The 115,343-nt window shown below is 59.4% G+C and carries 104 protein-coding genes and 1 tRNA gene (1 of these 105 only partly in view); 59 read left to right on the top strand and 46 right to left on the bottom strand.

What is annotated here, in order from left to right; all coding sequences use genetic code 11:
* Window positions 1-239 precede the first annotated feature (239 nt).
* On the top strand, window positions 240-1,016 hold the full coding sequence (locus tag PL640_RS12760) for an AAA family ATPase (RefSeq protein WP_142840680.1): 777 nt from the start codon (window positions 240-242) through the stop codon (window positions 1,014-1,016).
* A gap of 79 nt (window positions 1,017-1,095) precedes the next feature.
* Window positions 1,096-2,427 (top strand): MFS transporter, encoded by a 1,332-nt coding sequence (locus PL640_RS12765; RefSeq protein WP_271362194.1) that lies wholly within the window; start codon window positions 1,096-1,098, stop codon window positions 2,425-2,427.
* A 67-nt stretch (window positions 2,428-2,494) separates the two neighbouring features.
* Here PL640_RS12765 and metH read toward each other — a convergent pair whose 3' ends face one another.
* The gene (gene metH, locus PL640_RS12770) at window positions 2,495-6,268 is read right to left on the bottom strand and encodes a methionine synthase (RefSeq protein WP_271362195.1); all 3,774 of its coding nucleotides are present in this window, start codon (window positions 6,266-6,268) and stop codon (window positions 2,495-2,497) included.
* 192 nt (window positions 6,269-6,460) lie between these two features.
* Between metH and PL640_RS12775 the strand changes: the two genes are divergently transcribed.
* Entirely contained in the window at window positions 6,461-7,708 is a 1,248-nt protein-coding gene (locus PL640_RS12775) for an AGE family epimerase/isomerase (protein WP_271362196.1), read from the top strand.
* A gap of 144 nt (window positions 7,709-7,852) precedes the next feature.
* On the opposite strand, the gene PL640_RS12780 is transcribed toward PL640_RS12775, so the two are convergent.
* Both PL640_RS12780 and PL640_RS12785 read right to left on the bottom strand, forming a co-directional pair.
* Entirely contained in the window at window positions 7,853-8,413 is a 561-nt protein-coding gene (locus tag PL640_RS12780; RefSeq protein WP_271362197.1) for a dual specificity protein phosphatase family protein, read from the bottom strand.
* Between the two features lie 211 nt (window positions 8,414-8,624).
* A complete protein-coding gene (locus tag PL640_RS12785; RefSeq protein ID WP_142840314.1) occupies window positions 8,625-9,077 on the bottom strand; it encodes a hypothetical protein in 453 nt (150 codons plus the stop codon).
* Between the two features lie 442 nt (window positions 9,078-9,519).
* Between PL640_RS12785 and PL640_RS12790 the strand changes: the two genes are divergently transcribed.
* Both PL640_RS12790 and PL640_RS12795 read left to right on the top strand, forming a co-directional pair.
* Window positions 9,520-10,152 carry an outer membrane protein gene (locus tag PL640_RS12790; RefSeq protein WP_052818041.1) on the top strand — a complete coding sequence of 211 codons (633 nt, stop codon included), beginning with the start codon at window positions 9,520-9,522 and terminating at the stop codon, window positions 10,150-10,152.
* Between the two features lie 217 nt (window positions 10,153-10,369).
* Window positions 10,370-10,744: a hypothetical protein gene (locus PL640_RS12795; RefSeq protein WP_046798015.1), complete on the top strand. Its 375-nt coding sequence runs from the start codon at window positions 10,370-10,372 to the stop codon at window positions 10,742-10,744.
* Window positions 10,745-10,902: 158 nt separating this feature from the next.
* Here PL640_RS12795 and PL640_RS12800 read toward each other — a convergent pair.
* Window positions 10,903-10,978 (bottom strand) — tRNA-Ile (locus PL640_RS12800).
* Between the two features lie 181 nt (window positions 10,979-11,159).
* Here PL640_RS12800 and PL640_RS12805 point away from each other — a divergent pair.
* Window positions 11,160-11,903: an SIMPL domain-containing protein gene (locus PL640_RS12805; RefSeq protein WP_142840316.1), complete on the top strand. Its 744-nt coding sequence runs from the start codon at window positions 11,160-11,162 to the stop codon at window positions 11,901-11,903.
* A gap of 163 nt (window positions 11,904-12,066) precedes the next feature.
* Here PL640_RS12805 and PL640_RS12810 read toward each other — a convergent pair whose 3' ends face one another.
* Both PL640_RS12810 and PL640_RS12815 read right to left on the bottom strand, forming a co-directional pair.
* Complete coding sequence (locus PL640_RS12810) at window positions 12,067-12,408, bottom strand: hypothetical protein (protein WP_142840317.1); 342 nt, start codon at window positions 12,406-12,408, stop codon at window positions 12,067-12,069.
* Window positions 12,409-12,557: 149 nt separating this feature from the next.
* Complete coding sequence (locus PL640_RS12815; RefSeq protein ID WP_271362198.1) at window positions 12,558-12,980, bottom strand: secondary thiamine-phosphate synthase enzyme YjbQ; 423 nt, start codon at window positions 12,978-12,980, stop codon at window positions 12,558-12,560.
* A 266-nt stretch (window positions 12,981-13,246) separates the two neighbouring features.
* Here PL640_RS12815 and PL640_RS12820 point away from each other — a divergent pair, with 266 nt between their 5' ends.
* A complete protein-coding gene (locus tag PL640_RS12820) occupies window positions 13,247-15,799 on the top strand; it encodes an HWE histidine kinase domain-containing protein (protein ID WP_271362199.1) in 2,553 nt (850 codons plus the stop codon).
* A gap of 163 nt (window positions 15,800-15,962) precedes the next feature.
* On the opposite strand, the gene PL640_RS12825 is transcribed toward PL640_RS12820, so the two are convergent.
* From PL640_RS12825 to dnaG, 3 genes are all read right to left on the bottom strand, one after another.
* Window positions 15,963-16,886: a DUF930 domain-containing protein gene (locus tag PL640_RS12825; protein WP_271362200.1), complete on the bottom strand. Its 924-nt coding sequence runs from the start codon at window positions 16,884-16,886 to the stop codon at window positions 15,963-15,965.
* Window positions 16,887-17,143: 257 nt separating this feature from the next.
* Entirely contained in the window at window positions 17,144-19,198 is a 2,055-nt protein-coding gene (gene rpoD / locus PL640_RS12830) for an RNA polymerase sigma factor RpoD (RefSeq protein ID WP_142840321.1), read from the bottom strand.
* 393 nt (window positions 19,199-19,591) lie between these two features.
* Complete coding sequence (gene dnaG / locus PL640_RS12835) at window positions 19,592-21,577, bottom strand: DNA primase (protein ID WP_271362201.1); 1,986 nt, start codon at window positions 21,575-21,577, stop codon at window positions 19,592-19,594.
* 174 nt (window positions 21,578-21,751) lie between these two features.
* On the opposite strand from dnaG, the gene PL640_RS12840 reads away from it, so the two are divergent.
* Both PL640_RS12840 and PL640_RS12845 read left to right on the top strand, forming a co-directional pair.
* Window positions 21,752-22,057 (top strand): BrnT family toxin, encoded by a 306-nt coding sequence (locus PL640_RS12840; RefSeq protein WP_271362202.1) that lies wholly within the window; start codon window positions 21,752-21,754, stop codon window positions 22,055-22,057.
* Window positions 22,008-22,340, top strand: a complete 333-nt coding sequence (locus PL640_RS12845; protein ID WP_271362203.1) for a BrnA antitoxin family protein — start codon at window positions 22,008-22,010, stop codon at window positions 22,338-22,340. The genes PL640_RS12840 and PL640_RS12845 overlap by 50 nt, the downstream gene beginning before the upstream one ends.
* A gap of 353 nt (window positions 22,341-22,693) precedes the next feature.
* Here the strand turns inward: PL640_RS12845 and PL640_RS12850 are convergent, their stop codons facing one another.
* Window positions 22,694-23,143, bottom strand: coding sequence for a GatB/YqeY domain-containing protein (locus tag PL640_RS12850; protein WP_170979832.1), 450 nt, complete (start codon window positions 23,141-23,143; stop codon window positions 22,694-22,696).
* A 338-nt stretch (window positions 23,144-23,481) separates the two neighbouring features.
* Here PL640_RS12850 and carA point away from each other — a divergent pair, with 338 nt between their 5' ends.
* Window positions 23,482-24,687 (top strand): glutamine-hydrolyzing carbamoyl-phosphate synthase small subunit, encoded by a 1,206-nt coding sequence (gene carA / locus PL640_RS12855; protein ID WP_271362204.1) that lies wholly within the window; start codon window positions 23,482-23,484, stop codon window positions 24,685-24,687.
* Window positions 24,688-24,811: 124 nt separating this feature from the next.
* On the opposite strand, the gene PL640_RS12860 is transcribed toward carA, so the two are convergent.
* Window positions 24,812-26,209 (bottom strand): MATE family efflux transporter, encoded by a 1,398-nt coding sequence (locus PL640_RS12860; protein WP_142840326.1) that lies wholly within the window; start codon window positions 26,207-26,209, stop codon window positions 24,812-24,814.
* A gap of 328 nt (window positions 26,210-26,537) precedes the next feature.
* On the opposite strand from PL640_RS12860, the gene mcpU reads away from it, so the two are divergent.
* Together mcpU and PL640_RS12870 are read left to right on the top strand one after the other, a co-directional pair.
* Entirely contained in the window at window positions 26,538-28,628 is a 2,091-nt protein-coding gene (gene mcpU / locus PL640_RS12865; protein WP_271362205.1) for a methyl-accepting chemotaxis protein McpU, read from the top strand.
* 289 nt (window positions 28,629-28,917) lie between these two features.
* A complete protein-coding gene (locus PL640_RS12870) occupies window positions 28,918-29,397 on the top strand; it encodes a DUF2938 domain-containing protein (protein WP_271362206.1) in 480 nt (159 codons plus the stop codon).
* Between the two features lie 40 nt (window positions 29,398-29,437).
* Here the strand turns inward: PL640_RS12870 and ypfJ are convergent, their stop codons facing one another.
* Window positions 29,438-30,346, bottom strand: a complete 909-nt coding sequence (gene ypfJ, locus PL640_RS12875) for a KPN_02809 family neutral zinc metallopeptidase (protein ID WP_271362207.1) — start codon at window positions 30,344-30,346, stop codon at window positions 29,438-29,440.
* A gap of 98 nt (window positions 30,347-30,444) precedes the next feature.
* Window positions 30,445-30,933 carry a DUF2306 domain-containing protein gene (locus tag PL640_RS12880; protein WP_271362208.1) on the bottom strand — a complete coding sequence of 163 codons (489 nt, stop codon included), beginning with the start codon at window positions 30,931-30,933 and terminating at the stop codon, window positions 30,445-30,447.
* A 92-nt stretch (window positions 30,934-31,025) separates the two neighbouring features.
* Here PL640_RS12880 and PL640_RS12885 point away from each other — a divergent pair, with 92 nt between their 5' ends.
* From PL640_RS12885 to PL640_RS12895, 3 genes are all read left to right on the top strand, one after another.
* Entirely contained in the window at window positions 31,026-31,850 is an 825-nt protein-coding gene (locus PL640_RS12885; RefSeq protein ID WP_271362209.1) for a LytTR family DNA-binding domain-containing protein, read from the top strand.
* A 157-nt stretch (window positions 31,851-32,007) separates the two neighbouring features.
* Window positions 32,008-35,496 carry a carbamoyl-phosphate synthase large subunit gene (gene carB, locus PL640_RS12890; protein WP_271362210.1) on the top strand — a complete coding sequence of 1,163 codons (3,489 nt, stop codon included), beginning with the start codon at window positions 32,008-32,010 and terminating at the stop codon, window positions 35,494-35,496.
* Window positions 35,497-35,782: 286 nt separating this feature from the next.
* Window positions 35,783-35,971, top strand: a complete 189-nt coding sequence (locus tag PL640_RS12895; RefSeq protein ID WP_271362211.1) for a hypothetical protein — start codon at window positions 35,783-35,785, stop codon at window positions 35,969-35,971.
* Here PL640_RS12895 and PL640_RS12900 read toward each other — a convergent pair.
* The 3 genes from PL640_RS12900 to PL640_RS12910 all read right to left on the bottom strand — a co-directional run bounded on the left by PL640_RS12900 (window position 35,968) and on the right by PL640_RS12910 (window position 39,942).
* Window positions 35,968-37,107 (bottom strand): GGDEF domain-containing protein, encoded by a 1,140-nt coding sequence (locus PL640_RS12900; protein WP_271362212.1) that lies wholly within the window; start codon window positions 37,105-37,107, stop codon window positions 35,968-35,970. The genes PL640_RS12895 and PL640_RS12900 overlap by 4 nt on opposite strands.
* Before the next feature lie 148 nt (window positions 37,108-37,255).
* Window positions 37,256-38,710, bottom strand: coding sequence for a UdgX family uracil-DNA binding protein (locus PL640_RS12905; RefSeq protein WP_271362213.1), 1,455 nt, complete (start codon window positions 38,708-38,710; stop codon window positions 37,256-37,258).
* Window positions 38,710-39,942, bottom strand: coding sequence for a putative DNA modification/repair radical SAM protein (locus PL640_RS12910; protein ID WP_271362214.1), 1,233 nt, complete (start codon window positions 39,940-39,942; stop codon window positions 38,710-38,712). Before PL640_RS12910 ends, PL640_RS12905 begins: the two co-directional genes overlap by 1 nt.
* Before the next feature lie 221 nt (window positions 39,943-40,163).
* Here PL640_RS12910 and greA point away from each other — a divergent pair, with 221 nt between their 5' ends.
* A complete protein-coding gene (gene greA / locus PL640_RS12915; protein ID WP_026363859.1) occupies window positions 40,164-40,640 on the top strand; it encodes a transcription elongation factor GreA in 477 nt (158 codons plus the stop codon).
* 86 nt (window positions 40,641-40,726) lie between these two features.
* A complete protein-coding gene (locus tag PL640_RS12920) occupies window positions 40,727-41,782 on the top strand; it encodes a glycosyltransferase family 4 protein (RefSeq protein WP_271362215.1) in 1,056 nt (351 codons plus the stop codon).
* Between the two features lie 30 nt (window positions 41,783-41,812).
* Here the strand turns inward: PL640_RS12920 and PL640_RS12925 are convergent, their stop codons facing one another.
* Entirely contained in the window at window positions 41,813-42,280 is a 468-nt protein-coding gene (locus tag PL640_RS12925) for an Lrp/AsnC family transcriptional regulator (RefSeq protein ID WP_271362216.1), read from the bottom strand.
* A gap of 249 nt (window positions 42,281-42,529) precedes the next feature.
* Here PL640_RS12925 and trxB point away from each other — a divergent pair, with 249 nt between their 5' ends.
* From trxB to PL640_RS12945, 4 genes are all read left to right on the top strand, one after another.
* Entirely contained in the window at window positions 42,530-43,504 is a 975-nt protein-coding gene (trxB, locus tag PL640_RS12930) for a thioredoxin-disulfide reductase (protein WP_052818057.1), read from the top strand.
* 24 nt (window positions 43,505-43,528) lie between these two features.
* Window positions 43,529-44,425 carry a LysR family transcriptional regulator VtlR gene (locus tag PL640_RS12935; protein WP_046798419.1) on the top strand — a complete coding sequence of 299 codons (897 nt, stop codon included), beginning with the start codon at window positions 43,529-43,531 and terminating at the stop codon, window positions 44,423-44,425.
* Window positions 44,426-45,027: 602 nt separating this feature from the next.
* Window positions 45,028-45,318: an ArsR/SmtB family transcription factor gene (locus PL640_RS12940; protein ID WP_142840681.1), complete on the top strand. Its 291-nt coding sequence runs from the start codon at window positions 45,028-45,030 to the stop codon at window positions 45,316-45,318.
* Window positions 45,319-45,445: 127 nt separating this feature from the next.
* A complete protein-coding gene (locus PL640_RS12945) occupies window positions 45,446-46,558 on the top strand; it encodes an alkene reductase (RefSeq protein ID WP_142840339.1) in 1,113 nt (370 codons plus the stop codon).
* A 54-nt stretch (window positions 46,559-46,612) separates the two neighbouring features.
* Here the strand turns inward: PL640_RS12945 and PL640_RS12950 are convergent, their stop codons facing one another.
* Together PL640_RS12950 and PL640_RS12955 are read right to left on the bottom strand one after the other, a co-directional pair.
* The gene (locus tag PL640_RS12950) at window positions 46,613-47,002 is read right to left on the bottom strand and encodes a DUF6220 domain-containing protein (RefSeq protein WP_271362217.1); all 390 of its coding nucleotides are present in this window, start codon (window positions 47,000-47,002) and stop codon (window positions 46,613-46,615) included.
* Window positions 47,002-48,036, bottom strand: a complete 1,035-nt coding sequence (locus PL640_RS12955; RefSeq protein ID WP_271362218.1) for an NAD-dependent epimerase/dehydratase family protein — start codon at window positions 48,034-48,036, stop codon at window positions 47,002-47,004. The genes PL640_RS12950 and PL640_RS12955 overlap by 1 nt, the downstream gene beginning before the upstream one ends.
* Window positions 48,037-48,126: 90 nt before the next feature.
* On the opposite strand from PL640_RS12955, the gene PL640_RS12960 reads away from it, so the two are divergent.
* Window positions 48,127-49,071, top strand: coding sequence for a LysR family transcriptional regulator (locus PL640_RS12960; protein WP_142840342.1), 945 nt, complete (start codon window positions 48,127-48,129; stop codon window positions 49,069-49,071).
* Window positions 49,072-49,179: 108 nt separating this feature from the next.
* On the opposite strand, the gene PL640_RS12965 is transcribed toward PL640_RS12960, so the two are convergent.
* Window positions 49,180-49,446, bottom strand: coding sequence for a DUF2188 domain-containing protein (locus tag PL640_RS12965; RefSeq protein ID WP_142840343.1), 267 nt, complete (start codon window positions 49,444-49,446; stop codon window positions 49,180-49,182).
* A 194-nt stretch (window positions 49,447-49,640) separates the two neighbouring features.
* On the opposite strand from PL640_RS12965, the gene PL640_RS12970 reads away from it, so the two are divergent.
* A complete protein-coding gene (locus tag PL640_RS12970) occupies window positions 49,641-50,747 on the top strand; it encodes a calcium:proton antiporter (protein WP_142840344.1) in 1,107 nt (368 codons plus the stop codon).
* 209 nt (window positions 50,748-50,956) lie between these two features.
* On the opposite strand, the gene PL640_RS12975 is transcribed toward PL640_RS12970, so the two are convergent.
* A complete protein-coding gene (locus PL640_RS12975; RefSeq protein ID WP_142840345.1) occupies window positions 50,957-52,159 on the bottom strand; it encodes a pyridoxal phosphate-dependent aminotransferase in 1,203 nt (400 codons plus the stop codon).
* A gap of 211 nt (window positions 52,160-52,370) precedes the next feature.
* On the opposite strand from PL640_RS12975, the gene PL640_RS12980 reads away from it, so the two are divergent.
* The 4 genes from PL640_RS12980 to PL640_RS12995 all read left to right on the top strand — a co-directional run bounded on the left by PL640_RS12980 (window position 52,371) and on the right by PL640_RS12995 (window position 55,503).
* Window positions 52,371-53,300 (top strand): EAL domain-containing protein, encoded by a 930-nt coding sequence (locus tag PL640_RS12980; protein ID WP_271362219.1) that lies wholly within the window; start codon window positions 52,371-52,373, stop codon window positions 53,298-53,300.
* Between the two features lie 146 nt (window positions 53,301-53,446).
* Window positions 53,447-53,755: a hypothetical protein gene (locus PL640_RS12985; RefSeq protein ID WP_142840347.1), complete on the top strand. Its 309-nt coding sequence runs from the start codon at window positions 53,447-53,449 to the stop codon at window positions 53,753-53,755.
* Window positions 53,756-53,938: 183 nt separating this feature from the next.
* Window positions 53,939-54,841: a DMT family transporter gene (locus PL640_RS12990; protein ID WP_271362220.1), complete on the top strand. Its 903-nt coding sequence runs from the start codon at window positions 53,939-53,941 to the stop codon at window positions 54,839-54,841.
* A 446-nt stretch (window positions 54,842-55,287) separates the two neighbouring features.
* Complete coding sequence (locus PL640_RS12995; protein ID WP_003494703.1) at window positions 55,288-55,503, top strand: cold-shock protein; 216 nt, start codon at window positions 55,288-55,290, stop codon at window positions 55,501-55,503.
* An 85-nt stretch (window positions 55,504-55,588) separates the two neighbouring features.
* Here the strand turns inward: PL640_RS12995 and PL640_RS13000 are convergent, their stop codons facing one another.
* A complete protein-coding gene (locus tag PL640_RS13000; RefSeq protein ID WP_271362221.1) occupies window positions 55,589-56,233 on the bottom strand; it encodes an MBL fold metallo-hydrolase in 645 nt (214 codons plus the stop codon).
* A 233-nt stretch (window positions 56,234-56,466) separates the two neighbouring features.
* Here PL640_RS13000 and PL640_RS13005 point away from each other — a divergent pair, with 233 nt between their 5' ends.
* From PL640_RS13005 to PL640_RS13020, 4 genes are all read left to right on the top strand, one after another.
* Window positions 56,467-57,072: a DUF1236 domain-containing protein gene (locus PL640_RS13005; RefSeq protein ID WP_142840350.1), complete on the top strand. Its 606-nt coding sequence runs from the start codon at window positions 56,467-56,469 to the stop codon at window positions 57,070-57,072.
* Window positions 57,073-57,270: 198 nt separating this feature from the next.
* Complete coding sequence (locus tag PL640_RS13010) at window positions 57,271-57,798, top strand: MarR family winged helix-turn-helix transcriptional regulator (protein ID WP_161991242.1); 528 nt, start codon at window positions 57,271-57,273, stop codon at window positions 57,796-57,798.
* A 2-nt stretch (window positions 57,799-57,800) separates the two neighbouring features.
* Window positions 57,801-58,514 (top strand): response regulator, encoded by a 714-nt coding sequence (locus PL640_RS13015; RefSeq protein WP_142840353.1) that lies wholly within the window; start codon window positions 57,801-57,803, stop codon window positions 58,512-58,514.
* A gap of 30 nt (window positions 58,515-58,544) precedes the next feature.
* Entirely contained in the window at window positions 58,545-59,924 is a 1,380-nt protein-coding gene (locus tag PL640_RS13020; protein WP_142840354.1) for an ATP-binding protein, read from the top strand.
* A 48-nt stretch (window positions 59,925-59,972) separates the two neighbouring features.
* On the opposite strand, the gene PL640_RS13025 is transcribed toward PL640_RS13020, so the two are convergent.
* The 4 genes from PL640_RS13025 to PL640_RS13040 form a co-directional block, all read right to left on the bottom strand.
* Window positions 59,973-60,314 carry a tRNA-binding protein gene (locus PL640_RS13025; RefSeq protein ID WP_142840355.1) on the bottom strand — a complete coding sequence of 114 codons (342 nt, stop codon included), beginning with the start codon at window positions 60,312-60,314 and terminating at the stop codon, window positions 59,973-59,975.
* Between the two features lie 27 nt (window positions 60,315-60,341).
* A complete protein-coding gene (gene proC / locus PL640_RS13030) occupies window positions 60,342-61,160 on the bottom strand; it encodes a pyrroline-5-carboxylate reductase (protein ID WP_271362222.1) in 819 nt (272 codons plus the stop codon).
* A gap of 2 nt (window positions 61,161-61,162) precedes the next feature.
* Window positions 61,163-61,663 (bottom strand): YbjN domain-containing protein, encoded by a 501-nt coding sequence (locus PL640_RS13035; RefSeq protein ID WP_142840357.1) that lies wholly within the window; start codon window positions 61,661-61,663, stop codon window positions 61,163-61,165.
* Between the two features lie 428 nt (window positions 61,664-62,091).
* The gene (locus PL640_RS13040; protein ID WP_046797974.1) at window positions 62,092-62,355 is read right to left on the bottom strand and encodes an accessory factor UbiK family protein; all 264 of its coding nucleotides are present in this window, start codon (window positions 62,353-62,355) and stop codon (window positions 62,092-62,094) included.
* A gap of 308 nt (window positions 62,356-62,663) precedes the next feature.
* On the opposite strand from PL640_RS13040, the gene lgt reads away from it, so the two are divergent.
* The 6 genes from lgt (at window position 62,664) to PL640_RS13070 (ending at window position 68,697) form a co-directional block, all read left to right on the top strand.
* Window positions 62,664-63,476: a prolipoprotein diacylglyceryl transferase gene (gene lgt, locus PL640_RS13045; protein WP_271362420.1), complete on the top strand. Its 813-nt coding sequence runs from the start codon at window positions 62,664-62,666 to the stop codon at window positions 63,474-63,476.
* A 15-nt stretch (window positions 63,477-63,491) separates the two neighbouring features.
* Window positions 63,492-64,592: a class I SAM-dependent methyltransferase gene (locus tag PL640_RS13050; RefSeq protein WP_271362223.1), complete on the top strand. Its 1,101-nt coding sequence runs from the start codon at window positions 63,492-63,494 to the stop codon at window positions 64,590-64,592.
* Between the two features lie 150 nt (window positions 64,593-64,742).
* Window positions 64,743-65,537 (top strand): peptidoglycan editing factor PgeF, encoded by a 795-nt coding sequence (pgeF, locus tag PL640_RS13055; protein ID WP_142840360.1) that lies wholly within the window; start codon window positions 64,743-64,745, stop codon window positions 65,535-65,537.
* Between the two features lies 1 nt (window position 65,538).
* Window positions 65,539-66,690, top strand: coding sequence for a M24 family metallopeptidase (locus PL640_RS13060; protein ID WP_142840361.1), 1,152 nt, complete (start codon window positions 65,539-65,541; stop codon window positions 66,688-66,690).
* Between the two features lie 89 nt (window positions 66,691-66,779).
* Window positions 66,780-67,544, top strand: a complete 765-nt coding sequence (locus PL640_RS13065; RefSeq protein ID WP_271362224.1) for a hypothetical protein — start codon at window positions 66,780-66,782, stop codon at window positions 67,542-67,544.
* A 220-nt stretch (window positions 67,545-67,764) separates the two neighbouring features.
* A complete protein-coding gene (locus PL640_RS13070; protein WP_046798416.1) occupies window positions 67,765-68,697 on the top strand; it encodes a ribose-phosphate pyrophosphokinase in 933 nt (310 codons plus the stop codon).
* Between the two features lie 292 nt (window positions 68,698-68,989).
* Here the strand turns inward: PL640_RS13070 and PL640_RS13075 are convergent, their stop codons facing one another.
* Genes PL640_RS13075 through PL640_RS13090 form a run of 4 tightly spaced genes read right to left on the bottom strand, consistent with a single transcriptional unit; the run spans window position 68,990 to window position 72,461 of the window.
* Window positions 68,990-69,838 (bottom strand): phosphatase PAP2 family protein, encoded by an 849-nt coding sequence (locus PL640_RS13075; RefSeq protein WP_271362225.1) that lies wholly within the window; start codon window positions 69,836-69,838, stop codon window positions 68,990-68,992.
* A complete protein-coding gene (locus PL640_RS13080) occupies window positions 69,828-71,339 on the bottom strand; it encodes an ArnT family glycosyltransferase (protein WP_271362226.1) in 1,512 nt (503 codons plus the stop codon). The genes PL640_RS13075 and PL640_RS13080 overlap by 11 nt, the downstream gene beginning before the upstream one ends.
* Window positions 71,314-71,601, bottom strand: coding sequence for a lipid-A-disaccharide synthase N-terminal domain-containing protein (locus PL640_RS13085; protein ID WP_142840682.1), 288 nt, complete (start codon window positions 71,599-71,601; stop codon window positions 71,314-71,316). The genes PL640_RS13080 and PL640_RS13085 overlap by 26 nt, the downstream gene beginning before the upstream one ends.
* Window positions 71,602-71,621: 20 nt before the next feature.
* Window positions 71,622-72,461 (bottom strand): glycosyltransferase family 2 protein, encoded by an 840-nt coding sequence (locus PL640_RS13090; RefSeq protein WP_142840365.1) that lies wholly within the window; start codon window positions 72,459-72,461, stop codon window positions 71,622-71,624.
* 187 nt (window positions 72,462-72,648) lie between these two features.
* On the opposite strand from PL640_RS13090, the gene PL640_RS13095 reads away from it, so the two are divergent.
* Window positions 72,649-74,913, top strand: a complete 2,265-nt coding sequence (locus PL640_RS13095; RefSeq protein ID WP_309578114.1) for a methyl-accepting chemotaxis protein — start codon at window positions 72,649-72,651, stop codon at window positions 74,911-74,913.
* Between the two features lie 328 nt (window positions 74,914-75,241).
* Here PL640_RS13095 and adh read toward each other — a convergent pair whose 3' ends face one another.
* The 3 genes from adh to PL640_RS13110 all read right to left on the bottom strand — a co-directional run bounded on the left by adh (window position 75,242) and on the right by PL640_RS13110 (window position 80,063).
* Window positions 75,242-76,759: an aldehyde dehydrogenase gene (gene adh / locus PL640_RS13100; RefSeq protein WP_269702107.1), complete on the bottom strand. Its 1,518-nt coding sequence runs from the start codon at window positions 76,757-76,759 to the stop codon at window positions 75,242-75,244.
* A 153-nt stretch (window positions 76,760-76,912) separates the two neighbouring features.
* Window positions 76,913-77,872 carry a helix-turn-helix domain-containing protein gene (locus PL640_RS13105; protein ID WP_142840683.1) on the bottom strand — a complete coding sequence of 320 codons (960 nt, stop codon included), beginning with the start codon at window positions 77,870-77,872 and terminating at the stop codon, window positions 76,913-76,915.
* A 106-nt stretch (window positions 77,873-77,978) separates the two neighbouring features.
* Complete coding sequence (locus PL640_RS13110) at window positions 77,979-80,063, bottom strand: putative bifunctional diguanylate cyclase/phosphodiesterase (RefSeq protein WP_271362228.1); 2,085 nt, start codon at window positions 80,061-80,063, stop codon at window positions 77,979-77,981.
* Window positions 80,064-80,368: 305 nt separating this feature from the next.
* Here PL640_RS13110 and PL640_RS13115 point away from each other — a divergent pair, with 305 nt between their 5' ends.
* The 5 genes from PL640_RS13115 (at window position 80,369) to PL640_RS13135 (ending at window position 85,623) form a co-directional block, all read left to right on the top strand.
* Window positions 80,369-80,977 (top strand): 50S ribosomal protein L25/general stress protein Ctc, encoded by a 609-nt coding sequence (locus tag PL640_RS13115; RefSeq protein ID WP_269702103.1) that lies wholly within the window; start codon window positions 80,369-80,371, stop codon window positions 80,975-80,977.
* 237 nt (window positions 80,978-81,214) lie between these two features.
* Window positions 81,215-83,602: a bifunctional diguanylate cyclase/phosphodiesterase gene (locus tag PL640_RS13120; protein ID WP_271362229.1), complete on the top strand. Its 2,388-nt coding sequence runs from the start codon at window positions 81,215-81,217 to the stop codon at window positions 83,600-83,602.
* A gap of 16 nt (window positions 83,603-83,618) precedes the next feature.
* On the top strand, window positions 83,619-84,347 hold the full coding sequence (locus tag PL640_RS13125; RefSeq protein ID WP_271362230.1) for a substrate-binding periplasmic protein: 729 nt from the start codon (window positions 83,619-83,621) through the stop codon (window positions 84,345-84,347).
* Between the two features lie 92 nt (window positions 84,348-84,439).
* Entirely contained in the window at window positions 84,440-85,156 is a 717-nt protein-coding gene (gene pth, locus PL640_RS13130) for an aminoacyl-tRNA hydrolase (protein WP_142840372.1), read from the top strand.
* 5 nt (window positions 85,157-85,161) lie between these two features.
* The gene (locus PL640_RS13135; protein WP_271362231.1) at window positions 85,162-85,623 is read left to right on the top strand and encodes a GNAT family N-acetyltransferase; all 462 of its coding nucleotides are present in this window, start codon (window positions 85,162-85,164) and stop codon (window positions 85,621-85,623) included.
* Between the two features lie 48 nt (window positions 85,624-85,671).
* Here the strand turns inward: PL640_RS13135 and clpS are convergent, their stop codons facing one another.
* Window positions 85,672-85,983 carry an ATP-dependent Clp protease adapter ClpS gene (gene clpS, locus PL640_RS13140; RefSeq protein ID WP_046797956.1) on the bottom strand — a complete coding sequence of 104 codons (312 nt, stop codon included), beginning with the start codon at window positions 85,981-85,983 and terminating at the stop codon, window positions 85,672-85,674.
* A 243-nt stretch (window positions 85,984-86,226) separates the two neighbouring features.
* On the opposite strand from clpS, the gene ychF reads away from it, so the two are divergent.
* From ychF to PL640_RS13160, 4 genes are all read left to right on the top strand, one after another.
* A complete protein-coding gene (gene ychF, locus PL640_RS13145; protein ID WP_271362232.1) occupies window positions 86,227-87,330 on the top strand; it encodes a redox-regulated ATPase YchF in 1,104 nt (367 codons plus the stop codon).
* Between the two features lie 294 nt (window positions 87,331-87,624).
* On the top strand, window positions 87,625-88,098 hold the full coding sequence (locus PL640_RS13150) for a MaoC family dehydratase (RefSeq protein ID WP_271362233.1): 474 nt from the start codon (window positions 87,625-87,627) through the stop codon (window positions 88,096-88,098).
* Complete coding sequence (locus tag PL640_RS13155) at window positions 88,095-88,562, top strand: MaoC family dehydratase (RefSeq protein WP_269702088.1); 468 nt, start codon at window positions 88,095-88,097, stop codon at window positions 88,560-88,562. Before PL640_RS13150 ends, PL640_RS13155 begins: the two co-directional genes overlap by 4 nt.
* A 62-nt stretch (window positions 88,563-88,624) precedes the next feature.
* The gene (locus tag PL640_RS13160; protein WP_271362234.1) at window positions 88,625-89,260 is read left to right on the top strand and encodes a class I SAM-dependent methyltransferase; all 636 of its coding nucleotides are present in this window, start codon (window positions 88,625-88,627) and stop codon (window positions 89,258-89,260) included.
* Between the two features lie 14 nt (window positions 89,261-89,274).
* On the opposite strand, the gene PL640_RS13165 is transcribed toward PL640_RS13160, so the two are convergent.
* The 4 genes from PL640_RS13165 to petA form a co-directional block, all read right to left on the bottom strand.
* The gene (locus tag PL640_RS13165) at window positions 89,275-89,817 is read right to left on the bottom strand and encodes an adenine phosphoribosyltransferase (protein ID WP_046797952.1); all 543 of its coding nucleotides are present in this window, start codon (window positions 89,815-89,817) and stop codon (window positions 89,275-89,277) included.
* A gap of 229 nt (window positions 89,818-90,046) precedes the next feature.
* Window positions 90,047-90,931: a cytochrome c1 gene (locus PL640_RS13170; protein ID WP_142840378.1), complete on the bottom strand. Its 885-nt coding sequence runs from the start codon at window positions 90,929-90,931 to the stop codon at window positions 90,047-90,049.
* A 22-nt stretch (window positions 90,932-90,953) separates the two neighbouring features.
* On the bottom strand, window positions 90,954-92,237 hold the full coding sequence (locus PL640_RS13175; RefSeq protein WP_137084964.1) for a cytochrome b: 1,284 nt from the start codon (window positions 92,235-92,237) through the stop codon (window positions 90,954-90,956).
* A gap of 14 nt (window positions 92,238-92,251) precedes the next feature.
* Window positions 92,252-92,830, bottom strand: coding sequence for a ubiquinol-cytochrome c reductase iron-sulfur subunit (petA, locus tag PL640_RS13180; protein ID WP_142840379.1), 579 nt, complete (start codon window positions 92,828-92,830; stop codon window positions 92,252-92,254).
* A 308-nt stretch (window positions 92,831-93,138) separates the two neighbouring features.
* On the opposite strand from petA, the gene PL640_RS13185 reads away from it, so the two are divergent.
* Window positions 93,139-94,071 carry an endonuclease/exonuclease/phosphatase family protein gene (locus PL640_RS13185; protein ID WP_271362235.1) on the top strand — a complete coding sequence of 311 codons (933 nt, stop codon included), beginning with the start codon at window positions 93,139-93,141 and terminating at the stop codon, window positions 94,069-94,071.
* A 9-nt stretch (window positions 94,072-94,080) separates the two neighbouring features.
* Here PL640_RS13185 and PL640_RS13190 read toward each other — a convergent pair whose 3' ends face one another.
* The 3 genes from PL640_RS13190 to PL640_RS13200 form a co-directional block, all read right to left on the bottom strand.
* Window positions 94,081-95,949 carry an ABC transporter ATP-binding protein gene (locus PL640_RS13190; protein WP_271362421.1) on the bottom strand — a complete coding sequence of 623 codons (1,869 nt, stop codon included), beginning with the start codon at window positions 95,947-95,949 and terminating at the stop codon, window positions 94,081-94,083.
* Between the two features lie 329 nt (window positions 95,950-96,278).
* Window positions 96,279-98,129, bottom strand: coding sequence for an ABC transporter ATP-binding protein (locus tag PL640_RS13195; protein ID WP_142840381.1), 1,851 nt, complete (start codon window positions 98,127-98,129; stop codon window positions 96,279-96,281).
* 379 nt (window positions 98,130-98,508) lie between these two features.
* A complete protein-coding gene (locus PL640_RS13200; RefSeq protein ID WP_271362236.1) occupies window positions 98,509-99,384 on the bottom strand; it encodes a phosphodiesterase in 876 nt (291 codons plus the stop codon).
* A gap of 235 nt (window positions 99,385-99,619) precedes the next feature.
* On the opposite strand from PL640_RS13200, the gene PL640_RS13205 reads away from it, so the two are divergent.
* Window positions 99,620-100,081 carry a tRNA (cytidine(34)-2'-O)-methyltransferase gene (locus PL640_RS13205; protein WP_142840383.1) on the top strand — a complete coding sequence of 154 codons (462 nt, stop codon included), beginning with the start codon at window positions 99,620-99,622 and terminating at the stop codon, window positions 100,079-100,081.
* A gap of 174 nt (window positions 100,082-100,255) precedes the next feature.
* On the top strand, window positions 100,256-101,908 hold the full coding sequence (locus tag PL640_RS13210) for a Na/Pi cotransporter family protein (protein WP_271362237.1): 1,653 nt from the start codon (window positions 100,256-100,258) through the stop codon (window positions 101,906-101,908).
* A 55-nt stretch (window positions 101,909-101,963) separates the two neighbouring features.
* On the opposite strand, the gene PL640_RS13215 is transcribed toward PL640_RS13210, so the two are convergent.
* Window positions 101,964-102,236, bottom strand: a complete 273-nt coding sequence (locus PL640_RS13215) for a hypothetical protein (protein ID WP_142840385.1) — start codon at window positions 102,234-102,236, stop codon at window positions 101,964-101,966.
* Window positions 102,237-102,367: 131 nt separating this feature from the next.
* Between PL640_RS13215 and hemF the strand changes: the two genes are divergently transcribed.
* The 3 genes from hemF (at window position 102,368) to PL640_RS13230 (ending at window position 104,002) form a co-directional block, all read left to right on the top strand.
* Window positions 102,368-103,279 carry an oxygen-dependent coproporphyrinogen oxidase gene (gene hemF / locus PL640_RS13220; protein WP_142840386.1) on the top strand — a complete coding sequence of 304 codons (912 nt, stop codon included), beginning with the start codon at window positions 102,368-102,370 and terminating at the stop codon, window positions 103,277-103,279.
* Between the two features lie 122 nt (window positions 103,280-103,401).
* Window positions 103,402-103,671, top strand: a complete 270-nt coding sequence (locus PL640_RS13225) for a hypothetical protein (RefSeq protein ID WP_142840387.1) — start codon at window positions 103,402-103,404, stop codon at window positions 103,669-103,671.
* A gap of 145 nt (window positions 103,672-103,816) precedes the next feature.
* A complete protein-coding gene (locus PL640_RS13230; protein WP_046797940.1) occupies window positions 103,817-104,002 on the top strand; it encodes a DUF1059 domain-containing protein in 186 nt (61 codons plus the stop codon).
* Between the two features lie 26 nt (window positions 104,003-104,028).
* Here PL640_RS13230 and PL640_RS13235 read toward each other — a convergent pair whose 3' ends face one another.
* The 3 genes from PL640_RS13235 to PL640_RS13245 are packed head-to-tail and all read right to left on the bottom strand — an operon-like array spanning window position 104,029 to window position 106,546.
* Window positions 104,029-105,285, bottom strand: a complete 1,257-nt coding sequence (locus PL640_RS13235) for a CCA tRNA nucleotidyltransferase (protein ID WP_271362238.1) — start codon at window positions 105,283-105,285, stop codon at window positions 104,029-104,031.
* Complete coding sequence (locus PL640_RS13240; protein ID WP_137003848.1) at window positions 105,282-105,920, bottom strand: NUDIX hydrolase; 639 nt, start codon at window positions 105,918-105,920, stop codon at window positions 105,282-105,284. The genes PL640_RS13235 and PL640_RS13240 overlap by 4 nt, the downstream gene beginning before the upstream one ends.
* Window positions 105,917-106,546: a DUF1285 domain-containing protein gene (locus PL640_RS13245; protein WP_271362239.1), complete on the bottom strand. Its 630-nt coding sequence runs from the start codon at window positions 106,544-106,546 to the stop codon at window positions 105,917-105,919. Before PL640_RS13245 ends, PL640_RS13240 begins: the two co-directional genes overlap by 4 nt.
* Window positions 106,547-106,721: 175 nt before the next feature.
* Here PL640_RS13245 and PL640_RS13250 point away from each other — a divergent pair, with 175 nt between their 5' ends.
* The 5 genes from PL640_RS13250 to PL640_RS13270 all read left to right on the top strand — a co-directional run bounded on the left by PL640_RS13250 (window position 106,722) and on the right by PL640_RS13270 (window position 114,074).
* A complete protein-coding gene (locus tag PL640_RS13250) occupies window positions 106,722-107,732 on the top strand; it encodes an AAA family ATPase (protein WP_065113889.1) in 1,011 nt (336 codons plus the stop codon).
* 36 nt (window positions 107,733-107,768) lie between these two features.
* The gene (locus tag PL640_RS13255) at window positions 107,769-108,683 is read left to right on the top strand and encodes a DUF58 domain-containing protein (RefSeq protein WP_174034300.1); all 915 of its coding nucleotides are present in this window, start codon (window positions 107,769-107,771) and stop codon (window positions 108,681-108,683) included.
* Window positions 108,680-111,490: a DUF4159 domain-containing protein gene (locus PL640_RS13260; RefSeq protein WP_271362240.1), complete on the top strand. Its 2,811-nt coding sequence runs from the start codon at window positions 108,680-108,682 to the stop codon at window positions 111,488-111,490. The genes PL640_RS13255 and PL640_RS13260 overlap by 4 nt, the downstream gene beginning before the upstream one ends.
* A gap of 1 nt (window position 111,491) precedes the next feature.
* Window positions 111,492-113,576, top strand: coding sequence for a hypothetical protein (locus PL640_RS13265; protein ID WP_271362241.1), 2,085 nt, complete (start codon window positions 111,492-111,494; stop codon window positions 113,574-113,576).
* A gap of 84 nt (window positions 113,577-113,660) precedes the next feature.
* A complete protein-coding gene (locus PL640_RS13270; protein ID WP_142840393.1) occupies window positions 113,661-114,074 on the top strand; it encodes a GNAT family N-acetyltransferase in 414 nt (137 codons plus the stop codon).
* A gap of 119 nt (window positions 114,075-114,193) precedes the next feature.
* Here PL640_RS13270 and PL640_RS13275 read toward each other — a convergent pair whose 3' ends face one another.
* A complete protein-coding gene (locus PL640_RS13275) occupies window positions 114,194-115,147 on the bottom strand; it encodes a LysR substrate-binding domain-containing protein (protein WP_271362242.1) in 954 nt (317 codons plus the stop codon).
* An 87-nt stretch (window positions 115,148-115,234) separates the two neighbouring features.
* On the opposite strand from PL640_RS13275, the gene PL640_RS13280 reads away from it, so the two are divergent.
* On the top strand, window positions 115,235-115,343 hold the 5' portion of the coding sequence (locus PL640_RS13280) for an MBL fold metallo-hydrolase (protein WP_271362243.1). Its footprint extends 857 nt past the window's final position; only the first 109 of its 966 coding nucleotides appear in the window; the start codon lies at window positions 115,235-115,237; its stop codon lies beyond the right edge, outside the window.

The following is a 115,343-nucleotide window of genomic DNA, read 5'->3' on the forward strand; positions in this document are numbered from 1 at the left end:
ATATTGTATATATCTAATATATATCGATTTGTTACTTGGAATTAGGTCCACTAATTTATAATAAAATGGAATTCTAACGATGCGACATGACGTATCTCCGCCAACACTGTAAACCATTGGTGCGAACAGCGCCCCACGTTAAGCCGCAATCACACGCAATTGCTTTGAGCACAGCGCCGCGATGATGCGACAGAGCGCAACGTCGGTGAACATGACGGATGAGATGCAAGGACCGCGACATGCTGTTTCTCGATAGCGTAACCATGAAAGAAACCCCGGGCGGACGGGATGAATATCCTTTCTCGGTTCCGGCGGTGCGCCATCTGGAACGCCTCGAGTTCAAAACGCCGATCACTTTTTTTGCCGGCAATAATGGTTCGGGTAAATCAACGCTGCTGGAAGGACTGGCGGCCGGAATGACGGCCTATGCCATCGGTAACCATGGCCAGGTTTCGGGTGATCTTTATCTTCAGCATGCCGAGACCGTGGCAAGGGCCTTTTATTTCGCCCGCAAGAAATATCCGAAGATCCGCATGTTCATGCGCGCCGAAGATGTGCTTGGCTATGTCCGCCGGCTGAATGAAGAGACGCTGGACGACTTTCGCTGGGAGCGGGAAAAAGCCTTGAAAAAAGGCGAGGACTTTCCGGAAGAAACCCCGGAGACCTTTCGCAGGATCGTCAGGAACAACACCATCGACCGTCGGTCGCATGGCGAAGGCTTTCTCGATATCATGCAGCAGCGGGTACATGGTGCCGGCCTCTATTTCCTCGACGAACCCGAAAGCCCGCTTTCACCGCAAAAACAGCTGGAGCTTGCGGCCATCATCCGCCACGCCGCCGACAGTGGCGGACAGCTGATCATCGCCACCCACTCACCGGTGCTTTTGGCCATTCCGGAAGCGACGATCTATTATTTCGATGAGGATGGCATCACCGAACGCCTCTATGACGAGTTGGAGAACATCACTTTCCTGCGGCGCTTTCTCGATCGTCCATCAAAATTCATAAGCGATTGAGAACCGATAAAGCTTGAAATCGCGCTTCTCTTGCAGCATGCCCATTAGCAACATGTGAATTAGAAAAAGAAGCAGGCCTATGTCTCCCACCAGCACACCGGCAGCTGCCCGGCCCCTGAACAGCCAGGATTACAGAACTCTGGGTCTTTCGGCCCTGGGCGGCGCGCTCGAATTTTACGATTTCATCATTTTCGTGTTTTTCGCCACCGTCATCGGCCACCTGTTCTTTCCGCCGGAAATGCCGGACTGGCTGGTGATGATCCAGACCTTCGGCATCTTCGCCGCCGGTTATCTGGTGCGACCGCTCGGCGGCATCGTTCTGGCGCATTATGGCGACCGTTATGGCCGAAAGCGCGTCTTTGCCTTCTCCATCCTCCTGATGGCGCTCTCCACGCTGGGCATGGCGCTGATGCCGACCTATGCCACCATCGGCGTCGCTGCCCCAATCCTGCTCATCATCCTGCGCATGCTGCAGGGTGCAGCCATTGGCGGTGAAGTGCCGGGCGCCTGGACCTTCGTTGCCGAACACGTGCCTTTCCGTCGTGTCGGGCTTGCCTGCGGCTTCCTGACATCCGGCCTCTCCTTCGGCATCATGCTGGGCTCGCTGATTGCCTTTGCCATCAACTCGCTCTTTTCGCCGGAAGATGTTGCCGGTTATGCATGGCGTATTCCCTTCCTGCTCGGCGGGATTTTCGGCCTGATCGCCGTCTATCTGCGCCGCTGGCTGGAAGAGACGCCGATCTTCAACGAGATGAAAAAATCGAAGTCGCTGACGGACAAGCTGCCGCTCGGGCTGGTGCTGAAGCACCATATGCGCGGCGTCATCATTTCCGCCCTGCTCACCTGGGTTCTGTCGGCGGCCATCGTGGTGACCACGCTGATGACGGCCACCTTTCTGCAGAAGCTTTATGGCTACACCCCGACGCAGGCGCTGGCTGGCACCAGCTTCGGCACGCTGTTTCTGATTTTCGGCGTCATTATCGCCGGTGCATTGATCGACCGTGTCGGCTCCGGCATTTTCTTCATGGCTGCCAGCATCTTCTTTGGCATCGCCACCTTCACCTTCTACAGCTATGCCGGCGCGTCGCTTGAAACCATGTTCATTCTCTACGGCGTCATGGGCCTTTCGGTCGGCATGGCGGGAGCCGTACCCTATGTCATGGTCCGCGCCTTCCCGGCATCGGTCCGCTTCTCCGGCCTCTCCTTCGCCTACAACGTCTCCTATGCCATCTTCGGTGGGCTGACGCCGATCGGAGTGACGACCGCGCTCGCCATCAATCCCATGGCCCATGCCTGGTATCTGGTCTTCATCGCCGTGCTTGCCTTCTGCATTGGCCTTTACCTCTATCTGCGCGGCAGCGAGGTCGAAAGCCATGTCGGCATCGAGGAACTGGCGGCGCTGAGATCGTAAGCGCAACGGCCAACAAAAAAGCGCGGGCAGGACCCGCGCTCTTTTTGCAGCAACGACGCCCGAAACATCAGGCCGCGCTGTCGATTTCCTCAGCGCCATTTGTCGGCACGTAGTTAAGTACCGGCCCGAGCCAGCGCTCGACCTCTGTGACAGGCATATCCTTGCGGCGCGCATAGTCGAGAACCTGGTCCCGCTCCACCTTGGCGACACCGAAATAATAGCTCTCGGGATGACCGATATAGATGCCGGAGACCGAGGATCCCGGCCACATGGCATAGCTTTCCGTCAGTTCCACACCCGCCGCATTGGTGGCGTCGAGCAGGGCAAACAGCGTCTTCTTTTCGGTATGATCGGGCTGCGCCGGATAGCCGGGTGCAGGGCGAATACCGGCATAGGCTTCGCCGATCAGGTCATCGCCGCCAAGAGCCTCGTCCGGCGCATAACCCCAGAATTCCTTGCGCACCCGCTCATGCATGCGCTCGGCAAAGGCTTCGGCAAAACGGTCGGCCAGCGCCTTGACGAGGATGGACGAATAATCGTCATTGGCCCGCTCGAAGCGCTCGGCAATCGCCACTTCCTCGATGCCCGCCGTCACCACGAAGCCACCAACATAATCGGCAACGCCGCTATCGACAGGCGCCACGAAATCCGACAGCGCCACATTGGGACGACCGTCGCGCTTGGAAAGCTGCTGGCGCAGCGTGAAGAAGGTGGCGAGCTCTTGCCTGCGGCTTTCATCCGTAAACAGCTTGATATCGTCGCCCACCGCATTGGCCGGCCAGAAGCCGATCACCGCGCGCGGCCGGAACCACTTCTCCTCGATGATCTTCGCAAGCATTGCCTGCGCATCGGCATAAAGCTGCCGCGCCGCCTCGCCCTGCTTTTCGTCTTCAAGGATCGCCGGGAAACGACCCTTCAATTCCCAGGTCTGGAAGAACGGCGTCCAGTCGATGTAACGGGAAAGCTCTTCCAGATCATAGGTTTCGAATACCCTGGTGCCGAAGAACTGCGGCTTGACGACGCTGTAGCTCGACCAGTCGATCTTGTGCGCATTCTCACGGGCGCGGGACAGCGGCAGACGCTGCTTTTCGCGCTCGTTGCGGGCATGGGCTTCCGCCACCTTCGCATATTCGCTGCGGATGCCATCGATATAAGCAGGCTTCTGCTCGGCCGAGAGAAGCGCCGACACGACGCCTACCGCACGCGAAGCATCCGTCACATAGATCGCCTGCCCCGCCTCGTAACGCGGATGGATTTTCACCGCCGTATGCACACGGCTGGTCGTCGCGCCGCCGATCAACAGCGGAATATCGAAACCCTGCCGCTCCATTTCGGCGGCTACATGCACCATTTCATCCAGCGATGGGGTGATGAGGCCGGAAAGGCCGATCACATCCACCTTTTCGGCAATCGCCGTCTCAAGGATCTTCGTCGTCGGCACCATGACGCCGAGATCGATGATCTCGTAATTATTGCAGGCGAGAACGACGCCGACGATGTTCTTGCCGATATCGTGCACATCGCCCTTCACGGTCGCCATCAGCACCTTGCCGGCGGCACTGCGCTCGGAGCCGCCATTCTGGCGCTTTTCCTCTTCCATGTAAGGCAAAAGCACGGCAACCGCCTGCTTCATCACACGGGCTGATTTCACCACCTGCGGCAGGAACATCTTGCCCGAGCCGAAGAGATCGCCGACCACGTTCATGCCGGCCATCAGTGGCCCTTCGATGACGTGCAGAGGACGGGCAGCCTTCTGGCGCGCCTCTTCCGTATCGGCCTCGATATAGTCGGTGATACCGTTGACCAGCGCATGTTCCAGCCGCTTCTCGACCGGAAGCTCGCGCCAGGAAAGATCCTGTACCTTGGTGTCCTTGGCGCCCGTGCCGCGGAAACGCTCCGCCACTTCAAGCAGACGCTCGGTCGCATCGTCGCGACGGTTCAGCACCACGTCCTCGCAGGCCTCGCGCAGTTCCGCATCGATATTGTCGTAAACCGCAAGCTGCCCGGCATTAACGATGCCCATATCCATGCCCACCTGAATGGCATGGTAGAGGAACACGGCATGCATCGCCTCGCGCACCGGCTCGTTGCCGCGGAAGGAGAAGGACAGGTTGGAAACACCGCCGGAAATATGCGTCAGCGGCATGGTTTCGCGGATGGTCTTTGTGGCCTCGATGAAGTCCACGCCGTAATTATTGTGCTCTTCGATGCCGGTCGCCACGGCGAACACATTCGGGTCGAAGATGATGTCTTCCGGCGACAGGCCCGCCTTTTCCGTCAGCAGCTTGTAGGCGCGCGCGCAGATTTCCACCTTGCGCTGATAGGTATCCGCCTGCCCGACCTCATCAAAGGCCATGACCACGACGGCCGCACCGTAATTGTGGACAAGCCGCGCCTGCTGGAGAAACTTCTCTTCGCCTTCCTTCAACGAAATGGAATTGACGATCGACTTGCCCTGAACGCATTTCAGACCAGCCTCGATAATCTCGAACTTGGAGCTGTCGATCATGACCGGCACGCGGGCGATGTCAGGCTCGGCGGCGATGAGGTTCAGGAATTCCACCATCGCCTTCTCGGAATCGATCAGGCCTTCATCCATGTTGATGTCGATGATCTGGGCACCGTTTTCCACCTGATCGCGGGCGACGGCGAGCGCCGCCGTGTAATCGCCGGCGGTGATGAGCTTGCGGAAGCGGGCCGAGCCGGTAACGTTGGTGCGCTCGCCGACATTGACGAAAGGAATGTCCTTGGTCAGCACGAAAGGCTCAAGGCCCGAAAGCGACATGAAGGGCACATGCGCGGGAATCTCGCGCGGCTTGTAACCCTTCACGGATTCCGCAATCGCCCGGATATGCTCCGGCGTCGAGCCGCAGCAGCCGCCGACGATGTTAACGAGACCGTCGCGAACGAAACCTTCCACCTGACGCGCCATCATCTCAGGCGTTTCGTCATATTGGCCGAATTCATTCGGCAGGCCGGCATTGGGATAGGCGCAGACGAAAGTGTCTGCCACGTCAGACAATTCCTGCAGATGCGGACGCATGGCATCCGCACCAAGCGCGCAGTTAAGCCCGATGGTGAAGGGGTTGGCGTGGCGCACCGAGTTCCAGAAAGCGGACGGCGTCTGGCCGGAAAGCGTGCGGCCGGAAAGGTCGGTAATCGTGCCGGAGATCATCACCGGCAGGCGGATGCCCTTCGCCTCGAAACGCTCCTCGCAGGCAAAGATCGCCGCCTTGGCGTTCAGCGTATCGAAAATCGTCTCGATGAGGATGATATCCGCACCACCATCGATCAGACCATCGATCTGCTCGCCATAAGCAATACGCAGGTCATCGAAACTGACGGCACGATAACCGGGATTGTTGACATCAGGCGAAATCGAGGCCGTGCGGTTGGTCGGGCCGATGGCGCCGGCCACGAAACGGCGGCGTCCGTCTTCCCGCTCGGCGCGCTGGGCGGCGCGGCGAACAATCGCCGCACCTTCGCGGTTGAGGTCGTAGACGGCATTTTCCATCTCGTAATCAGCCTGCGCGATACGCGTCGACGAAAACGTGTTGGTTTCAAGAATATCCGCACCCGCCATGGCGTAGCGATAATGGATTTCCTCGATTGCATCCGGCTGGGTCAGGATCAGAAGGTCGTTATTGCCCTTCTGGTGACAGGCACAACCGATAAAACGGTCACCGCGGAAATGGTCTTCGTCAAAACCGAGACCCTGGATCTGCGTGCCCATGGCGCCATCGAGAATGAGGATGCGTTCGCTTGCGGCCTCGCGCAGCGCCTTGAAAATTTCCGCGCCGTCGCGCTTTGCCCCTTCGGGGCCAAACAGGTCGTCAAACACGGGCACACTCCTCATTTCGATTTGCAAGATCGCAAGCCGTCAAGTCACATAAAGATATGTTTATGTCAATATATCTTCAAGGGACAGGCATAGCTTTGCGCCGTTGCGACAGACTACGAAATTTCACTGACAGATGACAGGTTTATACGGCAAGGATATAAGCCAATGCAGCAAACCGCATGGAGGACGAGAATGCCCGAGGAAGATCATAACAGCCGCAACTGGAACACCCTGCCCTGGCACCGCCAATGGCTGGTGAAACAGGCCGAGGGACTTTTCGATTTCTTCCAGTACCGTGCCGTGAATTCCGCCGGCGGCTTTTTCGACCTCGATCCCAAGGGCGCGCCGCTGCAGAAAGACGATCCGGTGCGCGGCATCCACGCTTCGGCCCGCATGGTGCACTGCTTCTCCATTGGCCATCTGCTCGGCCGGCCGGGCTGCGGCGATATCGTCGACCACGGCATGACCTATCTCTGGAACAAACACCGTGACAACGAGCATGGCGGTTATTTCTGGCAGGTGAACGATGCCGGCCCTGTCGACGCCACCAAGCAGGGTTATGGCCATGCCTTCGTGCTTCTGGCCGCCTCTTCCGCCAAGACCGTCGGCCACCCGCTGGCCGACCAGATGCTGGCCGACATCACCGATGTGCTGGAAACCCGTTTCTGGGAAGAAAAACACGGCGCCATCGCCGAGGAATTCAACCGCGACTGGTCACCCATCGAGAATTACCGCGGCCAGAACTCCAACATGCACCTGACCGAAGCGCTGATGGCCGCCTACGAGGCGACAGGCGACAGCAACTATCTCAGCAAGGCCGAACGCATCGCCGATCTTGTCATCCGCCGCCGCGCCGGCGAGCTGGACTTCCGTGTGCCGGAGCATTTCGACGAGAACTGGACGCTCGACAAGGCGTATCGCGGCAATGAAATGTTCCGCCCCTCCGGCTCCACCCCCGGCCACTGGCTGGAATGGGCACGCCTCATCCTGCAATTATGGATACTGGGCGAACGCCGCCATGACTGGATGCCGGTCGCCGCAAAATCGCTGTTCGTGCAATCCATGGCGCTGGGCTGGGACCGCGAAAAGGGCGGCTTCTTTTATACGCTCGACTGGAACGACAATCCCGACAAGCGGGCAAAACTCTGGTGGCCGATGTGCGAGGCGGCGGGTGCCGCCCACTTCCTCAACGAAAACCTGCCGGCGGACCCCTTCTATGAAGACAGCTACCGCCGCATCTGGAGCACCATCGCCAACAACTTCATCGACCATGACAATGGCGGCTGGCACGAGGAACTGACGGAAAATCTGGTTCCGGCGCATACGCTGTTCCCCGGCAAGGGCGATATCTACCACGCGCTACAGGCCTGCCTCATTCCGCTTTTCCCGGCCACGGGAAGCCTGACGAAGGTGATTGCGGAAAACGGCGGGGATTATTGAGGCGTCAACACCTTCCGTCATGCCGGCCTTGAGCCGGCATCCAGCCACGACGCGTCTGCGCCGTGAAAAGAGTTTCTCACGATCAGGGACTTGGATAGTGCTGGACCCCGGATCAAGTCCGGGGTGACTACCACGCGCTAAACCTCAGAAACCGATGGTTTCCTCGAAATCATCCCATGACTGGTACATCTCATATCTGCCGATACCGGGGATAGGAACATGCCCGTAATAGGGCGAGAGCTGGAATTCGGCCGCCGCCTCGCCCTTGCCGGCCACCGCTCCTACATAGATCGCCGAGGCAAGCCCCGTGCGGTTGGCACCGTGTTCGCAATGGATGAGGATCGGTTTTTCTGCATTCTGCAGCACGGCCACCAGCGTTTCCGCATCTTCCGGCGAAAGCTTTTCGCTAGAACTCATCGGAAAATCGACCAGCCGGATACCGTTTTTCTTCGCCGCTTGGCTTTCGGCGTCATACCAGCCCTCGCGCTTTTCATCGCGCAGGTTGATGATGGTCTTGATGCCGTAGGACTTGGCGTAGGCTGCTATGTCCTTGCCGCTCGGCTGGGCCGAACGATAAAGTTCGCCGGGGATGACCTCGTGGAAATTTCCGGTCAGCTGGCCGATACCCATATGCGCGCCCGCCAGAACCGGCAGGGCGACAAGACCGATGGCCGTGATTTTCAAAAACTTCAAAACGATACGCAAAACATCAACCCGCGACATTCATCGGACGGGGGCGAGATGGCATCGCAAACCGGCGAAAACAAGTCCGGCACCGGCCAAACCAAGCATGGGCATGGCCGGTGGCTCGATGACAGCCCTCGCAGACCCGTTGCGCCGCAAGGGTTTACCGGCGGCTGCGCAACGGCGCGAAAATTCTCAAAATACCGTGATGACGGGAACCGCGCCCGGCCGCTTAGTCAAACTCCGCCGAAATAACGGTGACACGCCATTCCAGCCGCTGCGGTTCCACTCTTTCATTGTTGCGCAACCGGAAAGCCCGGCATGCGGCGAAAGTCTCCCCCGCCTCGATGCGCCTCTCGCTCACCTGATAGGGATCGAAGGCGACGGAAGCGCGGAAGGCGGGCTCGAACCCTTCGAGCGTATAGGTCAGGCGCTGCACCGCCACATCATTGTCGTTGCGGAAGCTGACGCGAATGGGCAAAGCCGGATCCGGGCAGGCCGCATCGAAACTGGCTGTCGCAATGACATGGCCGAGCCGCTGGCTGCCACGCCACCAGTCATAAATGACAAAGGCCGCCGTCGCCCCCCAGATCAGCAGCAGGCAGATGACGACGGGTTTGAGATGCCGCGGAAATGCAATGAGGACCAGCAGAAGAATGGCACTGAGAACGGCTCCGACGATCACGTCGCCCCTCCCTCATAAAAACAAACCCGCATGCGATGCTGCCCTCCCTTACCCATTTCCGTCCATGGCGACCCGGCGTGATAGCGACGTTTCAACCGCTCTCCACATCCTTTCCGATGTGAAGCGGCTGGAGCGGCGAAGCAGCGGTCCTGCCACGGACAGACACAACTCTATGGTCGTGCCCCCGGCTGTCAAGACAACCAAGCGTGACACCGGACGACCAGTTCGCCGGGCCACTGACGGAAAGACAAAGGGAACCAAACGCCGCTGAGGACGTTCGCCGCATCAGAACAGCATGGCGGGGCGAGAAAAATCGCCGCGATCCGGGCACGACAGTCAAGAACATCGGAGGACACAGCGCCTCTTGGAATTGCCAGGCCCGAGACCATATTAAATGTGACTAATATATGCTATAGACGACAGTAGCTCAGGGAGAATAACGATGAAAACGCTGATCGTAACGTCACTTCTGGCCCTTTCCGCCAGCACCGCAATGGCCGCGGATGCCGTCTACGAAACGCCGGCACCTCCGGTTGCGCAGGAAACCCTGCCGGTCTTCACCTGGTCTGGTCCCTATCTTGGTATTCAAGGCGGCGCGGGCTGGGCGAATGGCGATTTTTCGGCTGGCGGCCCCGTCGCCTCGGATAATTTCGATGGCGGCATTCTGGGTGCCTTTGCCGGTTATAATTACCAGTTCGACAATAATTTCGTCGTCGGCATCGAAGGTGACGTCGATTATAACTGGAATGACAATGACTATGCCGGTGTGCAGATCGGCACCGACTGGCAGGGCTCCGTCCGTGGCCGCGTCGGTTATGCCTTCGACCGCGCCCTGCTCTACGGCACGGCCGGCTGGACAGCCACGCGCGGTTTCATCGAAACCCCCGGCGCCGGCAAGGACAGCACCACATTCAACGGCTTCACCGTTGGCGCAGGTCTTGATTACGCCTTCACCGACAATGTGTTCGGCCGGCTGGAATATCGCTACAATGATTATGGCGACAAGGACATTTTTGGCGTCAATACCGATTTCGACCAGCACACCGTCAAGGTGGGCCTCGGCGTGAAATTCTGATCCTGTCCAACAGGATCAAGCATAAAAAAGCCCGGCCCTTCGCCGGGCTTTTTCTTGACTGACAAAACAATGCCCCGCCTCAACCCGCCGACCTTAGCGACGCCAAAAACATGAACCCCTGAACAACAAAACATTCACAAACCGTTCAGCAGAGCCGTGCCATCATGCGGGCATAATGAGCCTCTATCTCCCAAGGCAGGCTTATGGAGTAGCCCCGATGAAAAAGATCATTCTTTCCACCCTTGCCGCGCTGGTCGCCACCGGCAGCGTCTTCGCATCCTACGGCACCGCTGCCGCGCAGGATTATCCCTATCGTCCGCGCTACGACCGTGGTTATGACCGTGGCGGCCCACCCCCGCCGCCCTACCGCGAACACCGCCGCCACAATGATGGCGCCGCAATCGCCGGCGGCCTTGCCGCAGGCGTCATCGGCGGCCTGATCGGCGGCGCCATCGCCAACGGCAACAACAACGCCCCCCGCTACTACGAACCCCCACCGCCGCCCCGCCCGCGCTGCTGGTTCGAAGACCGCCGTGTTCCGAATTCCTATGACGGCGGCTGGCATACGGAGAGCATGCGGGTTTGTAACTGACCGCATAGCTGAAAATTCGCTCTGGATGATCCGATCAGTCTGAATGGCTGGTCGGATTTTTGTTGGATGGAGCAAAAGGTGTCGAAGGCGGCGATGATCAATGAAGCATCGCTAGCTGATGAGCGGAATCGCCAATTCATTCGAAATATGAAGGCAAATGGTGGGCCTGGAGAGACTCGAACTCCCAACCAAGCGGTTATGAGCCGCCGGCTCTAACCATTGAGCTACAGGCCCTTATCGGAGCAAGGTGATCCGAAATACCGGTTCCGCAATGGTTCGAATCCGGTGGGTCACGCTCTAACGTAATTTTTATAGCCCGACAAGCCATTGATGCTTCCGCAAGGCACCGCCGCCGTATTAGCTACACAATCTAAGGCAATACCCTCCAAAGGGACACAATCAACGAGGAAACACCATGACGACAAAAAAGGCCCGCCTTTTCGCACTCACCGCTTTGACCGCAGCAGCAATGGTGCCGCTGGCCAGCCAGGTGCTTGCACAGGAAGCCAACCCGCGCGAAGCCACCATCAGTGTTTCCGGCGAAGGCCAGGCGGCCATTGCCCCTGATATGGCGATCCTGTCCTTCAGCGTCGTCAAGCAGGCGGAAACGGCAGCTGCGGCGCTTACGGAAAACTCCAAGGCGCTCGCCGAGGTTCTGAAAGCGCTGAAAGAAGCCGCCATCGAAGACCGGGATCTGCAGACCAGCAATTTCTCGGTACAGCCGCTCTACAAGCATTATGAGCCCAAGGACGGCGTTTATGTTGCGCCTGAGATCACCGGCTATCAGGTTTCCAACGGCCTGACGGTGCGGGTGCGCGACCTGAAGAAGCTCGGCGCGATCCTCGATACCTCCGTCAAGCTTGGCATCAATCAGGGCGGTGATATCACCTTCACCAATGACAAGCCCGAAGCCACGGTTACCGAGGCCCGCAAACAGGCCGTGGCCGATGCGATCGCCAAGGCGAAGACGCTGACGGAAGCGGCAGGCGTGAAGCTCGGCCGCGTCATTCAGATCAGCGAAAACTCGCAGCGCCCGATGCCGATGCCAGCCGGCGCGATGCGCGCGTCGATGATGAAGGAAGCCGACAGCGTGCCGATCGCTTCGGGTGAGAACAATTACAGCGTGGTGGTCAACGTCACCTTCGCCCTCGAACAGTAAGAACACGTCAGGGGCGGCACCTGCGTGCCGCCTCCCGCCCGTTCTAAATCCGGCATCGGCCGGTTAAAAAAAGAAATGCCCCTCGCCTGCCTTTCCGGACAAGCGAGGGGCATTTTTTATCCATCCGGCGGACGGGGATGTCACCGGATCGATATTGTCCGCTTTAGCGGCGGATGACCGGGCAGCCACGCTCATTGGCGAAAACGATGCGGTCACGGCCCTGACGGTCGAAGCCTGCAACCACGACGCGGCGCGGCGATACGTCAACAACGCGGGCACGGCGAAGACCCATGCGGCTTGCCTTTTCTTCCGCAAAGCGCGGCGAGCAGCCGAAGCGCGGGCGATCGGGACGACCCCAGCCGCGCCCTCTGTCATGGCCATAGCCATCCTGAACCTGAACTCTGAACTGAACATCCGAGCCAGCGGAAGCCGCAGGAGCGGTGGCGGAGATGCCGCCGAAGGCAATGAGAGCGGCAAGGCCGGCTTTTGCAAAGGTGTTGAACATGAACTCACTCCATTTGTTCTTCGCCGGCAGGGAACGTCCCTCAGCGATTGAGGAGACCCTAGTTCCAGCCGTCTGAACATTATCAGAACCGCATGTTCAGCAGGGGTTCATGGTTATTAACGGCAAAACACCCATTCATGGATGGAAGATCAGGTGGAGATATGCAGCACGATTTCGCGGCGGTGCGACCGGTCGCGATGCTCGAAAAGATAGATCCCCTGCCAGGTGCCAAGCGCGAGCCTGCCCTGCCCGATAGGCACGCCGATCGAAACCGCCGTCAGGGCCGATTTGATGTGTGCAGGCATATCGTCAGGGCCTTCCAGTGTGTGGATGACCCAGCGCATCGAGGCATCGTCCGAAGGCGGCACGAGGCGGGAGAAGAACATCGAGAGGTCGCGCCGGACATCCGGATCGGCATTTTCCTGAATAAGCAGCGAGCAGGATGTGTGCCGGACAAAGACTGTCAGCAAGCCTTCGTCCACACCGCTCCCTCTCACGAAACCATTGGCTTCGGATGTGAACTCGTAGAGCCCCTGTCCTTGGGTGGAGATGGTTATTGTCTTCTGCGGCACATTTTTTCTTTCAAACAGGCTGGAACAAAATCGGCACTGCGAACGTTACGCCATGTCAAATTCTATCCGATAGGGGTAGAGATAAAACAATAACGCGACGGCGGGCCGTAACAACTAACGGAAAAGCGACGTCACGGTTGCAAGAAAACGGGGAAGGGTTGGCAATATCAGAATGAATTATTCAGGCTTCCCCGTTCCTCGACGAACAGACTATTTTCAACACAAGACAAGTACCAAGCCGGACACAGGGTGCGAAAGACTTCTTCATGGCATCCACTGACTATCAAGTCGACCTGACCAATTGCGATCGCGAACCCATCCACATTCCAGGTTATATTCAACCGCATGGCTGTCTGATCGCCTGCGACAATGCCCTGCGCATGGTCCTGCGGCATTCGGAAAACTGCCGCGATATCCTGAGCATCGAAGGCGATCTGAACGGCAGGACTGCCGAAGAGGTGCTCGGTAAGGACCTTGTCCACGATCTTCGCAACGCGCTGACTGTAACCGGCAGAACCACCCGCCCCGCCATGCTTCCAAACATGCAGATGAGCGATGGCCGCAGCTTCGATATTGCCCTGCACCGCTACAAGTCCACCACCATCATCGAGTTCGAACCATCGCAAGGCGAAACGCAGCCGCTTGGCACGGCGCGCAAGATGGTGGACCGCATCCGTGAGGCCGACAGCGTCGAAAGCCTGATTTCCAGGACGACCCGGCTGATAAAGGCGACTTTGGGTTATGACCGGGTGATGATCTACCGTTTTGAGGAAGACGGGGCCGGCAAGGTGGTGTCGGAGGCAAAACAGCCGGAACTGGAGAGCTTTCTCGGGCAATATTTTCCGGCGAGCGACATACCCCAGCAAGCCCGGGCGCTTTATCTCAAGAACACGCTGCGCATCATTTCCGATGCCAGCGGTGCACGCGTTGCCGTCCTGCCCGCTCTCGACGCCTCCGGCGAACCGCTTGATCTGTCCTTCGCGCATCTGCGCAGCGTCTCGCCCATCCACTGCGAATATCTTCGCAACATGGGTGTCGGCGCCTCCATGTCGATTTCGGTGATTGTCGATGGTGCGCTGTGGGGCCTCATCGCCTGTCACCATTATTCTCCGCGCGTGCTGACGATGCCGGTCCGGATCGCCGCCGAAATGTTCGGAGAATTTTTCTCCATGCATTTGCAGGTTCTGAAGCAGAAGCGCCGGCTCGATACCGTCAACCACGCCCATGCCGCACTTGACCGCTTCCTGCGGCTTGCCGCCCATCACGCCAATATCGAAGAATTGCTGATCGACAGTTTCCAGGATTTTGCCGAGCTGATGCCCTGTGATGGCGTCGGGCTCTGGGTTGGCAACAACTGGCACGGCCATGGCGCAACGCCGCCGCAGGATGCCATTCCAAGGCTGGCGCGCTTTGTCGCCTCGGCTTCCGAAAGTAAGGTCTGGGCCACCCATGCGCTGTCGCACGCCATACCGGAAGCGGAAATCTATGCCGGCACGGCCGCCGGGATGCTTGCCATTCCCTTGTCGCAGGTCAAGAACGACTATCTGCTGTTTTTCCGCAAGGAGATCGTTCAAAATCTGAACTGGGCCGGCAATCCCGAAAAATCCTATGAGACCGGCCCGTTGGGCGACCGCCTCACCCCCCGCAAGAGTTTCGCGATCTGGAAAGAAACCGTTCGCCTGCAGGCGCAGCCCTGGTCAGAAGCCGACCGGGAAATTGCCGAAGCGGCCAGAATTGCGCTTGTCGAGGTCGCCTTCCATCATAGCGAGCTGATGGCCGGCGAGAGGGAGCGCGCGGAAGTGCGCCAGCGCATGCTGAACGAGGAGCTTAATCACCGCGTCAAGAATGTTCTCGCCATCATCAAATCGCTGGTCGGCAACCCCTCGCAGGAGGGCAAGACGCTGCAGGAATATGTGAGCGCGCTGAAGGGCCGCATTCAGGCGCTGTCATTTGCCCATGACCAGATCATTCGCGGTGAAGGCGGCGGCGCGTTGCGCGATCTGCTGGAAGCTGAACTGTCGCCGCATCGCTCGCCGGAAACGACGGTGAAGCTTGCAGGTCCGCAGGTCACGCTCGATTCGCGCGCTTTCTCCGTCATGGCCTTGGTTCTGCATGAACTGGCAACGAATGCCGCCAAATACGGTGCGCTTTCGCAGACCAGCGGGCAGTTGCACGTAAACTGGGACGTCAACGAGAACGGCGATTGCGAAATCCAGTGGCGTGAAACCCTGCCAACCAAGCTGCCGACGCCGTCGCGCGCCGGTTTCGGCACGGCGCTCATCAGCCGCAGCATTCCCTACGATCTCGGCGGGCGCAGCACGATGCGATATTTGCCGGACGGGCTGGAGGCGGACATTCTCCTGCCCTCCCGCCACGTTTCATCGGCCATGGCGGCCTCCACCGCAAAAACCGAGGAAGAAATCGTGCCGCAGGCCAGACGTTACAATCGGGAGGAACCGTTGAAGATATTGCTTGTCGAAGACCAGATGCTGATCGCCATGGATGTCGAAAACATGCTGGAAGACAACGGCATCAAGACGATCGAAACAGCAACCTCATCGGCGATGGCAATTGAAAAGCTGAAGAGCTACGTGCCTGACGTCGCCATTCTCGACATCAATCTCGGTTCCGACACCTCGATCCCCGTCGCCCGGGAACTCCACCGCCGCGGCATCCCCTTCCTCTTTGCCACCGGTTATGCGGATGGCAGCATGGTACCGGATGAATTCGGCAATGTGCCGGTGATCCGGAAGCCTTATGACGAGGATGCGCTCATGGCGGGTATCGGGCTGCTGGTGGGTGATCCGGAGAGGGTATAACGTCCTTAGTTCGCGAAAAGTGCCTTGCACTGCGTCATCCCTGGGCTTGTCCCAGGGATTTAAGCACACCAACAAAATCAATCGATTGCAGATCCTCGGGACAAGCCCGAGGTGACGAAAGAGGTGTTGGGAGTTTCACCGGCGACCTCAGAATCTGCTGCACTCATTGAAAACGCGTGAAGCCGCGCTTTTTCGCATCATCCGGGCTTACCGCATTGCCGATTTTAAACCGGAATTCCGTGACGGTATAATTCTCCAGATCAACCTCGCACTGGAACGATACATCGTGCCAGCTATTGCCGGTGTTGAATGCACCGCCCGAAGCATCGATCGAGTTCCCGGAGATCCTGCCACCGGTATCTGAAAAGGGTATCATGCCTCTGGCGGCAAAACCCGCACCCTGAATTTGGGCCAGGGCCTCCGTGCTGCAAAGCTGCACGACACGGCGACGCGGTGGAAGATCACCGAACATCTGACGTCTCTGGGCGGGAGAAAGCAGCGACGAGGAAAGCAGACTTTTGGCAGCAGGAAGTTTTGCGGGCTTTTCTTCCGCCACGTCAGCTGGCTTTTCCTCCGTGGGCTTTGCTTGCGGCACGGGTGCTTGATCCGGCTCAGCCTCTTGCTTGGCGGGCGAAACCGCAATCTCCCCCTGATCGGCGGAAGCCTGAAGATCGCTATTGGCGGCAGCAGGCGCGGGCTTCTCCTCTGCCGTTTTTTCCGGCTGGCTTTTTGGTTGCTCGGAAGGCTCGGTCTTTTCCGCCTCTTCCGCTTTTCCCGGCTTGTCTTCAGGGTCGGACTGCGCCTCTTCCGGCCTCATGGCGATGGCGGGCAACGTTGCCGGCATGGGCGGCAAAGGTTTTGCTTCCTCTGCCGGCGGTGCAGGCGGTGGTGGCGGAGGTTGCGGCTTCTCCTCTTGCTTTGCCTCTTCCGCACCGGGCGGTTTGCCTTCCTCTGCCTTCTTCTCCTCAGGCGGCGGCACCAGATCGACGCTGATGCTTTCCGGCTCCTGCGGTTCGGCTATCCGTTCCGGCAGTTCGAAAAGGAAGATCGCGACAACGGCAAGATGCAGCAGCACGGAGACGGGCACAGCCCAACCTCTCCACCGCCATTTTTCTGCCGAAACCTGTTCCATCTCATCGAACCTGAGCATTGCCTGTCAAAGCGGAGCCGCCGTCACATCAGGACAATGCGTAAAAACAAAGGGATAAAGCATCTGGCTTTTCAGAGAAAAACGGAGCGCTTTATTTTCACACATAAGGCTTGTCGCAGAGTTCGCCAGTGCGGGAAACAAAAAACCCGGCCAGAGGTGACTGACCGGGTTCAATTTTAAAGGAAGCGGAACGCTTAGCTGTCGAGGAAGCTGCGCAGCTTTCTGGAGCGGCTCGGATGCTTCAGCTTGCGCAGCGCCTTCGCTTCGATCTGACGAATACGTTCGCGCGTGACCGAGAACTGCTGGCCGACTTCTTCCAGCGTATGGTCGGTATTCATGCCGATGCCGAAACGCATGCGCAGAACACGCTCTTCACGCGGTGTCAGCGACGCCAGAACGCGGGTCGTCGTCTCACGCAGGTTCGCCTGAATGGCGGCGTCGATCGGCAGCAGCGCGTTCTTGTCTTCGATGAAGTCACCGAGATGCGAATCCTCTTCGTCACCCACGGGGGTTTCGAGCGAGATCGGCTCCTTGGCGATCTTCAGAACCTTGCGCACCTTTTCCAGCGGCATGGCCAGCTTCTCGGCCAGCTCTTCCGGGGTCGGCTCGCGGCCGATCTCGTGCAGCATCTGGCGCGAGGTGCGAACGATCTTGTTGATCGTTTCGATCATATGCACCGGAATACGGATCGTGCGGGCCTGGTCGGCGATCGAACGGGTGATCGCCTGCCTGATCCACCAGGTCGCATAGGTCGAGAACTTGTAACCGCGACGGTATTCGAACTTGTCGACCGCCTTCATCAGGCCGATATTGCCTTCCTGAATGAGATCGAGGAACTGCAGACCGCGGTTGGTGTATTTCTTCGCAATCGAGATCACCAGACGCAGGTTGGCCTCGACCATCTCCTTCTTGGCGATACGCGCTTCGCGCTCACCCTTCTGCACCATCGAAACGATGCGGCGGAACTCGGCGATGGAAATGCCGGTTTCCGTGGAGAGGTTCTGGATTTCCTGACGGATTTCGCGGATCGTATTGCTTTCCTCGCGCGCGAATTCCTTCCAGCCGCGAGCGGCCAGATTGGCAATCGATTTCATCCAGTTCGGGTCGAGTTCCGCACCGTGATACTGCTCGAGGAAGCTGTCGCGCTTGACGCCGTAGGATTCGGCAAGGCGCAGCAGGCGGCCTTCATTCTGCATCAGGCGCTTGGAAATGTCGTAGAGCTGCTCGACGAGGCTGTCGATGCGGTTCTGGTTCAGCGACAGCGACTTGACGGCCGTGATCAGCTGATCCTTCAGTTCCTTGTAGCGACGCTCCTGACCGGAGGACAGGGTGCCCGTGCAGGCCAGACGCGCCTCAACCTGCTGGTCCTGAAGCTTGCGCAGCTTCTTGTAGGTATCAGCGATGGTGTCGAGCGTTTCCATGACCTGCGGGCGCAGTTCGGCTTCCATCGCGGCAAGCGAAAGATTGGACTCGTCGTCGTCCTCTTCTTCCTCTTCCGGCGGCAGGCCATCGCCACCCACATCGGTCACGTCATCGTCGCCGCTCGGCGCACGCAGCTTGCGGGTCTTTTCCTTTTCTTCGGCAGCCTTGCGGTCCGCCTCGATCTTTTCCGGGCTCTGGAACTGCGGCGCAGCCTTGGCTTCCGGACCGGAATAGGTGGTTTCGAGATCGATGATCTCGCGCAGCAGCGTCGTGCCTTCGTTCAGTTCGTCGCGCCAGATGATCAGCGCCTGGAACGTCAGCGGGCTTTCGCACAGGCCCGAAATCATCGTTTCGCGGCCGGCCTCGATGCGCTTGGCGATGGCGATTTCGCCTTCGCGCGACAGAAGCTCGACCGAGCCCATTTCGCGCAGATACATGCGCACCGGGTCATCGGTACGGTCCGTCGGTTCTTTCTTCTTGGCGGTCGCAAGTGCTGTGCCGCCGGAGGGCGCCAGTTCGCCGCCTTCGGAATCTTCCGACTCCGAATCGTCGCTTTCGGCCTCGCCAGACGCTTCCTCCGCATCCTCGTCCTCGATGACGTTAATGCCCATATCGGACAGCATCGCCATCGTGTCTTCGATCTGCTCGGAGGTCACCTCTTCGGACGGCAGGACGGAATTCAGCTCGTCCATCGTCACATAGCCGCGCTTCTTGGCGGCCTTGATCATTTTCTTGACCGCGTCATCCGAAAGATCGAGAAGCGGACCGTCCGTCGCACCGTCGCGTTCGTTTTCTGCTTCTTCGTTTTCTTTGACTTTGGTTGCCATCTATCTCGTCGCTTTCCCTGACGCTAACACCTGTTCCGCCGCATCGCCGTCCGCCCCTTGAGCATCCAGCGGTTTGCCGCGAATCACTGTCAGACACCTAACGGAGTGATCTTTAATTGCCGATTAACCACGGCAGCCTCAGGCAGAATGCAAAGACAGTGCACCCGGAAATGCTTGCTCATGCAATTTCTATCCGCCAAGGCTCATTCCACCTTACTTTTCCTGAAATGGTGATTCCCGCTATTTCCCGCCCCGTCAAGCCTTTGAGGGCGAGACAGCCACGGAAATTCTCAAAAAAGGCCGCATTTCACGGTTATCACCAGACTATCCCCTATTTAGGACGCTTGCCGCAAAAGGCAACCCCACACGTCTTTCAATTCTTGGCCAGCCCTTTCAGCCATGGCCGAAGGCCGGCCCCTTCACCCGGCCGGACATGACACCGAAACCATCGATGATCGCCTCCTGATTTTCCATTCGGCCGATTTCAAGCTGCACCTCGGCCAATGCCCGCACCAGAAGCGTACCGCGCTCGTCATCCGTCGCCTCGGCGATTTCCCGTTCCAGCTCGCGCTTCTGCCAGAGCAGGGATTTGGTTCGCTTGTGCAAGGAAAGCGCCTGCACATAACCTTCGCGCGCATCTTCCATCGCCGCCTGTTCAGTCGCCGTCCACAGGCGGGCATTGCGCACCTGCTGGTCCATGGTCTTCAAAAGCGCCTCGAAGTCCTGCTGCGACAGGCGCTCTATCAGCCCTGCCCGCGATATCTCAGCCGCACTTTCCGCCGCATAGGTCAGCACTGTCGACCACAGGCGCTGCAGATCGCGGTTTTCATAATCGATGGCAGCGATCTCGTCATATTCCTCGAGCAGCAATTCGGGATGGTTGACGATGGTGATGGCAAGAACGCTTTCCCGGAGCGAGGGCTTGGTCTGATACCCCCTCACCAGACCCGATTGCGCCAACCGGTCCGAAATACTGCTGGCAGGCGCCGACATCGCCCCGCCCCGCCCCGGCGCATTGCGCTGGAAGCCGCGCCCGTCCCTCTGCCCGCCATCGCGACGGAAGTTACCGCCCTGTTGCCCGCCCTGCTGAAAGCGCGGCTGGAAGAAGCCATTCAGCCTGTCGCGCATATCCTGCTGGTAAAAACGGCGCACCGTCTCGTCGCCAATCACGGAAACGATCTGTCTCAGACGGCTTTCAAGCTGGGCCCGCTTTTCGGGCGTATCAAAGGTAACGGCGGATGTTTCACGGCTCCAGACCATCGCGGCAAGCGGTTTTGCTTCCGAAAGCACCCGGTCGAAGGGCGCCCGCCCCTCCAGCCGCACGAGATCGTCCGGATCTTTTCCGTCAGGCAAAAGCGCAAAGCTGACGGAGCGGTCGGGCTTGATATGCGGCAAAGCCAGATCGGCTGCACGGTTGGCGGCGCGAATGCCGGCGCCATCACCATCAAAGCAGAGGATCGGCTGCGGTGACATTTTCCAGAGGAGATCGAGCTGGCTTTCCGTCAGCGCCGTGCCGAGCGGCGCGACGGCGTTTTCGACACCGGCCTGATAAAGCGCGATGACATCCATATAGCCTTCAACGGCAATAACGGTGCCGCCGGCAGCCTGCGAGGCGCGGCGGGCGCGGGCAAAATTGTAAAGAACATTGCCCTTGTGAAAAAGCTCGGTCTCGTTGGAATTCAGATATTTCGCCACCGCATCCGCCGCCATGGCGCGGCCGCCGAAAGCGATCACCTTTTCCCGCGACGACAGGATCGGGAACATGATGCGATCCCGGAACCGGTCATAAGAAACCGGCACGTTCTCATGCACCACCAGCCCGCAGGCCTCCATCTGCTCGCGCGCCACACCCTTGCTGGCCAGATGTTCTTTGAGAGCATTACGGCTATCCGGCGCAAAGCCGAGCCTGAAAGTCTCGATGGTGCGTCCGGTCAACCCGCGATCGCGCAAATAAGCCCGCGCCCGCGCGCCAAGCGCCGTCTGCAACTGATCCTGAAAGAACAGCGTCGCCATTTCCATGACGTCCTGCAGCGAGGTGCGCTCACGCTCACGCTTTTCCGCCTGCGGATCGGGCTGCGGCATGGAAATGCCGGCCATATCGGCAATCTGCTGCACGGCCTCGGGAAAACTCAAGCCCTCAAGGTCTGTCAAGAACCGGAAATGATCGCCGGAAACACCGCAACCGAAACAATGATACCGCCCCTTGCGGTCCTCACAATGGAAACTCGGGCTTTTTTCACCGTGAAACGGGCAGCAGGCCCAATAATCGCCCCGCGGCATATTGGTCTTCTTCTTGTCCCAGGACACACGTCGACCGATCACATCGGAGATGTTCACGCGGTCGCGTATCTCATCGAGAAAAGAATTGGAAAAGCGCATGGGTTACCTGTTCGAGGCCAGTCTTTCATATAAGCGCATAAAGGCCGCAATACAAAATGGGTAGGTAAATAATACCCGATATTCACAGGCGGCATTGACATAAGTGTATATACAGAAGAATATACAGAAACGGCGCATGAGTGCCCTAAAGCTGGAATCAGTTTCAGGTGGCTCATGGACATTGTGACAAGGGATTTCGTCTCCTTTGATTGGGATAAGAAAAAGCGGCTGATCAATATCGAAAAGCACGGTATCGATTTTGAGGATGCCGCCGAGGCACTTTGTGAACCGCATATAGAAATACCGTCCGACCAAAACGGAGAGGTTCGCATACGCGCGGTTTGCCCGTTCATGGGGCGCCTTATAACCATCATTTATACGATGCGGGGCGAAACATGCCGGATCATATCGGCGCGAGCGGCACGGAAAAATGAGCAACAATCCTACCACGCGAATAACTTTGGAAGAAATACGCACTAAGCGCGCTCGCGGCGAAAAGAGCGAGACCGACTGGGCGCGCATCGACGCCATGACCGACGAAGATATCGACCGCGCCATGCGCGACGATCCGGACTGGGCCGGCTTTGAAGACATAGACTGGTCAAAGGCCGAAGTGGTTTTCCCCACAGCCAAACAATCGATCTCCATTCGCCTCGACCAGGATGTCGTCGATTTCTTCAAATCCACCGGCAAAGGCTATCAAACCCGCATGAATGCGGTGCTGCGCCACTATGTGCATGAGCAGAAAAAGCGGCCGGGCTGAAACGTCTCGGGACGGATTGCCCGAATTCGGCGCAGAAGGCGAGGATCATTTTCGAGCGATTGGGAGACGGCAGGTCCCCATTGCGCCTGCTTTCGGCAAATTTATGGCAGTGCAACATCACCAAAAATTATGTTTTTGTAATTTGAGCGCCCCGTCGCGGCGGTATAAAAACAAAACACAGTCAAAGGCAGTGCGTGAACATTTCCATAAATCTGCCGACGCCCACAGGCACGTCCCCCTAAAAAAGCCTGTGAGGACCGCATTTTGATCCGCCGGAATGCGCTTTCGTCGACAGAAAAAAGGCAGGGTAGCCGTGGCTACCCTGCCTTTACTTTTTCCAACACGCTGGAAGCCTACTTCAGCAGATCCTTGACAACGCCGGAGGCCTTGGCGAAGTCGATCTGGCCGGGATAACGCTCCTTCAGCGCGTTCATGCACTTGCCCATGTCACGCAGGCCGGAGGCACCGGTCTCGCTGATGACGGCCTGGCACAGTTCGCGCACCTTTTCGGCCGGAATCTCTTCCGGCATGAATTCCTTGATGATGACGATTTCCTCGCGCTCCTGCGCGGCAAGCTCGGGTCGGCCGGCACCGTCATAGATGGTGGCGGACTCTTCGCGCTGCTTTACCATCTTGGTCAGGATCTGCATGATATCTTCATCGCTGACGGGGTCCTTGCCCACGCCGCGATTGGCGATATCGCGATCCTTGATGGCCGCCTGAATGAGACGCACGGTCGAGGTACGTCTGGCGTCCCGAGCCTTCAGCGCATCTTTCAAAGTATTTGCGAACGTGTCGCGCATCATTTTTCTTCTCCTTGGGAAAGCCCATTCCGCAGCTTCGCGATAGGCAAACTTTCCACCTTATTTTTCGCAACGACATAAACGAGCAACTACGCTCAAGCAAATCAATTGCATAAGCCCTTGAATCCACGGCATCTTAAATCCGCGTAAATCTTGGGCCCATGGTTGACCGCTTGGGCTGCTTTCGTTATTTTCCGGCACCTGCACGAGATTTTAACGAAGGGTCGGAACGCGAGCTTTATCGCGCGCCCCTTTATGTCACGAAGCCTGCGACAAAAATGGCCCCTTACCCCCTGCCTTTCAAGAGGCGGGGTGCGAAGCGGCAGAAACGGAACGAGATGACCGAGACAGCGCCCTGGACTACCCGCAAACCAACTGCAATGCTTGTTCTTGCCGATGGCACGGTGATCGAGGGCACAGGCATCGGCGCAACCGGCAAGGTTCAGGCCGAAGTCTGTTTCAACACGGCCCTGACGGGTTACGAGGAAATCCTCACCGACCCGTCCTATCTCGGCCAGATCGTCACCTTCACCTTCCCGCATATCGGCAATGTCGGCACCAATGAGGAAGACATCGAAGACCTGACCCCCGCCGCCCGCCGCGGCGCCGTTGGCGTCATCTTCAAGGCCGACATCACCGACCCTTCGAACTTCCGCGCCGTCAAGCATCTGGATGCCTGGCTGAAGGCCCGCGGCGTCATCGGCCTTTGCGGCATCGATACGCGCGCGCTGACGGCATGGATCCGCGAAAACGGCGCACCGAACGCGGTCATCGCCCATGATCCGAACGGCGTCTTCGACATCGAGGCGCTGAAGGCGGAAGCAAAGGCCTGGAGCGGCCTCGTCGGCCTCGACCTCGCCATCGAGGCGACTTCCGGCCAGTCCTCCACCTGGGCTGAAACGCCGTGGGTCTGGAACAAGGGTTACGGCACGCTCGGTGAAGCCGATGCCAAATATCACGTCGTCTGCGTGGATTTCGGCGTCAAGCGCAACATTCTGCGCCTTTTCGCCGGTCTTGATTGCAAGGTGACGGTGGTTCCGGCCCAGACTTCGGCCGAAGACATTCTGGCGCTGAAGCCGGATGGCGTGTTCCTGTCCAACGGCCCGGGAGACCCCGCCGCGACGGGCGAATATGCCGTGCCGGTTATCCAGAACCTCATCAGGAGCGAATTGCCGATCTTCGGCATCTGCCTCGGCCACCAGATGCTCGGTCTCGCCGTCGGTGCGAAGACTGAAAAGATGCATCAGGGCCATCACGGCGCCAACCACCCGGTCAAGGACTTCACGACAGGCAAGGTGGAAATCGTCTCGATGAACCACGGTTTTGCGGTTGATGCCAAATCGCTGCCTGATGGCGTCGAAGAAACCCATACGTCGCTGTTCGATGGCACCAATTGCGGCCTGCGCATCGTCGGCAAGCCGGTCTTCTCGGTTCAGCACCACCCGGAAGCATCGCCCGGCCCGCAGGACAGCCACTACCTCTTCCGCCGCTTCGTCAATCTGCTGCGCGAAAGACAGGGTGAGGCAGCGCTCGCCGAGCGCTGATGGACCTTTCGCGTTCGACGTCATGCTCGGGCCTGACGCGAGGAACCACGTCGATGGATCCTCGCCTCAAGGGCGAGGATGACGGCAGAGCGTTACATTCCAGAAAGAACACAACGGCCCGCTATCAGCGGGCCGTTTGCATTTCGCGCTTCACCAGAATGACGAAGCGGACGGTGAGCAAAACAGCCGCTGTGGAAAGACCGATCACGAAACCGAACCAGACACCACGCCCGCCAAAACCGAGCGGAAAGGCCATGGTCCAGGCAAGCGCCAGGCCGATCGGCCAATAGGAAATCAGCGCCAGCATCGCTGGAATGCGCGCATCCTTCAGTCCGCGCAGCAGCCCTGCCGTCACGGCCTGAATGCCATCCACCAGCTGGAAGACGCCGGCGATGACCACGAGGCTGCTGGCATAAGCGAGCACTTCCGCGGCTTCCGGCAATTTTGGATCGAGGAACCATTTCGCCAGAAAGTCCGGAACGACCGCAAACAAAATGCCGCCGCAAAGGGCGATGCCGCAGGCAATGGCGTAGATCATGATCGAGGCGCGAATGAGGTTTTTGAAATCGCCCTGACCGCGGGCGATGCCCACACGCACGGTTGCCGCCTGCGACAGGCCGAGCGGGATCATGAAGGCGATGGAGGCAAGCTGCAAGGCAATACCATGCGCAGCAAGCTGCACGGTGCCGATCTGCCCCATCAGGATCGATGCGGCGGCAAACAGCGTCACCTCGGCAAGGATGGTGATGCTGATCGGCAGGCCCAAGCGCAGCACTTCGAACAGCGCATGCCAGTCCGGCCGCCAGAAACGCACGAACAGCTCGTATTTCTTCGTCTCCTCACGCGTCTGCACATAGACAACGATGAAGATGAAGCTGAAGGCATTAACGATGACGGCAACGACGGCAGCGCCATTCATGCCCATTGCCGGCAGGCCGAAATGGCCGAACACCAGCGCATAAGCCATCAAACCGTTCATCACCAACATGATGATGGTGACATAAAGAATGATGCCCGCACGGCCGATGGCGCTGACAAGGCCGCGCAGCACGTAGAAAAGCAAGGCCGGCAGCAGGCCGAATTTGGCGATGGCGAGATAATGGCCGGTCAGCGCCGCCACGTTGGGGTTCTGCCCGAGATAGACCAGAATCCGCTCGGCATTAAAGAAGACCGGCAAAGCGAGGATCCAGTAGGCGATCGCCACCCACATGCCCATGCGCAGCGAGCGGCGGGCCGCCGTCGCATCGCCCTGCCCGTAAGCCTGCGCCACCATTGGCACCACGGCCACGGAAAATCCCGAGCCGAAAATGAAGACGACGAAGAAAAACTGCCCGGCCAGCACCATGGCCGCCAGCTTTTCAGCCCCCAGCTGCCCGACGATGACCATGTCAGTGGTATGGATGCCAAGCTGGGCGAGCTGCGCACCGATAAGCGGAATTCCAAGCGCAAGCGTAGCCTTGAAATGCGAAAGCCACGACCCCGATCCGGAGGGAACGGTTTCTGCAACAACCGACGAAGACATTGTAATTCACCTGAATTTTGGCCATTGCCCGCGAATTGCGCAACGGCAGCAGGGTGATGAATAAAATATTCCCTTCCTGCACGCAACCTTTGCGGCCCGATGATCAAAATTTGCGCAGAATTTCAAAACCTGCCGGCACCGGCTGAAACGGCATGAACCTGAACAAATTTAGCCGAATTTTACCATTTCGCTTTACCTATTAGAACATCGCGTAGTTCTTTTAAATCATAAGCTGCATGACGCAGAATATTCTCGCCTTAGAGGCATGTCTTTCTCCCATTCTCCAAGATGACCCGACTGGGCATATCTGGTTTCAAGGACGTGTAGCTTGCCAAAAAAATCCAACCTCATGACGCGCATCCTGTTTGCGGCGTCATCACTTGTTGTCGCCGCCTTTGCGGGCTTTTCTTTCTATATCGATAGCCTTCAGCACCGGGTCACCACGGAAGCGGTGGCGGAAAACATCGATTCGTCCGGTAAGCAGGCCGCACAGAGCATCGCCAACTGGCTGAGCGGCCGCATCATGCTCACCGACACGGTGGCGAAAACGATTGCGAAACTTCCGGAGGACGATGCCAAGCTGCAGTTCCTGCAGAACGACGTGCTGACAGCGCAGTTCATGTCCACCTATTTCGGCAATGCCGAAACCGGCGTTTTCACGACATTCCCGAAAACACCGCTGCCGGAAGGTTATGACCCGCGCAAGCGCCCCTGGTATCTGGATGCGGTCAAGGCCGGCAAGCCGGTGCTGACCGAACCTTACACCGACGCCTCGACCGGCGGCCTCGTCATCACTGCCGCCATGCCCGTTTCCATTGACGGCAAGTTGGCTGGCGTGACGGGAAGCGACTTCTCGCTGGATTCGCTGGTCACGATGATCAAGTCCGTGGATGCCGGCACGGACGGTTATGCCTTTCTTGTCAACAAGGATGGCAAGATCCTCATTCATCCCGATCCGAAACTCGTCGACAAGCCGCTGAGCGATCTTTTCAAGGTCAACACACCGACAATCTCCTCGGCGATTTCCCAGACTGAAATTGACGGCAAGGGCAAGATCACCAGTTTCATACCGGTTGCCGGCCTGCCCTCGGTCGAGTGGTATCTCGGCTTCGTCGTCGATTCCGATATCGCCTACAGCGCAATCGGCCAGTTCCGGCTGGCGGCGACCATTGCCACGGTTCTTGCCGCCGCAATCATGATCGCGCTGCTTGCAACCGTGCTCTCCCGTTTCATCGTCCGCCCCGTCACGCAGATGACCTCGGCCATGGAAGGCCTTGCAGCCGGCAATCTCGATGTCGCCATTCCCGGCCAGGAACGCACCGACCAGATCGGCTCGATGGCCGCAGCGGTTGCCGTTTTCAGATCGAACGCCATGGAACGCCTGCGTCTGGAAGGTGATGCCGAAGAGAACCGCACGCTTTCCGAACAGGAGCGCAATGAGCGTGAGAGACTGGCGTCAAAAGATGCCGCAGACATCCAGTTCGCGGTCGATTCGCTCGCCAAAGGCCTGGCACATCTTTCGGACGGCGATCTCAATTACCGCATCGACACACCTTTCGTGACCCGCATCGACCGCCTGCGCGACGATTTCAACAATTCCGTCGCCAAGCTGAATGTGGCGCTCAGCACCGTTGGCCAGAACGCCCGCGCAATCGACGCCGGTGCTGGTGAAATTCGCCAATCCGCCGACGATCTGGCCCGGCGCACCGAACAGCAGGCCGCCTCGGTGGAAGAAACCGCCGCAGCACTCGAGGAAATCACCACCACGGTGAAGGACTCCGCCCGCCGCGCCGAGGAAGTCGGCCGTCTGGTTGATCGCGCCCGCGGCAATGCCGAACAATCCGGCATCATCGTCGAAGATGCGGTTCGTGCCATGGAAGGCATCGAAAAATCATCGTCGGAGATCAGCAACATCATCGGCGTGATCGATGAAATCGCCTTCCAGACAAACCTTCTGGCCCTGAATGCCGGTGTGGAAGCCGCCCGCGCCGGTGAAGCCGGCAAGGGTTTTGCCGTCGTCGCCCAGGAAGTGCGCGAACTTGCCCAGCGCTCCGCCAACGCGGCCAAGGAGATCAAGACGCTGATCAACGCCTCCACATCGCAGGTACAATCCGGCGTCGATCTCGTCGGCAATGCCGGCAAGGCGCTGGAAACCATCGTCCGCGAAGTGCAGGAGATCAACCGCCATATCGACGCCATCGTGACGTCGTCGCGCGAACAGTCGACCGGGCTTCAGGAAATCAACACCGCCATCAACACCATCGATCAGGGCACCCAACAAAATGCCGCCATGGTCGAAGAACAGACGGCGGCCAGCCACGGACTGGCTTCGGAAGCGGCGGCGCTCAATGATCTGCTGGCGCAATTCCAGCTCGCTACGGCCACGCGGCGGCAGGCGGAATATGGGCGGGCTGCTTAGGGGAACCGCCTGCTCGTTGGTGGAGGCAAAGCATACAAACTCCGTCACCCCGGACTAGATCCGGGGTCCAGCGCGATCAAGTCCTTGATCGCGAAAGACTCATTTCCTCACGGCGCAGACGCGCCGTGGCTGGATGCCGGATCAAGTCCGGCATGACGGAGGAGAGGTTTCAACCTCTTTCATGGCCGGACCGATCCGGCCATTTTTATTTGCCGCGCGAACGATACCCCGTTCTCTCTACCGGCCCGATCCGCTAGAGCTTGATCGATCATGATATGTGGAGGGATTTATGCTGGAACTGATTTGGCGCGGCATTGCCATGGGCATTGGCGGCACCGTGTTTATGGATATATGGGCGATTATGTTGCATCGGTTTTTCGGCCAGTCAGCACCGAACTGGGCGCCGGTTGGCCGCTGGTTCTGGCATGTGCCAAAAGGCACGATTTTTCACGACAGCATCGCCACTGCCGCACCTTACGAGCATGAACTGGCGCTCGGCTGGATTTCGCATTATGCCGTCGGCATCCTCTACGGCATTATTCTGGCGCTGGTGGTGCCGGCTGCGTGGTTTGCAAACCCATCCTTCATCCAGCCATGGATCGTCGGCATCGTCACGGTCGGTGCGGGCTGGTTCCTGTTGCAGCCGGGTCTTGGCATCGGCTGGGCGGCATCAAAAACGCCCAATCCCACCAAAGTCCGTATTCTCAACCTCGTGGCCCACACGATCTTCGCGCTGGGCATGTATGCCGTGGCGCTTTTGCTGCGCTAAATGAAAAGGGGGCTGAAAAGCCCCCTCTCCTGTCTTTGTCTCAGATATTCGCCGAGAACGTATCACAATCTTCGACACGGCCGTTCTGGAAGCCGCGCTTGAACCATTCCATGCGCTGCGCCGAAGTGCCGTGGTTGAAACTATCAGGCACCACATAACCTTGGGTCTGCTTCTGCAACGTGTCATCGCCGATCTGGTGGGCGGCGTTCAGTGCTTCTTCGAGATCGCCCGTTTCGAGAATGCCCTTCTGCTCGGTGAACTTGCCCCAGATGCCGGCATAACAATCCGCCTGAAGCTCCACCCGCACCGACATCTTGTTGGCATCCACCTGGCTCATTGACTGGCGGCGGCGGTTAAATTCCGGCAGGACGCCGGTCAGGTTCTGCACATGATGGCCAACCTCATGCGCAATCACGTAAGCCTGCGCGAAATCGCCGGCCGCACCGAAACGCTGGTCCAGTTCCTTGAAGAAGTTGGTATCCAGATAGACCTTCCGGTCGCCAGGGCAATAAAACGGGCCGCTGGCTGCGGAGGCGTTACCGCAGGCGGAAGACACCTGTCCGGAGAACAGCACCAGCGTCGGTTTCTGATAGGTCTCCCCGGCAGACTGGAAGATACCGCTCCAGGTATCCTCGGTTTCCGCCAGCACGGTGCGTACGAAAGCCGTTGTCTCATCCGACGACTGACCCTGCGGGCGCGTGCCGGATTGCTGTTGCGTCGTGCCACCGCCGTCCATCGACAAATCGCCGCCGGTCAGCAGCGTCAGCGGGTTGATGCCGAGCACCCAGCTGATCACAAGTATGACCAGAAGACCGCCAATCCCGATACCGCCGCCGCGACGTCCGATCGGTACCCGCATCCCGCCACGGGAAAAAGGATCACCCGATCCCGCTGACATGCCGCGCCGGTCCTCGATATTGTCCGACTGGCGACGCCCTCTCCATTCCATGCTCTTCTCCCGGCGAATACCGCCTCAACAAGCTGCCTTATAACGGCACTATAATACATCTTGTTCCGGAAGAAAGCAGAGGCGGCGAACGGAACCTCTCACACGGCTCTACGTCTCTGTTTCAACACCGCCAGAAACAGGATGGCGAACACCAATGCGCCGGCGGAAAGGGCAGCAAAACCCACTCTCCCGTCGCCGAAGGCAACCTCATGCATGATGCGCCCCGGAACGAAGGTGAAGCCGCCGGCAATCACGATACCGCCGAGATAAACACTCTGCATGATCCGCATATGCCGTCTGATATCGCCGCGGCGGGCGAAATAAACCGATTGCAGACACCCGTAGATGGTGAAGATGGAAAGCAGATGGATCGGGCTGAAACCATAAAACACCTTCAATTCATGGATGAAGAAGGTAGAAGCCGCAGTCGCGACCATCAGCACCATCCAGATCTTGCCAAGTAGCCGGTGGATGGCGGTGCCCTTGGGACGCAGGAAGATGAAGGCCCCGAGAATGGCTGCGGGCACGACGGTGGCGACATGGAATTGCACGGCAAGCGGTGCATCTAATAAAGGCTGGAATGACATGGGCGCTGTTTCGGCTCTGTTGAAATCACCGGCAATTTCGGCAAAACATGCGTTCAGGGAAAACGGATTGGCGCCATCAGCAGGAAAACTTCGTGGATCACCCATATCTGCAATCCACGCTTCGTGAAATGCACGCCATCCTGCAGTCGCGCAGGCTGTGGCTGACATTTCTCGCCGTGCTGGCGATCTTTATCGTGACCGGACCTTTCGGGACGAGCGAAACCATGAGCTTCGCCGACCGGCTGCTTTACTGGACAATCATACAGGCCGGCGCCTGGACATTTGCCATATCCTTTTCCATCATCGCCAACCGTATCTTCGCGGATAGCATCAGAAACATGCTGGCACGCATGATGCTCGGCTCGCTGACGGCCGCGCTGCCGATAGGGCTCTTACTTACCATCACCAACCGGGTCTTTTCAGGCACGGAAATGGGTTTCGGCCCCTTTTTGCAAAGCAGCCTGTCGTCCCTGCCTCTTTGTGCCATCTTTTGCCTCTTGAGTTATCTCACCGCCGCCAGCCAGTCCCTGGAAACGACGGCAATTGCCGTAACGGACATAGGGAAAGACGGCAAATGCGAGGTAAAAGGCACCGCGCCGCTGCTGGAGCGGCTGCCGCCGCAAAAGCGCGGAGAATTGCTGCGGCTATCGGTGCAGGACCATTATACTGAAATCGTCACCACGCGCGGACGCCAGCTCGTTCTGCTGCGTTTTTCCGATGCACTGAAAGAAATAGGCCAGACCGAGGGCTTGCAGGTCCACCGATCCCACTGGATTGCCGATGCCGATGTCGTCTCGCTGCGCAGGCAGGCAGGACGTCTGCACATCGTCACAAAAGACGGCACGGAAATCCCCGTCAGCCGCTCTTACAGCACGGCGGTGCAGGCCCGTTTCGCCGCGCGTGCCCCCGCCGGCTAAGAGTTTCTGTCGATTCCGGAATTTATGGGGTTCCGTTCTCAAAAACATTTGCCTATAAGCCGCTTCTAGCCTGAAAACATTTGAATTGCGCTCCCCGGCCGGTGATCTTCCACCCTGGCCGGTGTTTTGCGCAACCAAAAAGCGGAACGAGAGAGCCATGCCGAAGCGCCAAGATATCAAGTCCATCCTCATCATTGGCGCAGGACCGATTGTCATCGGCCAGGCATGTGAATTCGACTATTCCGGCACACAGGCCTGTAAAGCGCTGAAGGAAGAAGGTTACCGGGTCATTCTGGTCAACTCCAACCCGGCAACGATCATGACCGATCCGGGCCTTGCCGACGCTACCTATGTCGAGCCGATCACGCCTGAGGTCGTCGCCAAGATCATCGCCAAGGAACGCCCGGACGCGCTGCTGCCGACCATGGGCGGTCAGACCGCGCTCAACACGGCGCTTTCTCTCAAGCGCATGGGCGTTCTCGACCGTTACAATGTCGAAATGATCGGCGCGAAGCCTGAAGCCATCGATATGGCGGAAGACCGCGCCTTGTTCCGTGAGGCCATGGCCCGCATCGGCCTTGAAACCCCGAAGTCGATGCTCGCCAACGCAACCGAAATCAAGGATGCCGACCGCAAGAAGCACGAAATCGCCCGCACCGAACTGAAGGGCAAGCTTTCCGGTCCTGAGCTCGACAAGGCGCTGGACGACCTCGAAAACCAGTGGAACCTCGGCGAGACCGATCGTAAGCAGCGTTACATGGCCCACGCCATGGCGATTGCCGCCCAGGCCATCGACCATGTCGGCCTGCCCGCCATCATCCGCCCGTCGTTTACGCTTGGCGGCACCGGCGGCGGCATTGCCTATAACCGCTCGGAATTCTTCGACATTGTCTCGGGCGGCCTCGATGCATCGCCGACGACCGAAGTGCTGGTCGAAGAATCGGTGCTCGGCTGGAAGGAATATGAGATGGAAGTCGTCCGCGACACGGCGGACAATTGCATCATCATCTGCTCCATCGAAAACATCGATCCGATGGGCGTCCACACGGGTGATTCGATCACAGTCGCACCGGCGCTGACGCTGACGGACAAGGAATACCAGATCATGCGCAACGCCTCTATTGCGGTGCTGCGTGAGATCGGCGTGGAAACCGGCGGCTCGAACGTGCAGTTCGCCGTCAATCCGAAAGATGGCCGCCTCGTCGTCATCGAAATGAACCCGCGCGTGTCGCGCTCGTCCGCGCTGGCATCGAAGGCGACCGGCTTCCCCATCGCCAAGATCGCCGCCAAGCTCGCTATCGGTTATACGCTGGACGAGCTGGAAAATGACATCACCGGCGGTGCGACGCCCGCTTCGTTCGAGCCGTCGATCGACTATGTCGTCACCAAGATCCCGCGTTTCGCCTTCGAGAAATTCCCCGGCGCCTCGCCGATCCTCACCACCGCCATGAAGTCGGTCGGTGAAGTCATGGCGATTGGCCGCACCTTCGCCGAATCGCTGCAGAAGGCGCTGCGTGGCATGGAAACCGGCCTCACCGGTCTCGATGAAATCGAAATCCCCGGCTTTGAGGAAGGCGAAGGCTCCAAGAACGCCATCCGTGCCGCCATTGGCACGCCGACGCCGGACCGTCTGCGTATGGTCGCCCAGGCGCTGCGCATGGGCATGACCGAAGAAGAAGTCCACGAAAACTCCAAGATCGATCCGTGGTTCATCGCCCAGTTCAAGGCCATCGTCGACATGGAAGCCCGCATCCGCGAGCATGGCCTGCCGCAGGATGCCGAAAACCTGCGCATGCTGAAGGCCATGGGCTTTTCCGACGCCCGCCTCGCCAGCCTGACGTCCAAGCGTCCGAAAGAAGTGGCCGAACTGCGCAACAGCCTCAATGTTCGCCCGGTCTTCAAGCGCATCGACACCTGCGCGGCCGAATTCGCCTCGCCGACCGCTTACATGTATTCGACCTATGAAATTCCCTTCGTTGGCGCAGCCCGCTCGGAAGCGCAGGTTTCCGACCGCAAGAAGGTCGTCATCCTCGGCGGTGGCCCGAACCGTATCGGCCAGGGCATCGAGTTTGATTATTGCTGCTGCCACGCCGCCTTCGCGCTGAAGGATGCCGGCTTCGAAGCCATCATGATCAACTGCAACCCGGAAACGGTTTCCACCGACTATGACACCTCCGATCGCCTCTATTTCGAGCCGCTGACGGCCGAAGACGTGATCGAGATCATGCGCGCCGAACAAGAAAAGGGCGAGCTGGTTGGCGTCATCGTGCAGTTCGGCGGCCAGACCCCGCTGAAGCTCGCAGAAGCGCTGGAAAAGAACGGTATCCCGATCCTCGGCACTGCACCCGACATGATCGACCTTGCCGAAGACCGCGACCGTTTCCAGAAGCTGCTGATGAAGCTCGATCTCGCCCAGCCGAACAACGGCATCGCCTACTCGGTCGAGCAGGCCCGCCTCGTGGCCTCCGAAATCGGCTTCCCGCTGGTGGTGCGCCCGTCCTACGTTCTGGGTGGCCGCGCCATGCAGATCATCCATTCGGAAGGCCAGCTGCAGACTTACCTGCTCGACACGGTTCCGGGCCTCGTACCCGAAGACATCAAGCAGCGTTACCCGAACGACAAGACCGGCCAGATCAACACCCTGCTCGGCAAGAACCCGCTGCTGTTCGACAGCTACCTGACCAACGCCGTCGAAGTCGACGTCGATGCGCTCTGCGATGGCGAAAACGTCTTCGTGTCAGGCATCATGGAGCATATCGAAGAAGCCGGCATCCATTCGGGCGACTCGGCCTGCTCGCTGCCGTCGCGTTCATTGAGCAAGGAAACCCTTGACGAGCTGGAGCGCCAGACGACGGCGCTTGCAAAAGCGCTGAATGTCGGCGGCCTGATGAACGTGCAATATGCGATCAAGGACGGCACGATCTACGTTCTCGAAGTCAACCCGCGCGCTTCGCGCACCGTGCCTTTCGTCGCCAAGACCATCGGCGCGCCGATTGCCAAGATCGCCGCCCGCGTCATGGCCGGTGAAAAGCTCAATACAGCGATTGCCGCCTATGGCGAAAAGCCTGATCCGCGCAATCTGAAGCACATCGCCGTCAAGGAAGCCGTCTTCCCCTTCGCCCGCTTCCCCGGCGTCGACATCTTGCTCGGACCGGAAATGCGCTCGACCGGTGAAGTCATCGGCCTCGACACGGATTTTGCGCTCGCCTTCGCCAAGAGCCAGCTCGGCGCCGGCGTTGACCTGCCGCGCTCCGGCACGGTCTTTGTTTCGGTGCGTGACGACGATAAGGAAGGTGTTCTCCCCGCCATCCGCATTCTGGTGGAAAGCGGCTTCAAGGTCGTGGCCACCGGCGGCACACAGCGTTTCCTTGCCGAACGGGGCATCAACGCCGAAAAGATCAACAAGGTGCAGGAAGGCCGTCCGCATATCGAAGACGCCATCCGCAACCGTCAGGTCCAGCTCGTCATCAACACCACTGATAGCAACAAGGCGATTTCCGATAGCAAGTCGCTGCGCCGTGCAACACTGATGCAGAAGGTGCCCTATTACACGACCATGGCCGGTGCCGAAGCGGCAGCCCTTGCCATCAAGGCACTGAAGGCCGGCAATCTGGAAGTGAAGCCGCTGCAGAGCTATTTCCAGTAAGCGACCGCGGGAAATCCGCGCCGTCACGTGCTGAATGAAAACGAAACGCCGCGGGTCGCAAGATCCGCGGCGTTTCGCATTGCGTAATCCCCCTGCAATCCGTTTCCGGTATCAAAAACGCATCATTCCGACGTGAGGTTCATGATGCCCTTATCCAAGACCGACATACCGCCCTCGGCCACAGGCGGATATATTTCGCCTGTGCTTGCCCGCATGATTGCCGGCATTTCCGCGCGTGTTGACGCAACCTCGGTGATCAGCACCGAAACCTTGCGGGGTTAAAGCAATGGCAGGACGTCCGCCGGGACCGGAACGGGTGGCTTTTCCGCTGCGGATCGAACCCGCAATATTGAACGTGATCAGGAACACGGCCAGCGGCGAGTTGCGCAGCATCAATGCCCAGATCGAGATATTGCTCAAGGAAGCCCTGCACCATCGCGCCGCGGTGGATGAAGTGAGCGAGCAGCAGGGCTAGGCCGCCAGCGCCTCGCGCACGCAGTTGCGCCCTTCGCTCTTGGCGCGGTAGAGGGCGCGATCCGCCATTTCCGCCAGCGTCTGCAGGTCGCAGCGCATTTCGCCGGTGGTCGCGACGCCGATGCTGATCGTCACGCCGACGCGCAATCCACCACAATCGACGTCATTGACGGCAACCGCATTGCGAATACGCTCGCCGATCATTGAGGCTTTCTGACCTCCTGCACCCGGCAGAAAGATGATGAATTCCTCGCCACCGTAACGCGCCAGCACATCGGCACCGCGTATGCTGCCGCCGATGCGTTTCGCCACTTCCTGAAGGACGCTATCACCAACGGCATGGCCAAAACGGTCGTTGATCGATTTGAAGTGATCGATATCCAGCAGCATGGCCGCATCGGCGGGATCGGGAGCCGCAGGCATGGCCTGGAAAAAGAAGCGGCGGTTCTTGACGCCGGTCAGCGGATCGGTATTGGCGAGAACCAGCAATTTCCGTTCGGACCGCTCGGCCACCAGCATCATCACGAACAGCGCGATGGCGAAGTTCAGCATGATGATGAAGAAAAACGCATTGACCAGATTGATGATGGCATAGTCCGGGAGGAATATGCTTTTCACCACGGATAGCGAAATCAGACCGGAAATCCCGGTGATTGCGCCGAGTGCCAGACGGGAGAGAAGCCGCTCCTTGCGCCACCTTGCGAAAAGACCACCCGCGCCCGCAAGATAGGCGAGAGCCGCGCAGCCATTGAACAGAGCCGCACGACAGGCATTGTTTTCAGCCACCTGCAGCGCGACGACAATCGCCAGCAGGGCGACAAGACAGAGGACAACCACCGTTCGGCGACCCACAGGGCGTCCGTCGCTCAAAACTTTCAGACCGAGCCAGATCAGCGCATAACCGATAATGCCGAAAACGACACTGCCGAGCTGCCAAAAAGCCGGTGACATTATCCCCCATTCGCCGTAACCGGCGAGGGTGGAGCCAATTGTCATGGCAGCAAAGCCGGCGGCAAGAGCAACCGGGCCACGCAATCCACGATTTGACAACTTCAGATAGATGAAACTCAGCAACCCTACAATATAAGAGCACTTTTGCATCAGTATGACTGTCGTGAGGTCGAGTTCACCCAACATAATATGTCCACGCAATAAATAAATAAAACGAATTCAATTATCGTCTATAAGTATAAAATTTCAATAAAAATAGCGAACCAAAAATTTATAAATTATATTCATAAAAAATAGAATAAAATACAATGCTCTTATAAATTAATAAAACAATCTATTCGAATGATCTTATAAACTCCATATCCTTCTTGAAGAGCAGAATTTCCGCGTGCTTCGCCTCCGCGTCCGGCAGGCGCAGCAGATAGGAAGGATGCACCGTGACAAACAGCGTCCGCCCTTCCTGCATGGGCAGAGGGCGGCTGCGAACGTTGGTGACTTTCTCCTTGCCACCGGTCAGCGCATAAAGCGCCGTTGCACCCATGGCGACGATGAGCTTGGGCTGCACCAGTGCAATTTCCTGGCTCAGCCACCAACGACATTGCTGCACCTCACCCGCATCCGGCCGCTGGTGAATGCGCCGCTTGCCACGTGTTTCATATTTGAAATGCTTGACGGCATTGGTGACGTAAAGCCGCCTGCGATCCACGCCGATCTCGCCCAGCGTCCGGTCAAAGAGCTGACCGGCAGGGCCGAGGAAAGGTTTTCCGGCAAGATCTTCGTGATCGCCCGGCTGCTCGCCGACGATCATGACATCCGCATCTTCCGGCCCCTCGCCAAAAACAGTTTGCGTCGCCTTGCAATGCAACGGGCACCGGGTGCATTGGCCTGCCTGCCGCCTCAAAGAGGCAAGCGAATCTTCTGGTTCCGGCGACAGGACCTCTTCCCGCGCCGCGGCGGCAACGGCCTGCAGGCGGCGGTGAAAAGGTTGCGGCTGGCTTGCCGCCTTGGCCGCCATATCCAGCACCCGCGCCTCCGCGCCCAGAATGAGGCCGGGAATGAGATCCGCCTCGGGCAGGTTCTTCCAGTATTTTTTCGGCATCTCCGCCGTCATCGCCTTGATCTTCAAGCGGGCGGGATTGAAGATATTGGCGTAATAAGTCCGCCAGAGATCATCCGTCTCGTCTGTCAAATCGGGTTTGGCGGCGGCCTCTCGCGATGTTTGCAGCACGCTCCCATCCCATCGCGCAGACCCTTGCGGTGTCGCGATCAACCAGTCCATGTCGGTGAACCGCCGCTGGAAAAACGGCGCCTCACGCTCGACAATAAAATGATCCGGCTCGAACCAGGCAACGAAGCGCCGTCGCCCGCCCTGCCCCTGCGGTAAGGGTAACTCCTTGAAACGAACGAAGGCCGTCATCTTGTGACAGTCACGACGGACGGATTTTTCGAGCAGTCGTGCCTGTGAAACATCCGGATCGGACTTGAATTGCAACAGGGCGCGATCCTGCCTAAGCCGCCACAGCAGCCGGTATAGCAGCGCAAAACGGCCCTTATCACTGTGACAGATCACCGCCTGTGCCAGCGCCACGAAAGCGGACGGAGCGGAGACCTGGGTTTCCCTAGGCTTGAGCGTCGGCAACGGCTCCCCGGCAAAATCCAGCAGACCAGCTTCGTCATCCCGCAGCCGCCAGTCGATCGCCTCTGGCGGTATGTTGGCGGCAAGCGCCGCCCGAGCCGCATCGCGCCACTCGCCGAAATCGCCCCGCCCTTCGAGAACCGGGCCATACATCACAACAGCGACAATTGTTCGGGCTGCGGCTCAAACATCGCCCGCAGATCAGGCCGTTCAGTCAGTTTGCCCGGCGTCCAGCCGTCCGCGACGATAAAGGCCTTCACCTTTTTCAGGGACACCCCGAAACGGGCAACTTCCTCCAGCCGTACCCGCCGGAACCGCCGTGATGACAGGATGGACGCCACCGTCTTGGTGCCGAAACCGGGAACGCGCAACAGCATTTCCCGATCCGCCGCATTCACATCCACCGGAAAACGGTCGCGGTTTTTGAGCGCCCATGCCAGCTTCGGATCGATATCGAGATCGAGCATGCCATCGCCACCAATCGCGGTTATCTCGCCAATGTCGAAACCGTAAAATCGATAAAGCCAGTCGGCCTGATAAAGCCTGTGCTCACGCATCAAGGGCGGCTTGATCAGTGGCAGGTTTTTGGAGGAATCCGGAATGGGACTGAAGGCGGAATAATAAACGCGGCGCAGGCCATAACTGCCATAAAGCCGGGCGCTGGTGGAGAGAATGGTGCTGTCATCAGCGCCGTCAGCACCCACGATCATCTGCGTGCTCTGCCCGGCGGGCGCAAAGCGCTTGGTCCGACGCGTGCGCACCGTCGGCTCGCCGGCCTCCTCGATTTTCAGGCGGATATCGGCCATGGAGCGGCGAATATTGGCGGGCTGCTTTTCCGGCGCGAAACGGCCGATACCGCTATCGGTCGGCAACTCGATATTGATCGACAGCCGGTCCGCATAAAGCCCCGCTTCCTCTATGAGCTTCGGCGATGCTTCAGGGATCGATTTCAGATGGATATAACCACGAAATCCATGGGTAACGCGCAACTCACGCGCCACGCGCACCATCTCCTCCATCGTATGGTCGGAAGAGCGGATAATACCGGAGGAAAGAAATAGCCCCTCAATATAGTTGCGCCGATAGAATTCCAACGTCAGCCACACCACCTCTTCGGCGGTAAATCGCGCGCGCTCCACATTGCTGGAGGAACGGTTGATGCAATAGGCGCAGTCATAAATGCAGAAATTGGTGAGCAGGATTTTCAGCAGCGAAATGCAGCGCCCATCCGGCGCATAGGCATGGCAGATCCCCGATCCCTCCGTGGAGCCCAATCCGCCCGATGCAGCCGAGCTGCGTTTCGTCGTACCGCTGGAGGCGCAGGATGCGTCATATTTCGCCGCATCGGAGAGAATGGCCAGACGTTGCCTGATTGACTTCTTCATAATTATGTTCACTATATGTTCTATTGAGAAATGTCAATCTTGCCGCCTAACTTCATGAATGAATGCATAAAATTGCCCGCCTCAAATTTGCTGGCATTTCGCTGTCGTCTTCTGATATAGTCGGCTTAGTTATGATTTTGGCATGGTTCCGGAGTTCCTCTCCGGAACCTGTTTCTTTTTGTGTCTGCAAGTAAAGCGACCGGAATGCGAAGGATAAAAAAATGGTAGAAAAAGTACCGATGACTCAGGGTGGATTCGTCAAGCTGCAGGAGGAGCTGCGCTTTCGCCAGCAGGAGGAACGTCCCCGTATCATCGAGGCAATTGCGGAAGCGCGCGCCCATGGCGACCTTTCGGAAAATGCCGAATACCACGCTGCCAAGGAAGCCCAGAGCCATAACGAAGGCCGCATCACCGAACTGGAAGACCTGACCGCCCGCGCGGAGGTCATCGACCTTTCCAAGATGTCCGGTTCCAAGATCAAGTTCGGCGCCACCGTCAAGCTGGTGGACGAGGACAGCGACGAGGAAAAAACCTACCAGATCGTCGGCGACCAGGAAGCCGATGTGAAGGCTGGCCGCATTTCCATTTCCTCGCCCATCGCCCGTGCCCTGATCGGCAAGGAAGTTGGTGACAGCATCGAAGTCAATGCTCCGGGCGGCGCCAAGGGTTACGAAATCCTCGCGGTACAGTGGGGCTGATGAGCCTCACGCAATGCGCCCCTCGCGGGCGCATTGCCTTTTGACGTATCAAACCGCCAAACCAGCCGCAGAGACGGAAGCCCATCTTGTCCCACGTCAGTCTGAAAGATGTGCAGGTGCTTGCACCGAACTTCAAGCGCAGGCTCTCCGGTGTCACCTCCACCATCGTTCAGCTCATTCCAGTGCAGAACCGGCTGGGACAGAAAGTGGCCGTCATCGGCCCCGGCCTGCCGCCGCATCTGCCGCATGTGCGCTTCCGCGATCTGTGGCGGCTCTGGCAAAACGGTCCGCTGGGCGGCCCGCGCATCTGGCATGCCCGCCGCAATCTTGAAATGTTGCCGGGCATTTTCATGCGCGATGTGCTGCGCATGAAGGTAAAGCTGCTCTTCACCTCGGCCGCGCAGAGGCGGCATTCCGCCTATACCCGTTTTCTGATTTCGAAGATGGACGCCGTGGTCGCGACAAGCGGCCGCTCCGGCTCGTTTCTGGAAGTGCCCCATAGCGTCGTGATGCATGGCGTCGACACCGATCTGTTTCATCCGGCGGAAGGCCCCGAGTACACGATTGCCTCAACCGGCCTGCCGGGACACTATCTGATCGGCTGTTTTGGGCGGGTGCGCCACCAGAAGGGCACCGATCTCTTCGTGCGCGCCATGATCGAGCTTCTGCCCGCACACCCTGAATGGACGGCCGTGGTTTCCGGCCGCGTGACGGCGGAACACAAGGCCTTTGGTGACGCACTCAAAGCCGATGTTGCCGCAGCCGGCCTTTCCGACCGCATCGTGTTTCAGGGCGAAGTCGATGATATCAAACCCTGGTACAGACGGCTGACGCTCTATGTCGCACCGTCGCGAAATGAGGGTTTCGGCCTGACGCCACTGGAGGCGATGGCGTCGGAAACATCAGTCGTTGCCAGCAATGCCGGCGCTTACGAGGAAATGATCGTCGAGGGAAAGACCGGCATGGTGGTCGAAGCGGGTGACTACGCAGCACTCGTGGATGCGATAAAGCCCTATCTTGCCGACCCGGCTCTGGCCAAAAACCATGCGCTGGCCGGGCTTGCGCATGTGCGCACCACATTCCCGCTGGAAAAAGAGGCGACAAGTCTCGGTGCGGTCTATGACGCGCTAAGGCGCGCATAACGCCTAGCAAAGCAACTGCAAATCTGCCGTTCAGATTTCCACGAGGCCGACGCGCTTGACCTGACGGATGGTGAGCATGGTGCGAACCGTGTCGACATTTTCGTCAGCCGTCAGAACCTCGATGACGAAATCCTGAAACTCGGTGAGGTTTCTGGCAACACAATGCAACAGGAAATCGCTTTCGCCTGACACCATCCATGCCTGCCGCACCAGCGACCAGCCGGCGGTCGCGGCAGCGAAAGCCTTCAGATTGCTGTCCGACTGGCGCTTGAGGCCAACCATGCAGAAGGCGACGAGATCAAAACCGAGCTTCGGCGCGCTCAACATGGCGTGATAACCCTCGATCACACCCGCTTCTTCCAGCTTGCGGACACGCCTGAGGCATGGCGGCGCGGAAATACCGACCCTTTCGGCCAGTTCCACATTGGTCATGCGCCCGTCGCGCTGCAATTCGCGCAGGATTTTCAGATCGATGGCATCGAGTTCGACGCTGGTCACGGAGAAGTTCCTCGTTAAGCCGTACAAGTTCCTTGTACTATTCGGCACGGGATTCGCAACAATATGCCGCCGGCCGGTTACAAAATTACGCGCGCATCCACAACTGCCTTGTTGGTAACGCAAGGCTGCCCTTGAATAAAGACACTAGACAACCTTAAATACCTGCCAACGAAGGGGTTGTGGCCCGTCCGCCGTCCACGGCTGGAAGGCCCTTGAGCGAAGACCCTGCTATTGAGAAGGAATGTTTCCATGTCTGCCCGCCATACGAAGGTACTGATCATCGGTTCCGGTCCCGCCGGCTATACGGCGGCCATCTACGCGGCCCGCGCAATGCTGAAGCCGGTGCTGATTGCCGGTATGGAACAGGGTGGCCAGCTGATGATCACCACCGATGTCGAAAACTATCCAGGTTTTGCCGATCCGATTCAGGGTCCGTGGCTGATGGACCAGATGCTGAAGCAGGCAACCCATGTGGGCGCGGAAATCGTCAGCGACCTCGTGACCGAAGTTGACACCACGACCCGGCCATTTGTGGTCAAGACCGATTCCGGTCAGGTCTGGACTGCCGATACGCTGATCATCGCCACCGGCGCCAAGGCCAAGTGGCTCGGTATCGAGAGCGAACAGCATTTTCAGGGCTTCGGTGTTTCCGCCTGCGCCACCTGCGACGGGTTCTTCTATCGCAACAAGGACGTGATCGTGGTCGGTGGCGGCAATTCCGCCGTGGAAGAGGCGCTCTATCTCGCCCATATCGCCAAATCCGTGACAGTCGTGCATCGCCGCGACAGCTTCCGTTCGGAAAAGATCCTGCAGGAACGGCTGTTTGCCAAGGAAAACGTCAAGATCCTGTGGAACACGGAAATCGCCGAAATTACCGGCGCACCCGCCAAGCCACCCATGCCACCCTCCGTCTCGGGTGTGCGCCTGCGCGACACCAAAACCGGCGTCATCAGCGATACGCCCATCGACGGCGTCTTCGTCGCCATCGGCCATGCGCCTGCGGTTGAACTGTTCAAGGGCAAGGTGAAGCTGAAAGACAACGGCTACATGTGGACCGCTCCCGATTCCACGGCAACCGACGTCGAAGGCATCTTTGCGGCCGGTGACGTCACCGACGACATTTACCGCCAGGCGATCACCGCCGCCGGCATGGGCTGCATGGCAGCGCTGGAAGCAGAACGCTATCTCACCGCGCAACAACCGCTCGCGGTCGCAGCGGAATAACCGAAAGGCAGGATAGGCATGGCAATGCCATTGGACTGGGATAAACTGCGCATTTTTCATGCCGCAGCCGAAGCAGGGTCTTTCACCCACGCTGCCGACAAGCTGCATTTGTCCCAGTCGGCCATCAGCCGCCAGGTCAGCGCGCTGGAGCAGGATGTCGGCGTCAAGCTGTTCCATCGTCATGCTCGTGGCCTGATCCTCACCGAACAGGGCGAGCTGCTGTACCGCACCGCCCATGACGTGCTGCTGAAGCTCGAAACGGTGAAGATGCAGCTGACCGAAACGACGGAAAAGCCGAGTGGCAAGCTGCGCGTCACGACGACGGTTGGTCTCGGCCAGGGCTGGCTGACGGACAAGGTGCAGGAGTTCCTGCAACTCTATCCGGAAATGTCGATCCAGCTCATCCTCGACAATGAGGAACTGGACGTGAACATGCGCCACGCCGATTGCGCCATCCGCCTGCGCCAGCCGCAGCAATCGGACCTTATCCAGCGCAAGCTGTTTACGGTGCACATGCATGTCTATGCCGCGCCGTCCTACATCAATCGCCACGGCGAACCGCAGTCGATCGAGGATCTGGACAATCACCGGATCATCTCCTTCGGTGAACCGGCGCCCAACTACCTTCTTGATGTCAACTGGCTGGAAAACGCCGGGCGGTCTTCAGACAATACGCGCATCCCGCATCTTCAGATCAACAGCCAGACCTCAATCAAACGTGCCTGCCTGCTGGGAATAGGTATTGCCTGTTTGCCTGACTACATCGTCGGGCGCGATCCCGGTCTCATCCAGCTGTCGCTGGCCGCAGATATTCCGTCATTCGATACCTACTTCTGCTATCCCGATGAAATGAAAAACGCCGCAAAGCTGAAAGCTTTCCGCGATTTCATCGTCGCCAAGGCGCGGAACTGGAACTTCTGACGTTAAAATAGCCGGAAAACCTGAATATCCTTTTGAATTCAAACACTTGAAAATGCGGATGAGAGGGCTGCCGGCAGGCGGCCCTCACCAGCATTGCACATAAAATATACCGGAAATATCGAGGCCTGCATCGCGCGCATGCCTGACCTGCACAAAAAAGAGTTGTTTCGTGCACAAAAAAGCACCATATCGCTCTCAGCTGATGCACACGGTGGCTTTTCCTCCCAGTTCCACCGCATCAGCTGTTCCCCTCTGGAGGTTTTTGACCTTCACACTTAAAGGGCCCTGGATCTATCCGGCGGCCCTCTTTTTTTACCCGCAAGAATTTTCCCCAATTTGGCGAAATATCGCACGATGCAACCTTGTTTTGCATTATTGACGCTCCCATATTTTAGCTGGCTGTCACGCTCCCTTAAGGCACGCGACAGCTGTTCCCCTCTGGAGGTTTTAACCTTCAAACTTATCGGGCCGCGGAGACATCCAGCGGCCTTCTTTTTTGGGAAGTATCCCCGCCATCCCCACAGGCCCTCACGGATACGTGATTTGTATATCGGAAACCATCGATATAAACATCGTTCATGCCAGATATTAGAGAAACACCGATGAACCCGGAGGAAGTCCTCAAAGCCCTTTCCCACCCTGCCAGGCTGAAATTTCTGGAATGGCTGAAGTGCCCGGAAAATCACTTCTGTCAGGACCATCCGTTCAGCATGGGTGTGTGCGCCAACCAGTTTCAGATCAGCGGCCTGTCACAATCCACCGTCTCGTCGCATCTGGCGGTGTTGCAGGCAGCCGGCCTGATAAGGTCGAAGAAGGTCGGGCAATGGGTGTTTTTCGAACGCAACGAGGAAACCATCGACGCGTTCCGCAATTATCTGCACGCGAATCTCTGAGCCTCCCAAGCTTTGAGCCCTGGGGTGTCGGACTGGAAACCAGCACGTGGTTCTCCTTCCGGCACCCAGACCGAAAGACAGCGCGCCTTAAGCGCAATTTCGCCAACCGACCAGAAAGTGAAGTCGCATGACCAGTCTTTTCGAACCGGCACAGGCCGGCGATATCGCACTCGCCAATCGTATCGTCATGGCTCCCCTCACCCGCAACCGTTCGCCGGGGGCAATTCCCAACAATCTCAACGCCACCTATTACGAGCAGCGCGCCACGGCCGGGCTGATCGTCACCGAAGGCACCCCGATTTCCCAGCAGGGACAGGGCTATGCGGATGTTCCGGGCCTCTACAAGCAGGAAGCCGTCGAAGGCTGGAAAAAGATCACCGACGGCGTACATTCGGCCGGTGGCAAAATCGTCGCGCAGATCTGGCATGTGGGCCGCATTTCGCATACGTCGCTGCAGCCGCATGGCGGCCAGCCCGTCGCCCCTTCCGCCATCCCTGCCAAATCGAAGACCTATATCATCAATGATGACGGCACCGGTGCTTTTGCGGAAACCTCCGAGCCGCGTGCGCTCACCATCGACGATATCGGCCTCATCCTTGAGGATTACCGCAGCGGCGCCCGTGCCGCGCTGGAAGCTGGTTTCGATGGCGTCGAAATCCACGCAGCCAACGGTTATCTGATCGAGCAATTCCTGAAATCCAGCACCAACCAGCGCACCGACGACTATGGTGGTTCGATCGAAAACCGCGCCCGCTTCCTTCTGGAAGTAGTGGATGCGGTTACGGAAGAAATCGGCGCGGGCCGCACCGGCATCCGCCTCTCCCCCGTCACACCCGCGAACGATATTTTCGAGGCTGATCCGCAGCCGCTTTACAATTACGTTGCGGAAGAGCTCGGCAAGCGCAATCTCGCCTTCATCCATGTCGTTGAGGGTGCAACCGGCGGCCCGCGTGATTTCAAGCAGGGCGACAAGCCGTTCGATTACGCAGCCTTCAAGGGTGCGTATCGCAATGCCGGCGGCAAGGGCCTGTGGATCGCCAATAACGGCTACGACCGTGCAAGCGCTATTGAAGCCGTGGAAAGCGGCAAGGTCGATGCTGTCGCCTTCGGCAAGGCCTTCATCGCCAATCCGGACCTGGTGCGCCGCTTCAAGAACGATGCACCGCTGAATGAGCCGAACCAGCCGACCTTCTATGGCGGTGGCGCAGAAGGCTATACCGACTATCCGGCGCTCGGCTGATCATTGATAAAACCAAACGCCGCACTGCGTCTCCGCAGTGCGGCGTTTTCCGTTTCAGGATGCGGTGCGTGCCTGCCGGGCGGCGAAATCGGAAAACGCCCCCATAACAAAGGCATTGGCCACATGCAGCGCCTGCAGAAAGCCATTGCCCGTTTCCCGGCCGATGCTCATCAGCGCCACCTGCAGGCCATAGAGCGCAAGCAGCACCAGCGCGCGATTGAGGTTCGGCCGCAGATCGTCATAACGCAGCGCGAGGAAGACCAGCGACGCGATGGGGATGGCGATAAACATGCCAAGCCCCTTGTGCACCGAAAGCAGCGATCCGTCATAATAGATCGACAACCCCGCCAGCAGCACCTGTGCAAAAATCAGCACCGGCACCCCTGCCGAAATCACCGCGAACACACGACGCCGAGCTGACATCCCATTTGCCGCGGTGGCCATCACACCCTGCCCCCGGCATCCGCCGTATGATGATGGCTCGCCGGTTGCGGCACCTGCTGGAGGCAGCCGAGGCTCGCCAATGTCGCCGAGACGGCTGCATCAATCGGCGTCCGTGGTTCCGTGCCGAGAAAATCCGCAAGCTTGCGGTTGCTCATGCGGATCGGCATCTGCCAGAGATATTGCATTTCCAGCACTTCGCGAAACAGCGGAACGAAGGGTGCGGCCAGCCTTATGCCCGGCCAGAAAAGCCGACGCATCTTGACCGGGTGACCAACGACCCGCTCGATTGCCGCAACCAGTTGTAACCCATCGAAATCCCAGAAACCTTCCATGTGATAAACGGCGAAAGCCGGAAGATCGCCGGAGCGGTCGAGCAACCGGCCGATCGTTTCCGCCACGTCAGGCAGATAGGCCCATTGATGTCCGGCATAGGGTGCCGCAGGGTTCTGGACGCTGCGCACTGGCTTACCCGGCCGCACCAGCATCTGCGAAAACCAGTTATTTTTCGCATCGGGGCCGAAAAAATCCCCGGCGCGGACAATCAGCACCGGCACGCCACGCATCGACGCCATCTTCAGCCGCCGCTCCATCTCCACCCGCAACGTGCCCTTGCGGGTGAAAGGCTTTTGCGGGCTGTCTTCCGTCAGGAGCGGAAAGGCATCCGGCCCGAAATTATAAACGCTGCCGGGAAACACGATCCTCGCCCCGCAGGCCTCAGCCGCCGCGATGGTGTTGTCGAGCATCGGCAGCACCTGCCTGTCCCAGTTGCGATATCCCGGAGGGTTGACCGCATGGACTATGAGCGTTGCCCCCTTCGCGGCCTCCACCACGTCCTGCCGGTTCATGGCGTCGCCGGTCACGCGCTCAATACCATCCGTCGCACCGGATGGTGCCTGCTGGCGCGTCAGCGCCCTCACCCGCCAGCCGCGTTGCAACAGCATCTTCGCCACATGGCTGCCCACACCGCCATTCGCCCCGACGATCAGCGCCAGAGGCTGATTTTCTGCTGTATCTGCGTGTTTTTCATATATCATCGCCATCACTCCTTCTTGTGGGCTGGAGTATCGTCCCGTCCTGCGATATACGAAATTGTCGAAATGGGTGGAGCAGGTATACAAAAATTTATGATCAAGAGCCGGGATGTCAGCTGGGATTTTTACCGCACCTTCCTCAGTGTGCTGCGTGACGGCTCGCTGTCTGCGGCCGCGCGTGAACTGGGCATCACTCAGCCGACTGCAGGGCGCCATATCGGCGCGCTGGAAGAAGCGGTCGGCTTTCCGCTGTTCATCCGCTCACCGCACGGGCTGATGCCGACGGAAGCTGCCCTTGCGCTCCGCCCCTATGCGGAAAATCTCGCAGCGACAGCGGCAGCGCTCATGCGTGCGGCATCCGGCGAAGTCGGCAAGATTGAAGGCACCGTGCGCATCAGCGCATCTGACATCATCGGCGTGGAAATGCTGCCGCCCATCGTTGCGGCCATGCAGGAAATTCACCCCCGGCTCGAAATCGAGCTTTCGCTATCGGATACGCTGGAAGACCTTTTGCGGCGCGAGGCCGATATCGCCATCCGCATGACCGAACCGCAGCAGGATGCGATCGTCATGCGCTACATCGGCAATTTCCGTCTGGGCTTTCATGCAACGCGCGATTATCTGGCGAAAGCCGGTATTCCGAAGGTCATGGAAGAATTAAACGAGCACCGGATGGTCGGTTTCGACCGCAAGACGCCATTCATCAGGGCGGCCATCCAGCGGATGCGCGCCCTTGATCCGGAAATACCCGATATTGAGGATATCTGCTTCGAAATCCGCGCCGACAGCAATCTCGCCCAGCTTGCCATGATCCGCGCCAGCGCAGGCATTGGCGTCTGTCAGATCGGCCTTGCGCGCAAGGACCCGCGGCTGGTGCAGGTTCTGCCTGACATCGACATCCCGCTGCATACCTGGGTGGCGATGCATGAAAACCTGAAGACCTCGCCACGATGTCGTGCCGTGTTCAGCGCCCTCGTCGAAGGCCTGAAGGCACATCTCAAGGAGACCGACCCGGGCGCTCCGCCGCAACGGCGCTAGGACTATTGGGAAATGGTTGCCGCGCGGACCTCGGTCCGCGGTGATGTAAAACCAACTTGCGGAACATGCAACGTGATGCCGATTTGACCGGAAATGCCGGCTCTTTCATCAAAACGGTCTGGCCGACGGTAAGGTCTTGTCCACGACTTCAGCTTCCGGCCGGTCGCCGCCCTGGCTATATTCTTCATGCCATTGGCCGCGTTCGTCCTGATAGCTGATTTCCTCGTCATCGCCGCCCACCTGCTGTTCAGCGGCAACGATACGCGCAGCCTCGACGGCATCCGCATAGGAAGGGAAGGTTTCAGAATAAGCGCCGTTCATGCGGTAAGCGAAGCCTCCGTCATGTTCGACGATTTCATACACCACTTTGGTCATGCATGTTCCTCCTGTTTCAGTAGGCGACATGGCAACCACAACCGCGTTTCAAGCATTGCACCCAACGGGGACACCGCGGCATGAGCAGCATGTCCTGCGACATCACTATCCTACCAAAAGCACTCAAGCGCAAATCCTGCTTGATCTGAGGGACGATACGTCACAGCCTGCGGCTGTCAGGGGAAGGGAAATCAATGGTGGGTTCTATTCTGAAGCAGGAGCGCATATTGCTGCTCGCGATACCGGCGGCAATCGTTGCCTATATGGCCGAACATGCAATATTCGAGGGCGGGAAAACGGCATCGCTCATCGCCGCAATCGCCCTGATCGGGCTCATCGTTCTGGTCTCTATGCGGGTTGCCCATCACGCCGAAATCCTCGCCGCCAAGGTCGGCGATCCCTATGGCACGATGATCCTCACGCTGTCGGCAGTTGCGGTGGAAGTGCTGATCCTCGCCATCATCATGAGTGAATCCAGCTCACCGACACTGGTGCGCGACACGATCTATTCCGCCGTGATGATCGACATCAACGGCATTCTTGGCTTAGCCGCCCTGCTCGGCGGGCTGCGCCACGGCGAACAGCCATATAATGATGATTCCGGCAAGACCTACGGGGTGATGATCCTTACCGCCATGGGCATTTCGATGATCGTGCCGGAATTCATTCCCGATGAAAGCTGGCACGTCTATTCCGCCTTCACCATCGTTGCCATGATCGCGCTTTATGCCCTGTTCCTGAAAATGCAGGTCGGGCCGCACAGCTATTTCTTCAGCTATGCCTATCCCCGCAAGGCGCATCCGGCCGGTCAACCATCGGAGAGCCATGCCGAGGAAGAAGACGAAGGCAGCGTGCCACTGTCCATCGGCCTCATCATCGCCGGTGTGGTGCTGATCGGCGTACTGGCGGAATTCATGTCGAGCTTTTTGAGCGTCAGCCTCGAAGGCACCAGCGCGCCACCGGCGCTGATGGCGGTGGTGGTGGCGACAATCTCGGCATCGCCGGAAATCCTCACCGCACTCCGCTCCGCCTTGCGCAATCGCATGCAGGCCGTGGTCAACATCGCCATGGGCGCATCGCTGTCGACGGTCATTCTCACCGTGCCGGTCATGGAGGGTATTGCGCTCTACACCGGCCAGCCCTTCATCATGGCGATGACACCGGTTCAAACCGTCATGGTCTTCATCACCCTCATCGCCGCCGCCATCAATCTCAACGACGGTGAGACCAATGCGATTGAGGGAATGACACATTTCATCCTCTTCGCCACCTTCGTCATGCTGCTGTTTCTGGGGCTTTAAAAACGAGCGTTGCGCCTGGATTTCGAGCGTCTGACAAGGCGTCGCCGAAACCTCTCCTCCGTCATCCTCGGGCTTGACCCGAGGATCCATCGTCCCGGGTTGCAGATCCTCGGGTCAAGCCCGAGGATGACGTCGAATGTACGGGCATCTATCAAAAACAAAAAAGCCCGGCATCGCTGCCGGGCTTCCTTCAAAATCGCAACAACCGATCAGCGGCAATCAGCGCAGAAACGCTGGATGCGCTTGCAGGCTTCTTCCAGCAGGGTTTCCGACGTGGCGTAGGAAATGCGGAAGTTCGGGCCGAGGCCGAAAGCCGATCCCTGCACGACGGCAACGCCTTCGGCTTCCAGAAGCTCGGAGACGAAGTCCACATCACTCTCGATGACCTTGCCAGATGGCGCGGTCTTGCCGATCAGGCCGGCGCAGGACGGGTAGACGTAGAATGCGCCTTCCGGTGACGGGCAATTGATACCCTTGGCCTGGTTGAGCATGGAGACGACGAGATCACGGCGACCTTCGAAGATCTTCTTGTTGGTCGGAATGAAATCCTGCGTGCCGTTCAGCGCTTCAACAGCCGCCCATTGCGCAATCGAGCTGGCGCCCGAGGTCTGCTGGCCCTGGATCATGTCCATGGCCTTGATCAGCGGCAGCGGGCCGGCCGCGTAGCCGATACGCCAGCCGGTCATGGCATAGGCCTTGGAGACGCCGTTCATCGTCAGCGTGCGGTCATAAAGCGCAGGCTCGACTTCGACCGGGGTGACGAATTTGAAGTCGCCATAGGTCAGGTGCTCATACATGTCGTCCGTCAGCACCCAGACATGCGGATGCTTGACCAGCACGTCCGTCAGCGCCTTCAGCTCGTCATGCGAATAGGCGGCACCCGAGGGGTTGGAAGGCGAGTTGAAGACGAACCACTTCGTCTTCGGCGTGATCGCCTTTTCCAGCGCTGCCGCGGTCAGCTTGAAATTGTCTTCAAGCGTGGTGTCGACGAATACGGGCGTGCCGCCGCAGATCGCCACCATTTCCGGGTAGCTGACCCAGTAAGGTGCGGGAATGACGACTTCGTCACCCGGGTTGAGGGTGGCCATGAAGGCGTTAAAAAGGATCTGCTTGCCGCCCGTGCCGACAATCGTCTGCTCCGGCTTGTAGTCGAGACCGTTTTCGCGCTTGAACTTTTCGGCGATGGCCTTGCGCAGTTCCGGAATGCCGGAAACGGGCGTGTATTTCGTTTCGCCGCGCTTGATGGCGTCAATGGCCGCTTCCTTGATATTTTCGGGCGTATCGAAATCCGGCTCGCCGGCGCCAAGGCTGATCACATCGCGGCCCTTCGCTTTAAGCTCGCGGGCTTTCTGGGTAACGGCGATGGTGGCGGATGGCTTTACGCGGGAGAGAATGTCGGCAAGGAAGGCCATTTTTAATCGGTCCTATTGGGGTTGACATCGGTAGAAGCTGAAAAACTTGTTTTCTGCGGCACTTTCTATGTCGAAAGACAGGCCGTCTTTCAAGGTCAAAAGCCGGCTTATGTGCTGTAGCAGAGAATTTAAACCTTCCTTAACCCGGAAGTAACGCTTGATACGCTACATTCGCGAGCCTAGGGGTCGTGTCTCTATAGCTGGTTGAAAAATGGCGCCCAAAAGCATCTTTTCCAGTCTTGTCCGCGAGGTCGATGGCACATGGTCCACGGCCTACCAAACATTCAACCTCAAATCGGCCCTGCAGCCCATTTTCCGTCGAACACCGAGCGGTGCGCTCGATATCGATTCCTTCGAAGGTCTGGTGCGGCCCCATCGCAACGGCGAACCGGTGACGCCAGGCGAATTTTTCTCGCTGGTGGAGCCTGACGATATCGAGACTATCGACAGCATCCTGCGCACCATTCACATTCTCAATACCGGCAGGCTCAACCGATCCCGCGCCCGTATCTTCGTCAACTTCCATCCGGGCCTGTTCCAGACCCCGGCCAAGATGCGCCAGGAAGTGGAGCGCATGCGTCTTGCCGCCCACGAGGCAGGCATGACGGCGGAGCGCATTGTCTGCGAAATCTCCGAGAAAAAGGCCTCCGACACGCAGATGGTCGCAGACTTCGCCTACCACATGCACGACATCGGTTTTCGCGTGGCGCTGGACGACTACGGCGCCGGTGATTCCGATATCGACCGGGTAAAGCTCATCAAACCCGATTATGTCAAATTCGAAGCCGGCTGGGTGCGCGATTTCATGCAGAATTCCGCAGGAGCCGCCCTTCTGCGCGTCATCGTCAGCCAGTTTCGCGACGATGGAATAGAGCCGGTATTCGAAGGGCTGGAGAGCGGCTGGCAGGTCGATCTGTGTGAGGACCTCGGCGTCCTGCTGATGCAGGGTTATGCTCTCGCCAAACCGGAACTCGCGCCCACAAGCTTCGACGCACGCTTTCCCGAACTCGGCAGCGCCTATTTCAACACTGCGCCGCGGACGGACCGGAACGGCACGACGCCGCCATTTTTACGCGAAGAGCGCGCGGCTGAGCCGCATTCGCAGCGCCAGACCCGCACCTTCGGAAAACGCGGCCTCTGAGGCCATCTGCGGCATGCAGCCGCCTGTAATCGCACTTGCCACAATATTGCCGCAATAAATGCCGCGGAACGCCAGAATTCGGTCTCCAAGCCGTCCATTTCGAAGCCTCTTTTATCCTTCATGGACAGGGACAAGAGGCAATCGCCATGTTTACCAACGACCGGACTTCCGTTGAAAGGTTAAGGGCGCAGAGAACGCTGTTTTCCCTCTGGATGGCGGCGGCTGCTTTTCTTGTCATCGTTACCATGGCCGCGGGTATCGCGACATCCGCCAATGCGGCGGCCCAAGCCGTCGATACATTGCACACCGCGTCTATTCCGCAAGCGGCCACATCGCGGGCAGGTCCGCACTTCCTGCTCATCATCCTCTCGGCTGCGGCCTTCATCGGCCTCGGCATCGGCGGCCTGACGCTGACCCGCCGCAGTCTCAAGGACGAAGCCCGCCGCTACAAATAAGCTGGCGCTCCAAAAGCTACGCCAGTCGCCGCGTCTGACGGTGACCGCCTTCCGCCGGCTTGCGGCACCGGCAGGTTGCTGCTAAAGCACCCAGGAAACCGTCTGATCGACATTTCAAAAAATCCCCGAATTGCCAAGGCCGCGATGGACTGATCTTCCGGCCCCTGTGTGCTGGTGCCAACAATGACGCGTATTCAGGCCAATATGCTGCTTCTGCTCGCCGCAGCGATCTGGGGAGGCGGCTTTGTCGCGCAGTCCTCCGCCATGGCCTCCATTGGCCCTTTCTGGTTCGTCGGTCTGCGTTTCGCCATTGCCGCAATCGCCGTGCTACCCTTCGCCATGATGGAAACCCGGTCGAAGAAATCATCGCCGCGCCGCAAGGAAATCGGCAGTTATATCCTGGTGGGACTTGCGCTGTTCGGCGGCGCCACCACCCAGCAGGTCGGGCTTTTGACCACGACCGTCACAAATTCCAGCTTCCTGACCGGGCTTTACGTCATCTTCGTGCCCGTGATCGCTGTCGTGCTTTACCGGCGACATCCCCATTGGATCGTCTGGCCCTGCGCGCTGATGATGCTCGGCGGCATCTTCCTCCTGTCCGGCGGCGCATTCGAGGCGCTGACAAGGGGGGATATCCTCAGCATCATCTGCGCCTTCTTCTGGGCGATCCAGATCACGCTTGCCGGCCGCTTCGTCTCCGAGAGCGGGCGACCGCTCGCCCTCTCCTGCACTCAGTTCGCGGTTTGCTCCCTTCTTAGTTGCATCATCGGCATTGCCTTCGAACCCATCAGCATGGCCGCAATCGAAGCCTCGCTGGCGGAAATCCTCTATGTCGGCCTCGTATCTTCCGGCCTCGCCTTCGTTTTGCAGGTCATTGGCCAGCGTTACACCACGGCGCCGCAGGCGGCGATATTCCTGTCCTCGGAGGCGCTTTTCGGTGCTTTGATGGCCTCGCTTTTCCTGAATGAGACCATTTCCCGCGCCGGTTATGTCGGCTGCCTGATCATATTCATCGCCATATTGATCGTGGAACTGGTGCCTGAACTGACGCGAAAACGGCAAAAAACCGTGGCTGGAACGGCCTGACGCAAAAAGAACCGTTTTTTCTCGCTCCGCGTCAAAAACGCGTTTCGGCATCCAAAATTTTGCCGGGAACGCCCGCGCTAACCGGCAATTATTTCATCAAATATCGCCTATGCGAAAAAAATGTGCGATTGCACGCCGTTATTCTACCGCAGGTTTTTTATCTGACAAAAAGCCCGTGAAAACTTTTGCTTGCCAATTTTCCATAAACGCATCACTCTACCGCGGTTCGGGCAATTTGCGAGCATGGGAAGGCCTATAATTTTGCGCACTGGGGACGCTATAAACCTCGGGCGGTGGGACGAAAAACGTTGGATGAGAACGCCATTACTTCCCGCTGCGAAGGTCCATTTTCTCAATAGTCAAGAACTGCCTGCCAACGCCCTCGCGGGGCAAAACTGTAATGCTGCCTGTAGCTGAACGCGGGCAGAGCGAAAAGGACCTGATGCATGGCCGAAACTGGCACCGTAAAATTCTTCAATACAGACAAAGGCTTCGGCTTCATCAAGCCAGACAATGGTGGCGCTGATATCTTTGTTCACATCTCTGCTGTACAGGCTTCTGGCCTGTCCGGACTTTCAGAAAATCAGAAAGTGAGCTTCGACACGGAACCGGATCGTCGCGGCAAGGGCCCGAAGGCAGTCAATCTGCAGATTGCTGGCTGACCCTAAAACGGCTTTCTTTTCTAGTTGAAGCCCGGCAGGAATGCCGGGTTTTTTTATGCCTGCGCACACGCCATGCGCAACGCGCTCAGATCCCCTGAAGATAGGGATTGTTGCGGCGTTCATCGCCCAGCCGACCACCAGGACCATGGCCACAGATGAACCCGACATCGTCGCCGAGTGGCAAAAGCTTGTCGCGAATGGACGCCATCAATTGCTCATGGTTCCCGCCGGGCAGATCGGTCCGCCCCACCGACCCTGAAAACAGCACGTCGCCGACATGGGCAAATTGCTGGTCGCGATTATAATAGATGACATGGCCGGGGGCATGGCCCGGGCAGTGATAGACCTCAAAGACATGATCCCCGAAGGATACCCTGTCCCCGTCCTTCAGCCATTTGTCCGGCACGACGTTCTGAAGACCGGCGATACCGTATTTTTCGGCCTGCACCTCGATCCTCTCCAGCAACGGCCGGTCGTCCTCATGCGGACCGATGACCGGCAGCGAGAGTTTCGCGCGCAATTCCTCTGCACCGCCGGCATGGTCGAGATGTCCATGGGTCAGCCAGATTTCCTTGAGCGTGATGCCGTTTTCAGCGACGACCTGAAGGATGACATCCACATCACCGCCGGGATCAACGACAACACCTTCCTTGGTATCCTGATCAAAGAGGATGGTGCAGTTCTGCTCGAACGGCGTGACCGGAATAATGCCCGCCTGCAACTTTCCCATATCCCTTATCTCCTTGTCCGAAAAATCCCGCCTCGTATAGACTGCGACCGATCACAGTACAATGGCGGAGAAAAGATACGGCTTTTCCGTTGCCAGATCGCCCCTAAAAATTACGATAAAATTCAATAAGATAATCGGTATATTACTTCTTAAAACAGGAAGTACCCCCAAAAAATGTGGAACGCCCGGGTGGCCCCGACGTTGTAGCTCCAGTCTTGAAAGGAGTGAGACACATGGACAAGACGCTTAAAATGCTCATGGCTGGCGGCGCTTTCGCCCTGATGGCCGGCTATGCAAACGCCGCCATGGTCGCCACCACCGCATCGGACATTTCCGTTCGTTCAGGCCCCGGCGAAGACTATCCCGAACTGGGTCTGGCCACACGTGGCAGCAATGCCGTGCTGGATGGTTGCATGGACGGCAGCAGCTGGTGCCGCATCGAGGTCAATGGCCTGCGCGGTTGGGCGCATGCCGATTATCTGAATGTCATGTATGAGGGTTCTCCCGTCATTCTCGAAGACCGTCGCACCGAACTCAGTGTGCCTGTCGTGACGTATGAGAAAACCGCAAGCGTGCAGGCTGAACCCAATCCCGGTGATCCGAACCTCGGCCGCGTCGGTGATGTCGACATCACCCCGCCCGAAGCGGTTATCACCTACATGGACGAGCATCCTGCAGACACAGTCACCTTTGATGGCGACGTGGTGGTCGGCACAACCCTGCCGTCCGATACCCGCCTCGTTGAGGTTCCCGACTATCAGTATCGATATGTCCGGGTGAACGACGTGCCCGTTCTGGTCGAGCCATCAACCCACCGGATCGTCTACGTCTACCAGTAGACCTCTGGCTAAATCGTATGAAACAACTGAAGAGCGCGGGCTTTCCGCGCTCTTTTCTATTTCCGGTAAAGGCCACTCAGGATTCCAGTTGCACCCGCACCCGCAGCATATTATCCACCGCAACAGAAAATGATCGGCGACATTCTCCCGAGCGGACGCATTTTCGGCTATGTTTACAGAATATTGGCGCATCGACGTATGTCAGCCGCAGGATATGAAGGAACCGCAGTGCCACCGCAATCGCTCAAAACCGCCGCCGCGAGACAAATACCGGCACTCCCGAAGGTTGACGACGGCAAGATTGACTTCGATACGATCGAGGCGTTGTTTTTTGCCTATCGCGATTTCGTCTCCGACCCTGATGTCATCCTGTCGAAGCTGGAATATGGCCGCGCCCATCACCGGGTAGTCTATTTCGTCAGCCGGCAGCCCGGCATGACGGTGGCGGATCTGCTCGACACGCTGCAGATTACCAAACAGAGCCTCGCCCGCGTGCTGAAGCAACTGATCGATGACGGTTACATCCGCCAGATGGCCGGCCCCGAAGACCGCCGCCAGCGCCGGCTTTATCCGACGCTGACCGGCCGCGAATTGGCCCTGGCGCTGAGCGAACCGCAATCGCGGCGTATTGATCGTGCGCTGGAGGGCCTTGGTCCCGATGCCCGCGCCTGCGTACGAAAATTCCTGGCGCAGATGCGCAGCCCGACAACAGGGGAAGGCGACTGACGATGGCGACAGCAACGACAAAGCGCCCGCCGGCGGATGATGACGCCGCCCACCTTCTCATCGTTGACGACGACGCCCGCATTCGCAACCTTCTCCAGCGCTTTCTGGGTGAGAAGGGGTACCGCATTTCCGTCGCTGGGGATGCGGCCGAAGCCCGGCGCAAGATGATCGGCATCCGCTTCGACCTGCTCATCCTTGACGTAATGATGCCGGGAGAAAACGGACTTTCGCTCACCCGCTCGCTGAACGAGGACAAATCCGTGCCGGTCATTCTACTGACCGCCCGGTCGGAGGCGGATTCCCGCATCGAGGGGCTGGAGGCCGGGGCGGATGATTATCTCGCCAAACCTTTTGATCCGCGTGAACTCGTGCTGCGCATCAACAACATCCTGCGGCGCAACACCTCGCCGGATACCCCGAAGATCGAGCAGATCATGTTCGGTCCCTACAGCTTCTCAATTCCCAAAAGGGAATTGCGCCGCGGCCCCGAAACCATCCGCCTGACGGACCGCGAGCAGGAGATCATGCTGCTTTTTGCGCTCCGCGCCGGCGACACCATTCCCCGGCATGAACTGGTCGAGGCGGAATCGGAAGTGGGCGAAAGAACCATCGACGTGCAGATCAACCGTCTTCGCCGCAAGATCGAGGACGACCCTGCCAATCCGGTCTATCTGCAGACGGTGCGCGGCATCGGCTACCGGCTAAGCGTGGACTGACAAGGACAAACGAAAGGCGGGCGCACGGCCATGGCGAGCCTCGATTTTCTCAATACGGTCAAAAAAAGCGGCATAGCAAAGACCTGGCGCTCGTTTGCCAGAGGGCTGCGCCATTGGCTGCCCACCGGGCTTTACACACGTTCGCTGCTGATCATCATTTTGCCGATGATCCTGCTTCAGGGCGTGGTCGCCGCCGTGTTCATGGAACGCCACTGGCAGCTGGTGACGGAGCGTCTTTCCGCCGCCGTGACGCGCGATATTGCCGCGATCATCGAGCTCCTGCAAACCGACCCCGAGGAAGATGACTACCAGCGCGTCATCCGCATTGCCCGCGAGAAGCTGGATCTCAGCGTCTATATCGAACCGAAGGCAGACCTGCCCGCGCCGAGGCCGGAGCCGCTGTTTTCGATCCTCGACAGAATTCTGGCCGATCAGTTGCGCCAGCAGATTGGCAGGCCGTTCTGGATCGACACCTATGGCAACGGCTCGCTGGTCGAAATCCGCGTCCAGCTGGACGACAAGACCCTGCGCGTCTTTACCAGCCGCAGCGCGGCCTATGCCTCAAATACCCATATCTTCCTCGTCTGGATGGTCGGCGCATCGCTGGTGCTGATTGCAATCTCGATTCTCTTCCTGCGGGGGCAGATCAAGCCCATCGAAGCGCTTGCCAAAGCGGCAGAGAATTTCGGCCGCGGCCAGAAACTCACAGCCTATTCTCCCCGTGGCGCAGATGAAGTCCGGCGGGCGGGTCTCGCCTTCATCCTGATGCGCGAACGCATCGAGCGGCAGATGGAACAGCGTACCGCCATGCTCAACGGCGTCAGCCACGACCTGCGCACCATCCTCACCCGTTTCAAGCTGCAACTGGCTCTGGCGGGCGACAATCCGGACCTTGAAGGGCTGGACAAGGATGTCGAGGACATGCAGTCGATGCTGGAGGCCTATCTGACCTTTGCCCGCACCGATGTCGAAGAGGATGTCGGCACGCTCGAGCTTCCCGCACTTCTGGAAAAGATCGGCCATGATTTTGAACTTCACGGCAAGAAATTCAGCTACGAGCTTTATAATATCGAGCGCATCATCGCGCGGCCGAATGCTCTTTCCCGCCTTGTCGCCAATCTGGCGGAGAATGCCCGGCGTTATGCGACCAATCTGCACATCGATATCCGCAAGGCACCGCGCTCCATCATCATGACCTTCGATGATGATGGCCCGGGTATTCCGGAAGCCTCCCGCGAGGATGTCTTCAAGCCGTTCTTCCGGCTGGATGAGGCGCGCAACCTCAACGCCTCGGGTACGGGACTTGGCCTCTCCATCGTCCGCGACATCGCGCGCAGCCACGGCGGCGACGTCTCGCTGGATGACAGCCCCTTGGGCGGGCTGCGGGTAATCGTCAAAATTCCGGCGTAAGATACATCCCGCGCTCGATCCGAGAGATCGAGCGCCCGTGCTGTTATCTCAGCACATTTTCTCGCCGTTCGGCACCGGCCGTTCAACCGCAGCAAGCACGATATCACCGTTACCGTCAGCAAAGCCCAGCGTCAGGACCTCGGAGCGGAACGGGCCGATCTGACGCGGCGGAAAATTCACCACAGCCAGCACCTGCCGGCCAACCAGACTTTCCGGCGTATAATGCACCGTAATCTGTGCCGAAGATTTCTTGATGCCGATCTCAGGTCCGAAATCGATTTTTACCTTGATTGCCGGCTTGCGGGCTTCGGGAAAGGGCTCAGCCTCGATGATCGTGCCGACACGAATATCGACCTTCTCGAAATCGGCGTAGGAAATTTCACCGCTCATACCCTGCTCCCGCCTGCCTGCAATGCTTCAACCAGCAAGTTCTTCGGCGCGTGTCTTTGCCGCCGCAACCGCCTTGTCGAACAGCGGCTGCATGCCATCGTCAGCCATCAGCACGGAAAGTGCCGCGGCCGTCGTTCCGCCCGGTGAGGTCACGTTCTGGCGCAGCCGCGCCGCCTCATCGGGAGACTGGTGCAGCAACTCGCCCGCGCCGGCCACGGTTTCCCGCGCCAGACGCATGGCCACATCCGCCGGCAGACCGGCCTTGCGGCCGGCTTCGGCCATGCATTCCACCAGATAAAAGACATAGGCCGGGCCGCTGCCCGAAACCGCGGTCACCGCGTCGATATCGCTTTCGGTTTCCACCCATTCGACCGGACCGCTGACCTTCAGCAATCCGTCCACCACGGCTTTAAGCTCCGGCGTTACCAATTCATTGGCATAGGCACCCGTCACGCCGCGCCCGACCATGGCTGGCGTGTTGGGCATGGCCCGCACGGCGGCAACCGCGCCGAAATGCGACACGAAGGTGCCGATGGTCGTGCCCGCCGCAATCGAGACAACGACGGTATCCGCTCCCAGGAGGGGTTTGAGGGACGGCAGCACGGCTTCCATCATCTGCGGTTTCACCGCCACGAAAAGAATGCCTGCCTTGATGCCGTCAGGCACGCTTTGGCTATGCGTTGCACCGGCTTCGGCAATCGTTGTGCGCATGGCATCGGAAGGGCGCGGATCGATGACGATGACCTGGGATCCCGGCACGCCCTTTTTCAGCCAGCCCGAAAGCATGGCGCCGCCCATATTGCCGGCGCCGACGAGCACCAGCGGACCGGAAGCCTTGTATACCATCTTCACGCTTCTCCGACGGTCTCGAACATGACCGCTTCGATTGCACTTTTCGCATCCAGCCCCGACCAGACGACGAACTGGAATGCCTGATAATATTGTTCGCAGGCCTCAAGCGCGCTGGAAAGCAGCACTTCCACCTGCTGGTTGTTCGGTTCGGCACCACCAGCCAGAAGCAGGGACTGGCGGAAAATCACCACGTCTTCCTGCCGCCACAGATCGAAATGACCCATCAACACCTGGCCGTTGACCTGCGAAAGCAGGCAAATGACTTCGTTGACGCGGTGGTCGGGCACCTTGATGTCGAAGGCGCAAGCCAGATGCAGCGCTTCGAAATCCTCCATCCAGGCAAAGGAAACGTGATAGTCGGCCCAGTGACCAGCCACCGTCATGGCGATCTCGTCTTCGCCGGAACGCTCGAACGACCAGTCATTCGAGGCAGCGACAATCTCGATCATGTCCACGGGATTGGACTGACGCTCAATTTCAAATTCTATCAGGCTCATGCGGCACCTTCTCAGCCGGTATGGATGTTCTGTTTTGAACGCCGGGCACAAAACGCACACACAAACCGGATTCAACATTTGAGACGATTGCCCGACACCAACAGAATTACGCATTCACCCTGTCCGGAGCTTACCAGGTCGTTTCGAATCATCATTTAAAATCAGTGTATAATGGCCGAGTCCTGCTGCCACCCCTCGTCCGCCATTTTTGCTTTTTGAACAGTGGATATCTTCTCCCCCATCACCTCAGGCGAGATACATAAGCGACTCTGGCGATTGCGTTTTTTGGAAGTGTCCACAGGCACCAAAAAAATCGCGCCAGAGGCTGGTTTCGGCAACCGGAGATTATTTCGGGTTGCATGGCCCGCAAACAAAAAGTCCCGGAATCGCAGGCGATCCGGGACCCATCAGGAAAAAGCGCTAAAGAATCAGTCGTTAGTGGCCGAAAGTTTTGCTTCCAGAGCCTCGATGCGCGCGCGCAGCGCATCGTTTTCATCACGCGCCTTGATGGCCATTTCACGCACCGCGTCGAATTCCTCGCGCTTGACCACATCAAGACTGTTAAGCCAGCGATCGGCCTGTGCATGAAGGGCGGCTTCCGCTTCCTTGCGCACGCCCTGCGCCGCGCCGGCCGCATCGGTCATCAGCTTGGCGAATTCATCCAGAATACGGTTGGTGCCTGTCGTGCTCATGGCGCTGTTCCTTCGTCGGTTCAGGGAGCGTTCCATTCCCTGCTGTTGATGCCTTTCAGGTAGGTGCTCGACAGCCGCCTTGCAAGCGAAATCGAAAAATGCAGCCTTTCGCTGCAGCGTCCGACATCGCAATCCGCTCACGAAAAATCACCTTGACCGCCGCCTCGGCAATCGCCATTTTCCTTGGCGTCAGGGAGACCGGTGAGCATCATCGCCCGGCCCCTCGAGGCAATGGATCATTCTGTTGTCCGCCCAGCAACGATGACGGAATATACGGATTGTTAGCCGCTCCCACTCAACTTGCCATCATGCCCTTTCCCAATATTGATCCGATTGCGCTCTCCATCGGGCCTCTGGCGATCCACTGGTATGGCATTGCCTATGTCGCCGGCATCATGCTCGGCTGGTTTTATGCCCGTCGCCTCGCCCGCACGGATCGCCTGTGGCCAAACGAGACGTCGCCGATCTCGGCGCAGCACCTTGATGATTTCATCCTGTGGGCAGCTGGCGGCATCGTGCTCGGCGGCCGCATCGGCTACATCCTGTTTTATGATCTCGGCGCCGTTGCCGCCAACCCGATCAGAGCGCTGGAAATATGGAACGGCGGCATGTCGTTCCATGGTGGCCTGATCGGCACCACCGTCGCCATGATCCTCTTTGCCCGCAAGAACGGCATCCCGGTCTGGAGCATGTTCGACGTCATTGCGGCCGTGGCACCCATCGGCCTGCTGTTCGGCCGCATCGCCAATTTCATCAATGGTGAATTGTGGGGGCGCATCGCCGATGTTCCGTGGGCAGTCGTGTTCCCGACCGGCGGCCCGTTCGCGCGGCACCCGAGCCAGCTTTATGAAGCCGGCCTGGAAGGCCTCGTGCTCGTCATCATTCTCGCCATTGCCATCTATGCCTTCAGGGCGCTGAAAACGCCCGGCGTCGTCACCGGCATCTTCGTCTGCGGTTACGCGCTGTCACGCATCTTCGTGGAATTCTTCCGCGAGCCGGATGCCCAGATTGGTTATCTCGCCGGTAACTGGCTGACCATGGGCATGGTGCTTTCCACACCCATGTTCCTTCTCGGCCTCTGGGCGGTCCTGCGCGCACGCCGCGCGGCAAAAATAGCCTAAGCGGTATGGCCTGCCATGACGACACCGCTTGCGCAACGCATCAAATCCCTTATCCGGCTCAACGGTCCGCTCAGCGTCACCGATTATTTCTCGCTTTGCCTCGCTGATCCCGAACACGGTTATTACAAGAGCCGTGAACCCTTCGGCCGCTCGGGTGATTTCATCACCGCCCCTGAGGTCAGCCAGCTATTCGGCGAAATGCTCGGCGTTTTCGTTGTCCATGCCTGGCAGCGGCACGGCGGACCGGCGCAAACCCAGCTGGTGGAGATCGGCGCCGGCCGCGGCACCATGATGTCGGACATGCTGCGCGTCATCCGCCGCATCGCGCCGCCGCTTTACGAGACGATGCGGGTGCATCTGGTGGAAACCAGCCCCCGCCTTTCCACAATCCAGAAGGAAACGCTTGCCGACCATGCCGACCGGCTGGCATGGCATGAAAGTTTCGACGTGGTGCCGGAAGGTTTCCTGCTCCTCGTCGCCAACGAACTTTTCGACGCCATCCCCATACGGCAATTCGTCAAGACGCCTCAGGGTTTTCGCGAACGGGTTGTCAGTCTCGATGCAAATGACGAGCTTGTCTTCTCGACCGGCCTTGCCAGCATCGACCCGGCCCTCTTGCCGCCGCAGCCTGAACGACAGCCGCTTGGTACCATATTCGAAGTTTCACCTGCCCGCGAAGCCGTGATGACGGCCATCTGCCAGCGCCTGTCGGCCCATGGCGGCACGGCGCTTGCCATCGATTACGGCCATCTGGTCGCCGGGTTTGGCGACACCCTGCAGGCCATGCGCAACCATGCATTCGATCCGCCGCTAGCACATCCGGGCGAGGCCGACCTGACGAGCCATGTCGATTTCGAAAGCCTCGTCAGAACGGCCGAAGCGACCGGCGTGCATGTCAACGGCACCCTGAGACAGGGAGACTTTCTTTATGGCCTCGGCCTCAAGGAGCGGGCAGCAGCCCTTGCCGCCAAGGCTACACCCGATCAGACGCTGGCGATTGCCGAAGCGGTCAACCGCCTTGCCGGCGAAGGGGCCGGCAAGATGGGGGAACTTTTCAAGGTCGTCGCCGTTTCAAGTCCCGCGCTTCATCTCATGCCGTTTCGTGCGGTGGATTGACAGCGCAATAACCTCTGGGCCAACATCGCCGCGACACACGAAGCAGGCACACTGCATCACACACGCCGCGCAACGCCGCAGCAACAGGAAACATCTCGCTTAACGCACCCCACCGGCCAACAGCGATATTCTCCAAGGAACTCCCGCACCATGCAGAACGAAACGCTGCCGCTCCCCATCCAGAGCCCCCTGCTCGCCGCCTCTGGTGAAAACCGTGTTCGCCACGGCTTCTTCACCCGGCAGGGCGGCGTCTCCTCGGGGCTTTATCAGGGTCTCAATGTCGGTCTCGGCTCGCATGACGAGCCGGAACTTGTGCAGGAAAACCGGCGGCGCGTGGCGCAATGGTTCGGCCTTTCGGCTGAACGCCTTGCCACCGTGCATCAGGTCCATTCCCCCGATGTTCTCGTGGTCGATGAAAGCTATGACGGCAACCGCCCGCAGGCCGATGCGATGGTGACGGCGACACCGGGTTTCGTGCTCGGCGTCTTGAGCGCCGATTGCGGCCCGATCCTGTTTGCCGATGCCGAAGCCGGCGTCGTGGGCGCCGCCCATGCCGGCTGGAAGGGTGCATTGTTCGGCGTTCTCGAAAACACCATCGAGACCATGACAAAACTGGGTGCCAGCCGCGAGCGTATCGTCGCCTCACTCGGCCCCTCCATCAGCCAGAGCAATTACGAGGTCGGGCCGGAATATGTGGCACGCTTCACCGATATCGATCCGGCTTACGCGGATTATTTCACCGCAGCCGAGAAACAGGGCCACGCGCTCTTCGACCTCAAGCGGTTTACCATCGACCGCCTGACCAAAGCCGGCGTCAGGGCGGAAAATCTCGGCCTCTGCACCTATCCTGACGAAGAACGTTTTTATTCCTATCGCCGCACGACCCACCGCGCCGAACCCGATTACGGCCGGCAGATTTCCGCAATCGCAATTCTGGAGGACTGACATGGCCCTGCACTTCGAGCTTTCGGAATTCGATGCCCGCCGCGAACGGCTGATGGCGAAAATGGCGGAAGAGAAGCTGGATGCCCTGCTGCTTTTCGCGCAGGAAAGCATGTATTGGCTGACCGGTTACGACACCTTCGGCTACTGCTTCTTCCAGACGCTGGTGGTCAAGTCCGACGGCTCGATGACGTTGCTGACCCGCTCGGCCGACCTGCGCCAGGCGCGCAATACCTCGATCATCGAAAATATCCTCATCTGGGTCGACCGGCCCAATGCCGACCCGACGCTCGATCTTAAAAATCTCCTGAGTGACCTCGACCTGCTCGGCGCAAAGATTGGCGTGGAATACGATACCCACGGCATGACCGGCCGTGTTGCCCGGCTGCTGGACAACCAGCTTGCCAGCTTTGGCCAGATGGTTGACGCCTCATACCTCGTCAGCACGCTCAGGCTCGTCAAAAGCCCGGCCGAGATTGCTTATGCCCGCAAGGCCGGCCAACTGGCCGACGACGCCCTCGACGCCGCTCTGCCGCTCATCAAGGCCGGCGCGGACGAAGCCGCAATTCTTGCAGCGATGCAGGGCGCGGTTCTGGCGGGCGGCGGCGATTATCCCGCCAATGAATTCATCATCGGCTCCGGCGCGGATGCGCTGCTGTGCCGTTACAAATCCGGCCGCCGCAGGCTCGACACCAAGGACCAGCTGACGCTGGAATGGGCCGGCGTCAGCGCCCATTACCATGCCGCGATGATGCGCACGGTGGTAATCGGCGAACAGGACTTCCGCCAGAAGGAGCTTTACAGCGCCTGCCTGCAAAACCTCACCGCCATTGAGGACGTATTGCGGCCGGGCAAGACCTTCGGCGATGTCTTCGACGTGCATGCCCGCGTCATGGACGAGCGCGGGCTCACCCGCCACCGTCTGAACTCCTGCGGTTACTCGCTGGGAGCGCGCTTCTCCCCTTCCTGGATGGAGCATCAGATGTTCCATGCCGGCAATCCGCAGGAGATTACCAGCGACATGACGTTGTTCGTGCATATGATCGTGATGGACTCCGATGCCGGCACCGCCATGACGCTCGGCCAGACCTATCTGACCACCGACGGCGCTCCCGAGCCGCTCTCACGCCATAGCCTCGATCTTCTCACAGCTTAAATCACCACCGGGTTTGACAGAGCGGGAAAACCGCCCTTACATTGCCGCACCTTGGGCAAGAAGGAGCGGAACATGAGAGAAAACGTCACATGAGCCGGACGGGGTTCGTCCCCCCTCTCCCAGCCTTTGTCTTTCCAGCTCTTGCCGTTCCGGCGCTGGTTTTGGCCCTCTCGGGCTGCAACACCACAGAGGCGCTGACCCCGCAGGTGGACGTCGGCCACAACGCTACACAATCGACGCCGGTAACCCAGGGCGATCTCGACCAGATGGCCGCCGCCGCCGACCGCGCGCCGGCAGGCGCTTCGGCAACCGCATCGTCCGTGCCGGCCTATGCGCCGCAGAATTCCTTGCAGGCGCAGGCACAGGCGCTTTCGAGCGGCAATCAGTATGGTGAGCCGCTTGGCCAGGCCCCGTCATCCGCAGCATCGCCTGCAGGTGGCCAGCCACCACCTTCGCAACAGACAGCCTCGCTTGCTCCGGCGGGTTCCGGCAATACCATCCGTTTCCTGCCGATCATCGGCGCGCCCGTTCAGGCCGTCACGCCGCTCTCGCGGCAACTGGGTGCCGAAGCACGGGCCAAGGGACTGACCATCCGCGCCTCCAACGACAATTCGGCAGAGAACATCCTGAAAGGATATTTCTCCGCCTTCGCCGATGGCGGCAAGGTCAATGTCATTTACGTCTGGGACGTTCTGGATGCCAATGGTGTACGGCTTCACCGTCTTCAGGGACAGGAGACGGTGGCTGCAAAGGGCAGCGATCCATGGGCCGCCGTGACCGACAGGGTGATGCAGGATATCGCCGCAAAAACGCTCAATGACTATTCATCATGGAAGCAGTCTCAAAGAGGATGAGGTGAAACGGCGGGAGAAGTCACAGAGATTTCATGAAAATCATTGCGAAAGCGCTGAGTCCTCTTGCAATCGGAAGCAACAGCGCTATTAAGGCGCGCATGGCAACAAGGCGTGTCCGGCAAAGGCTTTTCGGCCGGATGTTCCTCCCCTTGAACGACGCTTGGTTACGGCAGACGGACTTCCGTAGCGCAAGGCGATGGCATGGAAACAGGCGGCCGCAATGAAGGTTTTCGCAGGCAATTCGAACCGGCACCTTGCCGAAGCGATCTGCAAGTATCTCAACGTTCCTCTCGGAAATGCCACCGTAAAGCGGTTTGCTGATCAGGAAATATTCGTAGAAATCAGTGAAAACGTACGTGGCGAGGACGTTTTCGTCGTTCAGTCCACATCGTTTCCGGCAAATGATCATCTGATGGAACTGCTCATCATGATCGATGCCATGCGCCGCTCCTCGGCAAAGCGCATCACCGCGGTGCTTCCGTATTTCGGTTATGCCCGCCAGGATCGCAAGGCCGGCCCCCGCACACCGATTTCCGCCAAGCTCGTCGCCAACCTGATCACCGAAGCCGGCGCCGACCGCGTCTTGACGCTCGATCTTCATGCCGGCCAGATCCAGGGCTTTTTCGATATCCCGACCGACAACCTTTTCGCAGCCCCCATTCTGGCCCGCGATATCAAGGAACATTACGACACCAACAACGTCATGGTCGTTTCACCCGACGTCGGCGGCGTGGTGCGCGCCCGCGCCCTGTCGAAGCGTCTGGACTGTTTGCTGGCCATCGTTGACAAACGCCGCGACCGTCCGGGTGAATCCGAAGTCATGAACGTTATCGGTGATGTTTCCGGCAAAGATTGCATCCTGATCGACGACATCATCGATTCCGGCGGCACGCTTTGCAATGCGGCCGAAGCGCTGTTGAAGAAGGGCGCCACCAGCGTCACCGCCTATATTACCCACGGCGTGCTTTCCGGCGGCGCAGTTGCCCGCGTGGCCTCCTCGAAGCTGCGCGAACTCGTCATCACCGACAGTATCCAGCCCACCACCGGCGTGCAATCCGCGCATAATATCCGCGTCATCAGCACGGCGGGCCTGCTCGGCGAAGCGATCAACCGCACCGCGCAGGAACAGTCGGTGTCCGGCCTGTTCGACTGACGCTGCCGTCCTCTCCTCGCGCTCAGTCATCCTCGGGCTTGACCCGAGGATCCTTTGATTTCGACGAGTTATGGATCCTCGGGTCAAGCCCGAGGATGACCGAGGGTTTGAAAACCTCGCATCCGAGCGTTCGCTGAACGCATGCGCGTTTCAAGCAAAAAATCGCACGATTTATATTGTTGGGAACACAAGCCGCCCTGCAGCACGTGTTCTCGACTAAAGGTCGCTGCCTTTCGCCTCACGGAAACCATTGACGCGTTAAAGCGCAACCGCAAGAATCATTCTGCATCACTCAAGGCGATGCCGCACCCGCATCCGGCGGACGCTGCAGGCGTGTGGCGGCAGCCTTGATTTTCGGCCACCAGCGCCGGGCCCTCACACGCACCGCATGGCTGCCATTGCGCCACAGGCTGACGGTATCGGCCGTGACGGCATCGCTCGTAAACAGATGTCGATGGTGACCAATTGCCAGCGCCCGGTAAAGAAACAGCGTCGTCAGGGCTGAAAACAGCACAGACATCACCACATCGCTGAGGAAATGCCCACCGGCCGCGATACGAAGACCGGACATGAGGATAACCGCGCCGGCGGCGAAGCTGCCCATCGCAACACGACCGCGCCATTGCAGACGGGGCCAGACGAGTGCGCAGAGCGGCAGGAAAAAACTAGCGATCAGCGCCGTTTCCCCCGAGGAAAACGAACAGTTGGAAAAACACTGCGTGCTGAACTGGAAAGGCGGCGTAAATAGCTGTTGCCCGCCGAAATCGCTGACGCTGAAAGGCCGGGCGCGACCAATATTGGCCTTCAGCACGCCGTTCACCAGAAGCCCGGCGCACAGAACCACCGGGCCGCAGAGGAAAGCCCAGACCCGCCAGCCGGTGCGCTGCAGGGAGCCAAGCCGGGTGTTGCCGATAAGGACGATGAAGGCCAGAATGGTGGCGAGCTCCGTCAGCTCGCGCAATGTGTCGCGAAACCACTCAGGCAGCGGCTCGCGGCCAGACCACAAATTTCCCTCGGGAGAGAAGAACAGCGAAGAGAACCCAAGATCGATGGATGGGAAGGTCGCAAACAGGATGACAAGCGCCAGGGTAACGAACATTACCCAGATCGTGATCCGCATATGCGAAAGGTCATTGTCCATTGGCGCCTCCCGGAATGCACTGCGGCAGCAGGCGCCACAGCCCGATTTCCCTGCCTTCGAGGAAGCCCGGCCCGGCAGTCCAGCGCGCAACCGGCGCCTCACCGGCAAGGCAGGCCGGCAGGCCATCCATGCTTGCCAGGAACATGGGATTTTTGGCCTCACCGGCTTTCAGCGGATAAAGAAGCGCATAGTGGCTGGACGGCACGCCGGTTTCCGGCAATGCGCGTGTCAGAACCTGTTTTTCATCCCGCAGCTGATAAAAAAGCTCGGCCAATATGGAGCGATCGGAAGCGACGATGGCATCCGCCCCCGCCTCTTTCGCCCGCGTAAAACCGGTGGACACCAATTCCGACCGACCGAGATAACGCTTCATCGCCAGCTCGCCGCTTGGCAGGCGCAGTTCGGTCCCGGCAATCGTCATGACGGGCAGCGCGACGGCGACGATGCCACCGAGCACGAGGGTGGAGACCGTCAGCCAGCGCCGGGATGCCAGCACCGGCACCGCCAGAAGCACCCCCGCCGCATAGGCCCCGACAGCCCAGTTGGCGAGCGCTCTCGACATCAAACCCTGCGCCGTGATCAACAGCACGATCGGCACAGAGAGGGCGACCAGCGCCCTGGTTTCGGCACTCTTTGCCCGGAAGGTCGCGACGATCATGGCGACGAAGACGAACGGCCCGACGACACCCGCCTGCGAGAAGAAAAACTCAAGCGCCGGACCGATTTTCAGCTGAATGCCGTTCCAGTTGGCATTGTCGGCCGTATGGCGCGCGGTCATGAAATCATGTGCCACATTCCACCACAGATTGGGAGCGATGACAGCGACGCAGACAAGCGCGGCAATGCCTGCGTCCCGCAGCCGGATGCGCCATGCCTCGCAAAGCCAGCCAGCCGCGATGAAGCAGGGCAGAAAATAGATCATCGCATATTTCGACATCAGGCCGAGGCCGAAACAGAGACCGAGCGCAAGGCTCCAGCCCACCGCCGCCCTGCCCTCAATGCGGGCTTGCGCCAGCTTGCGCACGCAGATCATCGACAGCACGATGAACAGCATCATCGGCGTATCGGTCGAAATCAGCAGGCTGCCGAGCGTCACGGCGGGCAGCGTCAGATAGACGACGGCGGCGAGCGAAGCAAGCCTCACATCGTAGATCATCCGTCCAAGAACAAGAATGGCCGCCGCCGCGATGCCATGCACCACCGGTGCGGCCAGTCGCACCTGAAAAGTACCTTCGCCACCGCCCAGAATGCTGAATGCACGAATGAGCCAGCCGATCAACGGCGGTTTGGAATAGGCACCGAGAGCCATCTCCCGACCCCACAGCCAATATTGCGCCTCGTCGACGAACAGATCGGTCCGATTGAAGGCAAGACCGAGGACGCGCAGCACCGTCACCAAAACGATGGCCGCAAGCGCCAGCGTCATCCACTGGCGCTGCTGGCTCGCCTGCGCATAGGGCAAAGCCGCTGCCCCGTCATGCATGCTGGCGGCGTTCTGCATGGATCAACCACAGATTTCGGGCATAGATGAACAGGCCGGACGCCTGTCCGATGATGAAGACCGGGTCGCGACGCCAAACCGCATAGGACAACAGCACAAGGCCGCCGAGAACGGAAAAATACCAGAAGGCCACCGGGATGACCGAACGGTTGGCCCGTTCCGACGAAATCCACTGAACCAGAAAACGCATGGTGAACAGCATCTGGCCCATGAAGCCGGTCATGACCCAGAGAAATTCCTTCCAGCTGTTCACATGCAGCATGGACCATATGGCCGGTGTATTCACGGCGATGTCTCCGTTTTGAAAGTTTCGGCCCAGCTTGCCCGCTTGCGCCGGCGCAACAGCCAGGCGACGCCGATCAGATCGTGAATGCCGACGAGCGCGCGGCCGATATTGGTGTAATGGGAATTGCCATGCTGCCGCGCCCGGTGCGTCACATCGACATGGGCGACCTGCCAGCCGTCGCGGTTAAACAGCGCCGGGAAATAGCGGTGGTGGTGGTCGAAATAGGGCAAGGCGAGATAGGCATCGCGGCGGAAGGCCTTGAGGCCGCAACCGGTATCGCGCGTTCCGTCCTTCAATATCCGCGCCCGAAGCCCATTGGCAAAGCGTGAGGAAAGCCGTTTTCCAAGCGTATCGCGCCGGCCGACGCGCTGGCCGGCCACCAGCCCTAGGCGGCCGGCGGCATTGGCGGCAAGAAGCGGCGCGAGAAGCGCCGGCAGATTATCCGGCGGGTTCTGGCCGTCGCCATCAAGCATGCAGATGACAGGCGCACGCGCCGCCTGCACACCGCTATGGATCGCCGCCGATTGCCCGCCCTGGCGGTTGTGCCGCACCAGCCGCAGCATGGGATAACGATCGCCGAGCGCAAGAACGGTATCCGCCGTGCGGTCGGAGGAAGCGTCATCCACCACGACGATCTCGAATTGGCCGACCGGCTGGCAGGCAGCCACGATCTCCGCCACGAGCGTTTCCACACTCGCTTCTTCATTGTGCATGGGCACGATAACGGCGAAATCCGGCGTCGATCGCAAAGTGGCTCCGTCACATCCGTCTGCGCGGGTGGCGCAAACATCATCGATAGTGGCAGGAGATGGAGCTCGAAAAGCTTGCATGAACATGAACGACCGTTGAACTTCGCACGGTATGCGCCCGTTCTGTTGCAGTTTTATAACGGGTACGACGCCTGAACAGGTCGGCGATTTTTTCGCGGTATGCGGGAAATAATCATACAAATTTCAGCCCTTTAACGTGGCCGTAAACAATTGTTGCGACGCTGCGGCAACGTTTTTTTGGGGGAGGAAACAGATGCCGGGTGCAAATCCGACTGCTGTCAGAGCTAAATCATTGTCAATCAAGGCCAAATTTGCGGCGCTCGTCACCGGTGCGACGCTGGTTTCCTGCCTGTCCGTGGGGCTGCTGTCCTATGAGATGGGTAAGTCGGGCTTGATCGACGCCAGCAAAATAAGGCTGGAGACGGTTGCAGGAAATCAGTCCAAGCAGCTGGACGCCTATACGCTGCGGGTTGAACAAAGCATTTCCGAACTGTCGCAAAATGCCGCGATCGCCCAGGCGCTGGAAACCATGACCAATGTCGTGCCGACGGAAAAGGATGCGATCATCCAGGCTTTCCGTCGCGAAGGTGTCTCCGAGGAAGAGCGCGCCTCCTTCAACGGCGAAGGATTGCGGTTGCTCTATGCCATTCGCCACGCGACGATCAACGCGACCATCGCCAGCGTCTGGCGCAACACCCGGGTCAGCGATATCTATGTGATCGACAAGACCGGGCTGATTATCTATTCCGTCACCAAGGGCAAGAACTTCCTGACCAGTGTCAAGGACCCCGAGAACAGCGCGATCAAGGAATTGTTCGATCGCGTTGAAGCCGGCAAGGACGGTGTCGTCAGCACGACCGGATTTACCGGCGGCGCGAATGATTCGGCCATGGTCGGCATGCCGCTCGCGGTCTCCAACTGGGGCCAGCTGCAGCGCAAGGGCGCCGTCATCATGCGCATTTCAGCCGACCGCATCGGCGCGGTGGTCACGCCGGAGGAAACCGGCAAGACCATCGATGACGCCGTTCTTCTGACGGCGGAGGGCAAGCGCCGGGCAGGCGTGCTCTCGGGCGGCGCAGATGCCGCGGTTTCGGAAAACCTCGCGGCCCTCTCCGGCACCAGCGAAGCTGGAACGGTGATGGCGCAGACATCTGCGGGCAACATCTTCTATGCCTATCGCCCCGTCTCCGTCTTCGGACAGAAGCATCTTCTGGCCATCGGTCAGCAGGAAAGCAAGGTTCTCGCTGCCGCCAATGATCTGGCCTTCTGGGCGACGCTGGCGACACTGGCGGTGCTTGCCGTCATGACGCTTGTCGGCATCTTCGTTTCCGCCAGCCTCACCAAGCCGCTGACCGGCCTCGCCAGGCTGATGGAGCGCCTGAACGGTGGTGAAAACAACATCGAGATCAAGGCGGTTTCCCGTGGCGACGAGATCGGCACCATGGCGCGCGCGCTGGAATCCTTCCGTCAGGGCATTCTGGACAAACAGAACATGGAAGCCGAGTCCCATCGCAAGAGCGAAGAACTGGACGAGGAACGCGCCCAGCGCGAGATGGAAAAAGCAAGAAGCGCCAAGGAACTGGAAGAGGCCGTCGATGCGCTTGCCTCCGGCCTTGCCCATCTTGCAGCCGGCAGGCTCGATCTGCGCATTGAAAAATCCTTCGTGCCGTCGCTCGATCATCTGCGCATCGACTTCAACAACTCCATGGCGGGGCTGGAAGCGACAATCGCCAATATCGGCGAAAGCGCCAATGCCATCCGCTCCGGCTCCGGCGAGCTGAAAAGCGCATCGGAAGATCTGTCGCGGCGCACGGAACGTCAGGCGGCCGCCCTTGAAGAAGCGGCAGCGGCACTGGGCGACATGACGCAGGCCGTCAATGTTTCGCTTTCACGCTGCGATGTCGCAGTTGGTACGACGGCGGAAACCATGCAGGACGCCCATAAATCCACGGCTGTCGTGAAGGAAGCCATCGTCGCCATGGAGCGTATCGAAACCTCGTCGTCCAAGATCCGCCAGATCATCGACGTCATCGACCAGATCGCCTTCCAGACCAACCTTCTGGCGCTGAATGCCGGCGTGGAAGCGGCGCGTGCCGGTGAAGCCGGAAAGGGCTTTGCTGTCGTGGCGCAGGAAGTTCGCGAACTCGCCCAGAAATCGGCAGCCGCCGCCCGCGACATCACCACATTGATCGCCACTTCGGCGGGCGATGTGGAAAGCGGCGTGGCGCTGGTGCTGAAAACGGGCGAAAGCCTGGAGCAGATCCAGAAACGCATCCAGTCGGTCAACGACCAGATCGGCGCGATTGCCACGGCCTCGCGCGAACAGTCCGGCCGCCTTGGCGAGATCAATGCCTCGGTCAACGAACTCGATCATGTGACGCAGCAGAATGCGGCGATGGTGGAGGAAACCACGGCAGCGGCCTTCTCGCTGGCCAACGAGGCGGATGGCCTGACCGAACAGGTAGGGCAATTCTCCGTCGGCCATACCCAACAGCGGGATCAGCGCTACGCGGCGTAAAGCAACAACAAAAGGCCGGAAATCTTATCTCCGGCCCCAGACCAAGGACAAAAATCCATCATCCGCACACCGTCACCCCGGACTTGATCCGGGGTCCAGCGCGGTCAAGTCCTTGATCGCGAGGGACTCTTTCACGGCGCAGACGCGCCGTGGCTGGATGCCGGATCTAGTCCGGCATGACGGAGGAGGCTTCGCCCCCGTAATCAGTAAAGCCGGAGGCAAAACCTCCGGCCTTTTTATTTGTGCCGGGCTCCCAGGGGCCAAAGCCCCTGGGAACGCGCCGGCGAAGGGAGATCACGATGACCCTCGCCGGCTTCCGGGGAGGAGCTCAGAAGAAGCCGACCTTGTTCGGGCTGTAGGAAACGAGCAGGTTCTTGGTCTGCTGGTAGTGGTCGAGCATCATCTTGTGGGTCTCGCGACCGATGCCCGACTGCTTGTAGCCACCGAATGCCGCACCCGCCGGATAGACGTGATAGCAATTGGTCCACACACGGCCCGCCTCGATGCCGCGACCGGCGCGATAGGCGATATTGGTATCGCGGCTCCAGACGCCGGCACCCAATCCGTAAACCGTGTCATTGGCGATTTCGAGCGCCTCTTCCACCGTCTTGAAGGTGGTGACGGAAACGACAGGACCGAAGATTTCCTCCTGGAAAATCCGCATCTTGTTGTTGCCCTCGAAGACGGTCGGCTGGATGTAATAACCGTCCTTCAGATCGCCGGTCAGCGTCTTGCGGTCGCCGCCGGTCAGAACCTTGGCGCCTTCCTTCTTGCCGATTTCCAGATAGCTCATGATCTTGTCGAACTGTTCCTGCGAGGCCTGTGCGCCCAGCATGGTCGACGGATTGAGCGGATCGTCCTGGCTGATGGCCTGAACGCGCTTGATGGCCTTTTCCATGAAGCGGTCATAGATCGATTCATGCACCAGCGCCCGCGACGGGCAGGTGCAGACCTCACCCTGATTGAGCGCGAAGAAGGCGAAACCTTCGAGCGCCTTGTCGAGGAAGGCGTCGTCCTCGTTCATCACATCGGCAAAGAAGATGTTCGGCGACTTGCCGCCCAGTTCCAGTGTAATGTTAGTGACGTTATCGGCCGCATAACGCATGATTTCCTTGCCGACCGAGGTGGAACCGGTAAAGGCGATCTTGGCGATGCGATTGCTTTGCGCCAGCGGCTTGCCGGCTTCGAGGCCCGTGCCGTTGACGATGTTGAGAACGCCGGGCGGCAGCAGATCTTCGATCAGTTCCATCACGACGAGAATGGAGGCAGGTGTCTGTTCCGCCGGTTTCAGCACCACGCAATTGCCGGCGGCAAGCGCCGGTGCAAGCTTCCACGCCGCCATGAGGATCGGGAAGTTCCACGGAATGATCTGGCCGACAACACCGAGCGGTTCATGGAAATGATAGGCGACGGTGTCGTTGTCGATCTGACCGATCGTGCCTTCCTGCGCGCGGATGCAGCCCGCAAAATAACGGAAATGATCGATGGCCAGCGGAATATCGGCATTGGTGGTCTCGCGCAGCGGCTTGCCGTTGTCCCAGGTTTCGGCCCGGGCGATGAGGTCGAGATTTTCCTCGATGCGCTGGGCGATCTTGAGCAGGATATTGGAGCGTTCGGTTATGCTCGTCTTGCCCCATTTGTCGCGGGCCTTGTGGGCGGCATCCAGCGCAAATTCAATATCGGATGCATCTGAACGCGGAACTTCGCAGATCTTGTGGCCAGTAACGGGGGAAAGATTATCCATGTAGCGGCCGGATTTCGGCTCCACCCATTTGCCGCCGATGTAGTTGCCGTATTTCAGCTTGAAGGGCGCTTCGCCGGCTTTCTGCTGAACCTGAATATTCATGATTTCATCCTCCCTGATGAAAACGATCCGTGACGGATCGCATGGGAGGAAGGTGGGCCTAGATAGTACGGTCGGGTAGAGGGGCGGCGCGGTTCCGCAGCGCACATTGTCTCACATCTGCGACAGACCCGCTGCGGGATGGCTTAAACAGCCTTAATGCACGGCAAGCTTCTTCATCTTGCGATGCAGCGTGGCGCGGCTGATGCCGAGCAGCGATGCGGCCTGCGTGACATTGCCATTGGTGCGCGACAGAACCCGTCGCAGCGCCGAACGCTCCGCTTCGGCGAGGTCGGAGCCGCTGTCATGACGCTCCTCCTGCAGAATATCGGCAGCGGGCAAACCCTGCGCAATGGCATGGTCGTCAAGCTTCAACGCCAGACGGGCGGCACGTGTCGCACCAAGCACGAGATCGTCCTGATCCACCGCAAGCAGCGAAAGCGCCGCACCGAAACCGCTCGGCACCACGACGATGCGTGCGCCCGGAAAGGCCCGGCGGAAAAGATTGCCCTCGATGCGCTGCGCCGCATCCCTCACCGCCTGGGTGACGAAGGAGAAAGTCATCTCGTTGATGTCGTCGCGGCAGGTGGAAATATCGAGCGCACCCGTCACCCGGCCGGTATGATCGCGGATCGGCGCAGTGGTGCAGCAGAGTTCAGTATTTGACGTGAAGAAATGCTGGTCGCGATAGACCACCACCGAGCGCTCGTCGACAAGTGCCGTGCCGATGCCGTTGGTGCCGACGCTCGCTTCGCTCCAGACGGCGCCGGACCAGAGGCCGAGCGCGCGGAAGTCCCGGTCGTCGCCGGCAGCACCCCGCCGTTCCAGCGCAACGCCCTGCGCATCGGTCAAAAGTAGGCAGCAGCCGGATTTGCCGACACTGTGAAAGATGCGGTCGAGTTCGTCGGTGCTTTCGGCGATCAGGCCGGCAGCACTTTCGCGGGCGCGGCGAAATTCGAATTCGCTGAGAAAGATCGGCTTGCGGTTTTCCTCCGGCGCAAGACGATGCTTGACCATGCAGCGACGCCATGAAGCAACAATCGGAGAACTTGCGGCTGCGGAACGGTGGCGCGCTGTTTCATACACGCGTTCTGCATGGGCGATGTCGGTCGGCATACGCTCCTCCCAAAGCTTTTCGGCGATGGTGCGCTGGAAGCGTTCATGTTTCAACTAAAAACTTCGCGACCGGCATGGCCGGGCGCAACCGCGGGCTGCGGCCAGCCTATCGAGCCGCCTTGAAGTAACGCCGGCCGTCACCCGCGTTGGTTTCCTCCTCAACGGAAAGAAACGTGTCATCGACGAGATTGGCGATGGAGTTCAGCGGACCGGGCTTGCCGAAAAAGAAGCCCTGCACCTGCAGGCAGCCTTCACGGCGCAGGAATTCGATATGGGCCTTGGTCTCCACCCCTTCCGCCAGCACCGGTATATTGAGGCTGTGCGCCAGAATGAGCGTTGAGCGGACGATTGCCTCCGACTGCACGTTGGTCGACAGGCCATCGATGAAAGCGCGGTCGATCTTGATCTTGTCGAAAGGGAAACTCTGCAGGGTCGATAGCGAGGAATAGCCCGTACCGTAATCGTCCATGGCGATCTTGACGCCGAGCGACTTGAGCTTGCGGATCGTGACCAGCGCGTGGCGGTGGTCGGCGATGATGCTGCCTTCGGTGATTTCCAGTTCGAGCCTTTCCGGCGCAAGTCCGGTCTCCAGAATGATCCTCTCGACCTTTTCGGGGAAATCATTGTCAGCGAGCTGCTGCGGCGCGACGTTCACGGCGATGGAAAGCGATTTCTTCCAGAGCGCGGCCTGCGCGCAGGCTTCGCGGAGAACCCATTCACCGAGTTCGACGATAAAGCCGGTCTGTTCGGCAATCGGAATGAACTCAGCGGGAGACACCATGCCCCGTTCAGGGTGCTTCCAGCGCAAAAGCGCCTCGAAACCGACGATGCTGCCGCTTTTGGTATCGTTCTGCTGCTGGTAATAAAGTTCGAATTCCTTGTTGGCGAGACCACTGCGCATGGCGATGGCAAGCGCGTTGCGTTCGCGGGCGGCCTCGTCCATGGATTTGTCATAAAAGCAGATCGTCTCCGAAATGCCGCCCTTTGCCCGATACATGGCGACATCGGCCTGCGCCATCAGCGTGTCGGCATCGATGGCGCCGCTGTTGCGGACTGATATGCCCACACTTGCGCCCACGGAAAATGTCTGCCCGTTCCACTCGACCGGCTTGCTGATCTGCTCGATCAGTCTCTGGGCGAATTCCGCGCCATCGGCACGGGTATAATAGGAATGGGTCATCGCCACGAATTCATCGCCACCCATGCGCGCCAGAAACTCCCCGGCCTTCAGCACGGAACTCGCCCGGTCGGCGATGGCGCGCAGCACCGCGTCCCCCGCCGCGTGACCATGCACGTCGTTGATTTCCTTGAAACGGTCGAGATCGATGGACAGAAGTGCGGTATGCGCGCCGAGGGAGATATGGCGCGTGCGGCGGTTGAGATGTTCGATGAAGGCCGCGCGATTGGGAATGCCCGTCAGCGGATCGTGCAGCGAAAGATGACGATAACGGGCAACCGCCTGCTGGGTGGACTGGGCATCGATGACATAGGTGGAAAGACCGAGCGCCAGCAGCAGAAGCGTGACCGCGATGGCACCTCCGCCCATGATGGCCGGCGGCAGCAGGTTCTCGGGAATGACGACGCGAGGATCAAACGCGAAGGACATCGAGGCCATGCCGGTATAATGCATCGAGGCGATGGCGAGGATCAGAAACGTCACCGCACTATATTGGCAGAACCGGTTGAGCGGCCGCGCCACTCTGTTGACCGCAATCCCGCCCAGCACCGCCCCCAGCACCAGCGAGGCGATGACATAAGCCTGGTTCCAGAAAATCACGCCCTGTACATTATAAGCGGCCATGCCGGTGTAATGCATCGCCGCGATGCCAAGACCCAGGATGACGCCACCGGCTTCCACCAGCGCACTGCGTCCGGCATAGGCGGAAATGCCGAAGCCGGCAGTCGTGGTGGCAATGGCGATAAGGAGCGAAAGTCCCGTCCGATAGGGATCGTAACCCACCTCGCCTGCCGCGGAATAACCCAGCATCGCCACGAAATGGGTGGTCCATATCGCAGCCCCACCATTCACACCCGCCAGAAACAGCCAATTGACCTTCTGCAGCCCGCTCGCCAGACGCGCTCTCGAGAAAAGACGTATCGTAACGAAGCTTCCCAACATGCACACGAAAACCGCTGCGGCGGTGTATCGGAAGTCATGATCGATGGCGAGGCACTGGAGAACGGTCAGCATTGTTATCTACACAATTGGAATTCCGTGCAGCTTTATCATTTGCCAGGTTTTCAGCTAGTTTATATGCATGGATAAGCACATATTAAAAGTTGCAACAAACGAGTGAATTAGTTGCAACTAATAAAATCCTGGCTAGACGATCGTGAAAACCGGCTGCTCTTGTCTTTATGGGTCTTTTGTATTATAGCGCCCGCACCCGTGTAGACACCCTTGGAGGCAACGCGGGCGGGATGGCTCCAAAGGCCTCTCCAGTTCAGGCCGCATCGTCGGCGTGAACTCTCCATATAACCTCGAAAGGAATTGCCATGAGCAAAGAATCGTATGAGCTCAAGGCCGAGGCGCGCGAACGAGTTGGTAAGGGGTCCTCTCGTGAACTTCGCCGCAACGGTTTGATTCCCGCTGTCATCTATGGTGACAAGCAGGCCCCCGTTTCTATCGCACTCTCGACCAACGAAGTCACCAAGCGTATCCACGCTGGCGGTTTCATGACGACGGTTGCGACCATCGACGTCGACGGCAAGAAGATCAAGGTTCTCCCGAAGGATTACCAGCTTGATCCGGTCCGCGACTTCACCATGCATGTCGACTTCCTGCGCGTTTCGGGCAACACGCTCGTCAACGTTGAAGTTCCGGTTCACTTCGAAAACGAAGAAAAGTCGGACATCAAGATCGGCGGCGTTCTGAACATCGTTCGCCACACGGTGGAATTCCACTGCCCGGCCAACGACATTCCGGAATTCATCACGGTTGATCTGTCCGGCCTGAAGATCGGCGACAGCGTCCACATCTCGAATGTGAAGCTGCCGAAGAACATCTCGCCTGTTATCGCCGACCGTGACTTCACGATCGCAACGATCGTCGCTCCGGCTGCAGGCGTTGCAGACGAAACGACCGAAGAAGCTTCCGAAGAATAATCGGCGGCCACAAGGCCGGATAGCTTTGCGCATTGAGGCCCGTTCCGTTTTCGGAACGGGCCTTTTAGTTTTTATGAACTTTAAAAACAGAAAGCCTGCCGACCGTGCAGGACGCCCACCCTGTTTTAGCGTCGATTAACACTTCCATGAAACGATACCCTCGCGCTGTCGTGGAAACTCCGGACGGATGAAAACGGCGCGCAAAAATTCAGGGGCAAAGGGTAGCTACAATCAAACATGGCTCATTCCGTCGAAAGCCGCTTTATCGCGATTGTTTCCGGCGCACTTCTTACAGTGGTCGCTCCGCTCTTTACCCTTTTGCTGACGCTCTCCTACAACGAGGCCATTCGTAGCCAGCGCAATCACCTTGAGATTCTGCTGTCGACAAATTCGCAGGCGCTCGCCCGTCCCCTTTGGGATATGGATGACGACACCATAAACCAGATTACCGGAACCCTTGTTTCCGACCCGATGATCAAGATGGTCGAGGTCAGGGACACGTCCGGACAGCTCGATATCGTGCAGACGGCCGGTAGCGATTTCATTCAGGATGCTGCCTCAACCACGCGCGAGGTAACCTACAAGACGACGAAGGGCACTGTCACCGTTGGCGAACTGACAGTCTATTACGACAATGTCAGCCTTCTCACCTCTCTCAGCCGCACCGAAATGGCTTTCATCACCATTTTCGTTCTCGCCATCCTCACCATCGTTCTGGCGGCGATTGCCGGCAACCGCTTCATGGTCATCCGCCCGCTGATGCGGCTAGCGGCAGCGATAGAGGCGACACGGCGCCTCGGCTCCCGCCATCATGTCGACTGGCGCTCGAAGGATGAGATCGGCCGGCTGGCGAAAAGCTTCAACGAAATGCAGACCCAGCTTGAAAAGGAAGAGCTGGAAATCAAGAACGCCCATGAGCGCAAGACGGAAATCTACAACCGCACACCCGCCATGCTGTTCTCGCTCGACAGGTACGACCGGATTGCCGCCGTCAGCGATTATTGGGTGCAGGCGACGGGTTATGGCCGCGCCCGGATACTGGGCCTCAACTTCGCCGATCTTATCCACCCGGATGACCGTTCCCTGTTCCGGGAACGCAAAGCGGCGCAACAGTCGCCCGAGGCTTCGCAGGTCGGCATCACCATCCGCTTTCATTGCATGGGTGGCAGCGTCATGGATGCGCTCATTCTTGAAAAAGCCCTCGATTCCGGCGATGCGGCACAGCAGAGTACATGCCTGTGCGTCATGACTGACGTGACCGAATTGCGCCAGTCGGAAAAACGCAACCGCCAGCAGGCCATTTCCGACCATCTGACCGGCCTCTTCAACCGCCAGGGTTTCGAGGCGATCCTAGACCTGCAGATCCGTGAAGCGGACACGAACGGCAGCGAACTGGCCTGCCTGTTCATCGATCTGGACCGGTTCAAATCCATTAACGACAATCTCGGCCATGCGGTGGGTGACGCGGTTCTGCGTGAATTCACGCTGAAACTCGAACCGCTGCTGACGCCGCTTGACAGCGCCTCGCGTCTCGGCGGCGATGAATTCGCGATCCTGCTGGCCGGCGACACGGTGGAAGAGCGCGCCCTGCAGTTCTGCGAGCGGATTTGCGCCATACTGGATACGCCTTTTGAGATCGGCAGCAACAGCATCCGCCTCAGCGCCAGCATCGGCATGGCAGTCTATCCTCTGCACGCCACCAGCGCCTCCGAGCTTCTGCAGAATGCCGACATGGCCATGTATAGCCGCAAAAGAACGGGCAAGAACGGCTCGCAGATCTTCGATCCCTCGATCATGGACCGGGCACGCGAACATGCCGAACTGGAGCGAGATATCGCACAGGCACTTTCCGAAGGCTGGTTCGAGGCACATTTCCAACCGATTCAAGACCTCGCAAAGGGCGGAACAGCGGGCTTCGAGGCCTTGCTGCGTCTCAACCACCCGGAAAAGGGTCTGCTCTCGCCGGCCGCCATCATCAGCCTTGCGGAAGAAAACGGCACCATCAATCGCATCGGCAATGTCATTCTCGATCAGTCGATCGCCAACCTTGCCAGGCTGTCGCGCCTGCCGGGCATGGAACAGACCTATGTGGCCGTGAATTTTTCACCGCTGCAATTCGAACCGGGCTTGCCGACGCGGATCGCCGGCGTTCTGCACCGGCACGGCATTGTTCCGAACCGACTGGTCATCGAGATAACCGAGGCCGTCATCATGAAGGACGACCCACAAATCCGGGCGATCCTCAACGCCATTCACCAGCTCGGCTGCCGCATTGCACTGGATGATTTCGGCACGGGTTATTCCTCACTCAGCTATCTCAGCCGTTTTCCGGTCGATATCGTCAAGATCGACCAGTCCTTCACCCGCTCCATCTGCGACGACGCAGTGGAAATCAGGCAGCGCAACCGCATGCTGGTCGAAGGCATAGCCGCCATCTCGCACAAGATGAACTGCACCGTCATCGCCGAGGGCGTCGAGACGGAAGAGCAGAAGGAACTTCTGACGGAAATAGGCGCCGATTACGGACAGGGCTATTTCTTCGCAAGGCCACAGCCCGTCGAAAGACTGATCACCACACTGGACGCAATGTCCGATATTGGCCGCGCTGCGGCACGGCAAGCGTGAGGCGGTGGAAAGAGCCATGGGATTGATCCGCATTTGTCTGATCTTTCTTGCTTTCGCATTCCTGTTTGCCCCATGGCCGGCCAGCGCGGCCAAGCTTTTCCTGACGACCGAAGTCTATCCTCCGTATAATCTGCAGGCCGCCGATGGCAGCGTGCAGGGCGTCTATTTCGACCAGCTGAAAATCATGCTGGAGGAAACCGGCACCAGCTACGAAGTCGCTGTCATGCCCTGGGCGCGGGCAATTGCGCTCGCCGCGACACAGACAATGCATTGCGTCTTCGCCACGGCGCGAACGCCGGAGCGGGAAAAACTCTTCAAATGGGTCTCACCGATCCACACCGATCGCAACATTCTCGTGGCGCGCCGCAAGGCGGATATCAATGTCTCCAGCCTTCAGGACGCAAAGAAATACCGCATCGGCACCCAGCGCGGCGACTATACCGAAGCGCTTCTGGAAACGCTCGGCTTCCCGCTGGTGGATGTCGGTGCAGATTTCCAGATCACCCTTCACAAGCTGAAAGCAGGGCGCATCGACCTGATGCCCATGTCGGAAAGCACCTTCAAAACTCTGCCGGCCGACACGTTCAGGGAAGTGATTACCCTGACGCGACAACAACTGGGCCTTGCCTGCAACAAGAGCGTTCCCGACGCGCTCATCGCAAAATTGCAGGCTCGGCTGGACGGGCTGATCGCTGACGGAACCCAACAGCGCATATTCGACCGCTACAACCTCGTCAGCCCCTGAGCGGCATCCCGCACATCCATAAAAAGATTGACAGTCGGCGCATTTCGGGGTGGTGACAACAGCATCATCAGGTAAAACGCGGACATGCCCCCATGAAGATCATCGCAGGACTTGGTAATCCCGGCGCACAATATGCGGGCAACCGCCACAATATCGGTTTCATGGCCGTCGACGCGCTGCAGCGCCTGCCCTCCTTTTCGCCCTGGGCGCGAAAGTTCAAGGCGGAGATTTCCGAAGGTGAAATCGCCGGCGAGAAGGTTCTGCTGATGAAACCGCTGACCTATATGAACCTTTCCGGCGAATCCGTCGGCGAGGCCATGCGCTTCTTCAAGCTCTCGCCCGGCGACATCATCGCCATCCATGACGAACTCGATCTTCTCGCCGGCCGCACGCGCATCAAGACGGGCGGCGGTCATGGCGGCCATAATGGCCTGAAATCGCTCGATGCCCATTGTGGCAAGGAATACCGCCGCCTGCGCCTCGGCATTGGCCACCCCGGCGACAAGGAGCGGGTGCACGGCCACGTACTCGGCGATTTCGCCAAGGCCGACCGGGTCTGGCTCGATCCGCTGCTGGACGCCATTGCCGACAACGCCGCCATGCTGGTGAAGGGCGAAGATTCGCAGCTGATGAACAAGCTGGCGCTGGCCACAGGCAGCAAGCCGGAGGCCGAAAAACCGGTGAAGGCGGCCAAACCCGCCGGGCAGTCCCACATCCATCAGGCGCGCAACAGCGCTCAGCCGAAAAAACTGCCGGAAACCGGGCCGATGGCAGAAATGCTGAAGCGAATGTTCGGCAAGAAAGACTAACTCGAATGCCTTCAGAGACAATTGCCCTGCGCAAAGCCGGTCCCGGCGATCTGTCTGGCCTGCTTGAACTTTACCAGGCGCTCAATCCATCCGACCCCGCGTTGACGGTGCAGGAGGCTGGCGCGCCCTTCGCCGCCATGCTTGAGCAACCCGGCCTGACCGTGTTTTTGGCAACGCATGACGGAAAACCGGTTGCGACCGCCACGCTTCTGGTTGTTCCAAACCTGACGCGCGCCGCCCGCCCCTATGCTCTCATCGAAAATGTCGTGACGCTGGAAGCGCTGCGCGGCCGGGGATATGGCCGCATGGTCGTGCGCCATGCCATCGAGGCCGCTTTTGCCGCAAACTGTTACAAGGTCATGCTACTGACGGGCCGCGACGACCCCGCGGTTCATGCCTTTTATGAAAGCTGCGGTTTTGTGCAGAACAAGACCGGCTTTCAGATCCGGAGCAAGAGTTTCCAGTAAAAGCGCGTAGCGGTTTTACGTCCGGAAAATGCGTGAAACAAAATACGCTCACTCTTCCGGCTCGGTGGTGAACATCAAGGGAAAACCGGCCTCCTTGCCGAGATCGGTCGCCTCCTTGGCCTTGGTCTCAGCGATGTCGCGCTCACAAACGACAACCACCGCGCTACCGAAGCGATGCGCAGTCATCATCACCCGGTGGCCGGTCTCCTCGCTCATGCGAAAGACGGCCTTCAGCACCACGGTGACAAATTCGCGCGGCGTATAGTCATCATTCAGCAGCATGACCTTGTAGAGCTTCGGCCGCTCCAGCTTCGGTTTGACTTTCGGTTTCGGTTTGAGGTCGACAGGACTATCACTCATGATTGTCGCTCGTCATGATGGTTCATCATCGTGGTTCAGGAGGAAAATCCCGCTGAATGGCGAAAGATCGCGCTTTGGACCCGCTTATATTGCGCCGCAACCGCGCTATCGGCAAGCCTGCCCGGAAATCGGTACCTTTCGCAGGGCTTTGCCAGCCCAAATCGGCCCGCGGGCTTGACCTTGCCCTGCCCTTTCCGCAAAAGGCTCCTCAACGAATTCTTTCAAACGGACAGGTTTCAAGCCATGGGCTTCAAATGCGGTATCGTCGGGCTGCCGAATGTCGGCAAGTCCACCCTCTTCAACGCGCTGACGAAAACGGCCGCCGCACAGGCCGCCAACTATCCTTTCTGCACCATCGAGCCGAATACTGGCGAGGTTGCGGTGCCGGACCCGCGCATGCAGCAGCTTGCCGCCATCGCCGGTTCGAAGGAAATCATTCCGACCCGCATCTCCTTCGTGGACATTGCCGGTCTGGTGCGTGGCGCATCGAAGGGTGAAGGCCTCGGCAACAAGTTCCTCGCCAATATCCGCGAAGTCGATGCCGTCGTGCACGTGCTGCGTTGCTTTGAAGACGACGATATCACCCATGTGGAAGGCCGCATCAACCCGGTCGGCGATGCCGAAACAATCGAGACCGAGCTGATGCTCGCCGACCTCGAAAGCCTGGAACGCCGCGTCGAGCAGACCCGCAAACGCGCCAGCAGCAAGGACAAGGAATCCCTCGCCCAGCTGCCCGTCATGGAAGCCGTCATCACGCTGCTCAACGACGGAAAGCCGGCACGCCTGCTTTTGAAGACGCTGGCAGCCGAGGAGATCGAAATCCTCAAGGGCCTCAACCTTCTGACTTCGCACCCGGTCCTTTATGTCTGCAACGTCTCGGAAGCCGACGCATCCTCCGGCAACGAGCACACCGAGGCCGTCGCAGCGATGGCAAAACAGCAGGGCGCCGAATGCGTGATCATCTCGGCGGCGATCGAGGCCGAAGTTGCACAGCTTCCGGCTGATGAAGCCGAGGAATTCCTCTCGGCGCTCGGTCTTAACGAGGCCGGCCTCGACCGGTTGATCCGCGCCGGCTATCACCTGCTCGACCTCATCACCTATTTCACCGTTGGCCCGAAGGAAACGCGCGCCTGGACGATCGTGCGCGGCACCAAAGCCCCCGCCGCCGCCGGCGTCATCCACACCGATTTCGAACGCGGCTTCATTCGCGCCTTCACCATCGGCTTTGACGACTACATCGCCTATAAGGGCGAAGTGGGCGCCAAGGAAGCCGGCAAGGGGCGCGACGAAGGCAAGGAATATGTCGTTCAGGACGGCGACGTCATCCACTTCCGCTTCAACACCTGATCAGGTTTGGACGGGGCTTGCTTCTTCTGAAGCGCTAGGTGCCACGGATCCGCTTATTTCTTCTCCCCGTCCGGGGAGAAGGTGGCTCGAAGAGTCGGATGCGGGATAACCTCTCCGCATATCTCTACCCTCGCCCCCTCATCCCGCTGCCGCGACCTTCTCCCCGGCGGGGAGAAGAAACGGGCCTCACCCGCTCGCCATCCCTCCCTCGCATCACACCTTCGATTTGACCTTTACGTAAAGGGAAAAATCATCTTAGATGCGCCGACCTTGACTGTGCGAAGGGAGGACGCCATGACGCCGGTCGCGATTTACACCTATGAGGATTTTTCCGTTGGACGGGAATTTCCCCTCGGACCGCAATCGATTTCCGCAGAGCAGATCATTGCTTTCGCCAGCGAATTCGACCCGCAACCCATGCATCTTTCCGAAGAAGCCGGCCGCCAGAGCATTCTCGGCAGGCTGGCGGCATCAGGCTGGCACACCTGCAGCCTGCTGATGCGGATGATGGCAGACAGCTATATTGCCAGTTCAACCTCGCAGGGCAGCCCCGGGATCGATTACGTCGACTGGAAAAAGCCGGTTCTGGCCGGAGATACGCTTTCGGGAAAATCCATCGTTCTGGAACAGCGCCCTTCCGCGTCGCGCGCTGGCATCGGCCTCGTGAAATTCCGCCATGAGCTTTACAATCAGCGCGGTATTCTGGTCGCGCAGGGCGAAAACACCGTAATGTTCCTGATGCGGGCAGACGGAGGCCTTGCAGCATGAGACTGGCAGAATTATCCCCGATCGGCGAGCGCGTCACCCTCGACACGCTGCATTTTTCCGCCGAAGACATCATTCGCTTCGCCCGCGATTTTGATCCGCAGCCGTTCCACCTCGATGCCGATGCCGCCAGAAACAGCGTTTTCGGCGGCCTCTGCGCTTCCGGCTGGCACACGGGCGCGGGCTGGATGAAGTGTTTCCTGTCCCATTGGGCAAAAGAGGTCAAAAGGCTGAAGCAGCAGGGCATTGAGCCACCGCGGCTCGGCCCCTCCCCGGGGTTTCGAGAGCTCAAATGGAAGAAGCCGGTGTTTGCCGGTGATGATGTGACCTATTTCGTCACCCTGCTCGATACCCGCCCGCTGGAATCCCGCGCCGGCGTCTGGCTCAACACCACCTTCAACGAAGGTGTGAACCAGTCGGGAGAAACGGTGCTGACCTTCCGCAGCGGGGTTCTGGAGTTCGAATAGGCACTGGCCCATATCACTCCGCCGCGATACCCTTCAGCAGGAATCGCGGCGGGCCGGTAAATATGGATGATATTCTCAAGGGTTATGCCGAGGCAGCAACGCCCGACCTGATTTCCAGGTTCGAAAATCTCGACTGCGGGGCAGTTTACGCACCCGTCATCGACCTGCTGCCGACGGCACCCTCCCGGATTGCAGATATTGGCAGCGGCACCGGCCGCGACGCCGCATGGTTTGCCGCGCAGGGCCATGAGGTTCTCGCCGTCGAGCCGGTCGGAGAGCTTCGTGAACCCGGCATGCAGTTACATTCATCGGAGAAAATAACCTGGCTGGATGACACCTTGCCCGCACTGACAAAGGCTCGTCACTATGGCACCTTCGATCTGGTTGCCCTGTGCGGCGTCTGGCACCACATTCATCACGATGCAAGACGCGCTGCGATGGAAAGCCTCTCCGAGATGACGGCGACGGGCGGATTGCTGATCATGTCACTGCGTCATGGCCCGGCGCCCGAGGGCCGCCGCGCCTTTGCCATTTCCCCGGCGGAAACCATAAACGAGGCCGCCCGTCTTGGCTTCACGTTAATCCGGGAAGCGGAGGTCGGTTCCATTCAGGCCGGGAACCGAGCTCTGGGCGTTCACTGGACATGGATTGCCTTGCGAAAAACCGGCAGAACGAGCGGGCTGCTGCAGCAGCCCTGACCGTTATTTCTGCCTCAATGGCCGGAAAACTCCACCAGCGTCCGTACCTCGACGCCAAGGTCCTCCAGCTTCTTGCGGCCACCGAGATCGGGTAGATCGATAACAAAGCAGGCGGAGACGATATCCGCGCCCATTTGCCGCAAAAGCTTGACCGCGCCTTCGGCAGTGCCGCCGGTCGCGATCAGATCGTCGACCAGAATGACCTTCTCGCCGGGCTGCACAGCGTCCACATGCATTTCCATTTCGTCCACGCCATATTCCAGGCTGTAGGCGACCCGCACCGTGGTGTGTGGCAGCTTGCCCTTCTTGCGGATGGGCACGAAACCGGCCGAGAGCTGATGCGCAACCGCCCCGCCCAGAATGAAGCCGCGTGCTTCCATGCCGGCGATCTTGTCGATCTTCGTTCCCGCATAGGGCTGCACAAGCTCGTCCACCGCCCGGCGGAAAGCCCGCGGATTGCCAAGCAATGTGGTGATGTCCCGGAAGATGATGCCCGGCTTCGGATAGTCGGGAATGGAACGGATGGCAGCGGAAAGCTCCGAAGCGATAAGGGTCATGGGATTTCCATTTATATGGGAATGGATCAGAAGGTTCGGGCCACCCTATCAACTTGCCGGCTGTGGACCAACAAAAAAGGACCGCGACCGTCGGCCCTCCTCCGTTGGTACTGAACCTCAACTTTCGGGTCGCGTGAGCTGCGATCGGACAACGCCCTTGTCCGACAGGCCACAAAAAAACCCCCACGGAAACCGTGGGGGCCGTTGATTGCAGCCGCTTGAAACCGGCTCAATGTTCCTTGTTGGCGTAGATCGATTTCTTGGTCAGATAGATCAGTGCCGTGAAGATGAACAGGAACACCATGACCATGAAACCAGTGCGCTTGCGCTGTTCCAGATGCGGCTCCGCAGCCCACATCAGGAAGGCGGAGACGTCCTTGGAATATTGGTCCACCGTCTGCGGTGCACCGTCATCATAGGTCACCTGATCAGCGCTGATCGGCGGCGCCATCTTCAGCGCCACGGCGCTGACGAAATACGGGTTGAAATGCGTGCCTTCCGACACTTCAACACCGGCCGGTGCATCCTGATATCCGGTCAGCAGCGCATGGATGTAATCCGGGCCGCCTTCCTGGTAACCGCCGATGATCGGGATCATGTCGATGATGAATTGCGGGAACCCGCGTTCAACACCGCGCGCCTTGGCAAGCAGCGACATATCAGGCGGTGCGGCCCCACCATTGGCGGCGGCTGCCGCCTCGTGGTTCGGGAACGGCGAAGGGAAATGATCGGAAGGCACGGCCTTGCGGCTATACATTTCGCCATCGGCGTTCGGGCCGTCCTGCACTTCATATTCGGCAGCGAAAGCCTTCACCTGATCTTCCGAATAACCGAGATCTCCCAGCGTGCGGAAGGAAACAAGGCTCATCGAATGGCAGGCGGAGCAGACTTCCTTATAGACCTTGAGACCGCGCTGCAGCTGGCCCTTGTCGTATTTGCCGAAAGGTCCGGCAAAGGACCAGCTCTGCTCCTCGGGCTTGATGACCGGGAAGTGACCGCCGGCAACCGCATGTTCGGTCTTGGTGGCAAGGTCATGGCTCTCCTCGGCCGCGAATGCGGCGGAGGAACAGCCAATGGCGGCGATGAGCGCGATGCTCGTGAGAAGCGTCTTCATTGTCGTCATCCTTCCTTCGCGCTCAGATCTGGGCGGCCGCTGGCGCGGCACCCTTCTTGGCGGCGTTCTTTTCAAGAACGGCCTCGGTAATGGAATTCGGAATACGCCGCGGCGTTTCGACCAGACCGAGGATCGGCATGATGACGAGGAAGAACCCGAAATAGTACAGCGTGCCGATCTGCGACATGACGACATAGAGGCCTTCCGCAGGACGTGAACCCAGCCAGCCGAGCAGGATGGCGTTGACCACGAAAATCCAGAAGAACAATTTGTACCACGGACGATAGACGGCGGAGCGAACCTTCGACGTATCGAGCCAGGGCAGGAAGAACAGCACGATGATCGCGCCGAACATCACGAGAACGCCACCGAGCTTGGAATCGATCGGCCCGATATTGAAGGTGATGGCGCGCAGCATCGCGTAGAACGGCAGGTAATACCATTCCGGCACGATATGCGCCGGCGTCTTCAGCGGATCCGCCATGATGTAGTTATCAGGGTGGCCGAGGAAGTTCGGCATGTAGAAGATGAACCAGGCATAGGCGATGAGGAACACCGAAACGCCGAGCGCATCCTTCAACGTCGCATAGGGCGTGAAGGGGACCGTATCGGTCTTGCTCTTCACTTCCACGCCGGTCGGGTTGGTCTGGCCGGTCACATGCAGCGCCCAGATATGCAGGATGACGACACCCGCGATCATGAAGGGCAGCAGGTAATGCAGCGCAAAGAAGCGGTTGAGTGTCGGATTGTCGACCGCAAAGCCGCCGAGCAGGAACTGCTGGATCCATTCACCAATCAGCGGGAAAGCCGTGAAGAAGCCGGTGATGACGGTCGCACCCCAGAAGGACATCTGACCCCAGGGAAGGACGTAGCCCATGAAGCCCGTCGCCATCATCAGCAGATAGATCACGCAGCCGAGGATCCAGAGGATTTCGCGCGGCGCCTTGTAGGACCCGTAATAAAGACCACGGGCAATGTGCAGATAGACCGCGATGAAGAAGAACGACGCGCCGTTGGCGTGCATATAACGCAGCAGCCAGCCGTGGTTGACGTCACGCATGATCTTTTCGACGGAATTGAAGGCAACCGTCGTTTCAGCGGCATAATGCATGGCAAGCACGACGCCGGTGAGGATCTGCACGATCAGCATGACGGAAAGCATCGCACCGAAGGTGTAGGCGTAGTTCAGGTTACGCGGGACAGGATAGGCAACGAAGCTGTCATAGATCAAGCGCGGCAAGGGAAGCCGCGAATCGATCCACCTTTCGATGCCGGTGGACGGCTGATAACTGGAATGGCCACTCATGAATATCTGTCCCCTTATCCGATCTTGATCACGGTATCGGATGTGAATGCAAATGTCGGGATGGCGAGGTTCTGCGGCGCCGGACCCTTACGAATGCGGCCCGCCGTATCGTAGTGCGAGCCATGGCAGGGACAGAACCACCCGCCGAAATCGCCGGCCTGGCCGAGCGGAACGCAACCGAGATGGGTGCAGGAACCGATCATGACTATCCAGTTCTCCTTGCCCTCACCGGCCGAACGGTCAATATCCGTCGCCTGGGCGTCGACGGCGATATTGGCATTGCGTGCCACCGGATCCTTGAGATCGCCGAGAGCGACCGCCTTGGCTTCATCGATTTCCTTTTCCGTGCGGTTGCGGATGAAAATCGGCTTGCCGCGCCACTTCACGGTAAGCGACATGCCCGGCTCGACCGCCGCGACATTCACTTCGATGGAAGCGAGCGCCAGCGTCGATGCATCGGGACGCATCTGGTCGATGAAAGGCCATGCGACTGCAGCAGCGCCAACGGCGCCCGTCATTCCGGTTACTAGATAAAGAAAATCGCGACGGGTCGGTTCACCCGAGGCGTCGTGATTGGTTACGTGCTCGCTCACCGCTACACCATCCTCTGCGCTGTTTTTGCCGTAAATCGCATGAGTCCTCCCGCTATGATTTGATCCAGGACAAACTCCGTCCCATCGTCCTGGACACAACTGCGGCATAAAGAAACCGCGTCATTGTGTTTGATCGCAAAATATTGACTGACTTGGCAAGAGCAAAGCACACAAAGCTGCCGTAATTCTGCCTGAGGGGGCCGATTTGTTTCGCATTTTTCCCGAGCCTTGGCAGGCGGGCAACATTGTGCCCGCCTGTGCCCCATGGTACGAGACGCGCAGGGAGAGCTTGGAAAGCAGGGATTCGGATGACGGCGAAGCTCGCTTGCATGGTCTCCACCGTGGTGGCTGCCGTTCTTTTCATCGCCAGCCTGCGTTATGTGACGGATTTCTGGCTTCTCGCCTTCGTCACAAGTTTCCAGCTCCACATCGCCATTGTCTGTATCCTGTTGTCGTGCCTCGTCTTTTGGGTGACGCGCGATGCGGTTTCCGCCCTGCTCGTGGTCTGGTCGCTGGCGCTTGCCATCCACGCCATCGCCATGCTGATGGAATTCTCCACATCCGCCAATCCGCCACCGGATGCGAGGCCCTTCCGGCTTTTGTCCTTCAACGTGCTGATGGACAATGCCGCCAACGCGGATGCGATTGCCGACACCATTCTCGAATCAGGCGCGGATGCGGTCTATCTGTTCGAGGCGGCGGCGCTGCAATCGGCTCTGCCACGGCTTGAGCAAACCTATCCCCACAGGCTTGGCTGTTATTCGGGAACACCGACCTGCGACCTTTTGATCCTGTCGAAGCGACCGTTGCTGGAAGGCCGTTTCCACAGCCTAAGCGATCTACGCCGCGACCGTTTTGCAATCGCCAGCGTCGATGTCGACGGCACGGAACTGACGCTTGCCGCCGGGCACATCACCAAACCCTATTTCGACGATTATCACCGCGATGAGCTGGATGAGGTCAGCGAAATTCTCTTTCGCGTCACCGGTCCGCTCATTCTGGCGGGAGACTTCAATTCGGCGAGCATCGCCCCCGACATGCGCGCTTTCCTTTCCGCCAACGAGCTGAAGAAAGCGACCTGGGAACCCGCCACCTGGCCGACGGAAGCCGGCCGCTTCGGCATCGCCATAGACCACATCTTCGCCCGCGCGCCGGCAACACTGATGAAGACGACCCGCCTGCCCGACAGTCTGGGTTCCAATCATTACGGACTGATGGCGGATTTCATGATCGGAAAATAGCGCGCGTCTTTATTGGGCCGCTTCCTCGGCAGCGAGAAAACCACCCGATTGCCGTGCCCAAAGCTCCGAATAAAGTCCGCCCTGGGAGACCAGATCGGAATGGCTGCCCTGTTCGACGATGCGACCCTGATCCATCACGATCAGCCGGTCCAGCGCCGCGATCGTCGATAACCGGTGAGCGATGGCGAGCACCGTTTTGCCCTGCATCAACTCATCCAGATTGCTCTGGATCGCCGCCTCCACCTCCGAATCGAGCGCCGAGGTCGCCTCGTCGAGCACGAGGATCGGCGCATCCTTCAGCATCACACGGGCGATGGCGATGCGCTGCCGCTGGCCGCCGGAGAGTTTCACGCCGCGTTCGCCAACATGGGCGTCGAAACCGGTCCGGCCGCGCTGATCTTCCAGCCTCTCGATGAAATCATCCGCCTTGGCCCTGCGCGTCGCTTCCCGCAACTGCGCTTCGGTGGCATCCATGCGGCCGAACATGATGTTGTCGCGGATGGAGCGGTGCAACAGCGATGTATCCTGCGTGACCATGCCGATATGGGCGCGCAGCGATTCCTGGGTCACTTTGGCAATATCCTGCCCGTCGATGAGGATATGGCCTTTCTCAACGTCATAAAACCGCAGGAGCAGGTTGACGAGTGTGGATTTGCCCGCGCCGGAGCGTCCGACGATGCCGACTTTCTCGCCCGCCTGGATCTCCAGATTGAGATTGTCGATGACGCCATTCGCCCGTCCGTAGTGGAAACTGACATTTTCAAATCGGACACTCGGCTTCTTGACCTCCAGCACCGCCGCATCCGGTGTGTCAACCAGGCCGATCGGTTGCGAGATCAACTCGGCGGCATTCTGCACCGTGCCGAAATTGCGCATGATGCCGTTAAACTGCGTCATCAAGCGGCCGAGCAGGAAGTTGAGGCGCAGCACCAGCGCCAGCGTGAAGGCGACCGCGCCGGAACTGATCCTGCCGGACAGCCAAAGATCAATGCACAGCGCCGCCATGGAGGTGATCATCACGCCCGACAGCAACGCCATGGAAGCACGCACGCCGGTGATGAACCGGGTGAAGGTCATGGTGGCATTCTGGAAGATGTCGAAGCCCTGCCGCATGTAACGGTCATTCGCATCGTCACGCCCGAACAGCCGCAGCGTCTGGATATTGCTATAGGCATCCACCATGCGGCCGGAAAGCATGGAAGCGGCTTCCGCCGTCTCTTTGGAATGATAGCGGATGCGCGGCACGAAATAACGCGCCAGCGCCGAAAAGATCAGCACCCAGACAAGCACGACGACCGCCAGCCGCCAATCCAGCCCACCGATCAGAAGCAGCATCGAGACGGAATAAATACCGACGAACCAGACGCTTTCCATCAGCGAGGTGACGAGATCGCCCGCCGCCTGCCCGCCCGACCAGACCTTGGTGACGATGCGGCCGGAAAAATCATTCTGGAAAAAGGAAAGCGATTGCCGCGCCACATGCATGTAGGACTGCCAGCGCACCAGATTGTAAAAGCCGGGCGTGATGATCTGCTGGTCCACCAGTGCCGTGATCATCGTGACGATGAAACGCACGACGCCGATCAACACCAGCATGCCCACCAGTTCGCCACCATGGGCGGAAAGCAACCCAGCCCAGCCCTCTTCCGGCTTCACGGTCGAGAGAATATCCACCAGCCGCCCGACGAACCAGAACAGCGCCGCCTCGATGGCCGCCGTCAGCCCGCCCAGCACCAGCATCGCAAAAAACGGCGCCTTGGCCTGCGAAATGTAAAACCAGATGAAAGCGAATGTGTTTTCAGGCGGCCGCAGGTCGTCCTTGCGGGCGAAGGGCCTAATCCAGTTCTCGAAGAACTCGAAGATGCGCGTAATGACCATCATCCGGATATAGGCGGATTCCCGTCGCCGGAACAGCCGCTGAGCCTTTGGGAAGAGATTATATTTCGGTAACATTTTGACAATGAAAAAGGGCGGGGAATGTTCCGCCCGCTCTTAAATGCAGCCGAAGAAATTTCGCACATCCACAGCTCCCGCACGCCGTCACCCCGGACTAGATCCGGGGTCCAGCGCGATCAAGTCCTTGATCGCGGGAGACTCTTTCACGACGCAGACGCGCGCCGGATGGGTTCCGGCTCGAGGCCGGAATGACGACAGAGAGGTTAGGCCTTTGAAAAAAGGGCGGGATCACTCCCGCCCTTTCTCTTTCATCATTCCGCGGCCACCTCCGCCTCGTGGTCGGCGATGAAACCGCCGGACTGGCGCCGCCACAGATCGGCATAGATACCGCCCATCGCCACCAGCTCAGCATGGCTGCCCGCCTCGACGATCTGGCCCTTGTCGAGGATGATGAGCCGGTCCATTTCCGTCAGCGTCGAAAGGCGGTGGGCGATCGCAATCACCGTCTTGCCTTCCATCAGCGAGAACAGGTTCTCCTGGATAGCTGCCTCAACTTCACTGTCGAGCGCCGAGGTCGCCTCATCCAGCACCAGGATCGGTGCGTTCTTGAGGAAGACGCGGGCGATCGCGATACGCTGGCGCTGGCCGCCTGACAGTTTCACGCCGCGTTCGCCCACCTGGGCATCGAGACCCTGGCGACCATGCATGTCGACCAGCGTTTCGATGAAATCCCAGGCGTTTGCCCGCTTTGCCGCCGCGATTACCTGCTCGTCGGTGGCCTCGGGATGGCCATAGGCGATGTTGTCGCGGATCGACCGGTGCAGCAGCGACGTATCCTGCGTCACCACGCCGATCAGTTCGCGCAGGCTGTCCTGCGACACCTTGGAAATGTCCTGCCCGTCAATGGTGATCCTGCCCGCTTCCAGATCATAGAAGCGCAGCAGCAGGTTCATCAGCGTCGTCTTGCCAGCGCCCGAGCGGCCGACGAGACCGACCTTCTCACCCGGTTTGATGTCGAGCGTCAGCCCGTCGATCACGCCCTTGTTCTTGCCATAGTGGAAGCGGACATTGTCATAACGGATGGCGCCCTGTGGTGCCGCAAGCTGCGGTGCCTTGGCAACATCGACGATATCGTGCGGTTTCGTCATCATCGACATGCCGTCATAGACCGTGCCGATATTTTCGAACAGCGACGTGACTTCCCACATGATCCACTGCGACATGCCGTTGACGCGCATGGCAAGGCTGATGGCGATGGCGACCGAACCGGCCGTCACTGAACCCTGCATCCAGAAATAAAGACCGAGCGCCGCCGTGGAAAACAGCACCACTGCATTGTTGAGATCGATCAGGATATTGAAGCCGGAAATCTTGCGCATCTGGCGGTGAACGGTTCCAAGGAACACATTCATACCCTCACGCGCATATCTCTCCTCGCGCCCCGCATGGGAAAACAGCTTGATCGTCGAGATGTTGGTGTAGCTGTCGACGATCCGCCCCGTCATCATCGAGCGCGCATCGGCCTGCTCCTGCGCCAGCCGGCCGAGTTTCGGCACGAAATAGGCAAGAATGCACATATAGATGCCGAGCCATGCCAGAAGCGGGATGACCAGCCGCCAGTCGGCCGCCGCCACCATGAACAGCATCGAGACGACGAAGCTGATGGCATAAACGAAGACGTCGATCACCTTCAGCGCCACTTCGCGGATCGCCAGCGCCGTCTGCATCACCTTGGTCGAAACCCGGCCCGCAAACTCGTTGGCGAAAAAGTTCATGGAATGGCGCAGCAGGAAACGGTGCATCTTCCAGCGCGCAATCATGCCGAAATTGCCGGCAAGCGTCTGGTGCATTGTCATGGTGTGGACGGCGCCCATCAGCGGCAGCACCACGAGCACCAGTCCGGCCATGACGATCAGATGCCAGCCCTCATCGGCGAAAAACGTCGCGCGATCGGCCGTGGAAAGCCAGTCGACGATGTTGCCGAGGAATTTGTAGAGCATGGCTTCGGCAATGGCGATGCCCATGGACATCAGGCCAAGCAGCAGCAGCCATGGCCATGCGGGCTTCACATAATGCCACAGGAACGGCAACAGCTTCTTCGGCGGCACATCCGGCGTCGAAGAGGGAAAAGGATCGAGGCGTTTTTCAAACCAGCCAAACATAGGCCAAGCTCCGGCAATCAATCGCCCCATCGAAAGGTGAGCAAACGCAAATATGGCTCACGACGGAACGGAAAAGTCTTTGGATATGGCCGTGACAGCCACATGACGAATCGAGAAATGGGAAACGCGGTCAAACCGCGGAGTAACACCTAAGCCAGCAGCGGCACTACTGGGGCCGGGAGGCGAAAGCGAACGTAAATATCCATGAGAACCTCCCTAGCTGGTGTTGAAGATGTGGCCTTGTAGCGCAAAAATTAATCAATGACCAGTCGGAAAGATACTGGATGCGCCAGAAAACTCCCGATTGTGTCGAACAGTGCAAAATGGGCGGATTTACCCGCAAAGGTTTCCGCCCATCACTTAACCTGAATATGTCGCCTTATTCCGCTGCGTCCTGCGCCTGCCCGCTCTCATATTCCGTGACGAGCTCAACCATGCCGGCCTGCGTATGACGCTTGAGTTCCCGACGGTCGCTGGGCTGCGGTGCGAAGGTGACGGTCAGACCGGTATCCCGCACCGTGCCGATGGCGAAAGATGCACCTGACAGCATGCGCACACCCTCATGCAGCCACAACGGGTCGGTCGCGAAATGCTGGCCGATGCCGACGACAACGGGAATACCCTGCCAGTGTGACATGCGATCATAATGGATATGGCCCGCCAGAATGCCCATGACGTCGTGTTCAAACAACACTTCGTCCAGCGCCTCGGTATCGTCGAAGGACAGGGACTCCCACTCGGCGTCGGGACGGTCGAAATCGAGCGCCGGCGCATGGTGCATCACCAGAAGCTTCGGCAGATCGGGATGGTTTTCGAGTTCCTCCTCGAGCCATTCGATCTGGCCGGGCTCGAAAGCGCCACCGACCTTGCCGGGAACGCTGGTATCCATGACGATGACATGGATATCCGAAATCACCTGCGAATGGTCGTAGGGTGCGTCCAGATCTTCGTGACGGCCAAGCATGACGGGATAAAAACCGTCGCGACGATCATGATTGCCAAGCGCGAAAAGCACCGGCACATCCAGTTCCGCCTCAGCTATCAGGCGCTTGAGTTCTTCATAGCTGCCGGCATCGCCCCGGTTGGTCAGATCGCCGCTGACAACGATGAATTCCGGCGGCGGCACCAGCGCCTTGATCTGCGTAAGCGTGGCGGACAGCGTGGCCGACGTCTCGGAATAAAGATCATCATCCTGCACCTGCGGATTGCCGATATGCAGATCAGTCAGATGGACAAAATTCACCCGTTCGGACATGGCGTCCTCCTGTTGTTGCGTGCAGAAAATCCGGCTCGAAAAGATATCGTAACGGCCATGTCCGATGTTGCGGGCAGGCCTGACGATGTGCTGGTGAATGGGTAGCCGCCCTGTGTGTCACGCGAATGAATATCCGGCCGGCAACGGCACCGGAAAGGGACTTTTTGTGCCGCATCTGTTGCCCGCCCGCCGCCCGTGATAATCGGGCAGGCACTCCAATCGCCATGAGAAAACCATGCCTGAAATCAGAATAGCCCTTTATCAGCCCGATATTCCCGGCAATACCGGCACCATCCTGCGATTGGCCGCCTGCCTTGGCCTCGGCGTCGATATCATCGAGCCGGCCGGCTTCGATATTTCCGACCGCAATCTGAAACGGGCGGGCATGGATTATATTGCCGCGGCGGCGCTGACGCGCCATGTCAGCTGGGATCGCTTCGAGGAATGGCGTGCAACCACCGGCCGCCGCCTCGTTCTCGCCTCCACCAAGGCCGCCCTGCCCTATACTGATATCAGCTACCGCACCGATGATATCCTGCTCTTCGGCCGGGAAAGTGCCGGCGTGCCTGACCATGTGCATGAAAAGGCGGACGAGCGAATCATCATCCCCATGGTGCCCGGACAACGCTCCATCAACGTCGCCATGTCGGCGGCGATGATCACCGGCGAGGTCCTGCGTCAGACGGAATGGGCCTGACCTGCCATCTTTGCAGCCATTTTTTCAGGCAAATATGAAAATTGACCGGTTTCATCGCGAAACTGTCGCAACATGGCCTGTACCGGACGCGTTCACGCTCCTATACTGATTAGCCGGGCAATTAAAAACCACCCTCGCCGGAACAATCCGCCGGCGGGTGTGAGGAGACGTAGAATGCAATCCACCATTGTCATCGTCAACCTTCTCGGCGCGGTCGCGCTGCTGCTTTTCGGCTTGGCGCAGGTCAAGGACGGCGTCACCCGCGCCTTCGGCATGAAACTCAGAAGCGTGCTGGCCACAGGCACCCAGAACGGCCCGCGTTCCTTCTTTTCCGGCTTCTTCGCCACCGTCGCACTTCAAAGCTCGACGGCAACGGCACTCACAGTCGCCTCCTTCGCCGAACGTGACCTCATCAAACCGCGCATGGCCCAGGTGGTGCTGCTTGGCGCCAATGTCGGCACCGCCGTCACCGCCTGGATTGTGGCGGCCGGCGTGGAATGGCTGTCACCACTTTTGATCCTTTCAGGCATCATTCTCAAGAAGGGCAGTTCCAATGCCAGACAGGGCGGCGGAACGGCAGTGATCGGCATCGGCCTCATGCTCCTGTCGCTGCATCTTTTGAGCGGGGCCACCGAACCGATGCGCGCCTCCCCCGCGCTTGGCGTCTTCATCGGCCTGCTGGATGGTGCATGGCCCGTCGCGTTGATCTTTTCCGCGGTGCTGGCCTTCGTCTCCTCCTCCAGCCTCGCCGTCGTGGTGCTGATCCTGTCGCTGGCCGCCACCGGCACCCTGTCCACCGGGCTCATCATCGTTCTCATTCTCGGCGCCAATCTCGGTGGCGCCATTCCGCCGGTCATCGCCACACTTTCCGGCCCGGCCTCCGCGCGGCGCATCACCATCGGCAACCTCGTGGTGCGCACCATCGGCTGCCTCATCGCCATGCCGCTCGCCTCTTACGGTGCGACGTATTTGCAGCAATTGCCGCTTTCGCCGGCCAAATTGCCTGTTGATGCGCATCTCATCTTCAACGTCATTCTGGCGGCGGTGGCCTGGCCCTTCTCCGGCTTGATATCCGATCTGATGGCGAAACTCGTGCCGGGCGATCCGAAGGCTGAAGACGGCCCGAATTTCCTCGACCAGCAGGCGCTTGATATGCCGGTCGTCGCGCTTGCCAACGCCACCCGCGAGGTTTTGAGCGTCGGCGATAGTATCGAACGGATGCTGATCCGTGCCGAAAATGCCTTCAAGCATAATGATCTGGCGCCGCTTCAGGAAGTTTCCCTGCTCGAAAAGAAGGTCGACCGCCGTCAGCAGGAGGTGAAGGTCTATCTTTCGCAACTGGGGCGCAAGGGACTTGCCGACGAAGAAGCGCGCCGTTCGATCGCCATCATCGACTATGCGATCAATCTCGAACATATCGGCGATATCATCGAAAAAGGCATCTGCGAGCAGATCCGCAAGAAGGTGCTGAACAGCTTCAAATTTTCCGACGACGGGTATGAGGAGCTGAAGACCCTGTTCGACATGACCATCGAGAACCTGCGGGCCGCTCAAAGCATTCTGGTCACCGGCGATTTCGATCTTGCCCGGCGGCTGATGGAAAGCAAGGTGGATATACGCCGCCTCGAAAAACAGTCTTCAAACCGCCATCTGGAGCGGCTGCGGGACGGCTTGGCGGAAAGCATGCAGACCAGCTCGCTGCATCTCGACATGCTGCGGGATCTGAAGCGCATCAACGCTCATATCGTAACGGTGGCCCACCCCATTCTGGATGAAAGCGGCGTGCTGATCGAAAGCCGTCTGCGTTATGCCGAACCGCGCGCCTGAGCCAGGAAAAATGGTCCCCGGCTTTCCGCCCGGAAATGCAAAACCGCTCTGAAACTCAATCGGCCGAGGGGAGCCTGCGCATGGTGAATTCGATGCGATCGCCTTCCAGCTGCCGCCAGCTTTCCACTTCCGTCCAATAGGCGGCCTTGGGAAAGCTGTCGAACCATTCGCGCGCCTTGGCGCGGGCCTCTTCACGCCCAAGACAGAAGGTCTGGCGCACGAACATGCCGTCACGTTTCTGTTCACCGCCGGCGCTTTCGCGTTCCCTGCGGTGATTGGCAATCCTGCGCTTCAGCCCGTCGAGGGGCGGTCCGGCAAATTTCGTCATGATATTCACCTCTGGCACCTACATCGATAAAGATAGTGTCGGCACGCCGCCTTGGCGAGTCGAATTTGTGCGCGGCGCAAACACCTGCTAGACGCGGCAGGGAACGGACTTCACCGCAGGAGAGAAGAGATATGGAACGGCCAATCTTGCCGAAGGGCTTGCCCGAGGACATCGAAGACAAGAAGGCCGTTGCCCAGGCGTGGTTCCAGCATCTGCGCGACACCATCGTCACCTCCTTCGAAACGCTCGAAAACGACCTGACCGGCCCCTTGGCGGATCAGGAGCCCGGCCGCTTCGTGCAGAAGGACTGGCTGCGCGACAATGGCGAAGGCGGCGGCGGCAAGATGTCGATGATGGAAGGCCGCGTCTTCGAAAAGGTCGGCGTGCACACTTCCACCGTCTATGGCGAGTTCTCGCCGGAATTCCGCCAGCAGATACCGGGTGCGGAAGAAGATCCTCGCTTCTGGGCCTCGGGCATTTCACTGATCGCCCATCCGGTCAACCCCAATGTTCCGGCCGTGCACATGAACACCCGCATGGTCGTCACCACCAGCCACTGGTTCGGCGGCGGTGCGGATCTGACACCCGTGCTGGGCCGCAGACGGACGCAGGAGGACGCGGACAGCCAGCTGTTCCACCGCGCCTTCGAGATCACTTGCAAACGCCACCCGGTCGCCGATTATCCGCGCTACAAAAGCTGGTGCGATGACTACTTCTTCCTGAAGCACCGCAACGAAGCCCGCGGCATCGGCGGCATATTTTTCGACTGGCTGCACCCGGAAGAAGAAAAGGGCGGCTGGGACGCCAATTTCGCCTTCGTGCAGGATGTCGGCCGCGCCTTCAATCTGGTCTATCCGAAAATCGTTCGCGCCAATTTCAACCAGAACTGGACGGAAGAGGATCGCGACGAGCAGCTTATCCGCCGCGGCCGTTACGTGGAATTCAACCTGCTTTACGACCGTGGCACCATCTTCGGCCTGAAGACCGGCGGCAATGTCGAATCGATCCTGTCGTCTCTGCCGCCGGTGGTGCGCTGGCCTTAAAAAACCTCACGCAAATTTGACGCTCATCAGCCAATTTGTCGCAAATAGCGCAAATTAGGACTTATGGAAAAATCAAGGCAGTGATAGTCTCCTCCCGCAGACGTACTGGAGGAGCTATCGTCATGATTACTTCGAACAGCATGCCTATTTCTGCTGCCCCCGAGGCGGCACCGCAATCCATCGATACCCCCGAACTGATCGACCGCCTGGCAGCGGAAATGCGTGCCACGGGCGATCGTGAACTGCCGCATTCCTTTTATGTAGAACAGGTAAAGCGCACCCTTGCCGGACAAACGACGGCACGGCGGGCGGCCAATGACGAAATGCCTCGTACAAAAATTCCGGCAGCCGGCACATCCTCTGTTTTCCAGTGCTGGGCAATGCCGGAATAGGGGCCAGAATAAGGGCCAGAATAGAGACCCGAACAGGGTCGAAGGGTGTCGCTCTGGAACATAAGCGGCAACCGTTCGTTTCTTGGCAGAGGGACAGCATGTCCTTTCAATGCTGTCCCTCACTCGAAACAGGGAGGTAAAACCAATGAGACTGTTTGAATGTGGAACGCTCGTGCCCGGCTGTGCCTGGCATACACGCGCCGATGACGACGCCGAAGTTGTGCGCCGCACGGTGGAACATATGCGCTCGGCCCATGGCGAAACCACGATCCGCGAAAACATGATCGACAATATCAAGGCCCGCATCCGCGACGAGGCAAATGCGGCTTAAGCCGAACCGCCATCATCGCTGCGGTCTCAATTCTCCAGCATGGTTTTAAGCCGGGCGGTCAGCGCTGCCCGGTCCAGCGAGAAATTGACGTCGATCCACTTTTCCTCGAGGCTTTTCAGCACCTCGCCCACCTTCGGGCCAGCCTCGACGCCGGCAGCCATCACATCCGCACCGCTCAACGGAAATCCCGGTTTTTTGAATTTTTCCGCCCTCGTCAGCAACGTCGAAAGACGCGCCACTTTCTGCATCGCCGCATCACCCGCCGAAAGGTCGGCGCGGGCCGAGGCAAGCGCCAGCTTCAGCCGCGTCCTCACACCCTCGACACCCTGGCGATAAAGCAGCCGGTCAAGCGCTGTCTCCTTCATTTCGGGGTCGATCACCGGGGCGGAAGCCCAGCCAGCGAGATATCCCGCCTCAGCCTTGGACAGCCTCAGCCGCGCCGCAAGTGCTGCCAACCTGTCCTTGTCGGGCGGCACGATGGCGGCAAGCCGCAGCATAGGGTCCACAGTCCAGCCGAGGGACTGCTCCGTCGCCACCAGCCCGTGAATGGCATCGATGCCCCATTTTTCCGTTTCGGGCAGAATTTCCGCCAGCACGCCCGATTGCCGCATCCACAAAAGGGCGCGGGAAGGGTCGCGGGCGGAAAGCAGTTTTTTCGTCTCGCTCCAGACGCGTTCGGCCGAAAGCGTCCCAAGCTTGTCCTTGGCCCGGGCGCTGGCACGCAAACCGTCGGCATCGGGCCGACCTGAGCCATAATGGGCGAAAAACCGGAAAAACCGCAGGATACGAAGATAATCTTCCGCAATCCGCATCGCCGCATCGCCGATGAAGCGCACAGTGCGGGTTTCCACATCGGGAAGACCATCGATGAGGTCGATGATCTCGCCCTTTTCGTTGGCGTAAAGGGCGTTGATGGTGAGGTCCCGCCGCTCGGCATCGGTCTGCCAGTCGGTGCCGAATGCAACCTGCGCATGGCGGCCATTGGTCTCGACATCGCGGCGCAACGTCGTGACTTCAAAGCCTTCGCCATCGATCACCAGCGTCACCGTGCCGTGCTCGATGCCGGTTGGCACCGCCTTGATACCGGCCGCTTTCGCTCGCTGAACAACCACATCGGGGGTAAGCGTCGTTGCCATGTCGACATCGACGACCGGCAGGTCCATCAGCGCATTGCGCACCGCGCCGCCGACGATCCGCACCTCGCCGCCATCGGCATTCAGAAGCGTAAAGATGCGCTTCAGCGCCGGTTTTTCAAACCAGTCCCGCCCGGCAAGGCTATTCATGTATAAAACCTCTCGTAAATCGTTCGCACGATGCCCGCCGTAATGCCCCAAATATAGCGTTCGCCATAGGGCATTTCGTAGAAAAACCGCTCCTTCCCCTGAAAGATGCGACTGCCGCGACCGTGATTGGCCGGGTCCATCAAAAAGGACAACGGCACCTCGAAAACCTCGTCCACCTCAGTGGGATTAAGCGTTAAATCAAAGCCGGGGCGGACGACTGACAGCACCGGCTTGATGCGAAAACCCGTCCCGGAAATATAATCCGGCAGCCGTCCAACCGTCTCCACGAAAGAACGCGAAAGACCGATCTCTTCTTCCGTCTCGCGCAGCGCCGCTTCTTCCGGCGTGCGGTCCTCGGCATCGATGCCGCCGCCCGGAAAGGAAATCTGGCCTGAATGCTGGCGCAGGGTTGCGGTGCGCTGGGTGAAGATCACCCGCGCCTCGTTGCCATCGTCGATAACCGGTATCAGCACTGCGGCATCCTTCAGCCGGATGCCATTGCCAGACAGCACCACACCCGGATTGAGCACGTGGTCGCCATTTTCCCGCTCGGCCACGCCCTCGCCTTCCTGCAGCACCCGGCGGCGGAAATCGGTGGCGGTAAAAGCCTTGAGGCCCGTCGTCATCATCGTCATTCTGAAAGCCGTTCCAGTTCCTTGGCGGGCATCACCGGAAAGATCACCCCGCCCGAGCGCACCGCAAACATGTCGACGCCATCCACGTCGATCACCTCGCCGAGTGCCACGAGATCATACATCACGGCCCGTGAGACGAGCGCCTCCAGCCGGCCGCGCACCAGAAGATAGGGTTTCAATTCGCGGTTTTCACCGAAAATTTCAAAGCGCAGCGGATGCTCCGGCCCCGCCTCCACCACGTCGCCGACATTGGTGCGAAAGGTCAGCAGGGATTCGCCATCCGCACCAGCCGCAGTCACCGTCATTTCCACGGCGACGAAGGGTGCATCCACCACCCGGATGCCGACTTTTTCCACAGGAGTTACAAGGTAGGTCCTGCCGTCCTCATCCTTGCGCAAAACCGTAGAAAACAGCCGCACCAGAGGTGCCCTTCCGATGGGCGTCCCGAGGTAGAACCATGTGCCATCGGCGCGGATTTCCATGTCGAGATCACCGCAAAAAGGCGGATTCCAGCGCTCAACCGGGGCCGGCCCGCGCTTGGCATCGCCGCTCTGTTCGGCGGCACGGAAAATCATCGCCGCAAGCCCCGCCGCATCATCAGCCGAATTTATCGTCTCCGCTGCCATATTCGAGTCTCGCTTTGCCGATAAGGAAATACTAAGTCACGACATAGTCATTCGAATGGCGCTTGTCAGCGGCCAAGAGAGCAATAAGCTAGATGCAGCGCAAAATCCGCCCCGGTTGGCAACCAGCAAAACCGGGATGCGAATGCGACAGCGGCGAAGGTATGAGGAGAGCGACATGGGCGTGATGAATACCGGCGAAACCCTCGATGAAAAGGCCATCGTCGCCTCGGCCGAAAAGGCGCTTTCAGACATAGCGGCCATCCGCACGGAGGTCTCCAAGGTCATTTTCGGCCAGGAAAAAGTGGTGCAGAACACGCTTCTCGCCATCCTCTCCGGCGGCCATGCGCTGCTGGTCGGCGTTCCCGGCCTTGCCAAGACAAAGCTCGTCACCACGCTCGGCACCGTCCTTGGTCTGGATGCCAACCGCATCCAGTTCACGCCGGACCTGATGCCTTCGGACATCCTCGGTTCCGAAGTCATGGATCAGGACGAGAACGGCCGCCGGTCCTTCCGTTTCATCAAGGGTCCGATTTTCGGCCAGCTGCTGATGGCCGATGAAATCAACCGCGCCAGCCCGCGCACGCAGTCCGCACTTTTGCAGGCCATGCAGGAATATCACATCACCATGGCCGGCCAGACCTATGAGCTGCCAAAGCCGTTCCACGTTCTCGCAACCCAGAACCCGCTGGAACAGGAAGGCACCTATCCGCTGCCGGAAGCCCAGCTCGACCGTTTCCTGCTGCAGGTCGATGTCGGTTATCCCGAGCTTGCCGCCGAACGCCAGATCCTGCTCGACACGACGGGCACCGCCTCCGGCGAAGCACGCGGCGTGATCGGTGCCGAGCGCCTGATGGAAATCCAGGCCCTCATCCGCCAGATGCCGGTCAGCGACAAGGTCGTGGACGCGATCCTTTCGCTCGTCCGTTCCGCCCGCCCCGGCCATGGCAACAAATTGACCGACAAACACGTTGTCTGGGGTCCGGGTCCGCGCGCCGGCCAGTCGCTGATGCTGACGGCCCGCGCCCGGGCGCTCTATGAAGGCCGCCTCGCCCCCTCGCTGGACGATGTCCATGCACTGGCCGAGCCGGTGCTGGAACACCGCATGGCGCTGACCTTTGCGGCCCGCGCCGAAGGCATGTCGGTGCGCGATGTGATTGCGGCCCTCGTGGAGCAGGCGAAGAATTAAAAGACGCGTGCCTAACCTTTCGCGAAAGGAGTGCCTGTGGCATCCATCGGCCAGATCGTAGACAAGACGCCGGGTAGCGAAGTTCTGGCGCGCGCGCGCCAGCGTGCCGCACTGGTGCCGGACTGCATGGTCGAGGCAAAGCGCATCGCCAACACCGTCACCGCCGGTTGGCACGGCCGCCGCAAACGCGGCATCGGCGAAAATTTCTGGCAATTTCGCCCCTATGCCGAAGGCGAAAGCCTGTCGCGCATCGACTGGCGGCGCTCGGCCCGCGACGACCATACCTATGTGCGCGACCGCGAATGGGAGGCAGCCCACACCATCTGGCTCTGGGCGGACATGTCGCCGTCGATGATGTTCAAATCCACCCTCGGCTCCGTCTCCAAGGAAAGCCGGGCGCTGGTGCTGATGCTGGCGCTGGCGGAAATCCTGGCGCGCTCGGGTGAACGCATCGGTTGCCCCGGCATCATGGAGCCGGTCTCGGCCAGAAACGCCGCCGAACGGCTGGCCGCCGCCATCATGCATGCGCCGCTGACCACGGGCATGCCGGAAACGGGCATGATCCGCGGCGCGAGCGACATTGTTCTGATTGGCGATTTTCTCGATGATGCGAAAAACGTGATGGAGAAGATCTCGCCTCTGGCGCGACGTGGCCTGCGCGGCCATGTGGTGGAAATTGCCGATCCGGCCGAAGAAACCTTCCCCTATTCCGGCCGCACCGAGTTTACCGATCCGGAAACCGGCGAAAAACTCGTATCCGGTCGCGCCGAGACCATTCGTGAGGATTACACCCGCGCCTATCTCGCAAGACGCGAGGCGCTGTCCTCGTCGCTGCGCCGTCTCGGCTGGAACTTCGTCTTCCACCGCACCGATCATCTCGCTTCCGAGGCGCTTGTGGCCGTTCACATGTATCTTTCCGGCGCGCCGGCACAGGGCGGTGGGCACCGATGAGCGCATTGCCTTTCGTCTTCACCAGCCCCTACATCCTCTTCGGCCTGCTGGCGCTGCCCGCCATCTGGTGGCTGCTGCGGCTCACCCCGCCGCGCCCCAAGGCGGAAGTGTTTCCGCCACTGAAGATATTGGCGACGGTGCTGAAACGCGAGGAAACACCGTCGAAAAGCCCGTGGTGGCTGACCCTTTTGCGCATGGCGCTTGCCGCCGCCGTGATTTTTGCGCTGGCCGATCCGGTGGTGAACCCGCGCAACAACAGCATCGCCGGCAGCGGCCCGCTGGTGCTGGTGGTCGACAACAGCTGGGCCGCCGCACCCGACTGGGAAAGACGCGTGGCCACCGCTCAGGCCCTGATCGGCGATGCGGAGCGGGCCGACCGCCCCGTCTCCATCAGCTTCACCGCCGATGCCGAACATGATGCCGTATCGGGAACGACAGCCGTGGCGCTGGAAAAGCTCGCTGCCGCCAAGCCGAAACCGCTGATGCCGGACCGCGTGCGCACGGCCGAAGCCATCACCGAGGCGCTGAACGGCACAACCCCCGGCACGCTCGCTTATATTGCCGATGGTGTTCAGACCGCGCAGGATGAAAACGCGATGGGAACGCTTGCCAGCCTCTCGCCGGCCGAATTCCGCATCGTGAAGGGCGACGGCAAGACCATCGCCGCCATTACCGGCGCCACCAACAATGCCGATGCCATGAGCGTCACCCTTTCGCGGCTCGACACGGCCGAAGCCGCCCGGCTGACCGTCAATGCGCAGGACAGCCAGGGCCGCATTCTCGCCAATGGCACGGCCAGCTTCGCCCCCGGCGAGGCCGAAACAACGGCAACCGTGGAAGCCCCCTTCGAACTGCGCAACGATTTCGCCCGCCTCTCCCTCGAAGGCGTTTCGACGGCGGGCGCCGTGCATCTGCTGGATGACGGTTTCCGCCGCCGCCGCGTGGCGCTGCTGGCCGGCGAAACCGGCAATGATTTCCAGCCGCTGCTGCAGCCGCTTTATTATATCAGCCGCGCGCTCCAGCCTTTTGTCGATCTCATTCCGCAGCGGCAGGCCGATCTGGCGCAGGCAATCCCGGAGATCCTGCAATCCAACCCGTCCGTCATCGTCATGGCCGATATTGGCCGACTGCCACAGGAAACCTATGAGCCAATGCAGCGCTGGCTTGCAGCCGGTGGTACGCTGATCCGCTTTGCTGGGCCACGTCTTGCAGCGGCCCCGGCTGACGATCCGCTGGTGCCGGTGACGCTCCGGCAGGGTGAACGCGCGCTTGGCGGCGCGCTCTCCTGGGCGGAGCCACAGCCGCTTGCCGATTTCCCTGCTTTCGGCGCCTTTGCCGGCATGCCGAAGGCCGATGGCATTCTCGTCAAACGCCAGGTTCTGGCCGAACCGACACCCGATCTGGCTGAACGCACCTGGGCAAGCCTTGCCGATGGCACGCCGCTCGTCACCACCCGCACTGTCGAGGCAGGCCGCATCGTGCTCTTCCATGTCAGCGCCGAGGCAAGCTGGTCCGACCTGCCGATCTCAGGCCATTTCGTCGATATGCTGCGCCGTATCGTGCAATTGTCGAAAGCGGGCGGCGCTTCGGCTTCCGCCAATGCCCCGGCCGCAGCCCTGCCCCCGTTCCGCCTCCTGACAGCCGAAGGCGCGCTATCCGCCGAAATCGGCACTGCCCGGCCGCTGGAAATGCGCGCCGGCCAGCCACCGCGCACCGGTTTCGACAATCCCCCCGGCCTTTACGGCACAGAGGATGGTTTCGTGGCTCTCAATCTCCTGCCCGCAGGTGCGACGCTGCGCCCGCTTGACGCATCCGTCGCCGGTGTCAGCACCACCAGTGAAGCGCTGATCGGCGAAACCGCGAAATCGCTGCGCCCTGCTTTGTTCATCGCCGCCTTCCTGATGCTGATTGCCGACAGCCTGATCGTGCTCTTCATGAACGGTGCCTTCGCACGCCTGCCGAAAGCCCGCAGCGCGACAGTTGCCACCCTGCTGCTGGCGCTTGGCGCCTTTGCCGCCATGTCGCCAACCGATGCCCGCGCCGACGATCCAAAACCCGGCGACGAGCAGATTTTCGAGCGGCTGGACACCACTCATCTCGCCTATGTCCGCACCGGCGAGGATGATGTCGACCGCATTTCCGAGCAGGGTCTCCAGGGTCTCAGCGAATTCCTGACCTGGCGCACTACGCTGGAACCCGGCCAGCCTGTTGGACTGGATATTTCCAAGGATGAATTATCCTTCTATCCGATCATCTACTGGCCGGTATCGGCGACGGCCCCCATGCCGTCGAGCGCCGCGATTTCGCGCATCGATGCCTATATGCGCGCCGGCGGCACCGTGCTGTTCGATACGCGCGACCAGTTCTCTTCGCTCGATACCGGCGCGACCAGCCCTAACGGCGAACGCCTGCAGGCGATCCTCGCCAATATCGATATTCCGCCGCTGGAGCCTGTGCCGGAAGACCACGTTCTGACGCGGTCCTTCTACCTGCTCACCAATTTCCCCGGCCGTTACAATGGTTCGCCGCTCTGGGTGGAATCACGACAGGGAGCCGCCAAGACCACCTCGGGCCTCTCTTCTTCCGGTGATGGCGTGACGCCGATCATGATAACGGGCAATGATTTCGCCGGCGCCTGGGCCGTCGATCCGCAGGGCGCGCCGGTTCTGCCCACCGTGCCGCCGGATGAGATGCAGCGCGAACACGCCTTCCGCTCCGGCGTCAACATCATGATGTATATGCTGACTGGCAACTACAAGGCCGATCAGGTTCACGTTCCCGCACTTCTCGAACGGTTGGGGCAGTGACATGACATTGACCTTCTCCCCATTCCTGCCGTGGATCGTGATCGCCGTTCTGGCCGTCGCCGCTCTTGCGCTCTCCTTCATCGGCCTGTGGCGTGGCGTGCGCGGCGCATGGCTGCGCGGGCTGGCGCTTGCCGCCTTGCTGGCTGCCATCGCCAATCCGCTTCTGACGCAGGAGGAACGCGAGCCGCTTTCCACCATCGTGCCCGTCATCGTCGACCGTTCGCAGAGCCAGGACGTGCAGGACCGGCCGCAAATGACCGATACGGCGCTGGAGACGCTGAAAGACCGGCTATCGCGCTTCCCGCGTATCGAACCGCGCATCGTCGAAGTGCGCGATGATGGTGAGAGTGATTCCCCCTCGACCCAGCTTTTCTCGGCCCTTTCCTCGGCCGTTTCCGATGTCTCGCCGTCCCGCGTCGGCGGCGCGATCTTCCTCAGCGACGGCCAGATCCACGATATCCCGAATGCCCTGCCCAATGCCGAACAGGCGCTCGGCTTCCGCGCCCCCGTGCATGGGCTGATCACCGGCAAGGCTGATGAATTCGACCGCCGCATCGAGATCGTCCGCGCCCCGCGCTTCGGCATCGTCAACGAGGAACAGCAGCTGACGCTGCGCGTCTTCGACGACGGCCGTCCCTCAGGCGGCGGTGCGGCGGAAGTAACGGTGAAGATGAATGGCGAAGAAATCGCCACGCTTCAGGCCACACCCGGCCAGCCGACGCCGTTCAGTTTCAAGGTTCCGCGTGGCGGCAACAATGTCATGGAATTTTCCGTCGCCGAGCTTCCCGGCGAAGTGACTGCTGCGAACAACCGCGCCGTTCATCTGATCGAAGGCATCCGCCAGAACCTGCGTGTGCTGCTCGTCTCCGGCGAGCCGCATGCCGGCGAACGCGCCTGGCGTAACCTGCTGAAATCCGACGCCTCGGTCGATCTGGTACATTTCACCATTCTGCGCCCGCCGGAAAAACAGGACGGCACGCCGATCAACGAGCTCTCGCTGATCGCCTTCCCGACCCGCGAATTGTTTGTCGAAAAGATCGAGGATTTCGACCTCATCATCTTCGACCGCTACCAGCATCGCGGCGTGCTGCCGATCCTCTATTACGATTATATCGCCCAATATGTCGAAAAGGGCGGCGCGCTCCTGATTGCCGCAGGCCCGGAACATGCCGGTCAGGATTCGATCGCCATGACGCCGCTCGCCTCCGTGCTGCCGGCCCAACCGACGGGTCAGGTGCATCAGGCGGCCTTCTATCCCCGCCTTTCGGAAGCGGGCAAGAAGCACCCTGTCACCCGCGGGCTGGATGGATCGGCCAACGAGCCGCCGCAATGGGGCCGCTGGTTCCGCACCATCAGCGTTGACCCGCCGCAGGGCCAGACCGTGATGCTCGGCGACGGACAGGACCCGCTGCTGGTGCTGAACCGTCAGGGCGAAGGCCGTGTCGCCATGCTTCTGTCCGATCAGGGCTGGCTGTGGGCGCGTGGTTTTGAAGGCGGTGGCCCGCATGTGGCGCTTTATCGCCGCATCGCCCATTGGCTGATGAAGGAGCCCGAGCTTGAAGAAGAGGCGCTGACGGCGCGGGCCAATGGCCGCACATTGGAAATCACCCGCCAGACCATCGGCGACGATCCCGGTCAGGCAAGCGTGCGTTTCCCTTCCGGCAAGACCGAAAACATGGCCTTCACCACCACCGAGCCCGGTCTTTACAAGATCGAGCGCCGCATGGACGAAACCGGCCTGTTCGAAATCAAGAACGGCGATTTCACCACCCTCGTCCATGTCGGCGCGGTGGATGCGCCGGAGTTCAAGGCGATGATTTCGACGACTGAGACGCTGAAGCCGCTGGCCGACGCCACCAGGGGCAGCGTGCACCGTGTCGCCGATAATTCCGACCGCATCGCGCTGCCGGATATATTGCCGGTGCGGGGTGACATCAGGGTTGCCGACGAGGATCGCATGCTGATACGTCTGACCGACGAGACGGTGCTGAAAGGCGTCAACACATTGCCGCTCTTTGCCGGTTTTGCCGGGCTTGGCGCCCTGCTGCTTGCCTTCTCCGCGCTCTGGTGGCGTGAAGGGCGGTAAAACCTTGGCAGTAGTGCAAGACTTTCCGCGTCTTGAACTGGAAAACGACAAACGGCCGCCGCCCGGCGTCCGGGAAAGAAAATCATGAATTTCGTTTTGAGCGATGTCGCGGATGCGGACGCTGAAAAGGCCATCCGCGATCCGCTGGTGGCCTATAATATTGCCCGTTTCGGTGAAAGCGACAAGCGCGAGCTCAATATCACCATCCGCGATGACGAAAACGCTGTGACCGGCGGTCTGGTGGGATATACCGGCCGCGGCTGGCTTTATGTGCAGCTTCTTTTCGTGCCGGAAACCATGCGCGGAAAGGGCACGGCTGCGAAGCTGCTTGCGATGGCGGAGGAAGAAGCCAGAAAGCGCGGCTGCACCGGCGCTTATATCGACACCATGAACCCGGATGCGCTGCGGCTTTATGAGCGCTACGGTTTCACCAGGATCGGCTCGCTCGCGCCGCTTTCCAGCGGCCAGTCGATCACATGGCTGGAGAAGCGCTTCTAGAGCATTTCAACTCACAATGCGTGGCGTTTTTACATTCGGAAAACACATGGAAACAAAGGCATAGAGCGTCCCTGACACTTCCGTTTCAACAGGACGCGCTCCAGAGTTCAGGCGAGTGTCTAGGCCGCGATCCCCGATATCCCACAATCCACGGTTCGGCCCATGACCTCGCGGATTTGCTGGCGAAGCCACATGGCGCCGAGATCCGCGTCGGTCTGCAAGGTCCAGACCATGGCAACCGGTGGGAAATTCAGCGTCACCGGCACAGGGCTCACCTCAAGCCCGAGCATCGGCGCATAACGCAACGCAATGCGTGAAGATACGGTCGCCAGCACTGCTGAGGATCGCGCTGTTGCCAGAACCGAGAGGAAATCCGGCGCGGCTGCAACGACATCGATTTCCACGCCGCTCAATTCCAGCGCGTCCTTGATGCAGCCCTGCAAACTGTCCGTCTGCGATATCACCGCATGTTTTGCCGCCATATAGGCATTGAGCCCCACGGGCGTGGTGAGATCGAGCAAATTCGGGTTGAAGCAGCAAAGAACGCTTGAGACATAAAGCGGCTCGCAATGGTGACGCTGCTCCTGCGAATAGGCGCATCCCACGGCCATATCGATCACACCCGTATCGAGCATCGCAGTGATTTCCTGCTCCTGCCCGCTGCGGGCCAGAATGCGGATGCCGGGCGCGATCTCGCGCAGCCGCGCCGTCAGGTCCGGCAGCAGCAACAGTTCCACCTCGCTCGACATGCCCAGCCGAAAGGTGCGGCGCTCCGTCGCCGGATCGAAAACATCCGCCGTCAGCACCGCTGCCTGCGCCTGCCGGAGCGCCTGCCGCACCGGCCCGGCCAGATTGAGCGCCCGTGCCGTCGGCTTCATCTCCTGTCCCACGCGGATGAAAAGCTCATCCTGAAACAATGTCCGCAGGGTGGAGATGTTATGGCTCATGGCCGGCTGCTGGATTTTCAACCGACGCGCAGCCCGCGTGACATTCATTTCCTCCATCATCGCATCAAAGGCGATGAGAAGATTGAGGTCGAAGGAACGGAGATTGAAATGATCGATAGTTTGCATAAGTCACATCGATTTGATTGCTGGCCTCTCTACACTTAGCTGGAGTTCGGAAACTTTCAAGACGTTCCCCAAACTCAGGAGCCACCCATGCCATCACGTCGTTCGCTTCTCAAAGGCGCCGTCAGCGCCATCTTCGCCGCCCCTTTCGTTGCGCCCAACGTCGCATTCGCCAAGGCGCCTTTCGCCGCCACGCAGG

It is taken from the genome of Agrobacterium sp. ST15.16.024 (assembly GCF_027956545.1).
Taxonomy (GTDB): domain Bacteria; phylum Pseudomonadota; class Alphaproteobacteria; order Rhizobiales; family Rhizobiaceae; genus Agrobacterium; species Agrobacterium cucumeris.

Bases quoted from the DNA above. Each gene is read 5' to 3' on its own strand.
- PL640_RS12760 (WP_142840680.1), top strand. From the start codon at position 240: ATGCTGTTTCTCGATAGCGTAACCATGAAAGAAACCCCGGGCGGACGG.
- PL640_RS12765 (WP_271362194.1), top strand. From the start codon at position 1,096: ATGTCTCCCACCAGCACACCGGCAGCTGCCCGGCCCCTGAACAGCCAG.
- PL640_RS12775 (WP_271362196.1), top strand. From the start codon at position 6,461: ATGCCCGAGGAAGATCATAACAGCCGCAACTGGAACACCCTGCCCTGG.
- PL640_RS12790 (WP_052818041.1), top strand. From the start codon at position 9,520: ATGAAAACGCTGATCGTAACGTCACTTCTGGCCCTTTCCGCCAGCACC.
- PL640_RS12795 (WP_046798015.1), top strand. From the start codon at position 10,370: ATGAAAAAGATCATTCTTTCCACCCTTGCCGCGCTGGTCGCCACCGGC.
- PL640_RS12805 (WP_142840316.1), top strand. From the start codon at position 11,160: ATGACGACAAAAAAGGCCCGCCTTTTCGCACTCACCGCTTTGACCGCA.
- PL640_RS12810 (WP_142840317.1), bottom strand. From the start codon at position 12,408: ATGTTCAACACCTTTGCAAAAGCCGGCCTTGCCGCTCTCATTGCCTTC.
- PL640_RS12820 (WP_271362199.1), top strand. From the start codon at position 13,247: ATGGCATCCACTGACTATCAAGTCGACCTGACCAATTGCGATCGCGAA.
- rpoD (WP_142840321.1), bottom strand. From the start codon at position 19,198: ATGGCAACCAAAGTCAAAGAAAACGAAGAAGCAGAAAACGAACGCGAC.
- dnaG (WP_271362201.1), bottom strand. From the start codon at position 21,577: ATGCGCTTTTCCAATTCTTTTCTCGATGAGATACGCGACCGCGTGAAC.
- PL640_RS12840 (WP_271362202.1), top strand. From the start codon at position 21,752: ATGGACATTGTGACAAGGGATTTCGTCTCCTTTGATTGGGATAAGAAA.
- PL640_RS12845 (WP_271362203.1), top strand. From the start codon at position 22,008: ATGAGCAACAATCCTACCACGCGAATAACTTTGGAAGAAATACGCACT.
- PL640_RS12850 (WP_170979832.1), bottom strand. From the start codon at position 23,143: ATGCGCGACACGTTCGCAAATACTTTGAAAGATGCGCTGAAGGCTCGG.
- carA (WP_271362204.1), top strand. From the start codon at position 23,482: ATGACCGAGACAGCGCCCTGGACTACCCGCAAACCAACTGCAATGCTT.
- PL640_RS12860 (WP_142840326.1), bottom strand. From the start codon at position 26,209: ATGTCTTCGTCGGTTGTTGCAGAAACCGTTCCCTCCGGATCGGGGTCG.
- PL640_RS12870 (WP_271362206.1), top strand. From the start codon at position 28,918: ATGCTGGAACTGATTTGGCGCGGCATTGCCATGGGCATTGGCGGCACC.
- ypfJ (WP_271362207.1), bottom strand. From the start codon at position 30,346: ATGGAATGGAGAGGGCGTCGCCAGTCGGACAATATCGAGGACCGGCGC.
- PL640_RS12880 (WP_271362208.1), bottom strand. From the start codon at position 30,933: ATGTCATTCCAGCCTTTATTAGATGCACCGCTTGCCGTGCAATTCCAT.
- carB (WP_271362210.1), top strand. From the start codon at position 32,008: ATGCCGAAGCGCCAAGATATCAAGTCCATCCTCATCATTGGCGCAGGA.
- PL640_RS12895 (WP_271362211.1), top strand. From the start codon at position 35,783: ATGGCAGGACGTCCGCCGGGACCGGAACGGGTGGCTTTTCCGCTGCGG.
- PL640_RS12900 (WP_271362212.1), bottom strand. From the start codon at position 37,107: ATGTTGGGTGAACTCGACCTCACGACAGTCATACTGATGCAAAAGTGC.
- PL640_RS12905 (WP_271362213.1), bottom strand. From the start codon at position 38,710: ATGTATGGCCCGGTTCTCGAAGGGCGGGGCGATTTCGGCGAGTGGCGC.
- PL640_RS12910 (WP_271362214.1), bottom strand. From the start codon at position 39,942: ATGAAGAAGTCAATCAGGCAACGTCTGGCCATTCTCTCCGATGCGGCG.
- greA (WP_026363859.1), top strand. From the start codon at position 40,164: ATGGTAGAAAAAGTACCGATGACTCAGGGTGGATTCGTCAAGCTGCAG.
- trxB (WP_052818057.1), top strand. From the start codon at position 42,530: ATGTCTGCCCGCCATACGAAGGTACTGATCATCGGTTCCGGTCCCGCC.
- PL640_RS12935 (WP_046798419.1), top strand. From the start codon at position 43,529: ATGCCATTGGACTGGGATAAACTGCGCATTTTTCATGCCGCAGCCGAA.
- PL640_RS12940 (WP_142840681.1), top strand. From the start codon at position 45,028: ATGAACCCGGAGGAAGTCCTCAAAGCCCTTTCCCACCCTGCCAGGCTG.
- PL640_RS12945 (WP_142840339.1), top strand. From the start codon at position 45,446: ATGACCAGTCTTTTCGAACCGGCACAGGCCGGCGATATCGCACTCGCC.
- PL640_RS12950 (WP_271362217.1), bottom strand. From the start codon at position 47,002: ATGGCCACCGCGGCAAATGGGATGTCAGCTCGGCGTCGTGTGTTCGCG.
- PL640_RS12955 (WP_271362218.1), bottom strand. From the start codon at position 48,036: ATGATATATGAAAAACACGCAGATACAGCAGAAAATCAGCCTCTGGCG.
- PL640_RS12960 (WP_142840342.1), top strand. From the start codon at position 48,127: ATGATCAAGAGCCGGGATGTCAGCTGGGATTTTTACCGCACCTTCCTC.
- PL640_RS12965 (WP_142840343.1), bottom strand. From the start codon at position 49,446: ATGACCAAAGTGGTGTATGAAATCGTCGAACATGACGGAGGCTTCGCT.
- PL640_RS12970 (WP_142840344.1), top strand. From the start codon at position 49,641: ATGGTGGGTTCTATTCTGAAGCAGGAGCGCATATTGCTGCTCGCGATA.
- PL640_RS12975 (WP_142840345.1), bottom strand. From the start codon at position 52,159: ATGGCCTTCCTTGCCGACATTCTCTCCCGCGTAAAGCCATCCGCCACC.
- PL640_RS12980 (WP_271362219.1), top strand. From the start codon at position 52,371: ATGGCGCCCAAAAGCATCTTTTCCAGTCTTGTCCGCGAGGTCGATGGC.
- PL640_RS12985 (WP_142840347.1), top strand. From the start codon at position 53,447: ATGTTTACCAACGACCGGACTTCCGTTGAAAGGTTAAGGGCGCAGAGA.
- PL640_RS12990 (WP_271362220.1), top strand. From the start codon at position 53,939: ATGACGCGTATTCAGGCCAATATGCTGCTTCTGCTCGCCGCAGCGATC.
- PL640_RS12995 (WP_003494703.1), top strand. From the start codon at position 55,288: ATGGCCGAAACTGGCACCGTAAAATTCTTCAATACAGACAAAGGCTTC.
- PL640_RS13000 (WP_271362221.1), bottom strand. From the start codon at position 56,233: ATGGGAAAGTTGCAGGCGGGCATTATTCCGGTCACGCCGTTCGAGCAG.
- PL640_RS13005 (WP_142840350.1), top strand. From the start codon at position 56,467: ATGGACAAGACGCTTAAAATGCTCATGGCTGGCGGCGCTTTCGCCCTG.
- PL640_RS13010 (WP_161991242.1), top strand. From the start codon at position 57,271: ATGTCAGCCGCAGGATATGAAGGAACCGCAGTGCCACCGCAATCGCTC.
- PL640_RS13015 (WP_142840353.1), top strand. From the start codon at position 57,801: ATGGCGACAGCAACGACAAAGCGCCCGCCGGCGGATGATGACGCCGCC.
- PL640_RS13020 (WP_142840354.1), top strand. From the start codon at position 58,545: ATGGCGAGCCTCGATTTTCTCAATACGGTCAAAAAAAGCGGCATAGCA.
- PL640_RS13025 (WP_142840355.1), bottom strand. From the start codon at position 60,314: ATGAGCGGTGAAATTTCCTACGCCGATTTCGAGAAGGTCGATATTCGT.
- proC (WP_271362222.1), bottom strand. From the start codon at position 61,160: ATGGTATACAAGGCTTCCGGTCCGCTGGTGCTCGTCGGCGCCGGCAAT.
- PL640_RS13035 (WP_142840357.1), bottom strand. From the start codon at position 61,663: ATGAGCCTGATAGAATTTGAAATTGAGCGTCAGTCCAATCCCGTGGAC.
- PL640_RS13040 (WP_046797974.1), bottom strand. From the start codon at position 62,355: ATGAGCACGACAGGCACCAACCGTATTCTGGATGAATTCGCCAAGCTG.
- lgt (WP_271362420.1), top strand. From the start codon at position 62,664: ATGCCCTTTCCCAATATTGATCCGATTGCGCTCTCCATCGGGCCTCTG.
- PL640_RS13050 (WP_271362223.1), top strand. From the start codon at position 63,492: ATGACGACACCGCTTGCGCAACGCATCAAATCCCTTATCCGGCTCAAC.
- pgeF (WP_142840360.1), top strand. From the start codon at position 64,743: ATGCAGAACGAAACGCTGCCGCTCCCCATCCAGAGCCCCCTGCTCGCC.
- PL640_RS13060 (WP_142840361.1), top strand. From the start codon at position 65,539: ATGGCCCTGCACTTCGAGCTTTCGGAATTCGATGCCCGCCGCGAACGG.
- PL640_RS13065 (WP_271362224.1), top strand. From the start codon at position 66,780: ATGAGCCGGACGGGGTTCGTCCCCCCTCTCCCAGCCTTTGTCTTTCCA.
- PL640_RS13070 (WP_046798416.1), top strand. From the start codon at position 67,765: ATGAAGGTTTTCGCAGGCAATTCGAACCGGCACCTTGCCGAAGCGATC.
- PL640_RS13075 (WP_271362225.1), bottom strand. From the start codon at position 69,838: ATGGACAATGACCTTTCGCATATGCGGATCACGATCTGGGTAATGTTC.
- PL640_RS13080 (WP_271362226.1), bottom strand. From the start codon at position 71,339: ATGCAGAACGCCGCCAGCATGCATGACGGGGCAGCGGCTTTGCCCTAT.
- PL640_RS13085 (WP_142840682.1), bottom strand. From the start codon at position 71,601: ATGCTGCATGTGAACAGCTGGAAGGAATTTCTCTGGGTCATGACCGGC.
- PL640_RS13090 (WP_142840365.1), bottom strand. From the start codon at position 72,461: ATGTTCATGCAAGCTTTTCGAGCTCCATCTCCTGCCACTATCGATGAT.
- PL640_RS13095 (WP_309578114.1), top strand. From the start codon at position 72,649: ATGCCGGGTGCAAATCCGACTGCTGTCAGAGCTAAATCATTGTCAATC.
- adh (WP_269702107.1), bottom strand. From the start codon at position 76,759: ATGAATATTCAGGTTCAGCAGAAAGCCGGCGAAGCGCCCTTCAAGCTG.
- PL640_RS13105 (WP_142840683.1), bottom strand. From the start codon at position 77,872: ATGCCGACCGACATCGCCCATGCAGAACGCGTGTATGAAACAGCGCGC.
- PL640_RS13110 (WP_271362228.1), bottom strand. From the start codon at position 80,063: ATGCTGACCGTTCTCCAGTGCCTCGCCATCGATCATGACTTCCGATAC.
- PL640_RS13115 (WP_269702103.1), top strand. From the start codon at position 80,369: ATGAGCAAAGAATCGTATGAGCTCAAGGCCGAGGCGCGCGAACGAGTT.
- PL640_RS13120 (WP_271362229.1), top strand. From the start codon at position 81,215: ATGGCTCATTCCGTCGAAAGCCGCTTTATCGCGATTGTTTCCGGCGCA.
- PL640_RS13125 (WP_271362230.1), top strand. From the start codon at position 83,619: ATGGGATTGATCCGCATTTGTCTGATCTTTCTTGCTTTCGCATTCCTG.
- pth (WP_142840372.1), top strand. From the start codon at position 84,440: ATGAAGATCATCGCAGGACTTGGTAATCCCGGCGCACAATATGCGGGC.
- PL640_RS13135 (WP_271362231.1), top strand. From the start codon at position 85,162: ATGCCTTCAGAGACAATTGCCCTGCGCAAAGCCGGTCCCGGCGATCTG.
- clpS (WP_046797956.1), bottom strand. From the start codon at position 85,983: ATGAGTGATAGTCCTGTCGACCTCAAACCGAAACCGAAAGTCAAACCG.
- ychF (WP_271362232.1), top strand. From the start codon at position 86,227: ATGGGCTTCAAATGCGGTATCGTCGGGCTGCCGAATGTCGGCAAGTCC.
- PL640_RS13150 (WP_271362233.1), top strand. From the start codon at position 87,625: ATGACGCCGGTCGCGATTTACACCTATGAGGATTTTTCCGTTGGACGG.
- PL640_RS13155 (WP_269702088.1), top strand. From the start codon at position 88,095: ATGAGACTGGCAGAATTATCCCCGATCGGCGAGCGCGTCACCCTCGAC.
- PL640_RS13160 (WP_271362234.1), top strand. From the start codon at position 88,625: ATGGATGATATTCTCAAGGGTTATGCCGAGGCAGCAACGCCCGACCTG.
- PL640_RS13165 (WP_046797952.1), bottom strand. From the start codon at position 89,817: ATGACCCTTATCGCTTCGGAGCTTTCCGCTGCCATCCGTTCCATTCCC.
- PL640_RS13170 (WP_142840378.1), bottom strand. From the start codon at position 90,931: ATGAAGACGCTTCTCACGAGCATCGCGCTCATCGCCGCCATTGGCTGT.
- PL640_RS13175 (WP_137084964.1), bottom strand. From the start codon at position 92,237: ATGAGTGGCCATTCCAGTTATCAGCCGTCCACCGGCATCGAAAGGTGG.
- PL640_RS13185 (WP_271362235.1), top strand. From the start codon at position 93,139: ATGACGGCGAAGCTCGCTTGCATGGTCTCCACCGTGGTGGCTGCCGTT.
- PL640_RS13190 (WP_271362421.1), bottom strand. From the start codon at position 95,949: ATGGTCATTACGCGCATCTTCGAGTTCTTCGAGAACTGGATTAGGCCC.
- PL640_RS13195 (WP_142840381.1), bottom strand. From the start codon at position 98,129: ATGTTTGGCTGGTTTGAAAAACGCCTCGATCCTTTTCCCTCTTCGACG.
- PL640_RS13200 (WP_271362236.1), bottom strand. From the start codon at position 99,384: ATGTCCGAACGGGTGAATTTTGTCCATCTGACTGATCTGCATATCGGC.
- PL640_RS13205 (WP_142840383.1), top strand. From the start codon at position 99,620: ATGCCTGAAATCAGAATAGCCCTTTATCAGCCCGATATTCCCGGCAAT.
- PL640_RS13210 (WP_271362237.1), top strand. From the start codon at position 100,256: ATGCAATCCACCATTGTCATCGTCAACCTTCTCGGCGCGGTCGCGCTG.
- PL640_RS13215 (WP_142840385.1), bottom strand. From the start codon at position 102,236: ATGACGAAATTTGCCGGACCGCCCCTCGACGGGCTGAAGCGCAGGATT.
- hemF (WP_142840386.1), top strand. From the start codon at position 102,368: ATGGAACGGCCAATCTTGCCGAAGGGCTTGCCCGAGGACATCGAAGAC.
- PL640_RS13225 (WP_142840387.1), top strand. From the start codon at position 103,402: ATGATTACTTCGAACAGCATGCCTATTTCTGCTGCCCCCGAGGCGGCA.
- PL640_RS13230 (WP_046797940.1), top strand. From the start codon at position 103,817: ATGAGACTGTTTGAATGTGGAACGCTCGTGCCCGGCTGTGCCTGGCAT.
- PL640_RS13235 (WP_271362238.1), bottom strand. From the start codon at position 105,285: ATGAATAGCCTTGCCGGGCGGGACTGGTTTGAAAAACCGGCGCTGAAG.
- PL640_RS13240 (WP_137003848.1), bottom strand. From the start codon at position 105,920: ATGACGATGATGACGACGGGCCTCAAGGCTTTTACCGCCACCGATTTC.
- PL640_RS13245 (WP_271362239.1), bottom strand. From the start codon at position 106,546: ATGGCAGCGGAGACGATAAATTCGGCTGATGATGCGGCGGGGCTTGCG.
- PL640_RS13250 (WP_065113889.1), top strand. From the start codon at position 106,722: ATGGGCGTGATGAATACCGGCGAAACCCTCGATGAAAAGGCCATCGTC.
- PL640_RS13260 (WP_271362240.1), top strand. From the start codon at position 108,680: ATGAGCGCATTGCCTTTCGTCTTCACCAGCCCCTACATCCTCTTCGGC.
- PL640_RS13265 (WP_271362241.1), top strand. From the start codon at position 111,492: ATGACATTGACCTTCTCCCCATTCCTGCCGTGGATCGTGATCGCCGTT.
- PL640_RS13270 (WP_142840393.1), top strand. From the start codon at position 113,661: ATGAATTTCGTTTTGAGCGATGTCGCGGATGCGGACGCTGAAAAGGCC.
- PL640_RS13275 (WP_271362242.1), bottom strand. From the start codon at position 115,147: ATGCAAACTATCGATCATTTCAATCTCCGTTCCTTCGACCTCAATCTT.